Source organism: Candidatus Nitrohelix vancouverensis (genome assembly GCA_015698305.1).
Classification (GTDB): Bacteria; Nitrospinota; Nitrospinia; order Nitrospinales; family VA-1; genus Nitrohelix; species Nitrohelix vancouverensis.
Genome location: CP048620.1, coordinates 3,175,207 through 3,290,549 on the forward strand (window position 1 = coordinate 3,175,207; position 115,343 = coordinate 3,290,549).

Annotated in this window: 102 protein-coding genes, 1 tRNA gene and 1 other RNA gene (2 of these 104 only partly in view); 47 read left to right on the top strand and 57 right to left on the bottom strand. The window is 52.3% G+C overall.

Annotation, left to right across the window (positions count from 1 at the left end; translation table 11 throughout):
* The 4 genes in view from hisH to G3M78_14770 are tightly spaced (at most 18 nt apart) and all read right to left on the bottom strand, a layout consistent with a single transcriptional unit that may run on beyond the window.
* Positions 1-76, bottom strand: the beginning of a protein-coding gene (gene hisH, locus G3M78_14755; GenBank protein ID QPJ66594.1) for an imidazole glycerol phosphate synthase subunit HisH. Its footprint begins 554 nt before the window's first position; only the first 76 of its 630 coding nucleotides appear in the window; it begins with the start codon at positions 74-76; the stop codon falls past the left edge of the window.
* Complete coding sequence (gene hisB / locus G3M78_14760) at positions 77-664, bottom strand: imidazoleglycerol-phosphate dehydratase HisB (GenBank protein QPJ66595.1); 588 nt, start codon at positions 662-664, stop codon at positions 77-79. It lies immediately after the preceding gene.
* Positions 665-682: 18 nt separating this feature from the next.
* Positions 683-2,671: a 1-deoxy-D-xylulose-5-phosphate synthase gene (dxs, locus tag G3M78_14765; GenBank protein QPJ66596.1), complete on the bottom strand. Its 1,989-nt coding sequence runs from the start codon at positions 2,669-2,671 to the stop codon at positions 683-685.
* 12 nt (positions 2,672-2,683) lie between these two features.
* A complete protein-coding gene (locus G3M78_14770; GenBank protein ID QPJ66872.1) occupies positions 2,684-3,469 on the bottom strand; it encodes a polyprenyl synthetase family protein in 786 nt (261 codons plus the stop codon).
* A 529-nt stretch (positions 3,470-3,998) separates the two neighbouring features.
* Here G3M78_14770 and G3M78_14775 point away from each other — a divergent pair.
* Both G3M78_14775 and G3M78_14780 read left to right on the top strand, forming a co-directional pair.
* Positions 3,999-5,324 carry a sodium:proton antiporter gene (locus G3M78_14775; protein ID QPJ66597.1) on the top strand — a complete coding sequence of 442 codons (1,326 nt, stop codon included), beginning with the start codon at positions 3,999-4,001 and terminating at the stop codon, positions 5,322-5,324.
* 11 nt (positions 5,325-5,335) lie between these two features.
* Positions 5,336-5,521 carry a CPXCG motif-containing cysteine-rich protein gene (locus tag G3M78_14780; GenBank protein ID QPJ66598.1) on the top strand — a complete coding sequence of 62 codons (186 nt, stop codon included), beginning with the start codon at positions 5,336-5,338 and terminating at the stop codon, positions 5,519-5,521.
* Here the strand turns inward: G3M78_14780 and G3M78_14785 are convergent.
* Both G3M78_14785 and G3M78_14790 read right to left on the bottom strand, forming a co-directional pair.
* The gene (locus G3M78_14785) at positions 5,518-5,841 is read right to left on the bottom strand and encodes a GIY-YIG nuclease family protein (GenBank protein ID QPJ66599.1); all 324 of its coding nucleotides are present in this window, start codon (positions 5,839-5,841) and stop codon (positions 5,518-5,520) included. The two genes, G3M78_14780 and G3M78_14785, sit on opposite strands and share 4 nt — an antisense overlap.
* On the bottom strand, positions 5,816-6,559 hold the full coding sequence (locus tag G3M78_14790; GenBank protein QPJ66600.1) for a ComF family protein: 744 nt from the start codon (positions 6,557-6,559) through the stop codon (positions 5,816-5,818). Before G3M78_14790 ends, G3M78_14785 begins: the two co-directional genes overlap by 26 nt.
* Before the next feature lie 110 nt (positions 6,560-6,669).
* Between G3M78_14790 and G3M78_14795 the strand changes: the two genes are divergently transcribed.
* From G3M78_14795 to tgt, 3 genes are all read left to right on the top strand, one after another.
* A complete protein-coding gene (locus G3M78_14795) occupies positions 6,670-7,872 on the top strand; it encodes an acetylornithine transaminase (GenBank protein QPJ66873.1) in 1,203 nt (400 codons plus the stop codon).
* Between the two features lie 16 nt (positions 7,873-7,888).
* On the top strand, positions 7,889-8,797 hold the full coding sequence (gene argF, locus G3M78_14800) for an ornithine carbamoyltransferase (GenBank protein QPJ66601.1): 909 nt from the start codon (positions 7,889-7,891) through the stop codon (positions 8,795-8,797).
* Between the two features lie 1,610 nt (positions 8,798-10,407).
* On the top strand, positions 10,408-11,661 hold the full coding sequence (gene tgt, locus G3M78_14805) for a tRNA guanosine(34) transglycosylase Tgt (GenBank protein ID QPJ66602.1): 1,254 nt from the start codon (positions 10,408-10,410) through the stop codon (positions 11,659-11,661).
* Here the strand turns inward: tgt and G3M78_14810 are convergent.
* Both G3M78_14810 and G3M78_14815 read right to left on the bottom strand, forming a co-directional pair.
* A complete protein-coding gene (locus G3M78_14810) occupies positions 11,658-12,017 on the bottom strand; it encodes a hypothetical protein (GenBank protein ID QPJ66603.1) in 360 nt (119 codons plus the stop codon). The genes tgt and G3M78_14810 overlap by 4 nt on opposite strands.
* Positions 12,018-12,029: 12 nt before the next feature.
* Positions 12,030-12,911 carry a class I SAM-dependent methyltransferase gene (locus tag G3M78_14815; GenBank protein ID QPJ66604.1) on the bottom strand — a complete coding sequence of 294 codons (882 nt, stop codon included), beginning with the start codon at positions 12,909-12,911 and terminating at the stop codon, positions 12,030-12,032.
* Between the two features lie 89 nt (positions 12,912-13,000).
* Between G3M78_14815 and G3M78_14820 the strand changes: the two genes are divergently transcribed.
* A complete protein-coding gene (locus G3M78_14820; GenBank protein QPJ66605.1) occupies positions 13,001-13,495 on the top strand; it encodes a hypothetical protein in 495 nt (164 codons plus the stop codon).
* Positions 13,496-13,844: 349 nt separating this feature from the next.
* On the opposite strand, the gene sfsA is transcribed toward G3M78_14820, so the two are convergent.
* From sfsA to G3M78_14905, 17 genes are all read right to left on the bottom strand, one after another.
* Entirely contained in the window at positions 13,845-14,534 is a 690-nt protein-coding gene (gene sfsA / locus G3M78_14825) for a DNA/RNA nuclease SfsA (protein ID QPJ66606.1), read from the bottom strand.
* A 28-nt stretch (positions 14,535-14,562) separates the two neighbouring features.
* Positions 14,563-16,083: an NADH-quinone oxidoreductase subunit M gene (locus G3M78_14830; protein QPJ66607.1), complete on the bottom strand. Its 1,521-nt coding sequence runs from the start codon at positions 16,081-16,083 to the stop codon at positions 14,563-14,565.
* A 24-nt stretch (positions 16,084-16,107) separates the two neighbouring features.
* Positions 16,108-17,976: an NADH-quinone oxidoreductase subunit L gene (nuoL, locus tag G3M78_14835; protein QPJ66608.1), complete on the bottom strand. Its 1,869-nt coding sequence runs from the start codon at positions 17,974-17,976 to the stop codon at positions 16,108-16,110.
* Positions 17,977-17,980: 4 nt separating this feature from the next.
* A complete protein-coding gene (gene nuoK / locus G3M78_14840) occupies positions 17,981-18,280 on the bottom strand; it encodes an NADH-quinone oxidoreductase subunit NuoK (GenBank protein QPJ66609.1) in 300 nt (99 codons plus the stop codon).
* Positions 18,280-18,846 carry an NADH-quinone oxidoreductase subunit J gene (locus tag G3M78_14845; GenBank protein ID QPJ66610.1) on the bottom strand — a complete coding sequence of 189 codons (567 nt, stop codon included), beginning with the start codon at positions 18,844-18,846 and terminating at the stop codon, positions 18,280-18,282. The genes nuoK and G3M78_14845 overlap by 1 nt, the downstream gene beginning before the upstream one ends.
* Before the next feature lie 58 nt (positions 18,847-18,904).
* Positions 18,905-19,399: an NADH-quinone oxidoreductase subunit I gene (locus tag G3M78_14850; GenBank protein QPJ66611.1), complete on the bottom strand. Its 495-nt coding sequence runs from the start codon at positions 19,397-19,399 to the stop codon at positions 18,905-18,907.
* 15 nt (positions 19,400-19,414) lie between these two features.
* Positions 19,415-20,452 (bottom strand): NADH-quinone oxidoreductase subunit NuoH, encoded by a 1,038-nt coding sequence (gene nuoH / locus G3M78_14855; GenBank protein QPJ66612.1) that lies wholly within the window; start codon positions 20,450-20,452, stop codon positions 19,415-19,417.
* 30 nt (positions 20,453-20,482) lie between these two features.
* Positions 20,483-22,963, bottom strand: coding sequence for an NADH-quinone oxidoreductase subunit NuoG (nuoG, locus tag G3M78_14860; protein QPJ66613.1), 2,481 nt, complete (start codon positions 22,961-22,963; stop codon positions 20,483-20,485).
* A gap of 18 nt (positions 22,964-22,981) precedes the next feature.
* Positions 22,982-24,247 (bottom strand): NADH-quinone oxidoreductase subunit NuoF, encoded by a 1,266-nt coding sequence (gene nuoF, locus G3M78_14865; protein ID QPJ66614.1) that lies wholly within the window; start codon positions 24,245-24,247, stop codon positions 22,982-22,984.
* 7 nt (positions 24,248-24,254) lie between these two features.
* Complete coding sequence (gene nuoE, locus G3M78_14870; protein ID QPJ66615.1) at positions 24,255-24,725, bottom strand: NADH-quinone oxidoreductase subunit NuoE; 471 nt, start codon at positions 24,723-24,725, stop codon at positions 24,255-24,257.
* Positions 24,725-25,924 (bottom strand): NADH dehydrogenase (quinone) subunit D, encoded by a 1,200-nt coding sequence (gene nuoD / locus G3M78_14875; GenBank protein ID QPJ66616.1) that lies wholly within the window; start codon positions 25,922-25,924, stop codon positions 24,725-24,727. Before nuoD ends, nuoE begins: the two co-directional genes overlap by 1 nt.
* A 3-nt stretch (positions 25,925-25,927) precedes the next feature.
* Positions 25,928-26,458: an NADH-quinone oxidoreductase subunit C gene (locus G3M78_14880; GenBank protein QPJ66617.1), complete on the bottom strand. Its 531-nt coding sequence runs from the start codon at positions 26,456-26,458 to the stop codon at positions 25,928-25,930.
* The gene (locus G3M78_14885) at positions 26,455-27,039 is read right to left on the bottom strand and encodes an NADH-quinone oxidoreductase subunit B (protein ID QPJ66618.1); all 585 of its coding nucleotides are present in this window, start codon (positions 27,037-27,039) and stop codon (positions 26,455-26,457) included. The genes G3M78_14880 and G3M78_14885 overlap by 4 nt, the downstream gene beginning before the upstream one ends.
* Positions 27,030-27,383: an NADH-quinone oxidoreductase subunit A gene (locus G3M78_14890; GenBank protein QPJ66619.1), complete on the bottom strand. Its 354-nt coding sequence runs from the start codon at positions 27,381-27,383 to the stop codon at positions 27,030-27,032. Before G3M78_14890 ends, G3M78_14885 begins: the two co-directional genes overlap by 10 nt.
* Positions 27,384-27,693: 310 nt before the next feature.
* Entirely contained in the window at positions 27,694-29,031 is a 1,338-nt protein-coding gene (locus G3M78_14895; protein QPJ66620.1) for a hypothetical protein, read from the bottom strand.
* A 153-nt stretch (positions 29,032-29,184) separates the two neighbouring features.
* Positions 29,185-31,479, bottom strand: a complete 2,295-nt coding sequence (locus tag G3M78_14900; protein QPJ66621.1) for a hypothetical protein — start codon at positions 31,477-31,479, stop codon at positions 29,185-29,187.
* Between the two features lie 2 nt (positions 31,480-31,481).
* Positions 31,482-32,243, bottom strand: a complete 762-nt coding sequence (locus tag G3M78_14905; protein QPJ66622.1) for a DUF4159 domain-containing protein — start codon at positions 32,241-32,243, stop codon at positions 31,482-31,484.
* A gap of 182 nt (positions 32,244-32,425) precedes the next feature.
* On the opposite strand from G3M78_14905, the gene G3M78_14910 reads away from it, so the two are divergent.
* The gene (locus G3M78_14910; GenBank protein ID QPJ66623.1) at positions 32,426-33,118 is read left to right on the top strand and encodes a hypothetical protein; all 693 of its coding nucleotides are present in this window, start codon (positions 32,426-32,428) and stop codon (positions 33,116-33,118) included.
* Here the strand turns inward: G3M78_14910 and G3M78_14915 are convergent.
* Positions 33,109-41,085, bottom strand: coding sequence for a CHAT domain-containing protein (locus G3M78_14915; GenBank protein ID QPJ66624.1), 7,977 nt, complete (start codon positions 41,083-41,085; stop codon positions 33,109-33,111). The two genes, G3M78_14910 and G3M78_14915, sit on opposite strands and share 10 nt — an antisense overlap.
* Before the next feature lie 229 nt (positions 41,086-41,314).
* On the opposite strand from G3M78_14915, the gene G3M78_14920 reads away from it, so the two are divergent.
* Positions 41,315-42,859 carry an NADH-quinone oxidoreductase subunit N gene (locus tag G3M78_14920; protein QPJ66625.1) on the top strand — a complete coding sequence of 515 codons (1,545 nt, stop codon included), beginning with the start codon at positions 41,315-41,317 and terminating at the stop codon, positions 42,857-42,859.
* A gap of 48 nt (positions 42,860-42,907) precedes the next feature.
* Entirely contained in the window at positions 42,908-44,080 is a 1,173-nt protein-coding gene (locus G3M78_14925) for a tetratricopeptide repeat protein (GenBank protein ID QPJ66626.1), read from the top strand.
* Between the two features lie 3 nt (positions 44,081-44,083).
* On the opposite strand, the gene G3M78_14930 is transcribed toward G3M78_14925, so the two are convergent.
* From G3M78_14930 to G3M78_14955, 6 genes are all read right to left on the bottom strand, one after another.
* Positions 44,084-44,521 carry a D-tyrosyl-tRNA(Tyr) deacylase gene (locus G3M78_14930; GenBank protein ID QPJ66627.1) on the bottom strand — a complete coding sequence of 146 codons (438 nt, stop codon included), beginning with the start codon at positions 44,519-44,521 and terminating at the stop codon, positions 44,084-44,086.
* 17 nt (positions 44,522-44,538) lie between these two features.
* Positions 44,539-44,718 carry a hypothetical protein gene (locus G3M78_14935; GenBank protein ID QPJ66628.1) on the bottom strand — a complete coding sequence of 60 codons (180 nt, stop codon included), beginning with the start codon at positions 44,716-44,718 and terminating at the stop codon, positions 44,539-44,541.
* 95 nt (positions 44,719-44,813) lie between these two features.
* Entirely contained in the window at positions 44,814-45,719 is a 906-nt protein-coding gene (locus G3M78_14940; protein ID QPJ66629.1) for a hypothetical protein, read from the bottom strand.
* A 10-nt stretch (positions 45,720-45,729) separates the two neighbouring features.
* A complete protein-coding gene (locus G3M78_14945; protein ID QPJ66630.1) occupies positions 45,730-46,977 on the bottom strand; it encodes a VCBS repeat-containing protein in 1,248 nt (415 codons plus the stop codon).
* Positions 46,946-47,806, bottom strand: a complete 861-nt coding sequence (locus tag G3M78_14950; GenBank protein ID QPJ66631.1) for an MBL fold metallo-hydrolase — start codon at positions 47,804-47,806, stop codon at positions 46,946-46,948. Before G3M78_14950 ends, G3M78_14945 begins: the two co-directional genes overlap by 32 nt.
* Positions 47,807-47,944: 138 nt before the next feature.
* Entirely contained in the window at positions 47,945-48,781 is an 837-nt protein-coding gene (locus tag G3M78_14955) for a lipoate--protein ligase family protein (GenBank protein ID QPJ66632.1), read from the bottom strand.
* A 208-nt stretch (positions 48,782-48,989) separates the two neighbouring features.
* Between G3M78_14955 and G3M78_14960 the strand changes: the two genes are divergently transcribed.
* Both G3M78_14960 and G3M78_14965 read left to right on the top strand, forming a co-directional pair.
* Positions 48,990-49,973: a formylglycine-generating enzyme family protein gene (locus G3M78_14960; protein ID QPJ66874.1), complete on the top strand. Its 984-nt coding sequence runs from the start codon at positions 48,990-48,992 to the stop codon at positions 49,971-49,973.
* Positions 49,974-50,042: 69 nt separating this feature from the next.
* The gene (locus G3M78_14965) at positions 50,043-50,237 is read left to right on the top strand and encodes a hypothetical protein (protein QPJ66633.1); all 195 of its coding nucleotides are present in this window, start codon (positions 50,043-50,045) and stop codon (positions 50,235-50,237) included.
* A 22-nt stretch (positions 50,238-50,259) separates the two neighbouring features.
* Here G3M78_14965 and G3M78_14970 read toward each other — a convergent pair whose 3' ends face one another.
* Positions 50,260-51,072, bottom strand: a complete 813-nt coding sequence (locus G3M78_14970) for a hypothetical protein (protein QPJ66634.1) — start codon at positions 51,070-51,072, stop codon at positions 50,260-50,262.
* 219 nt (positions 51,073-51,291) lie between these two features.
* On the opposite strand from G3M78_14970, the gene thpR reads away from it, so the two are divergent.
* The 5 genes from thpR to G3M78_14995 all read left to right on the top strand — a co-directional run bounded on the left by thpR (position 51,292) and on the right by G3M78_14995 (position 54,776).
* Entirely contained in the window at positions 51,292-51,909 is a 618-nt protein-coding gene (gene thpR, locus G3M78_14975) for an RNA 2',3'-cyclic phosphodiesterase (protein QPJ66635.1), read from the top strand.
* Between the two features lie 38 nt (positions 51,910-51,947).
* Positions 51,948-53,009 (top strand): recombinase RecA, encoded by a 1,062-nt coding sequence (gene recA / locus G3M78_14980; GenBank protein ID QPJ66636.1) that lies wholly within the window; start codon positions 51,948-51,950, stop codon positions 53,007-53,009.
* A gap of 23 nt (positions 53,010-53,032) precedes the next feature.
* Complete coding sequence (locus tag G3M78_14985; protein ID QPJ66637.1) at positions 53,033-53,515, top strand: regulatory protein RecX; 483 nt, start codon at positions 53,033-53,035, stop codon at positions 53,513-53,515.
* Positions 53,512-54,327, top strand: coding sequence for a prepilin peptidase (locus G3M78_14990; GenBank protein ID QPJ66638.1), 816 nt, complete (start codon positions 53,512-53,514; stop codon positions 54,325-54,327). Before G3M78_14985 ends, G3M78_14990 begins: the two co-directional genes overlap by 4 nt.
* Before the next feature lie 65 nt (positions 54,328-54,392).
* Positions 54,393-54,776, top strand: coding sequence for a hypothetical protein (locus G3M78_14995; protein ID QPJ66639.1), 384 nt, complete (start codon positions 54,393-54,395; stop codon positions 54,774-54,776).
* Here the strand turns inward: G3M78_14995 and G3M78_15000 are convergent.
* A complete protein-coding gene (locus G3M78_15000) occupies positions 54,773-55,717 on the bottom strand; it encodes an aldo/keto reductase (protein QPJ66875.1) in 945 nt (314 codons plus the stop codon). The genes G3M78_14995 and G3M78_15000 overlap by 4 nt on opposite strands.
* 120 nt (positions 55,718-55,837) lie before the next feature.
* On the opposite strand from G3M78_15000, the gene G3M78_15005 reads away from it, so the two are divergent.
* Entirely contained in the window at positions 55,838-57,580 is a 1,743-nt protein-coding gene (locus G3M78_15005) for an ABC transporter ATP-binding protein (GenBank protein ID QPJ66640.1), read from the top strand.
* A gap of 3 nt (positions 57,581-57,583) precedes the next feature.
* Here the strand turns inward: G3M78_15005 and G3M78_15010 are convergent, their stop codons facing one another.
* The 12 genes from G3M78_15010 to G3M78_15065 form a co-directional block, all read right to left on the bottom strand.
* Positions 57,584-58,552, bottom strand: coding sequence for an acetyl-CoA carboxylase carboxyltransferase subunit alpha (locus G3M78_15010; GenBank protein QPJ66641.1), 969 nt, complete (start codon positions 58,550-58,552; stop codon positions 57,584-57,586).
* 59 nt (positions 58,553-58,611) lie between these two features.
* Entirely contained in the window at positions 58,612-59,694 is a 1,083-nt protein-coding gene (locus G3M78_15015) for a hypothetical protein (protein QPJ66642.1), read from the bottom strand.
* A 99-nt stretch (positions 59,695-59,793) separates the two neighbouring features.
* On the bottom strand, positions 59,794-60,822 hold the full coding sequence (gene lpxD / locus G3M78_15020; protein ID QPJ66876.1) for a UDP-3-O-(3-hydroxymyristoyl)glucosamine N-acyltransferase: 1,029 nt from the start codon (positions 60,820-60,822) through the stop codon (positions 59,794-59,796).
* Between the two features lie 21 nt (positions 60,823-60,843).
* Entirely contained in the window at positions 60,844-61,563 is a 720-nt protein-coding gene (locus tag G3M78_15025; protein ID QPJ66643.1) for an ABC transporter ATP-binding protein, read from the bottom strand.
* Complete coding sequence (locus G3M78_15030) at positions 61,556-62,833, bottom strand: lipoprotein-releasing ABC transporter permease subunit (GenBank protein ID QPJ66644.1); 1,278 nt, start codon at positions 62,831-62,833, stop codon at positions 61,556-61,558. The genes G3M78_15025 and G3M78_15030 overlap by 8 nt, the downstream gene beginning before the upstream one ends.
* Before the next feature lie 60 nt (positions 62,834-62,893).
* Complete coding sequence (gene lysS, locus G3M78_15035) at positions 62,894-64,399, bottom strand: lysine--tRNA ligase (GenBank protein ID QPJ66645.1); 1,506 nt, start codon at positions 64,397-64,399, stop codon at positions 62,894-62,896.
* A gap of 56 nt (positions 64,400-64,455) precedes the next feature.
* Positions 64,456-66,042 carry a ribonuclease Y gene (gene rny, locus G3M78_15040; GenBank protein QPJ66646.1) on the bottom strand — a complete coding sequence of 529 codons (1,587 nt, stop codon included), beginning with the start codon at positions 66,040-66,042 and terminating at the stop codon, positions 64,456-64,458.
* Between the two features lie 32 nt (positions 66,043-66,074).
* Positions 66,075-66,647 (bottom strand): 5-formyltetrahydrofolate cyclo-ligase, encoded by a 573-nt coding sequence (locus G3M78_15045; GenBank protein ID QPJ66647.1) that lies wholly within the window; start codon positions 66,645-66,647, stop codon positions 66,075-66,077.
* Between the two features lie 259 nt (positions 66,648-66,906).
* A non-coding RNA gene (gene ssrS / locus G3M78_15050) (6S RNA) lies at positions 66,907-67,088 on the bottom strand.
* Positions 67,089-67,144: 56 nt separating this feature from the next.
* Complete coding sequence (locus G3M78_15055; GenBank protein ID QPJ66648.1) at positions 67,145-67,438, bottom strand: cell division protein ZapA; 294 nt, start codon at positions 67,436-67,438, stop codon at positions 67,145-67,147.
* Positions 67,439-67,462: 24 nt separating this feature from the next.
* Positions 67,463-67,762, bottom strand: a complete 300-nt coding sequence (locus tag G3M78_15060; GenBank protein QPJ66649.1) for a hypothetical protein — start codon at positions 67,760-67,762, stop codon at positions 67,463-67,465.
* Positions 67,763-67,838: 76 nt separating this feature from the next.
* Positions 67,839-69,920: a phenylalanine--tRNA ligase subunit beta gene (locus G3M78_15065; protein QPJ66650.1), complete on the bottom strand. Its 2,082-nt coding sequence runs from the start codon at positions 69,918-69,920 to the stop codon at positions 67,839-67,841.
* Positions 69,921-70,066: 146 nt separating this feature from the next.
* On the opposite strand from G3M78_15065, the gene rnr reads away from it, so the two are divergent.
* The 6 genes from rnr to gatA all read left to right on the top strand — a co-directional run bounded on the left by rnr (position 70,067) and on the right by gatA (position 78,137).
* Positions 70,067-72,181, top strand: a complete 2,115-nt coding sequence (rnr, locus tag G3M78_15070; protein ID QPJ66651.1) for a ribonuclease R — start codon at positions 70,067-70,069, stop codon at positions 72,179-72,181.
* Between the two features lie 31 nt (positions 72,182-72,212).
* Positions 72,213-74,846: a DNA internalization-related competence protein ComEC/Rec2 gene (locus G3M78_15075; GenBank protein ID QPJ66652.1), complete on the top strand. Its 2,634-nt coding sequence runs from the start codon at positions 72,213-72,215 to the stop codon at positions 74,844-74,846.
* Between the two features lie 64 nt (positions 74,847-74,910).
* Positions 74,911-76,068, top strand: coding sequence for a SpoIIE family protein phosphatase (locus tag G3M78_15080; protein QPJ66653.1), 1,158 nt, complete (start codon positions 74,911-74,913; stop codon positions 76,066-76,068).
* Positions 76,069-76,178: 110 nt separating this feature from the next.
* Complete coding sequence (locus G3M78_15085; protein QPJ66654.1) at positions 76,179-76,373, top strand: hypothetical protein; 195 nt, start codon at positions 76,179-76,181, stop codon at positions 76,371-76,373.
* 25 nt (positions 76,374-76,398) lie between these two features.
* The gene (gene gatC / locus G3M78_15090) at positions 76,399-76,680 is read left to right on the top strand and encodes an Asp-tRNA(Asn)/Glu-tRNA(Gln) amidotransferase subunit GatC (GenBank protein ID QPJ66655.1); all 282 of its coding nucleotides are present in this window, start codon (positions 76,399-76,401) and stop codon (positions 76,678-76,680) included.
* Positions 76,681-76,685: 5 nt separating this feature from the next.
* On the top strand, positions 76,686-78,137 hold the full coding sequence (gene gatA / locus G3M78_15095; GenBank protein QPJ66656.1) for an Asp-tRNA(Asn)/Glu-tRNA(Gln) amidotransferase subunit GatA: 1,452 nt from the start codon (positions 76,686-76,688) through the stop codon (positions 78,135-78,137).
* Between the two features lie 146 nt (positions 78,138-78,283).
* Here gatA and G3M78_15100 read toward each other — a convergent pair whose 3' ends face one another.
* Entirely contained in the window at positions 78,284-79,219 is a 936-nt protein-coding gene (locus G3M78_15100) for a D-2-hydroxyacid dehydrogenase (protein ID QPJ66877.1), read from the bottom strand.
* Between the two features lie 243 nt (positions 79,220-79,462).
* On the opposite strand from G3M78_15100, the gene G3M78_15105 reads away from it, so the two are divergent.
* The 13 genes from G3M78_15105 to G3M78_15165 all read left to right on the top strand — a co-directional run bounded on the left by G3M78_15105 (position 79,463) and on the right by G3M78_15165 (position 89,346).
* Positions 79,463-79,822, top strand: coding sequence for an HU family DNA-binding protein (locus G3M78_15105; protein ID QPJ66657.1), 360 nt, complete (start codon positions 79,463-79,465; stop codon positions 79,820-79,822).
* 113 nt (positions 79,823-79,935) lie between these two features.
* The gene (locus tag G3M78_15110; GenBank protein QPJ66658.1) at positions 79,936-80,208 is read left to right on the top strand and encodes a hypothetical protein; all 273 of its coding nucleotides are present in this window, start codon (positions 79,936-79,938) and stop codon (positions 80,206-80,208) included.
* A gap of 63 nt (positions 80,209-80,271) precedes the next feature.
* Positions 80,272-80,955 (top strand): succinate dehydrogenase, encoded by a 684-nt coding sequence (locus tag G3M78_15115; protein ID QPJ66659.1) that lies wholly within the window; start codon positions 80,272-80,274, stop codon positions 80,953-80,955.
* Positions 80,955-82,898: a succinate dehydrogenase flavoprotein subunit gene (gene sdhA / locus G3M78_15120; GenBank protein QPJ66660.1), complete on the top strand. Its 1,944-nt coding sequence runs from the start codon at positions 80,955-80,957 to the stop codon at positions 82,896-82,898. Before G3M78_15115 ends, sdhA begins: the two co-directional genes overlap by 1 nt.
* A gap of 10 nt (positions 82,899-82,908) precedes the next feature.
* Positions 82,909-83,661 carry a succinate dehydrogenase iron-sulfur subunit gene (gene sdhB, locus G3M78_15125; protein ID QPJ66661.1) on the top strand — a complete coding sequence of 251 codons (753 nt, stop codon included), beginning with the start codon at positions 82,909-82,911 and terminating at the stop codon, positions 83,659-83,661.
* Between the two features lie 107 nt (positions 83,662-83,768).
* Positions 83,769-84,659, top strand: coding sequence for a 4-hydroxy-3-methylbut-2-enyl diphosphate reductase (gene ispH, locus G3M78_15130; GenBank protein ID QPJ66662.1), 891 nt, complete (start codon positions 83,769-83,771; stop codon positions 84,657-84,659).
* A gap of 98 nt (positions 84,660-84,757) precedes the next feature.
* Positions 84,758-85,861: a squalene/phytoene synthase family protein gene (locus G3M78_15135; GenBank protein QPJ66663.1), complete on the top strand. Its 1,104-nt coding sequence runs from the start codon at positions 84,758-84,760 to the stop codon at positions 85,859-85,861.
* A 10-nt stretch (positions 85,862-85,871) separates the two neighbouring features.
* On the top strand, positions 85,872-86,321 hold the full coding sequence (locus G3M78_15140; protein ID QPJ66664.1) for a DUF1566 domain-containing protein: 450 nt from the start codon (positions 85,872-85,874) through the stop codon (positions 86,319-86,321).
* 62 nt (positions 86,322-86,383) lie between these two features.
* Positions 86,384-86,830 (top strand): hypothetical protein, encoded by a 447-nt coding sequence (locus tag G3M78_15145; GenBank protein QPJ66665.1) that lies wholly within the window; start codon positions 86,384-86,386, stop codon positions 86,828-86,830.
* Between the two features lie 25 nt (positions 86,831-86,855).
* Positions 86,856-87,263, top strand: coding sequence for a hypothetical protein (locus G3M78_15150; GenBank protein ID QPJ66666.1), 408 nt, complete (start codon positions 86,856-86,858; stop codon positions 87,261-87,263).
* A gap of 154 nt (positions 87,264-87,417) precedes the next feature.
* The gene (locus G3M78_15155; GenBank protein QPJ66667.1) at positions 87,418-88,359 is read left to right on the top strand and encodes an aldo/keto reductase; all 942 of its coding nucleotides are present in this window, start codon (positions 87,418-87,420) and stop codon (positions 88,357-88,359) included.
* A 5-nt stretch (positions 88,360-88,364) separates the two neighbouring features.
* Positions 88,365-88,700 (top strand): hypothetical protein, encoded by a 336-nt coding sequence (locus G3M78_15160; GenBank protein QPJ66668.1) that lies wholly within the window; start codon positions 88,365-88,367, stop codon positions 88,698-88,700.
* Positions 88,701-88,896: 196 nt separating this feature from the next.
* Entirely contained in the window at positions 88,897-89,346 is a 450-nt protein-coding gene (locus G3M78_15165; protein QPJ66669.1) for a hypothetical protein, read from the top strand.
* A gap of 22 nt (positions 89,347-89,368) precedes the next feature.
* On the opposite strand, the gene G3M78_15170 is transcribed toward G3M78_15165, so the two are convergent.
* Positions 89,369-89,608, bottom strand: a complete 240-nt coding sequence (locus G3M78_15170; protein QPJ66670.1) for a hypothetical protein — start codon at positions 89,606-89,608, stop codon at positions 89,369-89,371.
* A gap of 30 nt (positions 89,609-89,638) precedes the next feature.
* On the opposite strand from G3M78_15170, the gene G3M78_15175 reads away from it, so the two are divergent.
* The gene (locus G3M78_15175) at positions 89,639-91,453 is read left to right on the top strand and encodes an AsmA family protein (protein QPJ66671.1); all 1,815 of its coding nucleotides are present in this window, start codon (positions 89,639-89,641) and stop codon (positions 91,451-91,453) included.
* Between the two features lie 17 nt (positions 91,454-91,470).
* Here G3M78_15175 and G3M78_15180 read toward each other — a convergent pair whose 3' ends face one another.
* Together G3M78_15180 and queF are read right to left on the bottom strand one after the other, a co-directional pair.
* On the bottom strand, positions 91,471-91,818 hold the full coding sequence (locus G3M78_15180) for a hypothetical protein (GenBank protein QPJ66672.1): 348 nt from the start codon (positions 91,816-91,818) through the stop codon (positions 91,471-91,473).
* Positions 91,819-91,827: 9 nt separating this feature from the next.
* Positions 91,828-92,229 carry an NADPH-dependent 7-cyano-7-deazaguanine reductase QueF gene (gene queF, locus G3M78_15185; GenBank protein QPJ66673.1) on the bottom strand — a complete coding sequence of 134 codons (402 nt, stop codon included), beginning with the start codon at positions 92,227-92,229 and terminating at the stop codon, positions 91,828-91,830.
* A 243-nt stretch (positions 92,230-92,472) separates the two neighbouring features.
* On the opposite strand from queF, the gene G3M78_15190 reads away from it, so the two are divergent.
* From G3M78_15190 to G3M78_15225, 8 genes are all read left to right on the top strand, one after another.
* Positions 92,473-92,760: a co-chaperone GroES gene (locus G3M78_15190; GenBank protein ID QPJ66674.1), complete on the top strand. Its 288-nt coding sequence runs from the start codon at positions 92,473-92,475 to the stop codon at positions 92,758-92,760.
* A gap of 71 nt (positions 92,761-92,831) precedes the next feature.
* Positions 92,832-94,499, top strand: a complete 1,668-nt coding sequence (gene groL, locus G3M78_15195) for a chaperonin GroEL (protein ID QPJ66675.1) — start codon at positions 92,832-92,834, stop codon at positions 94,497-94,499.
* Positions 94,500-94,666: 167 nt separating this feature from the next.
* Positions 94,667-95,893, top strand: a complete 1,227-nt coding sequence (gene glgC / locus G3M78_15200) for a glucose-1-phosphate adenylyltransferase (GenBank protein QPJ66676.1) — start codon at positions 94,667-94,669, stop codon at positions 95,891-95,893.
* 24 nt (positions 95,894-95,917) lie between these two features.
* A complete protein-coding gene (locus G3M78_15205) occupies positions 95,918-97,099 on the top strand; it encodes a DUF1343 domain-containing protein (GenBank protein ID QPJ66677.1) in 1,182 nt (393 codons plus the stop codon).
* Positions 97,100-97,281: 182 nt separating this feature from the next.
* A complete protein-coding gene (locus G3M78_15210) occupies positions 97,282-97,722 on the top strand; it encodes a GatB/YqeY domain-containing protein (GenBank protein QPJ66878.1) in 441 nt (146 codons plus the stop codon).
* A gap of 78 nt (positions 97,723-97,800) precedes the next feature.
* Complete coding sequence (locus G3M78_15215; GenBank protein ID QPJ66678.1) at positions 97,801-99,579, top strand: DNA primase; 1,779 nt, start codon at positions 97,801-97,803, stop codon at positions 99,577-99,579.
* Positions 99,580-99,637: 58 nt separating this feature from the next.
* Positions 99,638-101,410, top strand: coding sequence for an RNA polymerase sigma factor RpoD (gene rpoD / locus G3M78_15220; protein ID QPJ66679.1), 1,773 nt, complete (start codon positions 99,638-99,640; stop codon positions 101,408-101,410).
* 10 nt (positions 101,411-101,420) lie between these two features.
* Positions 101,421-101,494: transfer RNA gene (locus G3M78_15225), tRNA-Ile, on the top strand.
* Positions 101,495-101,612: 118 nt separating this feature from the next.
* Here G3M78_15225 and G3M78_15230 read toward each other — a convergent pair.
* Together G3M78_15230 and G3M78_15235 are read right to left on the bottom strand one after the other, a co-directional pair.
* The gene (locus G3M78_15230) at positions 101,613-103,397 is read right to left on the bottom strand and encodes a cation acetate symporter (GenBank protein QPJ66680.1); all 1,785 of its coding nucleotides are present in this window, start codon (positions 103,395-103,397) and stop codon (positions 101,613-101,615) included.
* A gap of 5 nt (positions 103,398-103,402) precedes the next feature.
* The gene (locus G3M78_15235) at positions 103,403-103,723 is read right to left on the bottom strand and encodes a DUF4212 domain-containing protein (GenBank protein QPJ66681.1); all 321 of its coding nucleotides are present in this window, start codon (positions 103,721-103,723) and stop codon (positions 103,403-103,405) included.
* A gap of 276 nt (positions 103,724-103,999) precedes the next feature.
* Here G3M78_15235 and G3M78_15240 point away from each other — a divergent pair, with 276 nt between their 5' ends.
* Positions 104,000-104,599: a hypothetical protein gene (locus G3M78_15240; protein ID QPJ66879.1), complete on the top strand. Its 600-nt coding sequence runs from the start codon at positions 104,000-104,002 to the stop codon at positions 104,597-104,599.
* A 29-nt stretch (positions 104,600-104,628) separates the two neighbouring features.
* Here the strand turns inward: G3M78_15240 and G3M78_15245 are convergent, their stop codons facing one another.
* From G3M78_15245 to G3M78_15260, 4 genes are all read right to left on the bottom strand, one after another.
* Positions 104,629-107,064 carry a PAS domain S-box protein gene (locus G3M78_15245; protein QPJ66682.1) on the bottom strand — a complete coding sequence of 812 codons (2,436 nt, stop codon included), beginning with the start codon at positions 107,062-107,064 and terminating at the stop codon, positions 104,629-104,631.
* A gap of 13 nt (positions 107,065-107,077) precedes the next feature.
* Positions 107,078-107,806: a hypothetical protein gene (locus G3M78_15250; protein QPJ66683.1), complete on the bottom strand. Its 729-nt coding sequence runs from the start codon at positions 107,804-107,806 to the stop codon at positions 107,078-107,080.
* 140 nt (positions 107,807-107,946) lie between these two features.
* The gene (locus G3M78_15255) at positions 107,947-110,832 is read right to left on the bottom strand and encodes a PAS domain-containing protein (GenBank protein ID QPJ66684.1); all 2,886 of its coding nucleotides are present in this window, start codon (positions 110,830-110,832) and stop codon (positions 107,947-107,949) included.
* Positions 110,833-110,841: 9 nt separating this feature from the next.
* On the bottom strand, positions 110,842-111,384 hold the full coding sequence (locus G3M78_15260; GenBank protein ID QPJ66685.1) for a hypothetical protein: 543 nt from the start codon (positions 111,382-111,384) through the stop codon (positions 110,842-110,844).
* Between the two features lie 693 nt (positions 111,385-112,077).
* Here G3M78_15260 and G3M78_15265 point away from each other — a divergent pair.
* Entirely contained in the window at positions 112,078-114,753 is a 2,676-nt protein-coding gene (locus G3M78_15265) for a PAS domain S-box protein (protein ID QPJ66686.1), read from the top strand.
* Positions 114,754-114,765: 12 nt separating this feature from the next.
* Here G3M78_15265 and G3M78_15270 read toward each other — a convergent pair whose 3' ends face one another.
* A protein-coding gene (locus G3M78_15270) for a LysE family translocator (GenBank protein QPJ66687.1) crosses the window boundary here: on the bottom strand, positions 114,766-115,343 show its 3' portion. The gene runs 37 nt beyond the window's last position; the window shows 578 of its 615 coding nt (coding positions 38-615); its start codon lies off the right edge, out of view — the gene reads right to left on this strand; it ends in the stop codon at positions 114,766-114,768.

The following is a 115,343-nucleotide window of genomic DNA, read 5'->3' on the forward strand; positions in this document are numbered from 1 at the left end:
CTGTGGCGCCTACGGCTTCCAAAGCTTTCTGGACTGACCGCAGATTGCCCATACCGTAATCAATTACGGCGATCATTCAAAGCTTGCCTTTAGTGGATGGAACCGTAGCGGAGCGAGAATCAAGCGAAGAGGCCGCGTCAAGCGCGCGCGCCAATGATTTGAACAAGGCCTCCACAATGTGGTGAAGGTTCTCCCAGTAGGGAGAATTCAAATGCAGGGTGATGTTGCTGTTCGCCGAAAAGGCCTGGAAAAATTCAGCGGCCAATTCCACATCGAAATCGCCGATTTTGGCTTTCGGGAGATCAACGTTGAACACAAAAAAGCTACGACCGCTGATATCGACAACGCATTGCGCCAAAGCCTCATTCAAAGGCACCTGCACGTCGGCAAATCTGCGGATGCCTTTCTTATCGCCCAGAGCTTCAGCAAAGGCCTCGCCCAGGGTGATGCCAACATCCTCAACAGTGTGGTGAAAGTCGATGTGCAGATCGCCCACCGCTTTTACTTTAAGGTCAAAATACCCATGCCGCGCAATCTGCGCCAGCATGTGATCGAAGAAGGGAATCCCGGTGTCAATTTCAGACGCGCCGGTACCGTCCAGATCGATACTGATCTGGATGTCCGTTTCCTTGGTAGCCCGCTCGATGCGGGAAGTTCTGCCCATTAACTGTTGATCCGGAATTTAGTTTACGGTCTTGGCCGCGGTTGGATATTTTTTTGAACCATTGCCTTCGTGAGCGCCTTTGCCATTTCCTTGAAACTTGCGCGCACCGTTCTTCCCGGCTTTAGATTCAATCGGGATTTTCATAAAGGTTGAAACCGTTTCGGTGATGCCTTCAACATCCAGCTTCAGATTCTTGCGAATGATTTGCGGCGCCCCATGCTCGATGACGGCGTCTTCCACCCCAATGCATTTCACAGCAGGCATGTCCATATCGCTTTCATGCAAGGCTTCCAACACGGCGGAACCGAAACCGCCCATGACGGAATGCTCTTCAATCGTGACCAGGTGGCCCGTCAATTCGGCGTATTTCAAAATCAATTCCTTATCGACCGGTTTGGCGAAGCGCGCGTTGATCAAGGCGACCGAAAGGCCTCTCGCTTCCAGCGCTTCAGCGGCTTCCACCGCAACGGGAACCATATGCCCGAAGGCGAAGATAGCAACGTCCTTGCCGTCTTTCAGGACTTCTCCCTTGCCAATTTCCAGCACATCTATCTGCGCGTCCAAAGGACGTCCCAATCCGGAACCGCGCGGATACCTCAAGGCGGCGGGACCTTCATGATAAATGCAGGTTTTAAGCATGTGCCGCAATTCATTTTCGTCTTTCGGAGCCATGATCACCATATTGGGCAGGGTGCGCAAATAAGCGACATCATAAAGACCCTGATGCGTCGCGCCGTCTTCCCCAACAATTCCAGCCCGATCCATGGCAAAGGTCACCGACAGATTCATCAGGCAGATATCATGCACGACCTGATCGTAAGCCCGTTGCAAGAACGTGGAATAGATAGCGGCGACGGGTCGGAACCCTTCAATCGCAAGCGCGCCTGCAAAAGACACGGCATGTTGCTCCGCCATACCAACGTCGAAAGTGCGCTCGGGAAAGACCTTGCCAAAATCGCTGATCCCCGTTCCATCCGGCATCGCGGCGGTGATGCCGATAATCGTTTCATCCTCTTTCGCCATTTCGATCAGCGCATCGGAAAAAACGGAGGTGTAAGCCGGGTTTGATTTCTTCTTTATGAATTCTCCCGTAGCGATGTCGAAAGGTTTCGCGCCATGCCATATATCCGCCTTCTCTTCCGCAACGTCATAACCTTTTCCCTTGCGGGTGATGACATGAATCAGCGTCGGTCCCTTACGGTCCTTGACGTTCTCCATGCATTGAATCAATTGATCCACGTTATGACCATCGACCGGCCCGACATAGTGGAATCCCAGGTCTTCAAACAAACGACCGGGTATGAAAATACCCTTAATCGTTTCATCCAGACGATGCGCATAATGAGAAATTTCCTTGCCGATGCCAGGAATCGCAAGAAGCAATTGATCGATTTCTCTTTTGATCTTGCTCATGACCTGGCCGGTCATGATCTGGCTCAGATGCGCCGACATGCCGCCGACGTTTTCCGAGATAGACATTTCGTTATCATTGAGGATAACGATCACGTCGCTCTGCGCGTGTCCCGTGTAGTTCAATCCTTCAAAAGCCATTCCCGACGTCATCGAACCGTCGCCGATCACCGCGATCACCGCATTGTCTTCCTTCTTCAGATCACGCGCCTGCGCAAAAGCGATTGCCGCAGTAATGGAGGTGCCGCCATGACCGCAATTCCAGTGGTCGTGCTCGCTCTCCTCGCGCCGGGTGAAGCCGCTCAACCCCTTATACTGCCGCAGGGTTCCAAACCGGTCCTTACGACCCGTGAGCATTTTATGGACATACGACTGGTGCCCGACATCCCACACAAACTTATCCACCGGGGAATTGAATACATAATGCATCGCAATCGTCAGTTCCACCACGCCAAGATTGGATGAGAGATGCCCGCCTGTCTTGGAAATGGATTCCAGCAAGGTCGAACGAATCTCTGCCGCCAACTGGGGCAATTGCTCCGGCGTTAATTTCTTCAGGTCTTCCGGGCTTTGTATATTATCTAAAAGCTTATTCATGGGATCAACCAATCAATAAGATCTTTGAACAAAAAATTGAGCAATCTCCCTTAACGGATCTGCTCGTTGATCAAAAATGTTCAAGCAAGCGATGCTTTCATCTGCCAGCAACTGCGCTCGCCTCTTCGACTCCTCCAACCCGTAAAGAGCCGGGTAAGTCGCCTTCTGGTTATCTATGTCGCTTCCAACGTCTTTTCCTAACGTTTCCTGATCGCTGACGATGTCAAGAATATCATCAACGATCTGAAAAGCCAGTCCTATATGCGCCCCGTAACGGGACAGCGCATCCAACTGATCGGGCTGAGCTTCGCTGAGCATTGCGCCGCAACGGATGCAGGCCTTAAACAGAAATCCTGTCTTATAAATATGTATGTATTCCAGCGTGTCAGGGTCAACAGGCTTCCCTTCAGATTCCAAATCCACAACCTGGCCACCAATGGTTCCCGCGCTTCCGATCGCATGCGCCATTTCATTCGCCGCACGCAATATAGCCTCGCTGGGGATGGAGTCCATCAAAACCGAATGGGTCATCAAATGGAAAGCTTTGGTTAGCAGGGCATCCCCGGCCAAAATAGCAATGGCCTCCCCAAAAACCTTGTGATTCGTAGGCTTCCCTCGCCGCAAATCATCGTTATCTAAAGCGGGAAGGTCGTCGTGGATCAGGGTATAAGTGTGTACAAGTTCAGCGGCAACCGCAAAAGGCAGGACTTTATGCCGGTCTCCCCCAACGGCCTCAGCCGCCGCTATGACTAGAATGGGCCGTAACCGCTTTCCTCCCGCCATCATGCTGTAATGCATCGAGCGGTGGATACTTTCAGGAAATCCCGATTCGCTTGGCAAAAACTCTTGAATCGCGTTGTCGATAAGTTGTTTGCCTTCAGCAAAATATTCGTTTATCGACACACTATTTCGTTCTTCAACAGGGTTCTATACAAGCGGTCATCTTGGGCCATAACTAATGTGATACTAACACAAAAAATTTGCCAGTCAAATTATTTTACCGACCACATAAGTCTCAAACCCTTTATTTTTTATACGCTTCTCTTCCTTTTCAAAACCGCGCGCAAAGGCAAAATAGAGCCCGGCTTATCAATAAGTGAAACTCAGTCCATCTCGAAACGCCACAGGACTCCAATCACCCAGCACATCCCATCCCGATTAGCTCATTATTGGATATAAACCGACGCCGAATATCTAGAAAAAATAGCTTCGGCTCGCTGAATATCTTTGATTTTACTAAACTTTGTCATTATCATGGATATTCATTTACCTTCGTTTAGATTCGCAAACTTAAAGCGACTAGAGTCATTGGTGGGAAAGGATACTTATGGGACAACTCGTAAATACCTGGGTCGGTCATCTTTCGGTCATCTGTTTTTTATTGGCTTACACCCTGGTCATATTTGAAGAAAAATTTCATCTAAGAAAATCCAAGCCGGTTATCTTGATCGGCTGCTTCATGTGGATGCTGATCGGCATCTACGAAATGGGGCAAGAAGGCGCTCACGCGCATGACTTTGTTAAAGAATTGATTGCAGAAATTGGAGAATTGTTCTTCTTCCTCCTCGTAGCAATGACCTATATCAATACCTTGGACGAACGCAATGTCTTCAAAGTGCTACGAGCCTGGTTGCTGAAAAAAGGGTTCGGATTTCGAAAATTATTTTGGGCGACCGGAATCATCACCTTCCTGCTTTCTCCATTGGCCGACAACCTGACCAGCGCACTGCTGATGTCTACTGTCGCCCTGGCCTGTAGCGGCGGAAATCGCGCCTTCATTGTGCCGGCTTTCGTCAACATTGTGGTCGCCGCAAATGCCGGCGGCGCATGGAGTCCCTTTGGCGATATCACAACGCTGATGGTATGGACCGCAGGCAAAGTGCCCACCATGGAGTTCAGTTACCTTGTGATCCCTTCAATCATCAACTGGATCATTCCCGCCGGGATCATGTACTTCTTCATACCCGACGAACATCCGCCTGCATCCGACGAAAAGGTTATTATGCAAGCGGGCGCAAAAGTCATCATTGCGTTGGGCATTTTGACCATCGCAACGGCAGTCAGCTTTCACCAGTTCCTGCACCTGCCTCCCTTCATGGGCATGATGCTTGGCTTGGGCATGCTCATGTTCTATGGATATTATTTAAAAAGATGGGGCGAGGATGCATTTATAAAATCCATGGGAATCAAAGAAGACCGACGGTCGCGTCCGCGTTTTGACATTTTCCAGAAAGTGGAGAAGGTCGAATTCGACACCTTGCTGTTTTTCTTCGGCGTCCTGACAGCCGTTGGCGCCTTGCAGTACCTGGGGCATCTGGCTCTTATCAGCAATATGCTATATGGCACAATCGGAGCGACGGCTTCCAACGTCGTCGTCGGCGTCTTGTCGGCCATTGTCGATAATATTCCCGTCATGTACGCGGTCCTTAAAATGGATCCGGCGATGGGTCTCGACCAGTGGTTGCTCATCACTCTCACTGCGGGCACGGGAGGCAGTTTGCTGTCGGTCGGTTCTGCGGCGGGAGTCGCCGTCATGGGTGTAGACCGCAACAATTACACGTTCATGTCGCATTTGAAATGGGCGCCCGTGATTGCGCTAGGCTATATTGCCAGCATTGCGGCCTGGTATTTCGTGACAATGGGATTGAGATAAACGCGCACGATATGACAGATCAGGTGGAACATTTCTTTGTATGCCCTTGTTGCGGCGAGGAAATTTCCATATTGATTGATCTGTCTGTCGGCAATCAATCCTATGTAGAAGACTGCGAAGTGTGTTGCCGCCCGCTGGAAATCACGGCGCAAACCTTCGGCAACGGAGAAGTGAATGTCCAGGCTCGGCCCAGTTAGCGGCTTCTATCAGCCGCTTGCTGAACCAGCTTCAATTTATCGGCGCGCTTCATTTTCTTGATTTGCGCTTCACGAATGGACGCTTCGCTTCGCGTTGCAAACAGCTCACGATAAACGATTCGCACCGGGGGCGAAGTTCGAAAGAACTTCGCCCCTTTTTTTCCAGACCGATGTTCGTCCAAGCGGCGCTCCGGGTCGATTGCGATACCCGCATACAGTTTGCCCGACTCCGTTTCCACCATATACACCGTCCAGTCTCCTTCCCTCTGTTTCACACTCACTCCCCTGTTCCGGTCACGCCCGCGCCAACGTAAAAACATACACCGAAGCGCAACCTGCAGACTTCAAGGTCTTCGCAACTTCATTGACTGTGGCGCCCGTCGTGTAAACATCGTCAACCAACAAAATATTTCGTCCCTTGATCGCATCCCCATCCAGCGCTTGAAATGCGCCGCGAACGTTTTTCATCCGCTCCGTTCTGTTTTTCTTTGCCTGCGACGCTGTGTCCCGGATTTTGACAACCCACTCATTCGCCAGAGGCAATCCATAATAATGCGCAAGCGCTCGAGCGATTAAAAATGCCTGATCGAACTGGCGTTCCTTCAATTTATTTTTATGAAGCGGCACGGACACGATATGAAAATTTTCCAGGGTCGCCCCGTCGTATGGCATCGACCTTCGCATCAAGGATTCCAGTTCAGACACAGCGCCCCTCTGCGGACGATACTTATAAAAATGCATCAACTTTTTCAAAACCGCGTCGTAACGGCCCCAGGATCGCGCCCGGTCAAAATGACAAGGGCGACGCCGACAGGCCCCGCACTCAAAATTCTCGCGCGGGTAGTCGTAAGACATTTCCGCCGGGGCGCCGCACACGCCGCAAACCGGGCCGTCTATACAAAGGATGTCTTCTTCACACGCCAGACACAAAAAGGAACCGCCGCCGCGCCGGTCGCCTTCACAGTAAATGCAGGATTGCGGAAACACCAGTTGAGTCAGTTTTTCACGAACAGACTGCGCAACGCTCTTCAAACTCAAATCCCTTCCCTTCGCAGATGGTTTCAACTCATTGATAAATTTAAAAATTAAGAGAGAAATTTCACCTGAATTATGATAGGTTGACTGTTTTCCAAACGCTCGTGAATAAAATGAAATTTCGCAACAATAACGAAGTCGCGCAAGCAACAAAAAAACACGTCGCCGAAACCTACGGACGTTACCCCATTGCCCTGGTTCGAGGCGAGGGCACGGAAGTATGGGACCGGTCCGGCAATCGCTATCTCGACTTCGTCGCCGGACTCGCCGTCAACAATCTCGGCCATTGTCATCCCGCCGTCGTGAAAGCAATTCGACTTCAAGCGGGACAACTCATTCACGTCTCTAATTTATATCATATTGAGCCGCAGTCTCTCCTCGCGGAAGAACTGACGCGTAAATGTTTTGCCGATAAATTCTTTTTCTGTAATAGCGGAACCGAAGCGAATGAAGCCGCCATCAAGCTGGCGCGCAAGTATTTCTATGACCGCGGGGAAAAACGACGGGAAATCATCACCCTCAGCCAATCGTTCCACGGCCGAACCATGGCCTCGCTTTCGGCCACCGCGCAAAAAAAATTCCAGAAGGGCTTTGCGCCACTTCTTCCCGGCTTCAAGTACGTAGAGTTCAATAATCTGCGCGCATTGAAAAAGGCCATGTCGACAAAAACATGCGCCGTGCTCATTGAACCGGTGCAAGGCGAAGGCGGCGTCAATATCGCGGACAAGGCTTACATGAAAGCCGTCAAACAACTGTGCCGAAAAACCGGCGCCTTGTTGATTTTTGATGAAGTGCAAACTGCATTTGGGCGCACCGGAACCCTGTTCGCCTACGAACATTTCGGCGTCAAACCCGACATCATCACTCTCGCGAAAGCCCTCGGCGGCGGTTTCCCCATCGGGGCGATGGGAGCGACCAGCAAGGTCATGCAGTCATTCGTACCGGGAACCCACGCCGCCACGTTCGGAGGCAACCCGCTTGCTTGCGCGGCGGCTCTCGCTTCTTTGAAAGTTGTCTCGCAGAAGCGAACCCTGAACCACGTCAAAAGCATGGGTAATTATTTTATTAAAAAGTTAAATGCGCTGGCAAAGAAATATCCCGTCATCGTCAATGTTCGAGGCATGGGTTTGATGGTCGCCGCCGAGTTGAGCGGGCCGGGCGCTAAAATTGTGGACGACTGCATGAAGCAAGGTTTTCTAATCAATTGCATTCAGGGCAACACCCTGCGCTTCATCCCCCCTCTCACCGTCACCCAGAAACAAATCAATCAAGTGATCGGCGCCCTGGATCACAGTTTTGAGCGATACGGATCTTAATCAAGGAGACGCTTCCATGAAGCGCGATTTTCTCGTGATCGAGGATTTGAACCGTCAGGAAATTCTTGACCTCTTCAAACGAACGGTCGAACTCAAGAAGGATCGACAAAAGAACATTCCCCACCCGACCCTGAAGGGAAAATCGCTGGGGATGATCTTTTATAAAAACTCGACGCGAACCCGAATTTCTTTTGAAGTTGGCATGTTTGAACTGGGCGGTCAGGCCCTGTACCTGACCAGCGAACAGTTGCAACTGGAACGGGGAGAGACGATTGAGGACTCGGCGCGCGTTCTATCGCGTTATTTGCATGGCATCATGATACGCACCTATGATTTCAAACTGGTCGAACAACTTGCAAAACACGCCAGCATTCCCGTCATCAACGGACTCACCGACAAGAACCACCCCATACAGGTCTTGTGCGATTTATTCACGATCCAGGAACGGCTTGGAAAAATCGAAGGCTTCACCCTGACTTATGTCGGCGACGACAACAATATGTCCTATTCCTGGATGGAAGCCGCCGCGCTCCTTGACTTTCAACTGCGACTGGCGCTTCCCGAGAATTGCTCCGAAGGACGCATGACAGAGCTGGCCTCTCGCGACAATATCCAGTTCTTCACCGATCCGGCAGAAGCCGCAAAGGACGCCGATATCCTCTACACAGACGTCTGGGTGAGCATGGGGGCGGAAGACGAAGCGGACGAGAAAAGAAAATCCTTGAAAGCCTACCAGATCAATCAGAAACTCATCGACCTGGCCAAGCCAAACGCTCTGGTCATGCACTGCCTCCCCGCCCACCGGGGCGAGGAGATCACAGGCGACGCGCTGGACGGCGAGAACTCGATTGTCTTCGACCAGGCGGAGAATCGATTGCATCTCCAAAAGGCCCTGCTCGAAAAGTTGTTATCCGCATCCCAATAGCGCTATCATTCAGATAGCGTTAAAAAAAACAACTTTTTAGATGGGGACGTAGTTTATGGAGCTTCGCTTCATTCAATCGCATCGCCGCTTTACCGCCCTGAGCTTATTTTTTGTCTCCGCGCTTTGCCTCCTCCCCTCTTTCGCATTCTCCCAAACGACAGCGTCTGAACCTGAAAAACTGGAAGCCCTTCGTCGGCATTTACATGCCAGCGCCATCGAGATTCAAAATCTGCAAGATGCGATCAAGGAATTAAAAAACCAGTCCGATTCAGAAGAGTCTCAACTACTGGCAAAGGAACTTGAAAATCAAAAAAACCGAATGGAGGAAGACTTTGATTCTCTCGCCACCGGACTGGCGGGGGATGGCGGTTCACAAAAAAGACAACGCCCGGACTGGATCAAGGAACTGGAGGACCTGACCCTCCCACTTCTCCGCTCCGTTCGCGAACTAACCGAAAAGCCGCGAAAGATAGACAATCTCAAACACGAGATCAAGGTTCTGGAAGAACAGCTCCCGCTCTACGAAAGGGTCCATGAGCGCATCACGATGCTGATCGAATTGGAAAAACAATTTCCTTCGGAACCCGAATCAAGCTCGGATGAGTACTTAAAAGAATTGCAATCTCTGCTACAAGAGTTCAATCCTGAGCTGATCGAGATCAATCTGGAAAAAAACAAAGCGAACCTCGAATACATTCTGTCCTCCGGCGGCTCTCTCTTTGAAAACGTTTCCAGTCAGGTCGAACATTTTTTCAAAAATCGCGGACGCAATCTGTTTGTCACTGCCGCAAGTTTTATCGGAATCTGGTGGCTCCTGTCGCGTCTGCGCAGATGGGCGACCACCACAAGATTGCTCAAGGAACTGAGCCCCAGCTTTCATAAAATTTTCGCCGCCGCCTACAATATGTTCGCGCTGGGTATTTGTTTCGCCGCCGCTCTGGCTTGTCTGTTTTTCTTCAACGACTGGCTCCTCATCAGCATCCTCGTCATCCTGCTTTTTCTGGCTTTCTGGACCAGCCGGCAGTGGATCCCAAAATTTCTCAATGAGATCAAATTCATTCTCAATCTGGGAACGGTGCGCGAAGGCGAACGCATGATCTGGCAGGGCATACCCTGGCGCGTCAGAGATATCGGCCTCTACGCCACGCTGGTCAATGATCGCTTGCAGGGTGGCGTTATCAAACTTCAAGTCGGCGAATTGATCGGCAGGCATTCAAGGGAAATTGTGGAGGGCGAACCCTGGTTCCCCACGCTTGCAGGCGACTGGGTCGTCCTCTCCGACGGCGCCTACGGTCAGGTTGAAAGCCAGACGCTCGAACAGGTGGTGCTGAAACTGAAAGGCGCGTCTCTCAAATATTATTCAACCAGTCATTTCCTGACAACCAATCCGATCAATCTTTCCTCCGGATTTCGTTATTGCATCGACTTTCGAATGGACGTCAAAACGCTTTCCGAAGCGGTTCTCGAAACGCCCGCGCTGATTAAAAAAGAATTGACCGCCAAACTTGCAAAACATTTTGAAGGTTCTCTACCCGATTTCCTTGATATTGACGTACAATACGACCACGCGGACGCGCACTCGCTTCATCTGGCGATTCTCATCGCCGTGGATGGACGTTGCGCAGGTTTCCGTGAAGAGTATCAGAGGGAAATACAATCAGCGCTCGCGCAAATTTGCGTTGAGAACCAAATCGTCATTCCCTTTGAACGCCTGTCCGTCAACCTCATGGAAGCCAGCGTACAACGCCCGCCAGAATCCTGATAGAGCTGTGATCGATTTTCAGATAATCAAGACTCATAAACATTCGCGCGCGCGACTCGGCAGAATCACGACGCCGCGCGGCGTCATCGACACGCCCGCCTTCATGCCCGTCGGCACGCAGGCGACCGTCAAGGCCCTCACGCCGGAAGATTTGATCGACTGCGGCTCGCAGATCATTCTGGGAAACACCTACCATCTCTATCTAAGGCCGGGGCATGAGTTGATCGCCGACATGAAAGGCTTGCACAAATTCATGAATTGGCAACGCCCCATCCTGACCGACAGCGGCGGTTTTCAGATTTTCAGTTTGAACAGTCTGGTAAAGATCAGCGAAGAGGGCGCCGCTTTTCAGTCGCACATCGACGGCTCGCGCCATTTCATCTCGCCGGAGAAGGCGATTGAAATCCAGCAAGCCCTTGGCTCCGACATCATGATGACTCTCGATGAACCGACGCCGCATAACGCGGAAAAATCACAGGCCGAAAAATCGCTTCAACTTTCTTTGCGCTGGGCCAAACGCTGTCGCGCCGCTCATCCGGTCGAAGAAACGCAAAGTCTGTTTGGAATCGTTCAGGGGGGAATGTTCAAGGACCTGCGTCGCGCCAGCGTGGAGGGCACCGTCGACATTGGCTTCGCCGGTTACGCGATTGGCGGACTCAGCGTGGGTGAGGAAAAAGACTTGATGTACGAGATCGCAGACCACACGGCGCCCCTGCTTCCCGACGACCGCCCGCGCTACCTCATGGGCGTGGGCACGCCGGAAGACCTCATGCAATGCAGTTCGATGGGGATTGACATGTTCGATTGCGTCATGCCAACGCGCAATGCTCGCAACGGCTCGCTGTTCACCCGCAACGGCAAGCTCAACATCAAGAACGCGCAGTACCTGAGAGACGACGGCCCGGTCGACCCGACCTGCTCCTGCTACACCTGTAAAAACTATTCCCGCGCCTACTTACGGCATTTGTTCCAATGCAACGAAATTCTGGCTATGCGCCTGAACACCCTTCACAACATCGCGTTTTATCAAAACTGGATGAAAGACATACGCCATGCCATTGAAGAAAACCGGCCCTTTGACCTGCCGCAATCGCTCGGCTAATCTGGCGGTTCCAGAATTCCCTTGATCTTAAACTCGTTCACAAAATAGCCGGAACGAGGCGGAATCGCGGCCTGCACCGCCCCTTTCAAGATTTCCAGATTCTCGCCATCCAAAAGTTCCAGCATGCGATTGAATTGCGCTTCAGGAAAATACATCGTGATATTCAATTTCGCCGTCTTGTAAACGAATTGATAGCCCGAACGCATGGGATTGTTGCGGATGGGTTTGTATTCAACATGACCCTCGGTGAGCAAAGGCGCCAATTCATCCCACACGCCTCCTGTTCCCTTCAAATTGGATCGCGTTCTGGAAAGCAACTCCGACGGCTCCAATAACTCGTAGGTGTAACTTGGCATCGACTCCCCTTCTCAAGCTTCTTTCGGTTTATCCGCCGCCATGGCAAGGAATAACGGGATTTCCTGACGCGCTCTGTTTTCCGCTTTCGCGCGTTTTCCCGGCTGACTTTTTTTGTTCGACGCCCACTCTTCGAAACGGGAGACTTGAAGCCCCGCGCCCAGCAAGGCGTCAAAATAACTGTGCAAAGGTCGGTGATAAGTCCAGGTGTAAGGCCCTTCCGTACGCATCGGCGGAGTGAAAATAGGAATCGAGGTCTCCGTCAGATAAAGATCGACGCGGCGATACTCGAGCTTCTTCTCCTCGTCCCAGCCCCAGTGGCTCTGCCGGGGAATACGAAATCCCGGATGCATCATCACCATGACGAAACGGCCGCCGGGAACCAGCCAGCGGCTGATATTGCGAAACACCGGCTCCAGCTGTTCCATATTCTGAACCGCCATCAAACACACGATGCCGTCAAAGGTTTCGCCCTGCAAGGATTTCTCGCCTGCGGCGTCGGCGTTATGAAACGCCAGCGAAGGATGCGACCGCGTCTTCGCGCACTGGATGAGACTGTCCGAAGCGTCCAGACCCGTCACCTTCAAACCCTTCTGAGACAGGAATCTGGAAAACACGCCCTGACCGCAAGCCAGATCCAGAACCTTGCGTCCCTTCTTCATATCGAGCAGACGATAGGCCCCCGGCATGATGATATCGCGTTGATAGTCCGAGCCGTCCTGACCGACCAGAGCGTCGTACCAGCGCGCCGCCTGATCCCAATCCGTCGATTTCTTCTTGGCGGAAGAGCCGCCAGGCCTGCCGTTTCCCTTATTGAAAGGACGGCTTCGCCTTCCCCCCGCTGTCGTCGGCGGTCGCCGAACGCCTTTTCTTCCCGGTTTATTTTTCGTCGCCATCTTGCCGCAAGCCCTTTCCATCCATTATAATCATTCCGGGAACCGCTTCCCTTGAATCCATCCGATCATCATATCACACGGAAGTTACAATGAATCCTCGCAAGCCTTTTTATTTTCCAAAGTCTCGCCTCACCTGTTCCGCCCTGCTCTTCCTGCTCGCGACCCTGTTCAACGCCGGTTGCGCCACGGATATCTTTGAAACGAAACTGCGCGACCTGAACGACGTCATTCAATTGTACAATATAAAAATTGAAGGTCGCGTCGGCGAACAAGCCGTGTTTCTCCTCGACCCGGATTACCGCGAGGCTTACATCGAACGCATTCATGAATTCAATGAGCGCGTCCGCTTCATGGACAGCCATCTGGTCTCGTTGGAGTTTTTAAAAGACGGCGCCAAGGTGGGAGAAAAGAATCGATCCGACGACGAAGCCGAAGGCGAATTCAATGAAGCCATCGCAACCTTCTCTTACCAACTGACCATCTCTCCAAGTTCCACATTGGAGACTCGCTTGCACAAACAAAAATGGGTTTATAAAATGGACAAATGGATGGTTCAGCCAGACTTGGATGAGTTCCTGAAATAAGGATTATTTTCAACTCTTCCTGAAAAATATCCCAATATAAATTCAGATATCCATTCGCATGAAAGCCCAATGAGTTCAATAGCTTGAAATGAATCTCAGTAAATGTCTGCGGAGGAATCCCTTTTTTAAGGGGTGACTTGCTTGCTTTTGTAACTAGAGGGAACCACATTAAAGGAGTAGCTTTTGCCTTTTTCAAATCCCGTCGTTTGAGATGGGTCGCTAAAAAAGGAGAAAAGCCATGTTGCTCCAAATCATGGCGGCAGGGGCCGGGGCCTTGATCGTTGCTTTACTTCTATTGGAAATTTTCAATAACGAATCGATCACCAAACCCTGAACCCTTCACCCACATTCACAATTCAACAGGAATGGCGCGATCCAACGTGACTGTGCTGTTAGTCACCTTGCAATTGTAGGCCAGTAATTGAACGCCTGCTTTCGCGGCGTCGCGCAATGCCTCGCCAAAGCGCGGGTCGACATCGTCCTGCGGGACGACCTTGCACGCATCGGATCGTTGCGAGACAAACAGCGCTCCGGTCTGATAACCCTCGCTCTTCAGCGCGATCAGTTCACGCAGATGCTTGACCCCGCGAAGCGTGGGCGCATCGGGAAACATCCCCACTCCGCCTTCCACCCAGCTGACGGATTTGACTTCCAGGTAAAACGATTCGGAGTCACGCTCCAGCAGAAAATCGAAACGGCTGTCGCCTTGCTTTGCTTCGCGTTTGTAAGATTGATATTTTTTAAACTCGGGAATCTGCTTTTTTTCGAGGGCTTCTTCAACCAGCGCATTGGCAAAGACCGGGTAGGCGCTCACCCAGATCGATCCGTGCCGAACCAGAGCGAGAGTGTAGTCGGTTTTTCTTTTGGGTCCCGGATTGTAGATCAAACGCACCGCGCGTTGCGGAATCATGAGTCCGGGCAAACGCCCCGGGTCAGGAACATGCGCTTCGGTCTCGCGACCATCCACGAGTACGCGAGCCAGATAGCGGTTGGGACGTTCCAGAAAAACGCCGTCAACCAGTGTCTGCCCCAAACGCATTGAATGTCAGGGAAAAGAAAGAAGGGGTCTAGTGGTGTCCGGCGTCTTCGCCGGCGTGCAGATTGACCGTTTTTTCCGCGTGCAAGGCAATCTCCACGGAAGGCCCAACGCGGTCAATGAAAGGTTTCGGGTACAGGCCGATGAACACCGCCAGAATACACGCGGGAAGCAAGACTCCGAACTGCGAGCGGTCAATGTCCTTGATGCCTTCCGGCAGAGTATCGTTGGTCTCCTGCATGGCTCCCTGAAACATATAGAGCATATAGATCGCCGCAAAAACAATGGACAGACAAGCGCCCAGCACAAACACAATGGACAAATCGCTGAGCATGACAGAAGTCCAAACGCCCATCAAAATGAGAAACTCTCCAACGAAACCATTGAGTCCCGGCAAGCCCAGAGCGGACAAGGCCAGCAACAGGAACATGCCGTACAGGATCGGCATGGGATTGCTCAAACCCTTGAGACGGCTCAATTCGCGCGTCCCGGTTTTTTCTTCAATGATGCCGACGATAATAAACAGCGCCGATGCAATGATGCCGTGGTTGAGCATCTGCAAGACGCTTCCTTCCACGCCCTGACCATTGAAGGCAAAAATCCCTAATACGATGAAGCCCAGGTGACTGATGCTGGAATAGGCGACCAGCATCTTGATATCTTTTTGCGATACGGCGATCCATGCTCCGTAAACGATGCCGCCCACCGCGCCCGCCGCGACCGCCAGACCCAACGTTTCAATCGCCGATGGAAACAAGGGCAGACAAAAACGGATCAGGCCGTATGCTCCCGCCTTCGACATGGCCCCGGTGATGAGTATCAACGCGGGAATCGGACAGGAGCGGTAAGCGTGCGGCAACCAGCTGTGCAATGGAAACACGGGAACTTTGATTGCGAAAGCCGTGAAGAAACAAACGAACATCCACAACTGATCCATCGGAGCCAGATGCATGTGCACCAGCGTGCTGATATCAAAAGTCCATTCGTGCGTCGCGTGATAATATTCAAACGACAGGGCCAGAATCGCCACCAGCATGAGCAGACTGCCCGCCAGAGTGAAAATCACAAATTTCGTGGTCGCGTAAATGCGGTCGCCCTCGCCCCACAAACCGATGATGAAATACGAAGGAATCAACATCAATTCCCAGAAAACATAAAAGGCGATGGTGTCCTGAGCGACGAACACGCCAAGGATGCCCGCTTCCAGAGCCAGCATCAACGCCAGGTAATTGCGAAGATTGATCTTTTGCTGTCTCGCGCCCATGACCATGGAAATCACGCCGAGGAAGGAAGTCAGAATGACCATCCACAGGCTGATACCGTCGAGACCAAATTTCAAATTGATGTTTAAAAGCGGAACCCATGAAAACGTCGACTGGAATTGCATCCCCGGGTTTCCGGAATCGAAACCGAACAGCAACGATACGGAAAGGAGAAAACTCAACGCCGCAGCGCCCAAAGCCACCCGGCCCGGCAGAATCGTATTGTCCCGGTTCACCGCCAGCAGGGAGAACGCGGCAATTAAAGGTATGAAAACTATCGATGTCAGCATCTAATTAGGCTCAACAATTCTTCTTTAAAGGAAAACAACAAACAGCAAGGCGACGACCATCCCGCCCACCATGTTCAACGCATACATTCCAACCTTGCCGTTTTGCCACCAACTGATATAGCGGCTGGCTTCCCTCACCTGAGCGGCCGCTTCGTCGACGGCAAAATCTATACCGTTGCGCTCCCCGCGATCTTCAAGGAAAGCGCCGATGGCCTTGACCGGTTTCACGATCAGGAAATCATAAATCTCGTCTACGTAATATTTATGGAACAGAATGTCGTACAGCGGCGCCAAAGCGTTCTTGGCAAATTCCATGCGGTCGCTACTGACCATATAGACCAGTCCAGCGACGAGGATGCCGCCCAATCCCGCAAAGACGGCGATCGTTTCCAGAAGAGCGTCTTCGTGATGCGTTCCATGCCCGCCAAGCGACGGACTCAAAAAGCTGTCGACCCAGGAGCCCAGCCCGCCAGCCATGAGCGCCAGGAACGCCAGAATCAGCAAGGGCGCCACCATCACGCGCGGAGACTCATGCGGATGCGCTTCGGGGGATCGCGATTCGCCGTGAAAAACGTAAAAGAAGAGACGGAAGGTATAAAACGCCGTCATGCCTGCGCTGAAAACCGCCAGCGCCCAGAAAATAATATTGCCCATCTCTGAGTGATAGGAACTCATGATGATCGCTTCTTTACTGAAGAATCCGCTGGTCAGAGGAAATCCCGCCAGGGCAAGCGATCCTATCAAAAAGGTCATGTAGGTGATGGGCATGGTCTTCGACAGTCCGCCCATCTTGCGAATATCCTGCTCGTCGTTCATCGCGTGTATGACGCTTCCCGCTCCCAAAAAGAGCAGGGCTTTAAAGAACGCATGCGTCATCAAATGGAACATGCCAAAGCTGAACATACCCACGCCAACCGCCAGGAACATATAACCCAGCTGGCTCATCGTCGAATAGGCGATGACGCGCTTGATATCGTATTGCACCATGGCGATCGTGCCCGCGAAGGTCGCGGTCACAATGCCGACGGTGGCGATCAGATACATGGTGATCGGCGCCAACTCGAACAAAACATGACAACGCGCTACCAGGTACACGCCCGCTGTGACCATGGTCGCGGCGTGAATGAGCGCGCTGACCGGCGTCGGACCTTCCATCGCGTCCGGCAACCAGGTGTGAAGCGGCAGTTGCGCCGACTTGGCGAACGCGCCCACCAGAAGCAGGAGGGTGATGAGGATCACCGTCATATCATTGGGTAAAAACAATTCGGGAGCAGTCTGGAAGACCTCTACATAATTGAGCGTTCCAAACGATTCAAAGATCATGAACGCGGCGACCAACATGCCGACGTCGCCGATCACGTTCATCACGAAGGCCTTGCGCGCCGCCAGCACGGCGCTCTTGCGATCCCGCCAGAATCCGATCAGCAGATAGGAAGCCAGTCCCACCAGCGCCCAGCCCACGATCAGGAAGAAAAAATCAGCGGCGGCGACTAGCGTACACATCGAAAAAATAAACAGATTCAGGTAAGCGAAAAATCGGGAGAATTCCTTGTCATGCTCCATGTAACCGAGCGAATAAACGTGGATCAGGAATCCAACGCCGGTGACAATGAGGAACATGAAAACGGAAAGCGGATCGACCAGAATGGACATGTTCAGACTGAACGGCCCCGACTGCACCCAGGTGTAGAGCACCTGAACCGCGCCCGAACGGTGGTCCGGCTCGAGGGCGGACAAATCCATCAGCAACAGGATGGAAACCAGAAAAGCCAGTCCAACCGTCGCGCAACCAATCAGACCCGCCAGCTTCTTGGGAATGCATTTCCCAAACCAGCTCAGACCAATAAATCCTGCAAGAGGAAACAATAAAACCAACCAGGCGTAACCGAACAAATTCCTACCCTTTCAATCCGTCGAGGTGATCCACATTGAGGTCGTGGCGCGTCCTGAAAATCGTCAGGATGATGGCGAGTCCCACAACCACTTCCGCCGCCGCAACCGTCATTATCATCAGCGCAAAAATCTGTCCGTCCATGGATTTCAAAATATTGGAGTAACCGATCAACAGCAGGTTGACCGAGTTCAACATCAATTCCACAGACATGAACATGATGAGCGGATTCTTGCGAACCATAAAGCCAAATGCGCCGATACAAAAAATGGTAGCGCTCACCAATAATATGAATTCCTGTCCCATTACGGTCGCCTCCTCAGAGGTTTGTAGGGAAATTTCGCCAGACAAATGATGCCCACTCCCGCTACCAGCAACAGGCAGGAAGCCAGTTCAAAAGGGATCAAATGTTTGGAATACAATTCCAGACCGACCGCTTTGGCGCTCCCGATCTCGGAAAGTTTCTGGGCGTCGTAAACGCCCTCGATCGCCTTGGTCTTGTCAATTCTGGCGGTCAACGCCAACTCGCCCAGCAGGGTTCCGACAAAACTGAGCGCCATGAACTTGTGAAAATCAAATACCTGTTTTTCTTTTTTACCGCCCAGGAGCGCAATGATGAACAGAAACAATATCATCACCGCCCCGGCGTATACGATGATCTGGACTGCGGCGATGAACTCGGCGTTGTAAAGGAGGAACAACATCGCAAGGCAAACCATGTGCCCAATGAGATAAAGAGCGCTATAGATCGGCGACGAACACAACACCACGCCAAGCGCGGCCAATACCGCCGTTGCGCCGACGGCCAACACCACCCCGTCATAGGTCACAGCAAATAGATCGAAACTAAAGAAACCCAAATCGATCAACATATCAACGTCAAACCTTTCCTAAAAACGACAGGGCGAATTTCGCCGCGTCCCACTAAAATCATTGTTCTATCCGGGTTGTGTTCCCGAGAATGTCATGGCTGAACCGGTTCGGTTCCGGGTACACCAGCAAATCTTCTTTTTCCATGATGTAGCTATCGCGATCGTAGTCCGCCAGCTCGTAATGTTCGCGCAAGACCACGGCGTCCACAGGGCAGGCTTCTTCGCAATACCCGCAATAGATGCAACGCAGTAAATTGATCTCATACACCTTGGCGTAACGCTCTCCGGCGGAAACCGGATTGTTCGGGTCATTCTCTTCAGCCACTACATGGATACAGCCGACCGGGCAGTTCGCCGAGCACAGGCTACACCCCACGCAACGTTCCAGACCTTCCTCGTCGCGGTTCAGAAAATGCCGCCCGCGATAACGTTTGGGCATCACCCGTTTAACGTCGGGATACTGAAAGGTCACCGGTTTCGAAACCATGTTTCGAAAGGTCACGCCCATGCCGATGACCAGATTTTTTGCGCCTTCTATCACTTCTCGCAACATAGTATTACCCTCCCGCTACAGAACCTTCAAAGCGGCTTGAAATAATAAATTGAGCACGGCTATCGGAAGCAGAAATTTCCAACCAAAAGTCATCAACCGGTCGTAACGAATTCGTGGAAACGTGGATCGTAACCAGATGAATACGCACAACAGGAAAAGAACCTTGCCGGCAAAGGCCAGAAAGCCGATGATCGGCCCGTCCGGCAAAATATACGCGTTCCAGCCGCCAAGAAACAGGATGGTGATCAACGCGCTCATCGTGACCATGTTGATGTACTCGCCCATGAAAAACATGGCGAATTTCATTCCCGTGTACTCGGTATGAAACCCCGCAACCAGTTCCTGCTCGGCTTCCGGCAGGTCAAACGGCGCGCGATTGGTTTCGGCCACGCCCGCGATAAAGAACAGAAAAAACGCCAGAATCAGCGGCGGATTGAACAGGTTGATGATATTGGGAACCACCGACTGCCGATCCACCATATCGACCAGATTCAAGGAACCGGTGTGAACGATCACGCACAATGCGGCGAGTCCCAGGGTCAATTCATAACTGATCATCTGCGCCGTTGAGCGCAAACCGCCCATCAGCGAATATTTGTTATTGGACGACAAACCCGCCAGCACCATGCCATAGATGCCCATCCCCGAAATAGCGAAGACAAACAAAATGCCGCTATTGATATTGGCCACCCACAATCCGATCTGCTCGCCAAACAATTCAAAAGGCCCCGTCAGGGGAATCGCGGCGAATGCGACAATGGCGGTGAAAACGACAATCGCCGGCGCCAGGTGAAACAGGAACTTGTCCGCAGAACTTTGAATGATGGATTCTTTAAACAGTAATTTGATCGAGTCGGAAATCGGTTGCCCCAGTCCCATCGGGCCTACACGATTGGGGCCCAGGCGAACCTGAAAGCGTCCCATCAGTCGGCGCTCCAGCCAGACCAGAGCGGGCACCACGCCAAGCAGCGCGGCGGCAATGATCACCGCTTTCACGGCTCCCAGCAACAGATACGTATTTTCGTCCAGAAATGTCAGCAGGCTGTCAATCAAGTCGTCACCTTCAATTAATTCAGATTCGCGTCAGCTTTTTCGAATGTCGATCCAGGAAACCCCGTCCGCCGCAACCAGGGAAGAAACGCCCTGTTCGTCGGAAATTTTTTCTACCACAGCGCCGCCCGGATTGCACCGATCTCCCACAGATACCGCCGCGCTCATCTCTCCGCCTGCCGATACAAGAATCACCTCGTCGCCTTCTGCCACGCCCAGCTTCGTCGCGTCGTCCGCATGCAAATGCACGGTCGAATGCCTGAAATGGTGCGCCAGCGGCGATGTCGGATCCAGAATTTTATCGTTCGCAAACAAGTAATGCGCAACCCGCAGTCGCAGTGAACCGGCTTTCGCTTCCGCCGGAGCCGAAGCCGCAATGGCGCCGTCTTCCACGATCTGGGACGGACGATTCGCGCCAATTTTTCTCAGCGCTTTTTTACTGATCGCTTCATAACCGCGAACCTTTGCGGCAATCTCATTGGTCACAGAGAAAGAAGTCTGAAAATCCGTTTCGATGCCCAATTCAGCAGCCATGCCGGAAATCAGTTTCCAGTCCGGAGTGGCGTTTGAATTCAACCCGGCCTTGAGATGCTGTACCCGCGCGCCGATGTTCGTTGTCGTTCCTTCATCGTAACCCGGTCCGGGAGACGGAAGAACCATATGCGCGATGCGCGAGGTTTCCGTCGCCAGCATGTCGTGCACGATCAGACAGTCGAGTTTTTTGAGCGCGTCTTCCACGCGTTTGCCGCCGGGGAAATCCGCCACCGGGTTGGAGCGATACACGAGCAAACCTTTCAGTTCGCCGCTTTCCGCCTTTTCGATCATTTCTATCGCCGACAAACCCGGCTCTAAAGGAGAGTCTTCGCCAAAAATTTTCTTGATTTGATCCGCGTCGTTCAATCCCAAACCGCCGGGATAATAATTCGGTAAAATTCCCATATCCAGCGCGCCGACCGCATTGGTTGCAGGCGCCGCAGGAATCGCGCCGCATTCCATGGTCGGGACTTTTGCGATCACGCGCATCAGGCGTCGCAAGCGCAGTATGGAGTCTCCCGTGAGAGCCGCCGGATTGTACACCAGACACACCTTCATGCCCGTGCGCACCGCTTCCGCCATTTCCTTCAATGCGCTCGCATCGATCGTACATTGCGAGGCGGAGCTGTCCGATCCGACAAGAGCCTCTTCGCCCAATTCTTTGGCGAGAAGCTCCGCCAAAGCGTCGATCGCCGCGCCGTCGCCGCCGACATCGTAGCGAAGTTTCAAATCGGCGAAACGGTCGAGCGCCGTCGACTGATCGTTCAACACCGCAAGACGAACGCCAAAACGCGTCACCGCTTTTTTGATGCGCAAATCCAGAATCGGCAATTCCTCAGACGGGTCCGAGCCAATCAGCAGAACCAGATTGGAGGTCTCCACCTGTTCAAAATCATAATGTTTGATGGGCAGACCCGGCGCGTCCTGATAGGTTTTGAAGTCCAGATTATTGGTTTTCAATCCCTGACGGAACAAGGTCTGGTACAAATACAGGTCTTCATTGCTGGCGTAAGGAGAGCCAATGAAACCAACGCTGGACGGGCCGTGCGCCTCAACCAGCGCTTTCAGCTTTTCGACCGCCATGGAACCCGCTTCCTTGAGTCCAATCACGCGCTCTTCGCCGTTCATACGGCTCGTCGCGTCCACAATACGATTTTTGCTTTCGATGAAGTGATAGCCGAAACGCGCCTTGTCGCAGACCCAGCCGTCGTCCACCGCATCGTTGCAACGCGATTCGATGCGCATGAACTTGTTCAGGCGCGTTCCCATCGTCATATTACAGTTGCAGCCACAGTGCGCGCACAGGGTATCGACGTCCTTGAGTTCCCAGGAGCGCGCCTTGAAACGAAAATCGGTATTGGTCAACGCGCCGACAGGACAGATGTCGATCACGTTGCCGGAAAATTTAGTGTCGTATGGCTGATTGTCGAAGGTACCGACGATATTATTGAAACCGCGGTTCAACATGACCAGCGCCTGTTCGGATTCGATGATATCGCTGTAGCGCGTACAGCGTTGACAGGCGATACAGCGTTCGCGGTCGATGGTGATGACCGGACTCAGCGGCGTGGCCTTGGCGTTGTTCGCGCGATTGAACTCCATGCGCGTGTCGTCGGTCCCATATTCAAAGGTATTATTTTGCAGGGGACATTCGCCGCCCTTGTCGCAGACCGGACAGTCCAGCGGGTGATTGAGAAGCGTGAATTCAAGCACGCCCTTGCGCGCTTTCTCCACTTTCGCCGTGTCCGTTTTGACCACCATGTCCGGCGCAACCGCCAGGGTACAGGCCGTCGTCAGCTTCGGCATTTTCTCAACTTCAACCAGACACATTCGGCAACAGCCAAACGGACCCAGTTTTTCATGGTAGCAAAACACAGGGATGTCTATATCCACCTGCTTGGCGGCGTCGACCACCAGAGTTCCCTTTGGAGCCGATACCGTTTTACCGTCTATCGTCAGAGTGACTTCATCGTTTGCCATGGAATCCCGTCCTGTATGTTAGGCCGCGCCTGAAGCGGAAGATGTTTTTAACAGAAGGTCGTAATCGGAGCGAAAGTATTTGATGCTACTCGCCACCGGCCCCACCGCCGCATCCCCCAGCGGACAAAAACTTTTAAAAGAAATGTTGTCGCAAATATCGACAAGTTTTTCAACCTGCTCGTTAGCGCCCTCGCCTTCATGGATGCCTTTGAGCAATTGCCACATCCATCGCGTGCCTTCGCGACAGGGAGTGCATTTACCGCATGATTCATGCTTGTAGAAACTGGCCAGTCGCAGGGTGGCTTCCACCACGTTGACCGTATCGTCCATTACGATCAAGGCGCCGGACCCCAGCATGGAACCCGCCGCCGCCAGCGCTTCATAGTCGTAGGGCGTGTCCACCAGTTCGGCCGGCAACATCGGCACCGACGAACCGCCGGGGATGAATGCCTTCAATTTATTGTCGTTGCGAATGCCGCCCGCATAATCGTAAATGATCTCGCGAGTCGGCGTGCCGAGAGGCACTTCGTAATTGCCCGGTTTCTTCACATGCCCGGACACGCTGATGAGCTTGGTGCCCTTGCTCTTTTCGGTTCCGATCGCCGCGTATTTTTCCGGCCCCTCGTTGATGATGTAGGGAACCACGCAAAGCGTTTCGACGTTATTGATGACCGTGGGTTTGGAATAAAGACCTTCCACCGCCGGAAAAGGAGGTTTCAGACGCGGTTCGCCGCGTCGACCTTCCAGCGAGTTGAGAAGCGCCGATTCTTCGCCGCAGATATAAGCCCCCGCGCCCAGATGGGTATGGATGTCGAAATCAAAATCCAGCCCCATGATGTTCTTGCCCAGATAGCCCTTGTCGTAAGCCTCTTTCAAGGCCCGATCCATCAAATCCGACGCATGCTGGAATTCGCCGCGATAGTAGATATAGCCCGTCCCGATCAAACAGGCGTAGGCGCAACCGATCATTCCCTCAATCAGCAAATGCGGGTTTTTCTCAAGAAGCAAACGATCCTTACAGGTGCCCGGCTCGCTCTCGTCGGCGTTGCAACAGAGATAGCGCGGGAACACATCCTTCGCCAGAAAGCTCCATTTCAACCCTGCCGGAAAGCCCGCGCCGCCGCGACCGCGAAGCCCGGAGGCCTTCACCATCTCGATGATCTCTTCGGGCTTTTTATCCTTCAACTTCTTGAGGGACTGATAGCCGCCGTGTTTCTCATACACTTCAAGCGTATGCATCCCTTCAACGTCAATATCTTTAGTCAGGATTTTAATGGGTTCCATGCAGGTATCAATCCAGTGAGTCTAATATTTGATCGATTTTTTCTTTGGTCAAATCTTCGTAATAATCGTCGTTGATGCGCATCATCGGCGCGTTGGAACAGGCCGCGAGACATTCTTCCCGATGCAGGGTGAATTTCTTATCCTGCGTGGTCTCGCCCACCTTGATATTCAATTTCTGAGCCGTGTGATTGAGCAACTCGTCCGCGCCATTCAACTGACAACTGATGTTGATGCAGAACAGAATAATGTACTTGCCGGTCGGCGTCATGTGGTACATGGTGTAAAAAGACGCAACCGACTGAACATAACCCGGAGACAGCTCCAGAATTTTACCGATCTCCACCATCGCCTCAGGTTGAACGTAGCCCTCTTGCCGTTGCACCATCGTCAGCAAAGGCAGTAACGCCGATTGCTTGGTGGGATATTTGGCAAGTACCTGAGGGATTCTTTCCTTGTTTTCTTCAGAAAATGCAAACATTATCGATCCACTTCCCCCATGACAATATCAATACTACCAATCACCGCAACCACGTCGGCGATGAAACAACCTTCCATCATCCTGCACATTCCGGGAATCGCCAGAAACGACGGCGCTCGCAATTTAACGCGATAAGGCGTATTGGACCCATCGCTGACAATATAAAATCCCACTTCGCCGCGCGGCCCCTCGATCGGCACATAGGTCTCGCCTTTGGGAACCTTGAATCCGTCGGAAACCAGCTTGAAATGATGAATCAGGGCTTCCATGCTGGATTTCAACTTGCCGCGATCCGGAAGAGAAACCTTGCCGTCGGGATTTTTATAATCCCCTGCGGGCAAATCACGCAGGGCCTGAACCAGAATCTCGCGGCTCTGCCGCATTTCTTCCAGACGCACCAGGTAACGCGCATACACGTCGCCTTCCTGACGCACGGGAACTTTGAAATCAAATCGGTCGTAACCGGAATAGGGTCGTTTTTTACGAATGTCCCAATCCACGCCGCTGGCGCGCAGCGCCGGGCCGCTCATGCTGTAATTGATCGCTTCCTCTCGCGACATCGCGCCGACGCCCTGGGTGCGATCCAGCCAGATCGGATTTTTCGTGAGCAGTTTTTCGTACTCATCCACTTTCCCAGGGAAGATATCCACAAATTCCTGAACGCCCTTGAGCCATTGCGGCGTCGCGTCTTTGGCGACCCCGCCGACGCGAATATAACTGGTCATCATGCGCACGCCGGAGATCTCTTCATTCAGATCGAGAATCATCTCGCGCTCGCGCCAGCAATAAAGGAAGACCGTCATCGCGCCGATGTCCAGCGCATGCGTCGCAAGCCATACCAGATGACTGGCGATGCGGGCCAATTCACAATGAATGACGCGCAGATACTGCGCGCGCAGGGGGATATCCACCCCCAGCAATTTCTCAGTGGACAGGCAGAAAGCCAGGTTATTTCCAGGAGGATTCAGGTAGTCCAGACGATCCGTCATGGGAATGACGTGCGCATAAGGCTTCGCCTCGGACGTTTTTTCAATGCCGGTGTGCAAGTAGCCGATATCAGGATCGGCGGAACCCACCAATTCTCCCTCCATTTCCAGTATCGCTCGAAACACGCCGTGCGTACTGGGGTGGCTGGGACCCATATTCAGGGTCATCGTATCTTTATCGCGCTCCAGAAGACCGCTTTCAGCAACGCTCATCGACTACCTCGTCGGCGGTTTGGTTTTCACCAACTCGCTCTTATAATCCCGGTTAAAAGAAAATGCGACGTCTTCGACCGTCAACTCGTAATCACGGCGCAAGGGATGCCCCTCCCAGTTTTCCGGCATAATCAGACGTCGTTGTTCAGGAAGTCCTTCGATACGAATGCCAAACAAATCATACAACTCGCGCTCAGGAAAGACAGCGCCCTTCCACAAACCCGACACCGTGGGAACGACGGGATCTTCCTCATCAATCCCCACACGCAGGCGCAAGCTGTGATTTTTGTCCAGCGAATGCAATTCATAAACCGATTCAAAACGCGGCTCCCGATCCATATCCAGATAATCCACCCCGCTGATATTGGACAGGTAGTCGCAACTTAAATCAGGATCGTTCTTGGCAAATTCCGCCACCGCCACCAGAGATTCCGGCGCGACATGAACCACCGCGTCCCCCAAAGGCGTTTCCGCCAGGAGAACCGCGTCGCCAAACTGATTTTTTATTTTTTCAACGATTTCTTCGCTGGTCACGCCACCCTCTTCTTCGCCGCCGACGTGCCCGCCTCGTTCATGATTTTTTCCTGAAGCTTGATGACGCCATAGATCAACGCTTCCGGCCCCGGAGGACATCCCGGAACATACACGTCCACAGGAACCACGCGATCCACGCCCTGCACGATAGCGTAATTATTGAACACGCCCCCACAAGAGGCGCAGGCCCCCATGGAAATCACCCATTTGGGTTCCGGCATCTGATCGTAGATCAATTTCAACACCGGAGCCATTTTCTGGGAAACGCGACCCGACACAATCATCAGATCCGCCTGACGCGGCGAAGCGCGAAACACCTCGGCGCCAAAACGAGCCGAGTCCCAACGGGAGTTCGCCATCGCCATCATTTCAATCGCGCAACACGCCAAACCAAAGGTCGCGGGCCACAGCGCATTTTTCTGCGCCCAGCCCACCACTTTGCCAAGCTGGGTGGTGAGAATGCTGTCATACACCGCCCCCGCGCTTTCCTCCTCCAAAGCCTCGAGGGCTTCTTTGGCGTTCAACTTTAAATTATTTATTTCCGCCTCAAACGCGTCGACTGCTGAATCCACTAATCCCATTCCAGACCTCCACGTCCCCAAATGTAAACGTAAGCGATGCCGAGGATGGCAATGAACGCCACCATCTCCATCAACCCGAAAAATTTCAATTCATCCAGCGCCACCGCCCACGGATACATGAAAACCACTTCAATATCAAAGATAATGAAGAGCATGGCGATGGTTGCAAAACGCACCGGGTAGCGCCCCTTGGCCTCCTCCTGAGGAATGATCCCACATTCGTAGGGAGTCATTTTCTCCTTGGATGGATTCCTTGGCCCCAAAATAGTCGACAGGACCAATAGAGCCGCCACAACGATGATCGCGACAATTGCTACTAATGATATAAAGAAATATTCAGCCATTTGTCTCTCATAATTTCGACCCAGATCATCATAGCGCATCGGCTTGATTGAGTCAGAAAGTTATTGAATTGGCGATTATATCAGCACGTCTCCGACTGTCAACGAAAGTTTTTTCGAATCTGCGCACATTCGAAACGCCCTCCTAAAACAGCAAAAAACAGCATATTTTTCAAGTAGTTGCAGAGAGCCCTTCAAAGCTCATATCAAGAAGAAAATCAACGGGGGAAGAAATAAATCGAGAGAAACGCTCGCAATGATGCGGCAATTAGTGAAGACCTTGAAGCGCTTGGCGGGTAAGGTTCGTAATGACCTAGGTGCGGTATTCGAGGTGTAGCCGGTAAATCAATCCTGCCACGCCGTCTTCCGGGGATTGAGCGCCCGGTTTGGCAAAATTCACCAACTCAAAGAGCAATTCGTTATCGCCGCACTGCACATGTTTACGCAGATCGATGAAATACGGCTCCTTGAACTGGGCGCCGGCGAAATCTCCATTCAACTGGGTGGCGTTGATTCGGACTCGACACTCGTTGTCGGCGCGAAGCAACAGCTCTGCGCGGAGCAGGCCTTCGGATTTTTCACAGGGGAAATGGAATTTGACGCGGAATTTCTGCTGACCGCCGGTTTTCACCTCTTCAAGCGTCAGCGATTCGCGCGCCCATACCCATTGACTGCCTTTCATGGTTCGCCAGTGATCGCCCATCCGGCAAATCGACGCCGCCGTCCAGCTCCCCGTCTTGGCGTCCCAGCACTCGGTTTCTCTGCCGCTCGTAAACACCGAAGTCTTGGCGCCGGATTCCAGCAAGGTCGGGCTTTCCAGATTGATAGGTTTGCTCTCCTCCCACATCAACTGGTTCATTTCCACCCAATAGTCGTACATGCCGTTTTTCTTGCGCACGACTATCATGCTTGGGCGCGGCAAACTGCGTCCGAGATAGGGACCGATGTCGGCGATGATCACTCCTTCAGAAGAATTCCCGTCTATAGAGATGAACGAATGCGAAGGAATCTGCTCATAGGTGTGCACCTGGAGCGTTCCTTTTCTCGGCTTGCCGTCAAGGTCGTCCAGCTCCATCTGCAATTTCTGCAAAAGAAGAAGAGAAGTCTTGATCTCGTTCACAAAGGTCGGCTTGCCGCCGCCCTGCTTCACGATCAAATCCACCACCCGCGAATTGGGGTCCATCAAGAGAAGCTTCACATCGACGCCTTCGAGGATTTTTTCCTTCAACAACTCCCGGCTCGAGGTTGAAATCGAAAGCAGAGAACTGCCGCCGATAAAAATCTCCTTCTTTACGTTTTTGAATAATTTCTCAAACGAAGTAGCTTGCCCCAGTTCAGAACGGTTTTTATAAATACCAATGATGCCGAGTCGCACCGCATCCGGATTCATCAACTCTTGTAAAGCATCCTTATATTCATTGAAGGTCAACTCGCGCAGAAACAACTCATAGCCAAGAGAGACCACGCCGATGAGCGACATCAACAGAGCAAACTCTTTGACCGGATGGAGCCAGATACTGTCGTGATCCAACACGTTTCCAGCGGTCACGTAGCCGATTCCGCCGACGATAAGAATGGCGACGGCCAAAAACAGTATTCTGTCGCGAACCCATTCGCGCAAATTGGGTTTATTTCCCACCTTAAGCGTCATAATCGAGATGTTCTTTTATTTTAAAACTAATGTTGGAGTCATGGACAGGCGTTTGGAGGAGCCTTGAAAACTAAGGAGATTTTAGCGGATTTATAGCGGGGACACAAATTAGAATTTGGTTAGGATCGCCGCTTTTTCATAATCCAGAGAAAATCAACTCAAGCCGGACTTTCTGCGAATCAGCCATTCCAGACAAAGACAGAACATCATCAGTCCGTACATATACCAATTGTTCCAAAGCGAGATCACCCGCGTATTGATTTTGGCAAATTTAACCGGCTTGGGAAAGCTCAGGTCGGAGAGACTGGCCGTGGCATTGATCTCTCGTGAGAGTCCTCCGGTCAATTCTGAAATGGACTTCAACAAGGCCGCATTGACCTGCGGGCGAACAAACTCGGACTCATCCGCATTCACCAGAAAACCCGTGTTCATTTTCTGCCCGGACGCATCGCCGGATCGCTCCAGAGCGACCTTGTAAAAACCTTCGCCGTCAGGATTGAAACGAAAGGTTCCATCGCCGTCTTCTCCCGACTCCGCTTCATAATGACGAGGCTCGCCTCCCGGCGGGGTGATCGTGATGCCAACCTTCTGCCCCGGAGCCGGGCTGTAATCCGGTTGCAGGGTGCGGAATTTAATCAAGGCTTCCTGGTTTTCTCCGTAACGATCCCGGTCGGTGTCCGCCTGCAGAGTTTGCGTGTCCGGATCGCCGATCATCCAGGCGATGAGCCGGTCCCAGAATTTATAATAATTACGCCCGCTTCCGCCCTCGCCCACCTTGAAAAAATTCCAGTTCCAGGAGGAATCCGTCGCCAGCGCGCCGGCGCGTCCCTTACCCTTTTCCCAGGTCACCAGCACCGGCACGGGCGGTCCGCTTTCAGGAAGCAGTTCGATCAGCGTTTGCGAGCCCTGCTTGGGCGTTAAGCCTTTGTTGACGCTACTCAGGGAAGCCATCTGCTCCCAGGCGGCCCGGTTCTTTTCTTTTCCCTGTTGCAGTTGAAGCGCAGGGTGTTCCAGGAACCCTTCCCGCGGGACGGCATGGAAGGTCTTCAGCTGAAAACCCTCGCCGCCTGGATTCATCTGCACCGGCAGGATGTCCTCCATGACGCTTCGATCATAACCGCCCATCTGGAACGCCAGCTCGCCGCCAATCATCAGAAAGGCTCCCCCGTTTTCAACATACTTTCGGATGTTGTCTAGATAGCGCTTGTCGATGAACGGCTCGTAGCGAAAATTCTGAAAGATGACGAGGTCAAAAGAACTGAGGTAATCCGTGAACAGCAGGTTCGACGGGAATGGAATGAGGCTCAACTCCGAGGTCGGAGCCGCCACTTCATCGGTCAGGGTGCGCAGAATAAAAAACGACAGCAGGTCCGTTTTCGGATTGCTGGCCAGCGCCTCGCGCAGAAAACGTGAATCCCAGGACGGTCTGCCGTTCAAATGCAGAATGCGAATCCGATCGCGCACCACCTTGATCTGAATGTGCTTGCGATTGTTCTTCTCCAGAGCTTCGCCCGCAAACAAGGGAACCGACAACACATAATTCTGTTTCCCAAGGTCGACCGGGGTGAACTCCAGATCCACCTTGTATCGCCCCTTGTCTTCTCGCAATTCGATCAATTTAGTCGCCAGAATTTTGGGGCCTTGCTTCAACATCAGCGAGATGTTTTTATCGCCCATGTTGGACGCCCCAATAGCAACGGTCAAGCGCGAGGGTTGATTGATGAATCCAAAATTTGCCATCTCGACATTCTCGATGGACAAATCCCGAAAGCCCTGATTGGCCCCGGCGACCAGCGTGTGCGCCGGCCCTTCCAGTTCGGACAAGGCATCCAGAAGCGAAGTCGACACCTCGCCGCCGCTGTGAGACAAGTCCCCGCCGTCTGAAAGCAGAACCACGCCTTGCAGGGATTTCCCCTTGTAACGTTGCAACAATTGCGAAAAAACCTGTTGATAGTCCGTCCTTGGCTTGCCAGCCTGATAATGAGTCCCCAGGTCCGCAAGGGAACCCGGCTCGATCTTGTCTGAAACAAAATAAGTTTCGACCTTGAAATCCGTCTGCCATTCGGCGAAGGCCTTGGCATTTCTTTCCATGAATTCCACGACGCGCTCGCGACGGGAAATTTCCTCGGGATAGGATTTGATCGACATGCTCTTGCTGTCATCGATCAAAACGGCAATGTGATTGGGCAGGGTCTGATCGTTTCTGAATTCCAGGCGAGGTTGCAGTAACGCCAGGGCCAGCGCGATCAGAGCCACAGAACGCAGACTGAACAAAAACAGTTTCACCGGGGTCGAGGCGATGCGCGACAGGCTGGTCCAGAAAAAACGCAGAGCGACCAGAAAGGCAACGCCCAAAACGCCCCACACCCAGGCGGAGTATTGTTGAGACCATAGAACCTCAATCTGGTTGAATTCGGCGGGATCCAGGCCGAACAGTTCTTCAATCATGATTATTGAGCGTTGAAGCGGCGAAGGCGTTCGAGGATGATGGGCAAATGAACCATGTCTTTTTTATAATCCAGAGTGAGGGCGTACATCACGATATTGATTCCCAAGCGAATGCTGTGCTGTCTCTGCACGGAACCGCCGCTGATCATATCGTAATTCCATCCGCCCAATTTGTTGCGCGCCCAGGCGCCGCCCAAATCGTTGGAACTGTAGATCAGCGCAGTGCGTCCCTTGATCGAAACGCCTTCCAGATAGGGCTTGATAAAATGTCGACCGACGACGCGATTGATCAAATAAAACGAGCGAAATATGGAATGGTCCCGGTCGATCTCGCTCAGCGGCGTTTGAGGGAATAGGCGGCCGACTAAAGCCCTTGCCGATTTATCAAACGCAGAATTCTCGTTACCCGAATTGTCGTCTATGAGCAGAAAGCCGCCGTAGTTCAAGAAATAGCGCAGGTTCTGTAATTCCTTTTCAGAGGGCATTGTAAACGCCTTGTCGCCGCCCAGATATAAAAACGGGTATTGATACAGGGTGGAATCGGACAAGCCAATTTCAACCGGCTCGCGATTGACTTCGATGGAGGTGCGACGCGCAATCTGCGCCAGCAAACCGTCCAGCGCGCCTTCGCGCGGCTTGTAGTCACCGCCCTGATACTTGACGAGCGGAAGGGTGAAGCGGGAGTCGGGGCCTTGCGCGCTAAACGCTCTGTCTGGCGCCGCCAAGGATGCAATGGAGATAAGGAACGTAAGAATTAAATACATTTGAGACCAGTTTATCAGGAATGCTCCGCTTTTCAATCCACTTTCTATGGAACATCTTTACAAAAAAATAATTTTATCGTTGGTCTTTTTCGCGCCGCGTTTGTATCATGCTGAATGAAAAGTCGCAAAAAGAACGCAGTCGCGCCCCCTCATTTGCATACAAAATGTAAGAGAAATAATTCATGACCGAAAACCACGACTCATCGACGCTGTACGATCTTCTTTCTCAGTGCGCCCGATCGCACGGCACGCCGCAGGACCCGGAAGTTTTTTACCCGGAGCTGGGAAGCAGTCTATCGCTGTTCCACGAATGCCTGCTGGAGGCGGGGCTGAAACGCGAAGAAACCTTGGACCGCCCGCATGTCTGCGAAGGGCCGGAAGCCTTGCAATGCGCTCACCTGAGCCAGTTCATCATCGCTTTCCTGCCCTTCAATTCCGTCACGGAAAAAAGCGAATTCAATCAGGTCATTTTCGATCTGTTCTCTTTCTTCCAATGGATGGACCGCAACAAGATCCCCCATGCGCTGAACGGCGTCGATCTTGGAAGCCTGTTGCGCGATCTGTCGGCGATGCAGGAACGTTGCCTGCAACTCAGTCATTATCTCGACGATCAGTCCGCGCGCACCTTGAAAGACCCTCCCGAACTGTGCCGCACGGTGACGGATTTCTTCAAGGTCGTGTCTATCGAAAACGGCTTTCTCTGTCTGCAGGGTCGACGGGACAAGGAGTTGATGCGCCTCAAACTCCCGGAGAATATCCTCTCTCTGGCGCGCATCAACGATCAACTCGACCTCACGCTCGGGGACACCTCGGAACGCTGGGTGATGCTGGAAGCCGGGCAGGTGTTCCCAAAGGCGCCGGAAACTCAGCGATAATCGCCGGTCAGACTGAACGCCGCCCAATAGGCCGGGTGCGGGTAAAAACTTTTCACCAGCAATTGCGCCTTGCGCAGACTTTCCGCCTTGTCGTTGCTCGCATAATTTCTGTAAAAATGTTTGGTCAGCACGGCGGTTGAAATATCACTGACGCGCCAGAGCGACGACATCAGCGAATGCGTTCCCGCATAAATGAAGGCCCGGTTCAAACCTACCAGATCGTCGCCTCCGCTCAATTCGCCCAAGCCCGTTTGACAACCGCTCAATGTCACCAGATCGGCGTTGATCTTCAAAGAAAAAACTTCATTCACTTCCAGACTGCCGTCCTGCGCATCATCGCGCGTCAATTTCAAAGAAGAAAACAGGGGATTGACGGAATCGAATTCTCCATGAGACGCGATGTGAATGATTTGATACTCGTTGATATGCTCGCGCACCCAGCTTTCACTGGCGCGCTCCCGCGTCAACACGTCCACTCTCGGAAAATCCCATTTGATGGCGTTGACTTCCATTTCCGACAGGGGCAAATCGTAATTGAAATCGCCGAGGTCCGGGTTGCCCATCGCCAGCACGCGGATATCCCCCTTATTGACTCGCGCTCTGTCTTTCTTGAAAGTGTATTCAAGCACCGACGCGCTGGGGGAATAAAACAGCGGGTACTTTTCGAACAAATAGGACTCGCCGTCGTGCAGGGATGAAAATGAAATATAATGCAGGTGTCCGTGCGGCACGATGCCCAGAACGCGGCGCGTCTGGATCAGCGATTCCACCGGGCGAATCAGGTGACTGTACAATTGCCGCGTCTGCTCGTCCACCGGCGCCATTTTCTGAATGCGTTCGCGGTAGTCGTGAATCAATTCGCGAAGGGCTTGTTGCTGGATCGGAACGCGAACGGCGTCGATGCTTTTGCCCGTCACCACCCAGATCACCAGTTCCTCCGGCGTTTCCAGATATTCCAGCAAGGCCACCGGCTCTTCCAGCAGAGCCTGCAATTCATTCAAGCGAATCGAATCGACCGTCACAAAATTTGAAAGTTGCGGACTCTCGGCTTTGGCCTCGATCAACAAATCCTGATAACGGTTGCGCTCTGTAATCAATTGCTCCGCCTGGCTTGCCGCCAACGCTTCATTGTTCTGCGCGTGGGCTTCGCCAACGCTCTCTTCAATATCGCGGATGGTTTGTTTTTGCTTCTGCAACTGATCGAACAATTTTTGCCCGACGTCGTCCTTCAAACTGATTTTCTGATTGCCGAGCAGGTCGATGAAGCTCCGCGACTTGGAACGCTCGACGAATTCAAAGGACTCCGCCACGCGACCCTGATCCAGCAGGAGCAGAACGAGTTCCTGATAGGCTTCCTGCTTGTCGACCAGAAAACCATTCTGAAATTCTTCCACCTTGATCGCCGCGCGCATCGCGTCAATGCTTTCGGTCGCCCGCCTGTAAGCGGCGATGGCGTCTTCCGTTCGCTCCAGCCGAGCCAGCGAGAAACCCTGACCGCGCAGAGCGCGCCAGAACACTTCAGGAATGTTCAATCGCTCGGCAAGCGCCGCCGTCGATTCGAAATGCGTCACAGCCGCATCCCATTGTTTGCGTTTGAGCGCCAGGTTGCCCAGTTCAAGCATCGACTTGACCAGATTGGTCTGGTTGTTGATCGACCGGCTCAAACTCACCGCTTCGTTGATATGCGTTTCCGCCTCGTCCAGACGGTCCATGCGCAGATAGGTCATGCCCAGATTGCGATGGGTGTAACCCTGTCCCCACTTCGAGCGCGACTTGAGATCGTAGTCCAGCGCCTTGAGAAAATAGTCCGCCGCCTCTTGGTATTTTTTATCCTTGCGATAGACCAGCCCGATATTGTTGTAAGCGGAAGCTGTTTCCGTCGGCGAAGGAATCTCCTGCGCCAGTTGCAGACTGCGATTGAGGTTTTCCAGAGAGCGCCGCGAGTCGTTGAGGGTCCAGTGAATCAAGCCCAGCGTGTTATAGATAATGGTCTTCTGCATGGCGTCGTCTTCCGCCTCGGCGATCTTCAGCGCTTCTCTCTGCAAACGAAAGGCCGATTGATAATCGGCCTGATACCAATAGGAATTCGCCTGATACAAAAGCGCGCGCGAAAGGGTCAAGGGCAATTCATGCGTTTCGGCGATGGTGCGACCGCGTGCGTAATAATCCAGCGCCTGCGCAAAGGCGCCCTGTTTTTCCTGAACCAGTCCCAGCTCCAGCAAGGTCTCCGCCGTCAGCTCGGGCTGGTCGGCATGCGCGAAAACGCGCCGCGCTTCCTCAAAGTATTTTTCCGCTTCGCGGTACTGGTTCAGACGCAGGTAATAGATGCGTCCAATGCGTCGCAACTCTTTCGCACGATCCAGTTCGGATTTTAATGATTCGTGAATCGATTCGGATTTTTGAAAGGCTTTCAAGGCTTCCGCATAATTCAGAGCATTCTCTTCCACCACGCCCAACTGCGAATAGCTCTCCGCCATTTCTTCTGGAGCTTTCTCGGCGTGAAAAATTTCGACCGCCTTTTTCAAATGAAGCACCGCATCGTCGTAGGCTTCCATCCGCGAATAAGAAACGCCGATGAACCGCTCGATGCGCGCCAGTTCCAATGCGTCCTTGTTCGCTTCGGCGATGGGGATCAGACGCCGTTCGTAGGCGATGGCCTTGTCGTAATCGCCGCGATTGTAAGCCGCTTCCGCCAGTTTTTGATGCAGGACCGGAACCAGAGGATCGTCCGGCAAGTACTCGGACAGCGCGAGGGATTTCTCGAAACCGTCGATGGCTCCCAGCCAGTCCGCATCCTGATACGCCCGCGCGCCCTGCGTCGCAATTTTTTTGAACTGCTCGTCCGCAAAATAAATCTGCTCGTCTTCGTCCATTCCCGGATAGCCGTAATAACGGTATTGCGCCCAGGCATAGGACTCGGGGAATTGTTCCGCCGCATCCATTTGCGCCTTGCGCAAGGCCGCTGTCGGCCCCAGCTTGCGCAACTGTTGATAAAATCCGCGCCAGACAAATGCCGCCTGTTCCGCATCGCTTCCCCCAGAAGCCAGGACAACTCCAGGATAACCCTTAAAGGTCAGAGCCTGAAGGGACAGCGCCGTCGGCGACAGACTCATATAAGGATTGAACTGCGGTCTCGCATCGCTCAGGGCCAGCAAACTGGAATGAACCGGCGACAGGTAGAGTTCCTCGACAGGAATACTTTGCAATTGATCGGGATTGCTGGACAGACGAATTTCGCCGTGAGTCCCGCCGTAAAATCGCGCAGGCCCGCCAATATGCGCCACGCCAAAATGCGCCCACTCTTCCATGAAGCGATCGTAGAGCGACTCCGGTTTTGTCAGGGATTCCACCGTGAAAAAATCTTCCTGCGGCGCGGTCTCGCCGGGATAGGCGACGGTCAACAAACGCGAGTTGAAAAGATTTTTCTTTTCGTCAGCGCGGACAAAATGTTCCAGACTGGAGACGAACACCAGATCCACGCTGGCGATCAAAGCCTGCCCGGAATGGTCCAGCGCCGCCCAGGGAAGAAATTCCAAGGGGCCGTCGGCGATCAGGATCAGCGTCTTTCCCGCATCGCTCAAAGCGGGAATGAAGGCTTTGGATAAGAGCGCGATGTCGGTCGGAGTCGGCGCTTCGCCGTTTCGTCCGATCCGCTCAATCGCTTCGCGCAATTCGCCGGTCAAGGGAATGCGCGAGCCCCCGCCGCCGTCCTTGCTCAAACGCCAGACCAGAATATGCGAGCGTCCCATCAGCAATTTAATCAGCGACTGCTCCGGCTTCATCAATCCCCGCACTTCCTCCAGATCGGGAACGGTCGGCGCGTACAAGCTGGCGAGTTGCGGCAGATCCGCTTTCGTCATCTCCAGAAATTCCGCATACTCCGCGAGCAGATCGTCAATCGCCCGCCCCTGCGCGCTTGTCTCAAACGCCGCATTGGCAATGCGGTTCAATTCTTCAGCGTACTCCGCCTGCGCCTCATCGTTGAATGTCAGATCGGGTCGTAAGGCGATCATTTGCAGGCGTCGCCCTTTCTCGGAAATTATCAATGCCTGCCCATATTGCTGGGCTTCGAAATAAAGCGTCGCCAGAGTCTGATACACATCTTCAAGCAGAGCCAGCGATGCGTCGTCTCTCGGGAGCAGAGGGCGAGGCAAGCCGCTCGCAATCTGTTCCGCTTGTTCCAAGAGCGCCAGCCGCTCCTCGCCTTCCTTCAATAAAGATTCCACATACAAGAACTGCCAATCTGAAGCGCTCGCTTCAACGTTCTCTTTGTCCTGACGCTTCGAACCGAGAAGATCGCGGGCCAGATCGAGATTGAATCGTAAAACACGTTGCGCCTTCTCCGCTGAAATCGTCTGCGCAAGCGTCATCGCGCTTTCAAATTGTTCCGCCGCGTGTTGCGCTTCCCGATAGCTTCCGTCAATCGCGTCAAGGGAGGATTGGAACGCTATCGCCGCTTCCGCCTTGCCTCCTCCAGACGAATGCAGGGCGCGAAAATAATGAAGCGCGCCCAAATGGTTCTTCACATGAATGGAATAGCGGCGATGCGACAAGGCTTCTGAGGTCGCCAGAGATTGGTTCGACGCTTCCAGCAAGTCGAAAGCCGACGCGACAATTGTCTCCAGCGATTGCGGCGTCTCGGTGCGCGCCAGCGATAAGGCGATGCGCGCGTAATTGATCGCATTGACCGCTTCGCCGGCGCGGTTCGCCAGGGCGGAGGAAAGTTCAAATGAACTCTTGAAATATTCAAGCGCCTTGCGCTCCTTGCCCCACAAATAATAATAATTTCCAATTTGATTGAGGAGGAGCGCCTTCTCCAGAACCACCGGAACGTTTTTTTCAACATCCAGATCGGCGGGTATGAACTTCAGTTTATCTTCGAAATAACGGATCGCCAGATCATAGCGTCCGAAGTCGCCGTAGATTTTCCCGACATAATGGAAGATCAGTTTGCGTTCGCCTTTCTCATCGAAGCCCATCGCCGCCGTCGAAGCGTCGCTGTCCAGCCCCGTTTCCACCGAGATGCCGATCAAGCCCTTTTTCTCTTTCTTGTCCTTGCGCAGGGTTCCATGTTCTTCCAGCAATTTCACCGCTTCAAAATAATTCCCCAGGGCGGTCTGCAAGGCGATGGGATCGGTTTCCTTTTTGTCTTCATTCAAGAGGTAGAGGTTGTTGGCGATATTGCGCAGGGTTTTCGATATGGTTTGCTGATTGCCCAGATCACGGCTCAGTTTCAGCGCGGAGGAAAACGCATCCACCGCCTTGGCGTATTCCCCGGCATCTTGATAGGACAGGCCCATACGGTCATTCAGTTCCGCCAGCCGCGCCGCGTCGTTTTCTTTTTCGTAGAGTTCGTAGGCCCGGCGATATTGCTTGATCGCGGAGTCGAGCAATCCCGATTTGTAGGCGGTCTCGCCAAAACGCTGGCGATAAATCGCCTCGCGCTCCTTGACGTAAAACGGAAAAGCGGAGTCTTCGCGCAGGGTGTAATAATAAAAAGCGGTGGTCGGATTACTGAGCTGATAATGCGTATTGCCCAGATTCAGATACAGATCGGCTTCGTTTTCCGGCTTGTCGTTTTCATCATTCAAAGCCAATGCGATCTCATACTCATGCACGGCGCGTTCCAGCGAACCGCTCGCCTTGAGCATTCGTTCTTTCTGCTCGTACACCCATCCCAGCGTCTGATGAAAAAACAACTGGCTGGGATCCCGCTCCAGAGCGGCCCCAATCTCCGACTCGGCGCGTTTCAGATCAGGCGGATTGTGGTAGGTCGCCAGCAGTCCCAGGGCGTAACGGTCGATCGCCGAATCCGGTCGGGCCGACAAACGCTCCTGATAAAATTTTTCGGTCGCGTCCAGCAATTGCAATGCGGCCCCCGCCTGCACGTAACCGCGATGCCCTTCCACAACTTCCGGGGCGAACTCGATCAGCTTGCGAAAGGTTTTACGCGCGAGTTTGATTTCTCCAACGCGGATTTCCCAGGTTCCTTTTGCAAGGGCTTTTTCGACGCGCCCCTTGCGGGCGATTTCAAGCCGTTCTTGAATTTGCTGGGAACCGTCGTAGATGGCTTCGTAGATTTGAATGCTCTTTTCAAAATTTTCTTCCCGCGCGTACAACTCCGCCTGAGCCTTTCGCGAAACGAAGACTTCCTCGTCGGCGTCGGGAAACTGTGCGGTAGTTTTTCGATAAGCCTCTTTTGCAAGCAACAATTCATTATCCGAAGCGTACAATTCGCCGATTCGGTTTTGGATCGCTCCGGCGAGAGGCGGCAGGGCCTTGTACTGTTCGACCAGTCCCTGAAGATTGACGATTTTTTCGGCGAGCGTTTGCGGCGTTTCAAACAGGCGAATGATTTCATCAATCGCTTTGCGTCTCCATTGTTTGACCTCGTAAAAATCCCTGACCACGCCGACATAACTTTCGATCAGGCTTTTGCGGTCGCCGACCATTTTAAAAATTGAGCTTTGATAAAATGCCGCTTGCGCCGCGATGGTTTTCTGCTCCGGGTATTGTTTGAGAATCTTTGTATAGAATTCCAGCGCCTCGGCGGGTTGATTCAGCAAGGCCTGCAGGCGACCCGATTCCAAAGCCGCTTGAGCCGAAGGTCGCGGCAAATCCTTCCATTGCGTAGACAGCGCATTCAAGGCTCCAAGCGCTTGAGAGGCGGCGGCCTCCTGCCCTGCAGCGCTCGTCCATTGCAGACGCTTGAGTGGCAGAAGGATCTGCTCGATCTGCGCCAGTCGAACGTATTCTTGCGCCTCCGCATTCTCAGTCAATAACGCGTTCAATTCCGCTTCGCCGGAATCGAAATGCCCCAGATCGATATAGGCCGCGGCAAATTCCAGGCGAACCTCCGCCAGCCCCGGCGCGCTTTCATGAGTCTGAATCAAATTGCGATAGGCCATCAGGCAGGAATAATCCCTGCGCTCGGGGATCATGCAGGTCTGACGCGTTGCCGCGATTGCCGCTTCAAAATCTTTCGAGACGCGGATCCGTCCTTCCAGAGGCAAGCTCCAGATATTGACGCCCGATCCCTTTTGCGCCGTGTAATACACTCGATCGTCTCCCGCCTGAGGGAGCAGGTCGTAAGAATCGCTGGAGGTCAATTGGCGCATCACCCCCGCCTGCATGCCGTCGACCTGAAGCGACCAGAGATTCGGGTTATCGTCGATCGTGACCTTGCCGTCCCGGTTCGTGTCATCTTCATAACGCGTAAACACGACCGCGTTTCCAGACCGGGTCCAGCGCGGCGACACATCGAGCGCAGATCCCTGGGTGAGGGCCTGCGTCGCGCCGGTTTCAAGATTTGCGATCAGGAGATGCGGATTGGATTCGCTTGAAACATAGACCAGCCGGGAACCGTCCGGTGAAGGCGCCGGATTCACCCCTTCCCCTTGAATGACCCGGACGCGCGATTTCGTCGCCAGATCGATTTTATAAATCGATTTTTCCAGACCTCCCGAAACCTGAGAGGTGAAATAGATCGACTTGCCGTCAGCAGACCAGACCGGATCCGATTCCGAAGCGCTGGAATCTGTCAAGCGGACGGGAACCAAGGCCCCGGCTTCAGTTTCTTTATTCTCTATCTCTAAAAGGAACAGGTCGCCTCGGGGATCATTGCGGTGAGACAAAAAAACCAGCTGTTTGCCGTCGGGGCTGATGGATGGTGCGTTATCTTCGGCGCTGTGCAAGGTGAGCGGCCGATCCGGCGGTTGCAGTCCCGGCTCCAGAGATTTCCACCACAGATCTAAATGACCGGAGCGGTCGGAGACGTAGACCATGAAACGCCCGTCGGGCGAGATCGACGGAGCAAAATTCTGACTGGGATGCATGGTGACGCGCACCGGCGATTGGAACAACGAATCAGCCGCCGCCGCGTGATTCGCCCCCAGCCCAACCAATAAGGCCAGAGCCAGCAAGCTCGCATTGGAAACTACGGATTTGAAACGCTTGTAATTGCTCATAGCCCTCTTCGTGTTATTTCGTTTGGAATCAGGATATTATAACTCAGACCCCGCTTCAAATTAACTTTCAATCGGCGCGACTCGGACCGGAGCGGATACAAATAATTGCCGCGGTCCGTAAGCTCGTTTAGCGCGTATTATGGAATAGGAAAACATTCCCTTGAAAAAATGGCTGAAATGCTATAAAACCCCTTAGCATTATAAAGAATCCCATAAGAAAACTGAGACGATGGAATTTGAAATAAATTTTGCCGATATGAACTGGCTGGCCCTGGGCCCGGAATTGACCATTCTGGCGACCGCCTTCTTCCTTTTGATGATAGGCCTCAACAAACAGTTCAACGTTAATGAATACTTGTCGAAAGCCGCGCTGGGCGGACTGTTCATCGCGCTGTTCATTTCCATCGCCGTATGGGTCTCTGCTCCGACCCCTTCGGGCAATGTCGATCCGGGAATTTTCAGCAATTCCCTGATTCATGATCGATTTTCACAAATATTCAATATCATCTTCCTGACCATGGCGATGTTCGCCATGCTGGGTTCCACCCGTTACCCGCTGGCCGATAACGAGAACAAAGCGGAGTATTTCAGCCTTGTCCTGATGGCGGTCGTGGGAATGATGTTCCTGGCCAAGTCCGGCACCCTGATCACTGCATTTGTTTCTCTGGAAGTCTTTTCGATATCCCTCTATATACTCTGCGGTTTTTCTGCCAAGCACGGCACCGGAACCGAAAGCCCGTCCACCGCGCCGCCCTTGTCCTGGGCGACGGCGGCCTCGCAGGAGTCCACCGTTAAATACCTGCTGACCGGAGCCTTTGCCTCGGCGATCCTGGTATACGGAATGGCGCTGGTTTACGCCGGCACCGGCACCACGCAGATTCGACTCATCGGCGACCTCCTTCATTGCGAAGGACTGGAATGCGGCAACCCTTACAGCCGTAACATTCTGGTTTATATCGGGCTGGCCATGATGTTTGTTGGCATGGGTTTCAAGGTTTCTCTGGTGCCTTTCCACTCATGGACGCCGGACGTTTATCAGGGCGCTCCGACGCCGATCACCGGATTCATGTCGGTCGCCACCAAAGCGGCGGCCTTTGCATTTGTCGCGCGCGTCTTCTATATCGGCTTTCAGGACATTCAGGAAGTGTGGATGCCGATTCTCTTTGGCGTTTCAGCCATCACGATGCTGGTCGGCAATATTGCCGCCATCTACCAAAACGATCTCAAACGCATGCTGGCTTATTCCGGCGTTGCGCATGCGGGCTACCTGCTGATTGGTATCGTCACCAATTCTCAGGAAGGCGTCGCCAGCCTGATGTTTTATCTCGCCGTTTACCTGTTCATGAATCTGGGAACCTTTGCCGTGGTGTTCACGCTGGAAGGCGAAGGCCGGGAAGGCAATTCCATTTACCGATTCAAGGGGCTTGCGAAACGTCACCCCCTGCTGGCCGCGGCGATGAGTCTGTTCATGCTGTCTCTGGCGGGATTCCCCCCAACCGCCGGTTTTTTTGGTAAACTGTATTTGTTCATCGCCGCCATTGAACAGGGCTACACCCTGTTGATTCTGGCCGCAGTTATCGCGACCGTCATTTCCGTGTATTTTTATCTACGGGTGATCGTTATGATGTACTTCCACGAAGAGGAAGGCGAGAACACGATCGTCATTCACAGAGGGATGGCCGCTCTCATCACCGCCAGTTCAGCGGCGATCATTCTTTTGGGATTTTTCCCGTCCATACTGATGGACATCGTCCGGCATTCGGTTCCATTCTAGTCCCAGGGCGTCTCACGACCGACGCCCGCCTCAGTAAAGGGGCGCGACATGTCTCTTCCGCACATCCTGCTTGCATTGCTTCTTGCCTGCTGTATCGGGATCACCGCCTGTTCGGAACCTTCTGACAGGGATATTCTCGAAGACCTCATTTCCGACGTAAATGACGAACCCGACAACCTTAAAGCGCGCTTCAAACTCGGAGAATTTTACCTGAGCAAGAAGCAATATCTGAAGGCCAAGGATCAATTCAGCAAGGTCATTGAAATCGATCCCACTTTCTCCCGCGCACATCGCGGCATGGGGCTTGTCTACCACGCTCAAAAACGTCTCAACGACGCGGAAAAATCGTTCAAGGAGGCCTTCACTCTGGATAACGGCGACACCACCAGCCTGATCAACCTTGGCTCGGTGAATCTGGAATTGAACCGGACCTCTAGAGCGATCCAGTATTTTGATATCGCCGTCAAACGCGACGTGGACAAGGCCAGCACCTTGAATAATCTGGGCGCCGCGCATCACAAGAAAGGAGAGATTGAAGAAGCGATCTCCAACTGGAAAGCCGCATTGAAGATCAAACCTGACTTTTCAGACGCGCACAACAACCTCGGCGTGGTTTATCAGGAGCAACAGGAATACAACAAGGCGCTGAGACAGTTCAAGGAAGCCTTAAAATCCAATCCTCACAATTTCAAGGCGCATTACAATCTGGGAATCTTGCTGGCGAAAGGCGGAAAAATAAAACTCGCGCTGGAACAATGGCTCGCCGGAAAGAAAACCAATCCCAACGATGCGCTACTGCTCAATCAGTTAGGCTGGGCTTATGAAAAACTCGGGGATAAAAATAAGGCTCTGGAGGAATACATTCACTCTGGGAAGGTCGATCCCTACAATCCTGAAGTGCAGTTTCATATCGGCCGCTTGCAGGAGGAACTCGGGCGCCATGAACTCGCCGTCAAGGCCTTCAAAAATTCCATCAATCTGGACCCCAATCATGCCGAGTCCTACTACCGTCTGGGCCTGCTCTACGAAGGCTATCAGTCTGGCAAGAACGCCATCTCCAACATGATCATCGCCGATTTGCTTTACCAAAAGAACCGCGACAAGGTCATGGCTGAAAAATCAGAGAAAAATCTCGAAACCTATTACGCGAAATACAAGTTGACTCGCAAGGATTTCGCTGACCTGCCGCTTCCCGATCTGGTGCGCAATCTGCCAAGCTGACCTCTATTTTTCCAGGATGAAAGTCGCGGGACCATCGTTGACCAGTTCCACCTGCATATCCGCCGCAAAGCGACCGGTCGCGGTTTCGAGACCCAGCGCCGACAATTTCTCAACGTAGCGTTCGTACAAAAGCTTCGCCAGATCCGGCGGCGCCGCCCGATCAAAACCGGGCCGCCGGCCCTTCGAACAATCCGCCGCCAATGTGAATTGCGACACCGCCAATATCTGGCCGCCCGCATCCTTGCAGGAAAAATTCATCTTCCCCTCTGCGTCGGGGAAAATCCGGAGCGCGGCTGTTTTCTCTGCGAGATAGTCAACCGACTCGTTGCCATCGCCTTTTTCGGCTCCGAATAATACGAGCAGGCCTTTTCCGATTCGTCCCACTTCCTCGCCGTCGACGCTGACCGTCGCGCGCGAGACTCTCTGGATAACGATTTTCATTGATTGCGGTACGGGATTCAGCGGGCGGAGAAAAAACGCGAGTCGGTGCCGTCGGCGCCGATCGTCGCCTTAACGCGCGCGCCACACCGAGGGCAACGACCTTCGTAGGCGTTGTTCTCCTTGTTGATGTAAATGCGCCGGTAGACCTTGCAACATTCAAACATCACGCCGATGAATTTTTTGGGTTCTTTAGTCATCGTCACTTCGCCGCGCCTGATCTCGCTGTAGCGGGGAGCTAATAAACAGGCTTCAATTCTCGATTCAGAAACTGAATATGGAATCGTATGGACCCTCATTGCTCTCGCAAGCGAGTCAGAAATTTCATTTTTGTTTCGATAAAGTCAGCATGCGGCACCAGCATCGCCTTGGTGATGCGTCGGATTTCCTCAGTTTCCTCGTGCGCCAGTTCCCCATCGGCGCAGGCGACCTCGAAAAAACAATCCATCAATTTGATGCGATCGTCCATGGATACCAGGCGATTGACTTCCGTAACGACTTCATAAAAATCGAAACCGTCCTTCGCCTGCTCATCGACGACATCAAGAAAGATATCCAGTTCGCCCTCAGCAAATGATAATTTTTCCTTGAACAAACTGCGCAAAACCTTTTTTTCCGAATCGTCGAAACTGCCGTCGACATGCGCCGCGCTGGCGATCAAAGCGCCCAGCAAACAAACCAGATAAAAACGCTCATCCTTCCAGTCGATTACAACATTCCGCCCCGTCATTTTCAATTCCAGTTTCTGATACAACTGCCTCTTGAAATACTGCTCCAAATCTCGACCCGAGTCTCCTCCCGCCGCGGCAAAAAACTGTTTGAACATGGAGCTTATTGTTTTGAGAGTTTCAGGAGACTCCGATTTCCCCTCCACCTGGGCGCGTATACTCTCCAGTAAACTGGCTTCAGCTTCGTCGACGACGCCATCCGCTTCCGCCATTTCCTTGAGAGCCGCCAGAAGCTCTTCACGGTCTTCTTGAGACGAAAACTTGCGCGTTAACTCCTTGACCAGAGCGTCTCGCATTTCAGGCGGCGTCGGCGCTTCCATGAAGGTTTTCAGTTCATTGAACTCCTTGTCCTCCAGCGAAAATTTTTGAAAGAAGGTCTTCAGTAAATTCAATTCCGCCTGCGTCGCCTCGCCATCCGCCCAGGCGACGATGCTCAATACTTTCAAAAATGTCAGTCGCTGTCGTTTGTTCAAAATACAATCCTCATTTGAAACGGCTCACCCAAACGCGCGCAACGCGCTTGGAACCAATGATGCCTATGATATCAAGAAAACGGTCCCCTGTTAAATCGGCGAAATGCATTTCCATGAAAAGATGTCCTCGGGGCAAGCGCCTTTGGGTTTCGTTTTTGAATCTCCACTTGCCGTAACCGCCAAGATAATAAGGCCCCTTTGCAGTCAGTAAAAGTATGTCGGGGATCTGGTTTTCATCTGCGTCGAGCAGATACACTTTATGCGCCGAGATCGGAGGCAGTGCCTTGTGGCGCTTGCTGACAAATCGCCCGCGCCCCTGATTTTCCAGGAAATAATTATAGACGCCGTTCTTGCCTGTTTCGTTGCTCACCAGCAAATCGTTATCGCCATCCATATCAAAATCCGCCCAGTCGGCGTGAATGCTGTCGTCGACGATCATCGGCAAAAAATCTTCGGTGCGGTCGACAAATTTGCCAAGACCGTTATTAATCAGCAGACGGTTGCGGGCGCCCGAGTACACCAGAAAAATATCCAGCGTTCCGTCGCGATCGTAGTCCGCCATCGACGCTTCTACGATTCCCGGCGGTAAGGGAGGTAACAACAATTCCGTCGCGTCCTCAAACTCGCCCTTGGAGTTGTTCAGCAACAATTGCATGGGGTAAGGATGCGCCGCGCCATTCGCGTCCCGGACGTTCTTTCCATAAAATAAAAGATCGCCATCCATATCATGATCGATGTCCACAAATTCAACGCGGTCCATACCCGCGCTGATTGCAGGCAAAGAGTACTTATCTTTTTTGTAGAAAATTCCCTGACCGTTGCTGAACCACACCTCCGCCGTTTTTGATCCGTCCTGACCGGACGACAACACCACCAGATCATAATAGCGGTCTTTATTGATCCGGCCCGAGGCCACGTGACGCAGGCCCTTGGTCAAAGTCGCGTCCAGCTCTGGATTTCTTCTTTCCTCGAAACCGGTTTTAATTCCGCTCAGGTACACATGCGTCTCGAAGGAACCGTCTCCCTTGCGGGCCAGTAGCATGAGGTCGACCCGGTCGTCGGAATTGAACCAGCCGAGTTCAGCAAGGTGAATATCTGACGGCAGAGGGGGGAATAATTTTGTGGTGACGTCAACGTAATGCTGTTGAAGGGATTCGTCTTTAGAAACGCGCTTCTGACTACAGCCCCATAAAAAAAAACAGGCTGCAAGAACGACGGAAACGGCTTTAAGCAAAGAGAGATTTGGGGAGTTCTGCATCGTCAAGGTTGATCTCCAACCCTTCAAAAGCGGCAATGCTATTGGGGAAAATCTGTTTACATTCCGCCTCGATTTCTCCGATGAATTCATCACAGTGCGCAGGGTCATGGTGAAACAGAACCAGTTTCTTTACGTTGGCGGCTTTGGCCATTTTAACGCCTTCCTTCATCGTGCTATGCCCCCAACCTTTTCTGGAAAATTGTCCTTCGAGTCCATAATACTCCGCATCGGTGTACTGAGCGTCATAAATCAGCAAATCGACGTCTTTCGAAAGCTCCAGCAAATTCTTGCTGAGCTTGTCTTCCTGATGTTCGTTATCCGTCGCGAATACGAGGGATTGCCCTCCCGAATCCACGCGAAACCCGTAGGAACCGTTGGGGTGATACAAATTCGCCGGGGATACTTTAAAATTCTTGCCCTCCACCACGTCGCCATGGCGAATATCATGATAGCGCAGGGTCGCGCCAAATACCTCTTTACGAATTGGAAAACAGGGCGCGGACATTTGCTCATCAAGAACGTCTTCGATCTTGGTTGGAAGCGCCGTGCCTCCGTAAATATCGAATTCATTTCCAGGCACGTAAAACGGACCAAAAAAAGGAAATCCCTGAATATGATCCCAATGAACATGGCTGAAAAACAGGCTGGCTTTGACAGGCATTTCGGCCATCAAGGATTTCCCCATATTGATGATGCCGGTTCCGCTGTCAAAAATAATGATTTCGTCTCCGCAACGGACTTCCACGCAGGTCGTGTTGCCGCCCACCTTCGCGGTGTTCCTGTTTCCAGAAGGGAAACTTCCTCGTACGCCCCAGAATCTAACGATCACTCAATCGGCCCATGTAAATTTAGCGTTAAAAAAATGTAAGCCCGCATTATATACAAACTTCCGCTTCCAATAAACTCTTAATAAATAAATATATCGATTCTCTAACTCAAACCCAAAATACAATGCATTTCAAAGCGATCAGGCGATCCAGTCCGGCTCGTTCATACGGCATTCAGCAAGACTTTGTTCATAAGGCGTCAACGCCCTCTCTTCCCAGTTTCCCGGAAATTTATTTTTAAACCCTGCAATAAAATAGGGAAGCGCCTCTTCATAGCTCATGGTTTTATCCATCGCCTCCTGAAGAGTGATCGATTTGTCCTGCAAAATTTTCAGATTTACATCTCTCTCTTCATCGCTGGAAAAACAAAAAAATGAGTTGGAGAACAATGCGTCGTGATCGATCAGGATAGACCCCTGTTGAAGGAACGCCTGTTTGAAACGACGTTGCGCCCCGCCGATCAACTTTCTCGCCTTCACAGAAATTTCGAAATGGTTGATCGATGCAAAACAGGCGGGGGACCGAAACGAAGAACTCTTATTGCGCGTACCGGTTCTTTGCAATTCCTGAAGCCCGTCGGCGCTCTGCGCATGCTCCAAACCCATTAGTTGCAGGGAATGGATCAGCCCTGAGGAAATCTCCTGAAACGCGCCTCTTAAATTGGAAGGAAACTGAGAATGCGGAATCGGAGCGATCACGCTATAGGAGATTTCATTCTGATGCACCATCGCGCGACCGCCGGTGGGTCTTTGAACCACCTCGACCTCCATCTTGCGACACCGATCCAAATCCACGCAGAGGCGCCAATCCTGAGAATAGCCGACCGTAATGCTGGGCCGGCTCCAACCATACAAACGCAGGGTCGCGGGCGCTTTTCCTTCATTGCAGGCGTTCAAGATCGCATGATCCGTCGCCATATTGCAGGCTCCGCTTCGCGCCCCATCATTGATCAAACGCCATTCGAGATCATTCTTCATATCAGAAATTCAACCATTTTCATTTTGACTCTATTTTTCTCATCCGCTAACATTGGTGAATTAACTCGAACTGAATTTCAAAAATGCGGCGCCGCCGCCATTTCCCGATCCCCAATCCTTGAAACGATCTCGCGCTTTACAGTCTCTTATTTGTTTAATCCTGACCGCATGGGTATTCGCCGGAGATCCGTCTTACGCCTTCGAGAACATGCGCGCCGGATCCAAAGCCCTCTCCTGTCAATCGGCCTGCCATTTGCCGGATAATCTGGAGCAATCCCGACAGAATAAGGTTCGGGCCCCGGAGTGTCAATCCTGTCACCTGGGCGTCCTGTCAACAAAGGCGCAAAATCCATTCAGCCAGCCGAAGCGTTCTCCCAGGCGACTGTTCGCATTAACTGAAAACGCGTCTATCACAAAAGTGAAATCGCAAACCCAGGCGTCGCCAAGCGAAGCGCCCTCTGAAAGCGGAACGGAAAACATGGCGTGGGTGCCGGGAGGCGAATTCATCATGGGTTCCAATGAACGCTGGGACGATGAAGGCCCCGAGCACATCGCCTCTGTCGATGGATTCTATATCGACCTCTACGAAACCACCAACGCCGACTACAAAAAATTTGTCGACGCAACGCAACGGGAAGCGCCCTACCACTGGCCCAACGGAGAGATTCCCAAAGGCAAAGGCTCCGACCCGGTGATTTACGTCAACTGGTTCGACGCCACCGACTACTGCCAGTGGCGCGGCAAACGCCTGCCCAATGAAAAGGAATGGGAAAAAGCCGCGCGCGGTGAAAACGGATTGATCTACCCCTGGGGCGACGAATGGAGTCTGGACCGCTCCAACCATCCCTACAAAAACTCCACGGGAGTCGAGCCGGTGGGATCGTATCCCAATGGCAAAAGCCCCTACGGCCTTTATGATATGTCCGGCAACGTCTGGGAATGGGTGGACAGCTTTTACCTGCCTCATCCAGGCAACAACATCCACCGGTCAGAATACGGAACGGATAAACGGCTTCTCAAGGGAGGGTCCTGGTTCGACTGCCTGTCCTACGGTTGCGGCCTGAGCGCGCCCACCTTCAACCGCAGTTTTTTCACTCCCGAAGTTCGCAACAACAGCTTTGGTTTTCGCTGTGCAAAAAGCCCTTCAAAGGCTGGCGCCGCCGCGCATTCGAGCGCACAGTCGCCGGGTTGATTCTTGACTTTCACCCTTTGAAACAGGAAAATATCGGGGCGCGATCACCCTTCAGGCAAGGATAGAATCTTGAATACCGATTCGAATTCGGACCTGCCCCCGGACGGGAGCGGTGAAGATGGATACAAAATTTCTCTGACCCGAAAGATCATCATGGCGATCTTCATCATCGCCTTTTGGCTGGCGTTTTATTGGCACCGAAGCGAAACGCCCCCAGCGACGAAGGCCCCCGCCCCTTCGCCTGCAATTCCCGGCGCCAATTAAAATCCCTTTGAGTATTTAGAAATTATTCGGCGTTTTCAAAGCGATGCCGATTGATCGCTTCATTGCCTTTGATGAGGTCCAAGGCTTTCGAACTTCGCCGCAGAACCATACGAGTTCCTCCCCCCAGGCTCAGTCCAAGCCGGGTTTCCTCGACCGGCTCATCCAAGAGAACGCTTGCTTTTTGAGTCGACGGCGGCGACGTGTCATCCACATCGGGAAGGCTCCCCCATGCAGGTGATGCGGGATGAAAAATCAACTGCTTTTCATTTTTTGCAAATGCGGCGACCTGAATCAAATGGTCCTCCGGTTTCTCCGGCGCCTTATACGGGTAGTAGGTGCGCAAATGTTCATCGTAGTCGAACTGGTTCATATGCTTGGATCGCGTTTCAAATCCGTTGATCTCAAAACCCTCGCCGGAAAAGATGAAAGGATCCGACAACATCGGGAAATTGGACTCCAGCCCCGCCGCAAAATCGCTCGACGGAACATAAGGTTTGGGTACGTATCGCGCAACACGCTCAAAACGATTCATGGCCAGGTATTCCGTATCGGTCTTGAACTGATCGGCGGAAAGAAACTTCCTCACGTCCTCCGACGCCTCTTCGGCTTTTTCCAATTCTTCCGGCTTGATGATGACCGTCGCCTCGTCGGGAGGCAAACCATGCGCCTGGGGCAGATCGGCTTTCGAGCGCAAGCCGGAGGAAATCACTTCCGGGTTCAGCGCTACCGTCTCCGCAATCTCCTCCCCTCCACCACATCCCTGAAGAAGCGTAAGAGCAAAGATCAGCGTCGTCAGCGCGCAAGCGCTCTTGTAGTATGCTTTCATCATCGCCATTGGATAAAAAACCGTTTCATATACCGTTTCGTTTCGGCGGATTCGCTCCTATTCTTTAACGGAGCGTACCGGCTATCTTCATTATTATATAAGCCAAACCCTTGAAAGCTCTACAGCTATTTCAGCGCGTCCGCGCCCCCATCGCTTTACCCCAATCGCCTCTCCGGTTTTATCTTGCTATTTACCCCCCTCCCCGTTATAAATCTTGAGTGAGATTTGATGTTTGGAAATAATTTTTCAGAGACAAACCGTATTCGCTTATTTCTCGCAACCCAGGTTCCTCCCAAAGTCATTCTGGCTCTATCCGAGGCGCAGGACAATTTTCGCAAATTAAAAGTCAAAGCCTCATGGGTCCGTCGGGAGAATATGCATATAACCTTAAAATTTCTGGGCGATATCGCTCCCGACACGACATCCTCGTTGATTCATTCAATGACATCCGTCGGAAAGCGCTCGTCCCAATTCAATATCGCGCCCGATAAAATCACCCTTTACCCAGATGAATCGAAACCCCGGATTCTTGCGGTGGTTTTTAATGATTCTGAAGGCCAGATGGCGCAATTGCATCAAAATATTGAAGACGCGCTGGTCCGCCAGGGAATCGCAAAAGATTCGCGATCATTTACGCCGCATTTAACGCTCGGACGTTTTAAGTTGACTAAAAAAGACGCCGCGCTGTCACAAGCCGTACAAACGCAAAAAAAATTGACCTGCGGGTCGTTCGGGGTCGATACTTTTCAACTGGTTCACAGTCAGTTGACGGTGAACGGACCGATCTACACCCCAATTGAAGAATTCACTCTGGCCGACGACCCGTCGGACCTGAACGAATCATAAACAACCTGAAAAAATGACTCACGGATAAAGGAGGCACTATGTCGTCGACCGAACGGGAAAAAGCCCTCGAATTGGCGTTCAATCAAATTGAGAAGCAGTTTGGAAAAGGCTCCATCATGAAGTTGGGGCAGGCGCGAGCCCTCAAAGGGATCGACGTCATTTCCACGGGCTCTATTTCACTGGACGTTTCTCTCGGAGTGGGAGGCGTACCGCGCGCCCGCATCATCGAAATCTTCGGCCCGGAAGCGTCGGGTAAAACCAGCCTGACCCTGCACATCATCGCCGAGGCCCAAAAAACCGGCGGCGTCGCCGCCTTCATTGACGCGGAGCATGCTCTCGACCCCAAATACGCCAAAAACCTGGGCGTCAACCTGGACGATTTGCTCCTGTCCCAACCGGACACCGGCGAGCAGACGCTGGAAATCGCCGAAGTTCTGGTGCGTAGCGGCGCGGTGGACGTCATCGTCGTCGACTCGGTCGCCGCTCTGGTGCCTAAAGCGGAACTCGACGGAGACATGGGCGATTCCCATATGGGGCTTCAAGCTCGCCTGATGTCTCAGGCAATGCGCAAACTCGCAGGCGTTGTCAGTAAATCCAACACGGCCTTGATCTTCATCAACCAGATCCGCATGAAAATCGGCGTCATGTTCGGCAACCCCGAAACCACGACCGGCGGCAACGCGCTGAAGTTTTATTCTTCCGTACGCATGGACATCCGCCGAATCGCCGCGATCAAGGACGGCGAGGAAGTCGTCGGCAACCGTACCCGCGTCCGCGTCGTCAAAAACAAAGTTGCGCCGCCCTTTCGCGATTGCGAATTTGACATCATTTACGGCGAAGGCATTTCCAAGATGGGCGATCTGCTCGATCTCGGCGTCACGCACAACATCATCAATAAAAGCGGCACCTGGTTTTCCTACAATGAAAACCGCATCGGTCAGGGCCGGGCGAACGCGAAAAAATTCCTTGCGGACAACCCCGATATGGCTCAGGACATCGAAACCCAGTTGCGTCAAAAACTGGGCTTGATCAAGTCAGAAGACGACGCCGCGCCCGCGCCGGAGGAAGCAGAGCCGGAAAAAACCAAAAAGGGTAAATAACCCGCCCCGCAAAGCGCCGTTCCATGAACCCTGCGGAGGAAAATAAACAGGCCCGATCAGCCGCCATCAAACATCTGGTCTACAGAAGCCGAAGCGAATCGGAGATTGAAACGCATCTGAGCAAGAAAGAATTTTCAGACGCCGCCATCGCTTCGGCCCTGCAGGACCTGCGCGAGCTGGGCTATCTCAACGACGCCGATCTCGCTTTCAATTGGGGGCGGTCCAAAATTGAAAATCGTTTGTGGGGGCCCATGCGCTTGAAACAAGGCATGCTCGGACGCGGACTTCCAAAAGACGTGATTCGCAACGCCATCGCTCTGCTATACAATGAATTCAACGAGAGCGAACTGGCGCATCAAGCGGCGCTCAAAAAATTGAAAAGCATGGATCGCCTCGACCGTGAAACGCAACGGCGGCGTTTGGCCCCCTACCTGCAACGTAAGGGGTTTTCCGGCGACGTCGTTTACGAAACCGTACAAACCCTGCTCCCCTTCAGGCGGGAATGATAAACCCCCTTGAACAATTTCTACTGCTTCCCCAGTTCCTTCAGGCCTCCGGAGTGTTCCTGTTCGGCCTGATGCTGGGCAGTTTTTCTAACGTGTGCATCCACCGCATCCCGCGCGGCGAATCGGTGGTCTCCCCCGGCTCGCACTGCGTCTCCTGCAACGCCGCAGTGCGTTCCTTCGACAACATTCCCCTCCTCAGCTATTTGATTCTGAAAGGGCAATGCAGAAACTGCGGCGTCCGGTTTTCCTGGGTCTACCCCTTCATTGAATTCATCACGGCGCTGCTGATCGTCGCTTCCTTTTATCGCTTCGGCTGGTCCTGGGAGTTTGCAATCTTCACCGTCGTCGGCCCGGCCCTGGTGGTCATCACCGTCATCGACCTGCAACACAAAATCATCCCCAACCTCATCACCCTGCCGGGAATTCCGCTGTGCCTGATCGCCGGTATCTATCTGGAAGGGACGTCAAGCGCCTTGTGGGGACTGGTCGCCGGAAGCGGCCTGTTCCTCCTGATCGGAGAAATCTACTATCGGATGCGCGGAGAGATTGGCATGGGCATGGGCGACGTGAAATACATCGCCGCCGCAGGGGCCTTGCTCGGCTGGCAGAAAATTTTCCTCGTGATCTTCATTGCCGCATTGATCGGATCGATCGTCGGCGTTCTGGGCATGGTCAATAAAAAATTGACCGGCGCGAGCCAGATTCCTTTCGGGCCTTTTCTGGCCGCAGGCACGCTGGTCGCGTTTTTCTGGGGCGATGCGCTCATCCATCTCTACCTGTCTTCGTTGGCCCCAGGCTACCCCGCTCTCTAGAATCTCCAGCGTCGCTCCCGCGCCCTATGCTATGATACAGCAACGATTTTATTGGAGAATCTGGCATGCCGAACGAAGAAAAAAACGAACGTCTAGAGCAAATTGAACGCCAGTGCTCTGCGATGGCCGAAACGCTGAGCCGCCTGGAAGCCGACCTTACCGAAGCCCGGCGCAATCTCCAAAAAAGAAAATCTGAAAACACCGCTTTGAAAATTCTCTTTTATACAGGGTTGACGGTCCTGCTCATCGGATTCGTTTTTTCCACGCACACCATCCAGCAAACCCAGTTGCACAGCCTCGAATCCAACCTCTCCCAATTGCAAACGCAAATCAACCACGACCTGTTAATCATGCAAAAAAACGTGCAAGAGGAGATGGCCAAACATCATCCCGACGAGGAGGATGTTCAAAGCGAATCGAATCCACCCGATCCAGAACCTTCGCCTTAATTCACAGAAAAGATCGCATCGATTTCCCGCGCCTGATCTTCGCCGAGCTTCCAGCCAATGGCCTGAAGGTTTTCTTCTACATGCGTCTCGTTTTTAAAACCGAGTAAAGCCGTCGCCATCGCCGGTTGTTGCAGGATCCAATTGATGGCGACCTGCGCGCAAGTCTTGCCCGCTTCGGTCGCAATCCTTTTGAGTTTTTCGACCTTGTCGATATTACGATGATAGCCCTCGCCCTTGAAAGTTCCGATGATCCCCTTGCTACGCCAATCGGAGAACTTCGTATTTTTGTCGTATTTTCCTGTCAGAACTCCGGACGCCAGGGGGCTGTATGCGACCACGCTGACATGACGCTCCACGCAGAATGGCAAAAGCTCTTTTTCAACCGAGCGATTGAGCAGACTGTATTCCGGTTGCACCGAGACCAGCGGACCGTATTGCATGATGTCGTTCATCTGCGCGACGGAATAATTACTGACGCCGATGTGACGAATTTTTCCGCTCTCTTTTAGCTGAAGCAGGGCTTCCATGGTTTCCTCTTGCGACGTCGCCTCGTCGGGCCAATGCACCTGATACAGGTCGATCCAGTCGGTACCCATTCGCCGAAGACTGTCCTCCGCTTCCTTCACAACCGACGCCTTCGTCGCGTTGCGCGAGATGCTTCCCAGAGATTCCTTTTCCCATACCAGTCCGCATTTGGTCGCGTAGACCACTTTATCGCGCACCGACTTCAAAGTTTTGCCTATCAATTTCTCCGAATGCCCAAAACCATACACCGGCGCCGTGTCGAAACACGTGACGCCAAGCTCATAGGCTTTCAAGATAGCTTTTGCAGAAATTGCGTCGCCCTCGTTCTTCCAGAAAGGCGCGCCGCCAACGCCCCAGGCTCCAAAGCTGACGACGGAAACCTTCAAGTCGCTCTCTCCCAACAGTCGATACTCCATAGTTCTCTTTCCTTTTTTTAACAAAGCCATTACAATAAACAGTTTTACGGCTTGTCTTCCCGTCGCGGCAAATCGCCGCCGAATGACAAGACCGGTTCTTATATTTTTCCCGAAATACCGATGAAATCCCTCACCCGCGTTCTGAGTTATTTAAAACCCCATTCGCCCTATGTATTCGCGACCCTGGGCCTGGCCATCGTCACCACCCTGCTCGACCTGGTGCCGCCCTGGTTGATTAAAATCATCGTCGATCAACTCGTCGACAGCAACGCCGCAGAGGCCGCCTCGGTAGACAGCGGCCTGGAATGGCTCGTCGCGGGTCTGGTGTTCACTTATTTTGCCAGAAATTTTTCCAATCACAAACGGATCATCCTGAACAATAAAGTCGAGCAACGCATTGTTTTTGACATCCGCTCGCAATTGTATCGCGCCGTACAAAAACTGTCCCTCAGTTTTTTTGAAAACCGCTCCACCGGCGAATTGATGTCGCGCATCAACGACGACGTGACCTATGTCGAGCGCATCTTCATCGACGGCGTGGAACAAGCCCTGACCGCCGTGCTGACCCTGGTCGGCATCACCGTGATTTTATTTTATCTGCACTGGAAACTGGCGATCGCGGCTTTGATCCCGATTCCCCTGCTGGTTTACGGGGCATGGAAATACACCGTCAAAGCGCATTCACAGTATCACGTCGTGCGCAAAAGCGCGGCGCGAATGAATTCGTTCCTCCAGGACAGCATCTCCGGCGTGCGGGAAACTTTTTCTTTCAATCGCCAGTCGCACGAGATCAAACGTTTCGAAGAACGCAGTCAGGAATATTGCAACGGCACGCTCGAGGTCATGCGCCTGTGGTCCTATTATTCGCCGTCGATGATGTTCCTGGGCTCGCTGGGCACAGCCTTCATCCTCTGGTACGGGATCGGTTTGGTTGGCGCCGGGGAGATCAGCGTCGGCACACTGGTGGCTTTCATTGGTTATCTCGCCCTGTTTTATACGCCGATCAACCAGTTGCATTCGGTGAATCACATGCTCCAGCACGCGCTCGCCTCGGCGGAACGCCTGTTTGATATTCTCGACCAGAAACCGGACATTGTAGACGCTCCGAACGCTTATCTGCCCTCTGCCAATTGTCAGGGGAAAATCAGTTTCGACAAGGTGAGCTTCTCCTACATTCCCGAAAAGCAAACGCTGAACAATATTTCATTTGAAATTCAGGCGGGCGAACAGATTGCATTGGCGGGTCACACGGGGAGCGGAAAATCGACCATCGTCAAACTCTTGATGCGTTTTTATGATCCGCAGGCCGGATCGATACGCATCGACGGTCACCCCATTAAAGATTTGAAACTTTCTTATCTGAGGGAACAGATCGGCTTGGTCTCGCAGGACCCTTTCCTGTTCAACGGAACGGTCGCTGAAAACATTTCATACGGAAATGTCGAAGCCTCTCGCGAAGAAATCGTTCAGGCGGCTCAAGCCGCAGGAGCGGAAGCCTTCATCGCCAATCTGCCCAACGGCTATGACACGCGGGTTGGCGAAAGAGGCGTTAAACTGTCGGGGGGAGAAAAACATCGCATCGCCATCGCCCGGATATTCCTCAAGAATCCGCCGATCATCGTTCTCGACGAGGCCACCGCTTCCATCGACACGCAGACGGAAGCGATCATCAAGCAAGCGCTGGAAACCCTGATGTCCGGTCGAACCACCTTCGTCATCGCGCATCGCCTGTCGACGCTGGAGCGTTGCACGCGCATCATTGTGCTGAAAGAAGGACAACTGATCGAATCTGGAAGTCACGAGGAACTGATCGCCGGACCGTCGGAGTACGCCAGCCTGTTCAAAGATCAGGTTTATCTGTAAGGATTATTTTTCAGAGTCGATGATTTCGCCCATATTGCGGAATTTATCCAGGCGTTTTTCCAGCAGTTCTTCCATTGAAAATTCAGAAATCATCTTGAAATTGGAGCGCAGGGCTTTTCGCACCAGAGCCGCGGCGCGTTTGTGGTTGCGATGCGCCCCGCCGAGAGGCTCTTTGACCACCTGATCCACCACCTTCAAGGCGAGTAATTCTTTCGAGGTCATGTGCAGAGCTTTCGCCGCCTGCGGTGTTTTTTCCTTGTCGCCCCAAAGGATCGAGGCGCAACCTTCCGGCGATATGACGGAATACACCGCATGTTCCAGCATCAAGATACGGTCCCCCACGCCTAACGCCAAAGCCCCGCCGGAGCCGCCTTCGCCGATCACAAAAACCATGATGGGAGTTTTCAGCGTCGACATTTCAAATAAGTTTGTCGCAATCGCTTCGGACTGACCCTTCTCCTCGGCGTCGATTCCGGGATACGCGCCCGGCGTATCGATCAGGGTCACAACGGGAATCTGAAATTTTTCCGCAAGCCGCATCAGCCTCAGGGCCTTGCGATAACCCGCCGGTTGCGACATGCCGAAATTTCGTTGTATCTTCTCTTTGGCGTCGCGACCTTTTTGCTGACCAATGACCATGACCGTCTGGTTTTCAAACTTGGCAAGCCCGCCGACAATCGACGGTCCATAGCCGCCGTGGCGGTCTCCGTGCAATTCTTCAAAATTGGAGAAAATATATTTGATGTAGTCTTTGGTGTAGGGACGATCCGGATGCCGAGCGACCTGCGTCATCTGCCAACCATCGAGGTTGGTGAACACGTCGTGCTTCATATGACGCAGTTTCTTGGTCAGCTTGAATATTTCATGCGTGATGTCGCCAACGCTATCATACATATGCGATAAGGAAACCAATTGACGAATCTGATTTTCCAACGCAAAAATTTCTTTTTCAAAATCGAGAATTTGAACCATTTTGCAAGTCCCGTAACTGCGATAGCTTCCGCAATTATTTTTATATTAATACCGCCCTATTAATAAAAACCAAATACCGGATGTTGCAGGCGCGTCAACGTTTTGGATTCAGCCAATGCTCGCGCTCCTTCGCCGCCTATCCGGTTTTGCCCCAGTTTCAAAGATTGAAGGTTAGCGAGGCTTTGAGAATTTGCAATCGCTTTTGCCCCCTTGTCTCCAATCAGATTGAAGTTTAAATTCAAGCGTTTCAAATTCACAAGCTGTGTCGCCTGAGCCAGCGCCCGCGCGCCTTCGTCGGTGATGCTGTTACCCGACAGGTTCAGGGATTCCAAACGTTTCAGATTTGCGGTTTGCGCCAACGCCAGCGCCGTCGCATCCGTCAAACCCGAACGTTCCAGATCGAGTTCAATGATGTCTGCCGCGTAGGTTGAATTCAACAACACCGACATCGCGAGATCGCCGTGCAGGATAAGCCCCACCTCGTTCATCCGCGATTCTTTGTGCAAACCCTCGATTCGTTTGAGGATATTGAATCGTTCGTAGGTCTCTTTCCCTTGCTGTCCAAGCAGATTATACGCCAATCCCACTTTTTCAATATTTTTTAAATACTCGGAGCTGAATAATTGTTTCGCCCCTTCATCACCAATGCGGTTGTAATTGAGGTTCAATTCTTTAAGCTTCCCCAAACTTTTGGAATCAGCAAGGGCTTTGGCGCCTTTATCGCTGATCAAATTCCGGTGCAGGTTCAATACTTCAAGATGCTCAAAATTCTGGGCGTCCGCAATGAACCGGGCGCCTTCGTCGGTAATGTGATTGGTCTCCAATGAAAGCGAGGTCAAGCGATGCAAACGGTCCGATCCGGCCAGCGCCTGCACGCCCTGATCTCCCAGGCCGCCATCGTAGATCACCAGTTCTTCAACCGTTTCCATGATCGGGAATCGAGCCAGCGCCTGCGCGCCCGCGTCGCCAAGATAAATGCCGTTCAGGCGAAGCACCCGGTCGTTCCGTTTGAGTTTTCGCTCGATGTATTTGTGGATTTCCGCTTCCGTCCACGGCGTGGGAGCCGCCACGGCCAGATTGAACAGGAACACGCAAAGCAAACCGAAAACGGTTCCCAGTTTATGGGTGAAGTAAATTTTCATAACGATGCATCTTTTTCGTCAAAGTCGATCTTCGTGAATCGCTGAAATAATTATTTGATGATGCGCGTCCATCCGTCGCGCGCATATGAAGGCTCTATTCTACTGTCTGGAATTTTCATTTTCAATGCCGTTCAAACGAGCTTCCATTTCCTTTAATTTACGCGCCATGTCCGTCAATCGAGTCCACTGAACAACGTAACGCCGCCACGAAGACGCCGGTAAGGCTGGAGATCCCGCCCACACCTGCCCGTCTTCGATATCGCGAAACACTCCCGACTTGGCGGCGACCGTCACCTGATCGCCGAGCTTGACATGATCTGAAACGCCGGATTGTCCGGCGAGCACAACATACTTTCCCAAGGTGCAACTCCCAGCCAGACCGACCTGCCCCGCCAAAATGGAATGCTCGCCCACTTCGCAGTTGTGCGCGACTTGCACCAGATTGTCTATTTTGGTTCCCTTGCCGATGCGCGTCACGCCGATTCCCGCCCGGTCAATGCAGGAGTTGGCTCCCACTTCCACGTCGTCCTCGATCACCACGCGGCCGATTTGATTGATTTTGTAATGCCGTCCCGTTTCGTCCAGAGTGTAACCAAATCCGTCGGCGCCCACCACCACGCCTGCGTGAAGAATCACGTTCTGCCCGATCTCGCTGTCCGGGTAAAGGGTGACGTTTGGATGCAAACAACTGTTGGCGCCAACCCGGCATCGCTCGCCGATATGCACGGAAGACATCACCACGGCTCCGTCTTCGATCCTTGAATGGTCTCCTATGTATGCAAAGGGAGCGATTGACACATTCTCGCCGATGACAACGTCGGCGCCAATATGTGCGCGCTCGTCGATGCCCGCCTGCGGACGGGGCAGAGGGTGAAAATGATTCAACAATTTTGCGAACGCCACCGAAGGGTTCGCCGTGACCACCTGATCCTTGTCAATCGCCTGCGCCTGATCCACCAGAACCGCCGATGCCTTTGACTCCTGCAAACGCGGTAAAAACGCTTTTTTGGTCAGATAGGTGATGTGACCGGCTTCTGCGCTTTCCAATGATCCCACGCCGTCGATGACGCGCGCCGGGTCTCCATTGACAGTTCCGCCGACCAGTTTCGCGATCGCTTCCAGGGTGATGGGGGATTCCATATGAACTCCTTATAATGTGATATTCTCGTCCAGGGGTTTCAGTTTTCCGTCTGTCAATTGCAGGACGCGATCCATCTGACTCGCCAGCTTCTGGCTATGCGTTACAAAAATAAATGTGTGGTTCAGGTCTGCGTTGAGTTTCTGGATCAACTCCATGAAAGCGGCGCCCGCTTTCGCATCCAGATTGCCGGTGGGTTCGTCCGCCAGCGTCAGGTCGGGTTCGTTGATCAAACCGCGCGCAAGCGCGACACGTTGCGTTTCTCCGCCGGACAATTCGCCGGGCTTGTGCTGCATGCGATCCTTGAGTCCCATTCCCTCCAACAGCCGTTCCGCTTTGCCCTGCGCGATCGATTTGCTTTCGCCGCCAATCAAGGCGGGAAACATGACGTTTTCCAGCGCGGAAAAATCGCCGAGCAGATTGAACATTTGAAAAACAAAACCGACATGCCGGTTTCGAAAGTTTTCCAGATAGCCGTTTTTTTGCTGAAAGATGCTCTTCCCCATGAACAGGATGCGCCCGGCATCCGGCCGATCCAGACCGCCCAGAATATGCAGTAAGGTGCTCTTCCCGACCCCGGAGGCTCCGACAATGCCCAGCATTTCGCCTCTGGCGACCTGCAATTCCATCCCCTGCAATACATGCAATTCATCGCGCGGGGTCTTGAAGGTTTTACAAATCCCTTCCGCCGCTAATAAAGGCGTTGCTACAGTCGACGCGCGCTCACTCATAGCGCAATCCATCCACCGGATCCAGTCGCGAGGCCTTCCAGGCTGGATAGAGAGACGCGAGGAAACAGATGCCTATGGAAAACACGACGATGAGGAAGGAATCCATGTACTGGATTTCTGAAGGGAGCTTGTCCAGATAATAGACGTCGCTGGGAAAGGCGGTGATGCCGAAAATGCTCTCAATGAAGCCGACGATCTCATTCAAATTGGGAACGATCGTGAATCCTCCCGCGCAACCGAGCAGGGTGCCCACAACGCCGATGATCAAGCCTTGATAGCTGAATATTTTGATAATACTTTTGTTGGTCGCGCCCATCGATTTCAGGACGGCGATTTCCTTGCTCTTCTCCAGCACAACCATGAACAGGGTGCTGATAATATTGAACGCCGCCACCAGAATGATCAAAATCAGAATGATGAACATCACGATTTTTTCCAGCTTGAGAGCGGAAAACAGGTTCTTGTTCATTCGCATCCAGTCGCGCACATAAAAAGGGAAACCCAGTTTTTCCTGAAGGTTTTTAGCGATCACGGCGGCTTGCTCAATGTCGCTCACGCGAATTTCGACGCCGGTGGCTTTGTCCCGCATGGAAAAAAATTTCTGCGACGCGCCCAGGGAAATGAAGCCCAGGCTGGAATCGTATTCGTACATTCCCGATTCAAAAATACCTACGACTTTCAATAATTTCATTTTGGGGATCAAACCGACCGGCGTGATGCGCGGAACGGGAGAGACCATCGACACCACGTCGCCCACTTCAACGCCCAGCTTGCGCGTCAATTCCCTACCAAGGATGACGCCTGCGCGCTCCATCGTATCGCCTTCCGATGAAACCTCGGTAGACGCATTCAGAGCCGCCAGCGAACCTTCCACCAGATTTTTTTCGAGGTCGGAGACCGTCGCTTCGCGACCGGGATCAACGCCGCGCATGACCACGCCGGAGACCCGGCCTTCAAAAGTCAACATCACCTGGCTCATGATGAAGGGGGCGGCCGCGACCACGCCTTCAATCGTCATCGCCTGGGCGGCGACCTCGTCGTATTCGCTGATCGCCGCGCGGTCGATATTCGTCACCACAATATGGCTGGTGGCGCCCAGTATCTTGTCGCGCAAATCCTTGCCAAAACCGGACATGACGGCGATGACGACGATCAAAGCGAGAACGCCCAGCGCCACGCCGCCGACGGATATCCATGTATTGAGGGAAATGAAACGCTGTCGCTTGCGAACGCCAAGATGCCGTAAGCTGATGAATAGTTCGTAGGACATGCGTGGATGCTTCCGAAAAGTTTATATCAAAGGCCCAGGAGGATCAGCCGGGAAAAAAGATCAGGATTCTTTTTTCATCTGAGGAAATAGTATGACATCGCGGATCGACAACGAATTGGTGAACAACATCGCCAGCCGATCGATTCCAATCCCCTCGCCAGCGGTGGGGGGCATGCCGTACTCCAGAGCGCGGATGAAATCCGTATCCATCATATGCGCTTCTTCGTCGCCCGCCAAGCGATCTTTCACCTGCGATTCGAATCGGGCCTTCTGATCGATGGGATCGTTCAACTCGGTGTAAGCGTTGGCGATTTCTTTGGCGCCCACAAACAGTTCGAAACGTTCCACCAACTCGGGATCGTCTTCTTTCTTTTTGGAGAGCGGGGACAGTTCCAGCGGATAGTCGATGATGAAAGTGGGTTGGATGAGTTTGGGTTCGACAAATTCATCGAACAATTTGCCGAGGATTTTTCCATAGTTATCGTTTTTATCGACGTGAATGTGATGGCTCTTCGCCAGTCGCGCCGCCGAATCCAGATCGGCAAAATCCTTCGCGTCCAGTCCGCCGAGTTCCACCAAAGAATCCTTGAAAGCCAGACGCGCAAAGGGTTTGGAAAAATCAACCATCGTCGGGGGAGTTTCTGCCGAGCCGACGGTTATGGGAAACTCCAGAGTGTTGAAAACCGTCTCGCCAATGTAGCGGAACAACTCTTCAGTCAAGTCCATCAGTTCTACATAATCTGCATAGGCGGTGTAGAACTCCAGCATGGTGAATTCGGGATTGTGCTGGGTCGAAATGCCTTCGTTGCGAAAATTGCGGTTGATCTCATACACCCGCTCAATGCCGCCGACCACCAGACGTTTCAAAAATAATTCCGGCGCGACGCGCAAAAACAAATCCATATTGAGCGCGTTGTGATGGGTCTTGAAGGGCTTCGCCGTGGCGCCGCCGGCAATCGTTTGCATCATCGGCGTTTCCACTTCCAGATAATCGCGGTCGTTCAGAAATTTTCTCAAAGCCTGAATGATTTTACTGCGGTAGACGAAAACTTTTTTCGAGTCCGGGTTGACGATCAGGTCGACATAGCGTTGACGGTAACGAATTTCGATGTCCTTGAGACCGTGCCATTTCTCCGGAAGGGGCAGAAGCGATTTCGACAACAGGGTCACTTTTTCGGCGAACAGGGACAACTCCCCCGTCTTGGTTTTGTTGACGGTTCCCTCGACGCCGATGAAATCGCCGATGTCGAATTTACTGAATATTTCATACGGCTCTTCGCCGCCGATATTATCTTTTTTGACGTAGACCTGAATCTTGCCGGAGCGATCCTGAATATTCACAAAGGTGGTTTTGCCGTGCTTGCGGCGCGTGAGGATGCGACCCGCCGCGATACAGCGAACGCTGGCCGATTCCAGCGTTTCCTTGTCTTTTTCGGAATGATCGCGGATCAAGTCCCCGATGTTGGCGTTGGGTTTGAAACGGTTGACGTAGGGGTTGACGCCCTGCGCTCTCAATTCGTCCAGCTTGTCTCTTCTGAGTTGAATCAGGTTACTCGTGTCTTCCATTGGACCTGTTAAATAAAGGAAACGTCGATAATACGACGGAAATTAAAATCAGCCCGTCACCGGGCAACTTGCGAATATCGGGTTTCCCGCACGACGGTCACCTTGATTTCACCTGGATAAGTCACTTCTTTTTCGATTCGCCGCGCCACGTCCTTGGCCAGCATGTCGGCGCCGGTATCGTCCACTCCGTCCGGCAGAACAATGATGCGCACTTCCCTGCCCGCCTGAATGGCGTAGGTTTTTTCAACGCCCTTGAAGGAATCGCCAATCTCTTCCAGCTTGGACATGCGTTTGACGTAAGTCTCCAGCATTTCGCGACGCGCCCCGGGTCGGGACGCCGAGATCGTGTCCCCGGCGGAAACCAGAACGGCGTACAAGGAGGTCGGCTCCTCGTCCTCATGGTGCGAGGCGATGGAGTTGATGACGTATTCGTGTTCGTTGTAACGTCGCGCAATTTCGATGCCCAACTGCGTGTGCGTCCCGTCTTCCTGCTGGTCCACGGCTTTGCCGATATCATGCAACAATCCCGCACGCTTGGCAAGTTTGACGTCCAGTCCCAGTTCCGCCGCGATGCCGCCGCAAATCCAGGCCACTTCCTTCACATGCTCCAGCACATTCTGCGTGTAGCTGGTGCGATACTTCAAACGCCCCAGCAATTTGACCATGTCGGGGTGAATGTTGTCGAGTTCCAGATCGATCACCGCCTGCTCGCCCGCTTCCAGAATCTGCTGGTTCACTTCTTTTTTACATTTGTTGACGACTTCCTCGATGCGACCGGGGTGGATGCGTCCGTCCTGGGTCAGCTTCTCCAAAGCCCGTCGAGCGATCTCGCGGCGCACCGGATTGAAACCGGAAAGCACCACCGCGCCCGGCGTGTCGTCGATGATCAAATCCATTCCCGTCGCCTGTTCCAGCGCGCGAATATTGCGCCCCTCGCGGCCGATGATGCGTCCCTTGATATCGTCGTTAGGCAATTCCACCACCGCCACCGAAGTTTCGGCGACATGGTCGGATGCGAGACGCTGTATCGATTCGGTGATCAGTCGACGCGCCTCGTCTTCGGCCCCGCGCCTTGCTTTCTCTTCAATTTTCTTAACTTCCTTGGCCGCTTCCAGGCGGGCTTCATCCACCACCTTGCGGCGAATCTCCTCGCGCGCCTGCTCCGCGGTAATGGAACTGATCGTCTCCAAGCGGCGAATTTCTTCTTCCGCCAGATCCAGATAACGTTGTTTCTCTTCAACCAGGCGTTTTTCCTCGCCTTCCAGACGTTGCAATTTTTCCTTATAGACTTTTTCAAGCTCCGTGGTTTTCTGCACCGACGCCCTCAGCCCATCTTCTTTTTTTCTGAATTCGTTTTCCAGATCGCGGATTTCTTCGCGTTTTTGTTTCAACTCGTTTTCCATCTCGGCTTTGGCGGCAAGTCGTTTTTCGCGCGCCTCGATTGCCGCAGTCTTGGAGCGGTTTTCCGCCTCCCGCTCCGCTTCCATAATAATTTTCCGGCCCTGCTCTTCAGAATTCTTTATCTTCGATTCAACCAGCATCTTTCTTAAAATGTAACCTATTGCGTAGCCCCCCACGAGGGCGAAAAACATGCCGATCAAAAGCGTGCTCAAATTGACATGGATTGTGGTAAACAAATGCATGATTCACCTCAAGTTATATATGATAAACCGCTTCAAGCGGAGTGATGCTGACATTGAACGACTCGGGACTCGGTCACAATCCATTCCACAGCCTCGTCATTCTCAGTCTGCGGAACCGATTCCAGAATCTGGAAGTCAAACGCCAGCGCAATGCGCGCCGCCGTTGTTTTCTTCAAAAACCTATCAAAATAACCGGCGCCATAACCGATTCTGGCCCCCTCGCCGTCAAACGCCAAGCCCGGCAGAAGAAGACAGTCCAGCAATTCCGGCGACGACAAGTCCTGAGAACTGATCCGCGGTTGCGGGATTCCCATCGGACCTTTATCGAGAACGTCTCCCGGCTTGAGTTGGCCCAATTGAAGATCAGGCTCGCCCCGATTCACCAGGGGAACGTATACGCTCTTTCCAAGCTCCCACGCTGTTTCAAGAATACGACCGGTTTGAATTTCATCCGGCATGGACAGAAAAACCAGCACATGCTTCGCTTTCTCAAACGTTCCTAACGACGCAACGCGCGCGGCAATCCGAGCGCTCTTTTCTTCGCGCTCCACCGCATTCATCGAGCGCCGTCGCTCCAGCATTTTTTTACGGATAGTATCTTTCAATGGCCGGATATATCAGGGAGGAAAATAAACAATAAACCGCCTGCAAGAACACAAACGACCTGATCGCGAAGCCAAATATTCCGGAGGAGAAGACCCTCCGGCCTGCAAGGATGAAACAAATCGCCGGGCGAAAATCACGAAAACCCGGTCTTGATTCAACTTCTATTCACAGACGCCGCCAACTCATTTTTGTTATTTCGAATTCCAGTAAGAAGGCCCGGACCTTTGACTCGCACCATATTCTCCAACCTGGTAAAGCGACCCCCCCGTCAATGCCGTAGACGAATCATTTTTTGAACCTATCTTACAATAGGTGGGGCTTTGGTATACTGTTTTAGGCTTCCCTCCTTCGAAGGCTTGCTCACCACAGCCGATTCCTCAACCCCTTCTCAAAAATGTTGGCTCAAAAATCAGACTCGGCTACAAACACAACAGGGAGGCTTACCTTACCTGTGTCACAGGGTAGCATAGTAATATAAACCCAGCAAGGTTAAATGTCAGAAAACCCCTTTGGTTTTAATACTTTGAACCTTTTCTTCCAAACCTTCGACAACTTTTTCCAAACGTTGTTTACTGTCCGATTGCATACCGCTCTGAACCTTCTTCGCTTCCATCAATTCCTGGGCGATATTCAGGGCCGTCAACACTGCCAAATCGGCGGTCGTCATCTTACTCTTTCCGTTAGCGGATAACTCCCTCATCTTTTCATCGACATACGAAGCCACCGTTTCCAGATCGGGTTCAGAATCGGTCTTGACGGTGTAAACTTTGCCATATACCTTGATTTTCACATCATCTCCGCTTTCATTAAATCTCTAGGCAAAATCCAAATCTTCCATTTTTTTCAACAAGCTGGCGGCTTTTTCACGGATTCTTGATTTTTCGACGCCCCATTTAAGACTTTGGGTTTTAATAGCGACCAATTCTTCGATATGGTTTTCAAGAACCGCCTTTTCTTCTTCCCATTGCTCGCGGTCTTTTCCCGCATTTTCGAGACGCTCCTCTGTATCGCGGAGCGCTTGCTCCAGTCGGCTGTTTTCCTGCACCAGGAAATCCAGTTTCTGGTTCAAGGTTTCAACGACGGCTTCCAAGCGTGTAAACAATTGTTCAGGCATAATCGAATCCTAGCGCCAGCATAAAATGCTGTCAATCGCCATTCCCTGCTACGAAAACTAAAGGCGCATTAACAAACTATTCGCGTAGCGTCGCGCCCAGCTTCTCGGACAGGGTGTTGACAATTTTTTCAAAAATGGGGTTGATCTCATCATCCGAGAGCGTGCGGTCGGGCGACTGAAACGAGAGCGAATAAGTCAGGCTCTTTTTGCCTTTTTCAATCTTTTTACCCTCGAAATGATCGTACAAATCAATCCGCCGCAACAACGGCCCTCCGGCGGCGCGTATCTGTTCGGTCAAGGCTCCGGCCTTAACCGCCCGGTCGACCAGCACGGAGATATCGCGGTACACTTCGGGAAATTTCGGAATCGAATGAAATTTTGGAGGCTCGGGCAATCGCTCCGTCAGCGCGTTGAAATCCAACTCGAACGCATAGGCGACATGCGGCAATTCCCAGGCGCGCTGGATGGCGTCGCTCAAGGCTCCGATATAACCGACGACGACTCCGTCGATCAGGCAGTCGGCGCCGCCGGGCGCCAGGAAGTCCCGATCCGTCGCTTTCAATTCTATAGTCATCCGTAAATCGGAGATCGCAGTCTCCAAAGCGCCCTTGATGTCGTAAAAATCACAGGACGCGCCGCTTTCCTTCCACACATTCGGTTCATAGGGGCCAACCGCCAGAGCCGCAAGCGCCGCTGTTTCTATTCGTTCGCCCGCCTCTGTTCGATAAAAAATAGCGCCCTGCTCGAACACCCGCACCGGTTTCTGGCCGCGACTGATATTGCCTTTCGCCGCATTCAGCAATCCGGGAAGCAAACTGACGCGCATGACGCCCAACTCTTCGCTCAGAGGATTGTTGAGGGCGATGCACTGCGCCGCCTTGGGAGCGAAGGCGGACATAAAATAGCGCGCCTGTTTCTCCGCGCTGAAACTGAAGTTCACCGCTTCGCAATAACCCGCCTGACTCAGCGCGTTTCTCGTTTGCCGAGTCGCCTGCTGTTGCGGCGTGAAGGCGACGGCCTGAATCGCTCCGCGCGGCGCTTCGGGTTCGATGTTGCGGTAGCCGCGCAAGCGGGCGATTTCCTCGATCAATTCGATTTCGCGTTCGATGATCGGCCGAAAGGATGGGATCGTCACTTCAAACGAATCGCCGGATTCGGCGACGCCAAAACCCAGCCGTCTCAAACAATCGCTGATTTCATCGGCGCTGATTTCCGTTCCGAGAATTTGTCGAACGCGGGCCGGTCGCAAGGTCACCATGCGCGCGCCGCTTGGGCGCGAGACCAGGTCGATGCGTCCCTTGCGAATGCTTCCTCCCGCCAATTCGCGGATCAACAGAGCCGCGCGGGCCTGCGCCTGAACCACGCCCTCAAAATCCACTTCTCTTTCAAAACGCATCGAAGAATCGCTTCGAATTCCATATTTCTTGGAAGCTTTGCGCACCGTCGGCGCATGGAAACAGGCGCTCTCCAAAATCACCTTGCGCGTTTTCTGCGTCACTTCACTGCCCTGCCCGCCCATGATTCCGGCCAGCGCCGCAGGTTTGCTCGCGTCCGCGATCACCAGCGCATCGTCGCCCAACTTCAATTCGGTTCCGTCCAGCGCGGTGAAAGCCTCGCCTGAGCGGGCGCGGCGCACAATGATTTCCGAACCCGCGAGCAGGTCCGCGTCGAAGGCGTGCAGGGGTTGTCCGTATTCCATCAGAACATAATTCGTGATATCGACGATATTGTTGATCGGTCTCAAGCCAATCGCCGTCAGGCGATCCGCCAGCCATTGTGGCGAGGGCTTCACCTCGACGCCGTCGATCGCCAGCGCGGAATAGCGCGCGCAAAGTTCCGGTTCGTTGTTTGTGACTTTAAGGCAAGCGTCGATTGGGTCCGGGCCCCAAACCGCTTCCAGCGCCTGCATGGGCGATTCGATCTTGCAGGGCGTTCCCGCCAGCGCCGCCAGTTCGCGCGCAACGCCCATATGGCTCAACGCGTAACCGCGATTCGGGGTGACGTTCAATTCAAGCACGTCGGCCTTGCGTCCGTCGGACAAAAGCGTCTGCTCCTGCGCCTCCACCTCCAGCCCGCCAAAGGTCAACAAACGCCCGACTTCTTCGGTGGACAATTCAGGGTCGACGTAGTCTTTCAACCAATCCAGATAAATTTTCATGCAGGAGTTCTTTCCTTTGTTCAAATGCGTTGTGGCTGAGAATTATAAGTGATGGTTTGTTAAAAAGCAAAATCGCTCTGAAACAATATGATTGTATTGACTGGGCGTTGCGATTATAACCGAAAGCATAACCTAAGGAACTTCTTATGGAACTCAGTCAGGAATCCATTCTCAAGCGCATTCGGAAAAAAGCCCTGCGGCCTTTGAAAATTGCAGAGATGGCCCGCAATCTGTCAATCCCCGAACCTCAAAGAAAAGCCTTTCGTAATCTCATCAAAGAGATGGCGGCGGCGGGAAAGCTCATCAAAATCAAGGGCAGTCGCTACGGTCTTCCCGAAGAGATGAGCCTGGTCACCGGTTCTCTGATGGGGCATTCCGGCGGCTTCGGGTTTGTCACGCCCGAGACGCCCGATGGGGAAAGCGACGTCTATATCCACCGCAAGCACATGAAAGATGCGATGCATCAGGATCGCGTGGTGGCGCGCGTGCATTCGACTGAATACAATAAACGCGAAGGCCAGATCGTTCAGATTCTCGAACGCAAAACCACGAAGCTCACCGGATTGTATGAAAATTTCGGCAAAGAGGGCTGGGTGGTTCCCACTGAAGATCGCTACTTCCACGACATTTTCATACCGGCGCGCAATAAAATGCGCGCTCAGAACGGGCATCTGGTCGAAGTTGAAATCGTCTCCTACCCGACCTCGCGGCAACCGCCGATCGGCAAGGTCACACATATCATCGGCTTTTCAAACGATCCCGAAGCCCAGGTCAAATCCATCTTTCGCAAACACGACGCGCGCCTGGATTTTCCCGAAAAAGTGTTACGCAGCGCCGAGTCTATTGATGAAACCATCCCTAAAGCTGAATTCAAAAAACGCAAGGACCTGACCGGCAAGACCCTGTTCACCATCGACGGGGCGAAGGCCAAGGATTTTGACGACGCGGTTTCATTGGACAGTTCCGCTTCCGGCTATCGTCTCGGCGTTCATATCGCCGACGTGGCGCATTACGTCCTGCCCGATCAAGCCATCGACAAGGAAGCCTACGAACGCGCGACCAGCATCTATTACCCCGACGGCGTCATCCCCATGCTCCCCTTCCGCCTGTCCAATAATATATGCAGTTTGAAACCCGACGTGGAACGTCTCGCCGTTTCAGCCTGGATTGATCTCGACCCAGACGGCGTAGTGACCGGTTTCAAATTTTTCAATTCCGTCATCAAAAGTTGCCGAAGGCTCACCTACTCAGAAGCCGCCGCATCCGACGACCCGGAGGAGACGCCTTCCTTGCCGGACGAAATACGCGAAACCTTGATGGAGATGAAAAAACTCAGCCGCATCCTGCGCAAGAAACGTTTCAAAGAAGGGAGCGTGGACTTCCAGATTCCAGAAGCCGCCATCGTCATGTCTGAGAAAGGAACCGTCGAGCACATCGGCCTGGCGGAACACAATTGGGCGCACGAAATGATCGAGGAATTCATGCTCTGCGCCAACCGATGCGCGGCGCGATTTCTGAAAGAGAAAGAGGTCCCCGCCATCCACCGCATTCACGAAGAACCCGACGCGGCAAAGATCAGCGCCCTGCGCGATTTCATCAAAGGACTGGGCATTCGCTGGAACGCACCCGAACCCCTGCGCTCGGTTGACATTCAAAAGCTGGTTGAAAAAGTGAGAGGACGCCCGGAAGAGCGCGTGATCAATGTGCTTCTCCTGCGCTCCATGAAGAAAGCGATTTATTCTCCCAACGATATCGGCCATTACTGTCTCGGCTTCCCGGACTACGTCCACTTCACCTCGCCGATTCGGCGTTATCCTGATCTGGCGACGCATCGACTGATCAAGACGCACCTGACTCACAAATGCAAGGGGCCGGAACGCCGACTACTGCTCGGCTATATCACCGAATGCGCGGGTCATACCTCGTGGAAGGAACGCAAGGCCATGGAGATCGAACGCGACGTGAACGATCTGCGCCAGACGCAGTACATGGCGGACAAAACGGGGAAACATTTCGAGGGCTATATTTCCGGCGTCCAGTCCTTTGGTTTCTTTGTGGAACTGAAAGAAACTCTCGTTGAAGGACTGGTTCGCATGTCCAGCCTGACCGACGATTATTATATCTTCATGGAAGCCGAGCATAAATTGCAGGGCCAGCGCCGCCATCAAATTTTCAAAATTGGAGACAGCGTCGAAGTCCGCGTCGTTTCCGTCGATATCGCCAAACGTCGGATCGATCTGGCCCTGGTGAAAAAACTCTAGGCGAACTTCCCAACACCCACAGCCCTGCGCGATGGACTGGACCCGACACCGCATCCGAATCTCCTGGGCGACGCGCCTGCCGCTCCTGCCGTTTCTCTTCTGTCTGCTGTCCGGTTTCGGCCTGGAATTCCCAGAACTCTACGACTACCTTCTTCCCGGCCTCTGGCCTCTGTTCTTCATTGCGGCGGGCTACGCTCTGTTTCGTCTGAACGGATTTTCACTTGCGGTCGCATGCATCGCTTCAACGAGTCTCGTCGCCCTGGGATTCTATCTGGCGCAAGCCAGTCCGCCTGCCGACGATCATGTCACGCGACACATTCAGCCGCAGACTCATGCTGAAGTGGAGGGGATTTTATACGCGACGCCGACGGCGATGGAAGACCGTATTGTTTTTCGACTGCGCCTGCTCTCCATAAAATATAAGAACAAAAAAATAGAGACCTCAGGCGTGGCGCGCATCACGCTTTACGAAAACGAAGCGCCTGCGCTTCTTCCCGGCGACCGGGTGATCTTCAAGAAAATCAGATTGAAGCTCCCGCGTAATTTCAGGAATCCCGGTCGATTCAAATACGAACGCTATATGAGAATGCAGGGCGTCGATGTGATCGGCGGAACCTCGCGCGCAGAAACGATCGTTCGATCCGGCGCAGGCGATCTGCCTTTCTATATCAAATGGCGCGAACGCTGGCGCCAAGGCATCCATCACGTGTACTCAGAGTTCCTTCCAGATGAAGAAGCCCGTTTGTTGAGGGCATTGACGCTGGGGGATCGTTCGGGAATGGATCGCGCCAGTCAGGAAGCCTTCGCGGCGACGGGACTCGGACATCTCACGGCGGTTTCGGGATTGCATATCGGCTTCGTCGCCGGGGCCTCGCTTCTTTTACTGCGGCCCCTGACCTTTCAGCTTCTCTGGCTGATCTCGCCGACCTGGGTGCGGGCCGGGCGGGCACCCAAAATAGCGGCCTTCCTTTCCATCATTCCCGTCGCGATGTACATGCTCCTCGCCGGCGATAAAGTATCCGTCCTGCGCGCCGGATTCATGGTTCTCGCGGTTCTCGTCGCCCTCATCATCGACCGCGAAAAAAACGCCTTCAACGCTCTGCTTCTCGTCGCAATCGCCCTGCTCGCACACAATCCCGAATCGCTTTTTGACGCGGGTTTCCAGATGTCTTTCCTTGCCGTCGCGTTCATTCTCTATGTTCTCTCGCTGATAATGAACCTCTCCGAACTCGACGCCGTGGATCGCATGGGAGAGACGATGAGCCTTCTCGACCGCTTGCGTCCGCGGATTCCTGAAGACGGCGAAGCGCCGCAAGCTTTCATAGTGAAGGAGCGCGTCATTCTGTTCTTTGTCGCCAGCGCCTTGTTCTCCATCACCGCCATTCTTGCGACGCTTCCGGTGGTTCTGCATCATTTCCACCGAATCAGCATTTCAGGCTTCCTGTTGAATCCGATCCTGACGCCCCTTGCATCTCTTCTGATTCCTTTTTCGCTGGCTTCTGCCTTGATCGTCTCCGCCCTTTCGTTTCTGGGCGATATCCTGTTCGCTCCTATCCACTGGCTCGCCGCTCTGTTCACGAGCATTCCGCAATGGGTCGCGGGCCTGCCCGGAGCTTTCCTGTACTGGCCGACTCCCAAACCGGCATGGCCACTCCTATATTACGCATTTCTATTGGGCGCATTGTCTCTCGTTCTACGACAGCGCACCAGCCGAACCCTGAACCCGTCTGAAAACTCCGCGCACAAGATTTGGAAACAGCTCGGAAGGACGCTATGGATCGGCGCAGGCGTTCTCACCGTCGCCGGATTTCTTTTCCCGCGCTTTCCGGCAGCGACCATAGACCCGCTTGAAATCACCTTGCTCGACGTCGGTCAGGGAGAATCGATTTTCATACGCTTTCCCGACGACCAAACCTTGTTGATCGACGGCGGCGGCTTCTACAAAAACTCGCTGGATATCGGCAAGGCCGTCGTCGCCCCCTTCCTGTGGAGCCAGGGGTATCGGCGACTCGACGCCATCGCCGCGACGCATCGCGACAACGACCACATCAGCGGACTGGAATCCATCCTCGATCTGATCCCGGTTCACAATTTACTGACTCTGGACAACGCCGCATGGCAGAGCGAAGCTCGCATTCAAAAACTCATCGAGAAAGCCGAGCGCAAGGGAACGCAGATTAAGAGCCTGCAAACGGGACAAGCCATGACCTTTGGCGAAGCCCGGTTGACGCTTCTGCATCCCACCTCGGAGTTCATGGATCGTTACGACTCGTCGCCGCAAAACTCGCACGCCTCGAACAATCGCTCGCTCGTCTTCAAACTGGAATACCGCAAGTTCAGCATGCTTTTGACCGGCGACATTGAAAACGACGCGGAACGATTCATGCTCTCTCGGAAGGCTCCTCTGCGAAGCGATATTTTGAAAGCTCCGCATCATGGCAGTCGATTTTCCAGCTCGCCCGAGTTCATCCGCGCAACGCAAGCCTCGGTCGTTCTGTTCTCAAGCGGCTATCTGAACTGGGCGAAGCACCCCCACCGCGAAACGCTCGCGCGCTACGAAGCATTCGGAACAAGGGTCTACAGAACCGATCGTGATGGAGCCATTCGTATCGCGGCGGACGGAGAGAGCTGGAGCGTCTCCCCGTTTGAATGGAATCAAGATTGACATCTCATGCGGATCAACCTATAAAACACCAGACTCAAACTGTCTCACTCAACAGGCATCGCTGATGGATATCAATCCTTACACGCAGTCGCCCTGGTGCATATTACTGGCCGATCCCGCCAACAAGGGACTGGACCGAACTTGCGCCGCGCTGAAAAGCGGATACACCATGCTCATCGCCGAGGACGGTCCGCAAACGGTTGAGACCTATTTGAGCAAGCGCCCCGACATCATCGTGATGAGCGCGGACGCTCCAGCGCTGGACGGCTTTCAGGTCTGCAGGAAAATCAAGGACATCTCGGGAAGGCGTTTCACGCCGATCATTCTGGTTTCAGAGCAAACCGATATCTCCAGCCTGCAACAAGGCTTTCAATCGGGAGCCGAAGACTATTTAAGAAAACCCTTCGAACCTGAAGAACTCATCATCCGCATCCAGTCGGCGCTGAGAACCAAAAAACTCTACGTCGAGTTGATGAAAGCCTATGAGGTGATCGACCGGGAACGCGACATTCTGGCCAATATCCAGAAAAATTTTTTCAGCGAGGCGCCGCCGCAGATTCCCGGCTACCAGTTCTTCACCAAATACCAGCCCTCCTCCAAAGCCGGAGGCGACTATTACGATTTCATCCAGATCGACCAGGAACGTCTCGGCATCATGACCGCCGACGTGTCCGGGCACGGCATTCCCGCCGCCGTCGTCATGTCGATGAAGCGTATTCTGTTGCGAGCCTTCTTGTCCGACCAGGCCTCCCCCGCTGAAACGCTGGAGACTCTGAATTCTGTTTTGTTCAAGCACCTGAAATCCGGTCATTTCATCACCGCTTTCTACGGCGTCCTGAATACGAAGACGCGGGTCATGAAATACGCCTGCGCCGGGCATTGCCCGCCCTTTCTGCTCGATTGCAATAGCGGCGAGTTGACGGAGTTGAAAAACCAGAAGGGCATCCCCCTGATGATCCTGCCCGACAACCCGATGGATGAGGTGGAAACGCAGTTGCCCCCCAACAGCAAACTGGTTCTGTACACCGATGGATTGATCGAAGCGCAAAACCGCCAGGGAGAACAATGGGGTCGCCAGCGTCTGGCTGATGAAATCAGCAGATTGGGGGCCGAACAAAACCTCGACGCCTTCGGGGAGCAGATTCTGGCATCCGTCGATCAATTCATGGGCGGCAACGCATTCTCCGACGATTACACTCTGGTCGCCCTTCAGATCGACTGATTTCCTGATCGGCTGGCTTTTCAATAATCTTCGTCAGCCAGCTATTGAGATTTCCTTATCTTTCTGCTATAAAGTTTGTTTCCCTAAATTTAATCAAGGAATCATCTATCATGGCCACACTGGAACAACTGAAAACGCATATCGACAAAGCAAAAGAACAGGCGAAAGATAAAAACGGCGCTGATTACCGCGACAAGCACAAAAAACTGAAACGCCTGCAACGCAAATCTTCCAAAATCATTGCCACTGCAAATCGTCTGGAAGAAAGCAAGAAACCCAAGAAAGAGCGTAAAGCCGCAAGCTGATAACGATCTCTTCTGATAAATCATCATGACCGACAAATTCGACATCGACGCCGCTGTGTCCCTTTCGCGTCTCAAACTGGAAGCCGACGAGAAACAGCGTCTTGAAAAAGATCTGGAAGCCATCGTCAGTTACATCGATCAGTTGAACACGCTGAACACGGATCAGGTCGAACCCACGTCGCACGTCCTGCCCATTCAAAACGTATTTCGCGAAGACATTCCCGATAATAAATTTGGCGACAGCCCGTGTTTGCCTCTGGCTCCGGCCCATGACAAAGGCCATTACGAAGTGCCTCAGATTATTTGATCTCCATGCATCAATACACCATCGAAGAAGCCAGGGCGCGCCTCAAGCGCCGCGAGATCAGCGCGGTTGAGTTGACCCAGGCCTATTATGACCGTATCGACGCCGTCGAAGACAAGGTCGGCGCCTACACGCACCTGACCCGGGAGATCGCGCTTCAGCAAGCTCAATCAGCCGACGAGCGCATCGCCTCCGGCGAAGACTCGCCGCTACTGGGAATTCCTATCGCGATCAAAGATCTGATTTGCATGAAGGACGCGCGCGTCACCTGCTCTTCGCGAATGCTGGAAAATTTTGTATCGCCTTACGACGCCACCGTCGTCGGCAAACTCAAAGAAGCCGGAGCGGTGATTCTGGGAAAGACCAACATGGACGAGTTCGCCATGGGCTCTTCCACAGAAAACTCCGCCTTGCAGAAAACGAAAAACCCCTGGGACCTGCAACGCGTTCCCGGCGGTTCCAGCGGCGGTTCCGCCGCCGCAGTCGCGGCGCAGGAATGCGTCGCCTCTCTCGGTTCCGATACAGGCGGCTCGATTCGCCAACCCGCTTCCTTCTGCGGCGTCACCGGGGTCAAACCGACCTACGGTCGCGTATCGCGTTTTGGACTGGTGGCCTTCGCTTCGTCGCTCGATCAAATCGGCCCCATGACGAAGACGGTCGCCGATTCTGCGACCTTGCTAAACGTCATCAGCGGTCACGATCCTCTGGATTCAACTTCGGCAAACGTTGCTGTGCCTGACTTCAGGCAATCCCTGCAACAGGATGTGCGCGGAATGAAAATTGGTCTGCCTGAGGAATATTTCACGAAAGGCATCGATCCGGAAGTGGAAGCGCCCGTTCGCGCCGCCATCCAAAACCTGAAGGATCTGGGGATGGAACCGGTTTCCGTTTCCCTGCCGCACATGCAATACGCCGTCGCCTGCTATTACATCCTGGCATGCGCCGAAGCGAGCGCCAATCTGTCCCGCTACGACGGCGTCAAATACGGCTACCGTTCTGAAAAATCCGACACTCTGCTGGAAATGTACACGAACACGCGCGAAGAAGGCTTTGGCGAAGAAGTGAAACGCCGCATCCTGCTCGGAACCTTTGTTTTGAGTTCCGGTTATTACGACGCCTATTATTTGAAGGGACAAAAGGTCCGCACCCTGATCAAACAGGATTTTGAGACGGCCTTCCAGAAATGCGACGTGATCGCCGCTCCGGTCTGCCCCACCCCGGCGTTCCGGCTCAATGAAAAATCGAGCGACCCGCTCCAGATGTACCTTTCGGACATCTACACCATATCCGCCAATCTGGCGGGAATTCCCGGACTCTCCGTGCCCTGCGGCTTCACCCCGAACGGGCTTCCCGTGGGACTGCAACTACTCGGCGAACATTTCGACGAATCGTCCATCCTGCAAGTCGGCAACCAGTTCCAGATCAACAGCGATCATCATCTCAAAACGCCGACGCTCTAGATTTTTCAAGGCGACAGTAAGGTTCGTTGCTTAAAGTCAATTTTCACAAAAAATATTTCAAAGCGCCGACGCTCTAGATTTTTCCAAACGATAGATCGGCGCCTTATTCGCAGACCGCTCCAAAAATATCTCAAAACGCCAACGCTCTAACTTCCGTTCGCATCCGATTCAACACGGTCGGCAAACTCCTCCAGAAACCAGTCCAGATACTTCGGAACCGCCGCCGAGATATGCGGTTGAATCAACACCTTCTCATTCTCCCAGAGCGGAGAGGTCTCCGGTAGAGGCTCCGTTTCAAATACATCCAGATAGGCGCCCGCCAGACGCTCGTCATTTAGCGCATCCAGCAAATCCGCTTCATTGCAGGCGTTGCCGCGTCCCACATTATAGAGGTAGCACGATGAGGGAAGTTTCATCAGAACGTCGCGGTTCAGCAGATGAGTCGTCTCATCCGTTCCCGGCAAGGCCAGTATGAGATGATCGGCGGATTCCAGCGCTCCTGTCAAACCCTTCGCATCCACCACAGCCTGCGCGGAATGTTTGAATCGTTCCGGTTGCGACGCATCGCGTTTGATTCCGGTGACGCGACAGCCCAGCGCCATCAAACGCTCGCCGATCGCCTGGCCGATTTTTCCGAAGCCCCAGACCACCGCGTGAGAACCTTGCAAGGACGCCATGCGATCCGTCAACTTGACCCGCGCCCATTTTTTTTGTTTTTGAAATTCAAGCGACTGCGGAAAGGCTTTGATGAAATACAACATCGCGCCGATCACCGACTCCGCCATGATCGGGCCATGAAAGCCCCCAAAGCTGACGCGCAAGGACTCGGTAGGCTCGACCTCGATCCACTCCTGCCCTGCCGACGGCGTCGCAATGCATTTCAGCAAAGGCGCATTTTCAAGCCATTCGTTCTTAAAATGCCAGACCAGAACGCAGTCCGCTTCAGGCAGAAGTTCTAGAAAATCCTTCGAGTTAAAACACGCTTCAATGCGCGTATTCGGGAAGCGTATTTGCAAAAATTGCCGGTGCCGATCCTGAAAATTCCAGGCCCGCACATGTGGTTGTTTTAGATACACCAAAATGAAATCCGGAATCAACAAGAGCCCTTCCTTTCTCAAATAGCTTGAAATTCCCCTCACTACAAATTTATCTTTTTTTATAACTTTGGTCAAAATACTGCAAAGACGGATTTTTTTCCGAAATTCCGAAAAATTCTAACCTACTGTAAATGAAAGCGTTAACCAAAAGCATTCATTTTGGCAAGCTTATTGCTTTATCTATGGGCAACAAGCTAATTTTTCGTACCCACAAAGGGGAGAGATAAGATGACACGAGCAGACCTGGTAACCAAGCTTTCGTTAAGAATGAATGTAACCAAAAAAGATGCAGAAAAATACCTCAATTGTTTTCTCGATGCAATCGTAGGAAGTCTTGAGCGAAATGAGCGCGTGGTGGTTCAGGGATTCGGCTCGTTTTCACTGAAAACTTATGCGGCGCGCAAGACCAAAAAACCCATTACCGGGGAACCTCTCGAATTGCCCGAACGCAGTAAACCGGTGTTTCAACCCGGCAAGGAACTGCGCCTGCGCGTGAATCGAGAAGCTGCGGTAGCGCAACCCGTCCAGAAACCGCAACGGGTTCTGAAAATCACTTTGGGCAAGCTGGAAGAGTCCGCCGCCGTTTGAGCGGCGCGGCTCTCCGCCCGAAAGGGCTTTTTCCCCACCGGACTGTGTGCTAAACTGCGTCCGATTGGCTTTTACAGCCTGAGCTTGGGCTGTCTTTAATCAAGGGGGCTAACATGGGCAAAACCCAGACTTGCGGAAAATGCGGCGATACCAATATCATTCGCGGCGATCTGGACTTGCGAACCAGCAAGGATCTCGAACTGATCATGGTCGTTCGCAAATATCATGGAATAGAAAAAAAGGTTCCGATCCTTCCTCTGGTTTGCGGTTCCTGTGGACACGTTGAGTTTCACGTCGAGGACTTCGAATCCTTGAAAGTTCAGGCCAGCGACAAGCCGATCGACCCGGAATTCCGAGGTCGCCCGATTCAGGAGTACGACTTCTGATTATTTTCGGAACATCGTTTAAAAAGCCTTGTTTTTAAAACCAATATAGCTGAGAATGAGCTTATGGGAAGGTTCAATAAAGACCAAATCCATTTTCTTATTCTCAAAACCCACTCTCTGACGGGTCTGATACCTGTTGGAGCCTTCCTCGTAATACACCTCACAGTCAATTCACTCCGCACCGTTGGCGTCTGGCAGTATCAACTCAGCATTGACCTTATCAATAATCTGCCCTTTTTGATCTGGATTGAGATCGGCTTCATATACGTTCCCTTGCTGTTTCACTCGCTGGTCGGATTTTATATTTACCGGGGCGGAAAAAGAAACACAGCCGTCTATCGCTACCCAAGAAATTACCTCTACACGTTACAACGGCTTTCCGGAGCCGTCGTGTTCGCGTTTCTCATTTATCATATGGGGACCACCGTCGCCCCCAAACTGCTTTACGATAAAGGCGGCTTCGAAGCGGCGCCTTATCTCATCTCGATCATGAACACCGAGTTTGAATCCTGGCTCGGTCGCATTATTTATTTCATCGGCATCTCAGCCGCCGCCTTTCATTTCGCGAACGGCTTGTGGGGCTTTTGCATTTCCTGGGGCATCCTGCTGGGCAAGAATGCGCAACGCACGATGGGTTACGCATTCCTGCTGGTCGGGGTGGTTCTCTTTGTGATGGGAATGGCGACTGTCGCCGAATTTTCACTGAATCCCATCGACGTCCAACCCACTCGCCCGGGGAGCCTGTAATGCCGCGTCGCAAAAAGAAAATCATCATCATTGGCGGCGGACTCGCCGGATTGTCTGCGGCGATGAAATTATGCGAACGCGACGCGGAAGTTGTGATCGTCTCCTTTCAAAATCTGAAGCGTTCGCATTCGGTCTGCGCGCAGGGCGGCATCAACGCCGCCATCGACGCAAAAAACGAAGGCGACACGCCGGAAAAACATTTCTACGACACCATCAAGGGCGGCGATTTTCTGGCGCATCAACCGCTGGTGCGGGACATGTGTCATCAGGCGCCCGCCATCATTCATTTGCTCGACCGCATCGGCGTCGCCTTCAACCGCACCGGAGAAGGACGTCTTGCCTTTCGACGTTTTGGCGGCACCCTCTATTCGCGAACCGCGTTCGCCGGAGCCACCACCGGACAGCAGTTGGTGTACTCGCTCGACGAACAGGTGCGACGCTTCGAGCACGACGGCATGGTCGAACGGCTGGAGTGGCACGAGTACCTCGGCGCGGTGATCGACGACGAAGGCGTGTGTCGCGGCGCCGTACTTCACGATTTGCACACCAATAAATTATTCACGGTCAAAGGCGACGCGGTGATTCTGGCGACGGGCGGGCCGGGGCAAGTTTACGTTCGCTCGACCAATTCCGTTGTCAATACGGGAGCCGCCGCCACCCAGGCTTATTTGCAAGGCGCCAAATACGGCAACGGAGAATTCATTCAGATCCACCCCACCGCCATTCCGGGGCAAGACAAACTGCGCCTGATGAGCGAATCGGCGCGCGGCGAAGGCGGTCGCGTCTGGGTTCCGCGCAGAGCCGACGACAAACGCGATCCGAAATCCATCCCGGAGAGCGAACGCTATTATTTTCTTGAAGAGAAATACCCGCTTTACGGCAACCTGGTGCCGCGCGATGTGGCTTCTCGGGAAATTTACGACATCGTCTACAACCATCGCCTCGGCGTCGGCGGCGAACCGATGGTGTTTCTCGACCTGACCCACAAATCCAAGGCCTATCTTGAAGACCGGCTCGGCGGCATTCTCGACATCTATCAAAAATTCACCGGCGACGATCCGAAAATCACCCCCATGCGTATTTTCCCCGCCGTGCATTATTCGATGGGCGGGCTGTGGACCGATTTCGAAAGGGACTCGCACGGATTGATCGACCACGCGTCGCCGCGCAATCAGAGCACTTCCATTCCCGGCCTGTACGCCGCCGGAGAAGCCGACTACCAGTACCACGGCGCCAACCGTCTCGGCGCCAATTCCCTGCTGAGCTGTATTTACACGGGACTCATGATGTCGCGCGCCGTCATCAACTTTTCCAACAACCTCAACCGCTCTTTTGAGGACGTTCCCAGCACGGTTTACGAACAGACGCAGTCCTACTGGGAGAACCGCTTCCGCGACATCCGTAAAATGGACGGCTCCGAGAATCCCTATCAACTGCACAAGGAACTGGGCGACACCATGATGTCGAGCGTGTTGATCGTGCGCGACAACAAGACTCTGGAAAAAACCCAGCATGCCATCGAAGACATTGAAACCCGTTTCAAGGACGTAAAATGCGTCGACACCAGCAATTGGGCCAACCCGACGCCGAGCTTTATCAACCAGCTCTACTGCATGATTCATCTGTCCAAGATCATCGCCAAGGGCGCCTTGATGCGAGACGAATTTCGCGGCGCGCATTACAAACCCGATTTTGATCTGCGCCAACCCGGCGATTTCGATCCCTTCGAATACATCGACTATCTGGAAAGAAAGAAAAACGGCGAAGCGATGGAAGACTCGCATTACCCGGAAGGCCATCTCGACTACATGAAGCGCTTTGAAGAAAACAACAAGAAATGGCTGAAATCAAGCATTGCGACCTACAAAGACAACGGCCCTGAAATCACCTATGAAGACGTGGACACGTCGATTGTGACGCCACGCCCTCGAAAATACGATTGAGGCAAAAACCATGACTCCACCCAAATCCGTTCGATTCACCATCAAACGTCAGGACCGCCCGGACTCCGTAGCCTACTGGCAGAATTTTGAAGTGGAATGGAAACCCCACGCCAACGTGATCTCCTGCCTGCAGGACATTCAACGTCGCCCGGTCACAGCGGAAGGCGAGAGCGTGAACCCGGTGGCCTGGGATTGCAATTGCCTGGAAGAAGTCTGCGGTTCCTGCACCATGCTGATCAACGGAAAAGTTCGTCAGGCCTGCACGGCGCTGATCGACAAGCTGGAGCGCCCCATTTACCTGGAACCCATGTCGAAATTTCCCGCAGTGCGCGACCTGCAGGTGAACCGGAGCCGCATGTTCGACAACCTCAAAAAAGTCAAGGCCTGGCTCCCGGTCGACGGCACCCACGATCTGGGCGAAGGCCCGGTCATGTCCGACGCCGTTCGCGCCCAGCGCTACGTTCTGTCCGAGTGCATGTCCTGCGGTTGTTGCCTCGAAGCCTGTCCGCAATTCACCAAGGACAATAATTTTATGGGCGCCGCCACCTTCAGCCAGGTCAGGCTGTTCAATTTACACCCCACCGGCTCCATGCAGAAAGAGGAACGGCTCGAAGCGGTCATGGGCGAAGGCGGCATCGCCGACTGCGGCAACGCTCAGGTCTGCGTCGAAGTCTGCCCCAAGAACATACCGCTCACCGAATCCATCGCCGAAGTGGGCCGCCAAAGCTCGCTTCAAATGATAAAAAACTTTTTTGTGAAATGAGCCGATCGGTTTTTTATTTTTAATGGTTCGATAGTTTTGCTATGATAAACGCCTGCTTTAGCGTATTCATGGATTCAAAATTTACCCTTTGATTAAAGGTTTTCATTATGAAAGTATCCCTTGCCAGCGCCATGGGCACCTGTTTTGGCGTCCAGGACGCCATCAACCTTGCGATGAGTCCCGAGTTTGTATCCGACCTGACCATCGTCGGCCAACTGGTTCATAACGCCCAGGTCAACAAATCACTTGAGGAACATGGCGTCGCCGTGGTCAAAGGCATCGGGGAAATCGACCAGATCAAAACCAAAAAAGTGATGATCACCGCCCACGGCGCGGCGGACAAAACCAAAAAACTTCTCAACGAAGCCGGTTTCATTGTCTACGACGCCAGTTGTCCTCTGGTGATGCGCGTTCACAAAACCATCAAGTCGATGGTCACGCAGAATTATTTCCCCGTCGTCATCGGCCAGAAGGATCATGTTGAAGTCAAAGGCATCGTCGGCGATCTGGATGATTACCTCGTCATCAATCAGGAAGAAGATCTTGAAAAAATTCGCAAGTCAGGCAAACGACGTCTGGGCATCGTCAGCCAGACCACCTTGCAAGTGGAAAAAATAGAAGCGCTGGTGCGCCAGATACGGGAGATGGACTGCGTTGACGAAGTGTATTTCGTCAACACCATCTGCCAACCCACTCGGGACCGCCAGATCGCCGTTCACGATCTCGCCAGCCAGGTTGATTTGATGATTGTCGTCGGCGGTTACAATTCGTCCAACACCAAAAAACTGGTTCAGGTCTGCGATGAAAAAGGCGTGGACTCGTACCATATCGAATCGCACTCTGAATTGAAGGATGGCTGGTTCATGGATAAAAACCATGTCGGAATCACCGCTGGAACCAGCACGCCGGAATACGTTATCAACGAAGTGCACGAAGCGATTCTGGAAATTGCTAAAAGAGTGAATGGCGCTGTAGAGTCGGAATCAGCCTCTCAGTAAACCCGAGCAACCCCGTCCAAATACCTGTTTCCTCTTGCGCGGCGGTTTGTCTAACAAAAATTTAGAGTCAACCGCATTTTCCCGCTGATTAAAGAAGAATGGACGATTGGAATTATTGCGTAGCCACGCTACCTAAAGTATCCCGCACCTTTGCCTTGAATATTTCCGTTCTGAAGGGAGACCTTCACGGAAGCATTCTCGTCGCCTATCTCTTCTGCCGCACGGTCGACACCGTCGAAGACGCGGCGGAACTCGACCCCGCAATCAAAGTCAAACTTCTCGGGGGCTTCATCGATCTGATGCAAAGCCCGGCGCCGCGAACTGCGGAGCTGGAGCAATGGATATCCGATTGCGCGCCCGTGGACGGCTCGCCGACCGACCTCGACCTTTTAAAAAACATCGATCGCGTCTTTCGCATCTTTGACACATTACCGGCAAGCCACCAGAAACCGATCCGCGAGTCGGTCTGTAAAATGTCTTCGGGGATGGCCTATTTTCAGGACAAATTCGAGCAAAAAACGCTCACCCCTTTAGAAGACCAGAACGAGCTGGAAGACTATTGCTATTTTGTCGCGGGCGTGGTCGGCGAAATGCTGTGCGAACTAAAACTCGCGAAGTTAACCGGACTGCCTGAGAACGCCAAACGCATCATGCGCGAAAACGCCGTGTCCTTCGGGCTTGGCCTGCAAATGACGAATATTTCCAAGGATGTGATCGTCGACCAGAGTCGCGGCTGGTCCTATGTGCCCAAAAGTTTCATCGAGGAAAAAGGGCTGAGCCTTGAAGCGTTTCAATCTGGAAGCGACATCGAAAAAAACCTCGAAGTCATGGAAACCCTGCTCCTCAAAACCACCGGGCATTTACGCGATGCGCTGAAATACACCCTCGCCATCCCAAGACAAGAAGTCAGCTTGCGCCTGTTCTGTATCTGGCCGCTGTGGATGGCGGCGGAGACGGTCGCGACCCTGCACAACAATCGAGAACTGATGACTTCCGACGCGCAGGTCAAAATATCCCGAAAGACTGTCCGTAAAATTTTACGCCGCACCCCGCTGATCGCATTTTCCAATTTCCTCTTACAGCGTTCTTTTGATAGCATACTGAAATCAAACGACTTTACTAATCCTCCGCGCTTCGATTTGAAACATTTAAAATCCCGGCTGGAGAAACTGGATTTGCCTTTTTCTGCAAATTCGGGATAATCAAGGACACATGAACTCAATTGAACGTTTTATCGACAATAATGACGGAACCATCTCCGATCTGGAAAGCAATCTGACATGGGCCAAAGAGGATTCCTGGCAAGCCGAGCAAAAGTGGGTGACATGGGACGAAGCGATGGAACACGCCCAGAACTTGTCCGGGATCAAATTCGCCGGGCACAAGGACTGGCGCCTGCCCACTTGCGATGAAGCCAAGACCCTGTTCGATCCGGCATGGGAAAATACTGATAAATACGATGCTAAAATCGGTCTGAATCCCATTTTTCCTCCGGGGCCTCTACCCACCATATGGGCGCACGAAGCGATGATTGGCAATGAAGGTTTCATATTGGATTTAAGAAACGGAGAAATCCGTTCCCTGTATAAAAGCAAGAGCGGAAGAATGGCCGCGCGCCCGGTGCGCGAGACAGAGAAAATCATTCCCCTCTCGGAAAGATAGAACCGAAACGGATTGGCGCTCGTCCAGTTCATCAATGACAATTGAATGTAGAGGTGGCTCTGTTGGACAAAAACAAACTCATACAAATTGCCGGAAGCCTTTGGGTCGTCATCGGAGCCTTTCTCGTGTTCCGGGGAATTTTGCTTTACAGTCTGGCGGTGGACGAACAACACGCCACCCAGACCGCCGTCGCCGTCTCCATCACAGCCGGGCTGGTCATTGGCTGGTTCAAGGGAAAATTTGTTTTGACCAAAACTGCGCGACGCAATAAAACCAGAATTCAAGCGCTCGAAGAACCCGTGAAACTGCACAATATCTTCACGACGCCCTTTTATTTTTTAATCGTCGCGATGATGGGCGTGGGTTTTCTCATGCGCCATTACAATACCTATCTGGGAGGCTACATCGTCGTCGCCGCTATCTATTGCGGTATCGGGGCCGCGCTGGTCTCCTCGAGTAAAATATACTGGAGCAACAAGGATACAGCCCCCGCCGGGGAATCCATCTAATTCATCATCCAACCTATTTTTTATCGTGAAAAACTTTTTTCTTACTTTACACATGTTGTCCATGTGCCTGGTCGTAGGAACCCTGTTCCTGCAATCCTTATCGGTGGTATTCAGACTGCGCCTGAAAGGCGAAGGAGAAATCGCCGGGATCAAAAAAATCCAGAAACGCATTCATAAATTCATCTATTATCCGATTCTTGGCGTCACCGTCCTCTCGGGAATGTACCTTGCCGTCAAGACCCAGGTGTTTTCCGAATCCAACTGGATCGTCGTCAAATTAGTTCTGCTCGCCGTATTGATCGCGCTCGGATTTCTCAACGGCAAGCAGATTGAAAAAGACACGCTCCCGAAAAAATACGCCATGCAGGTTCACATCGGTATTTTCCTGATCGCGGGCGGCATGATTTACCTGGCAACCATCAAACCGTTTTAAGGTTTCCGCCATGGACATTCTTCTTACCATGGTCGCCAGCGTCCTCCTGATAATCGGTTTTTTCGTTATCTGCAGAACCAGCACCGAAGACGACGAGGATGAGGATGATGAAAACGAGGAAGAAGCAGGCCCCAAACCCTGAGAAGTGAGTCGCATGAAAACGACCGGGTTTTCTGAAATCGGCAAACAATGGAGCGCCATCACCTTCGGATGCTGGCAGATCGCGCCCAGCGGCGGTTGGGGCGACCTTTGCACAGAACAGGAAGCCGAGGCCTCTGTCCGCACCGCCCTCGACTGCGGCATCACCGCTTTTGATACCGCCGAAGGCTATGGCGACGGCGAATCAGAACGACGTCTCGGTCGCGCCCTTGGCTCCCGCAAAGACGAGGTCGTCGTCATCTCCAAAATCTGGCCCGACGCCGAACTGACTCTCAACGATTACCAGAAACGTCTGGACGCCAGCCTCAAAGCGCTGAATCGCGAATACGTCGACGTCTATCTGGTGCACTGGCCCGGCTCCTATTTCGACAGTCCCGACAAAAGCAAAAAACTTGCAGATATCATGCGCTCCCTGCGCGATAGCGGCAAAGCCCGCGCCATCGGCCTGTCCAATTTCCACGCCAATGACTTGCAACGGCTGGGCGATTCGCTCAGCGATTTTTCCATCAATCAGGTTCCCTACAGTTTGCTGGGCAGAGAGTACGAGGGCAAAACGCGAAGCCTGTGCCAGCGCGAAGGTTTGCCCTACATGGCCTTTTCGCCCACCGGTCAGGGCTTTCTCGCCGGGCGTTTCAGCAAGGAAGATCAGAATTTCCCCGCCCGCGCTTCCAACCGCTTTTATCAGGAGCCCCGCTTCAGCGCAGGCAAACGCCTGTATGAAAAAATCCAGACTATCGCCAGGGACATCGGGCGCGCTCCCATCGAAATCGCCATCGCCTGGGTTCTCGCTCAACCAAACATCCTAACCGCCATTGTCGGTTCCAGAAAACCGGATCAAATCAGGGAATTTTCCAAAGCGGGCGATTTAAAACTCACGCCGGAAACGCTCGAATTGCTGACAAAGGCCAGCGATCAATTCATCCAATCCACTCGCTAAACGCCATGGAAGACGACGACTGGCTGGACCTGTCCGAACAAGAAGGCGTCACCCTGGGACCGGAAGACGCCCTGCGCCGTGAAATCGAGAAAACCAAACGGCTCAAGGTCGAACGTCTTCAGCTACGGGATCAGGTTGAAAAATTAAAGCAAAAAGTGCAATTTCTGGAAAATGAAAACGAAACGCTCCGACACAATCCTGCAAAACAACGCGACACGCAGGCTCCGACGCGGACAGCCCCCCTCCCCGCCGTATCCCAATGGGCTTTGATTTTGCTCGGGGTCAACCTGCTGGCCTGCGCCTGGCTTCTTTACAGCTTGATTTTTAAAGAGATTTCCTAGAATAATTGGATTAAAATCTGTCAACTCGGGCTTAACTGAAACGCTTTGAGAAACTTTTTTGTGGGGCTATAGGACAAACAGCCAATTTTTTTCATAAAAGCTGAATCTTTAGGGACAAAACGACCATCTCATTATGAAACGTTTAGGGGACAGCTAGACAACGATTAATTTTATTTAGAAAGGGGCGGGTAACTAAATGTGGGTTCTTGAATTTCTTCATGTATTGTTCGGAATTTTCTGGATTGGCTTGCTGTATTTTTTCAATATGATCCAAGTTCAATCCATGCCAAAAATGACTGAGGCTGGAGCGGCTAAGCCGTACACACAGATCATTCTTCCCAAGGCCCTTTTCTACTTCCGCTACACGGCCTTGCTCACGGTAATCACGGGCCTGGTGTATTATGCGGCAGGACGGGGAACGCCGGGACTCATTCACATGGGTATGCTGTTGGGCGTCATTATGGCGGGTAACGTATGGTTCATTATCTGGCCGAATCAGAAAAAAATCATTGCAGGCGAGTTGGAAGGCGACGCTCTGGCGAAAGCGAAACGACATGCGTTTCTCGCAAGTCGCACCAACGCATGGTTGTCTTTGCCGATGCTGGTCTGTATGGTAGGCTCCAGCCACGGCGGTTTGGGCTTCTAAGAGACGCAAGCGCAGACAATCGTTACAGAATCAGGCGGGAAGGAACTCCAAGAGTTCCTTCCCGTTTTTTTTGCCCCTCCTCTCCCAGCGCAACCCTCAATAGCGTTTCTTCTGCAATCTCCCCAATTCCCATACCTACCCTTTCCGAAAAGTTCACTAAATCATTTTCTTTTTTGGATATTTCAACTAACCTTGATATAGAGAAGGTAATGCCCCTTCTTTCACAGTTGCAGGAAGGCTTCTGTAACTCCCCTTCCGGCATTGAGAAATCACAATGAACCCGAGGTCCCCCATGTCGACCAGCGTTCCGCCAGAAGTTCCCCCTGTAGCTCCCAAACGTAAAGGGAAAATCGTTCTGGTCGTATTACTTGCGCTGTTCCTGGCAACCGGTTCTGTCGCTCTCTTCTTCATTGCCAACCTGCAACAATACCGCGATCCGCTTCAAAAACAACTGTCCCAGTCAACCGGACTGGACATTCATTTTGAAAAAATAGGGCTGGGATTGAGCGGCGGACTGGGACTGCGTTGCGAAGGCCTTCAAGTGAAAACCAAAGATCTCTCGCGCAAACTGTTTGGCGCCGGAGACCTCAATCTGGTACTTGAATGGAGCCCTTTGCTCAACGGCGAAATCAAAATCAAAAAAGCTGTTTTGAGTCGCCCCTCCATAGACCTGAACCTCAACCCCGCTTCCACCCCACCCGCACCGTCAACAGAAGCCCCGCAAAAGAAAGACGCCCCTAAAGCCGAACCCTTAAGCCCGGAACAATTGCATTGGAAGGTCGCGCAGTTCAGGCTCCGGCAAATCCACCTCAATGTCGATTCACTCGAAGTCGATAACGGGGAAATACGAATCATCCAGGTCAATAACGGCAAGGAATCCGTCGCTCCCGTTCGCTTTTCCGGCGCGCTGTCCATTCAGCGGACGCCCGACCGACTGGATGTCTCCATCTCTCAACTGAACCTGCGTCCTGGCGATCTCCAGTTACAGGGAAGTCTCAAGGGCGTCGATCTCCTGTCTGCAAACGCTCTGCTCAAACTCGACCTGGAATCGAAAAATCCATCGCTCGACCAACTCGAAGTTTTCAAAGCCTTCTTGCCTCCCTCTGCCGCCAAACTGCTGGTATCCGAAAATCGACTGGACGCCATGACATTTTCATTGGAAGCCACGCCCGGCGCATCCAACGGAGCGCCTTTGCTGAAAGCCACTCTCAGCGGACAAGCCTTGCGCGCCAAGCTGTCTGCGGAACCGTTGAGCGTCCAATCCCTGCGCGTTGATCTCAAGGCGCCCCGACTCGACCAGGCCAGCGCCCATAGCGTTCTGGAAGGGATCGAACAGGGGAAAATCGCTCTCAAAGACCTGAAGGCTGACTGGCTCTGGGACGGCAAAACAATACGCGCCGAGAACGGACGCATCCAGCCCGCGCACGGGCAGGTTACTTTCAGCGGTCAACTCGAACAAAGTTCGTCGAAATTTTCCGCACAGTATCAGGGCGACGATCTACGCCTCGAAGATTTTTCGCCGCAACGCATTCGCGGAGGGGCGAGCTTCAAAGGCCGCATACAAGGAACGCTTCCAAAAGATAAAAACACTCCCGCAAAAATGGACGCGACAAAACTCCTGCTCGAATCGCTGAGCGGGCAAAACCAGATTCAACTGGCGCAAGGGAAACTCCTGCCGCTGGAAACCTGGGGCGAGGTCCTGCATTTTTTAAAACCTTCGGCGGGAACGACGCTACTCAAGGAAGGACTGGGTTTTGAGAAATTCGGAGGGGATTTTAATATCCAGCGGGGGCGCGTGAGAACGGACAACCTGCATTTGCTCGAGAAGAAAATTCACCTGAAAGCCAAAGGCGAAGCGCATCTGATCCAACGCACTCTCAACGCTGAAGTGAGGGGACTGCCCATGGAACTGCTCAAGCAAATCGCCGCGCCCCTGCCCGATCTGGGCCCCATCCTGCAAGACGGACAATTGGAGAAAGCCGTTTACCTGACCGTCAAAGGCCCCTGGGAAAAACCGGCGGTCGGCGTACTCATCGACCCCAAGGCGGTGAGCCAGCCGGAGCAACTGATCAAAAACCTGCTCAATTTCGCCTTCCCAAATAGATAGCGCGACGACCGTTCAACTCAACGCCCCGATTCCGGGAAGATTGATTCCTCCTCGAAGCGATAACCGCAAGCCTCGATGCCGTCCGGTTGCGTGGGGTACTTCAAACAGAGCAGGGGTTTTTCCGGCGTTCCATGAACCCGGCACCCTGCTTCATCCGACCATTCCGAGCAAGGGACATCGAGCGTGTAGAAGAGGTGATTGTTTTCGATATCCTCTCCCACCACGCGAATGCCGCGAAACTGCATGTAGCGTTTCAGTTCGTCAAGCGAACCGTGTTGCCGGAGCGTTACATCCCGCACCACCGTCATATTCACCGACTGGCAACACTCCCCGCACTGATGGCATTCGCCTTTTCGAACCAACATGCAACCGCCTCAATTGATTTTTTTCTTTGGTATTTTTTTCGCAGACCGCTTCACCGGCTTGCCCACATGTTCGACGGTGATGGTGGTATGAATTCCGCCGCGCACGTTGAAATCGCCCACCACCTGCATCCAGACCGGCTGACATGCCGCGACCAGATGATCGAGAATTTCATTGATGACTTTTTCATGGAAAGCCCCCTGATCGCGAAAGGACCACAGGTACAACTTGAGGGATTTCAACTCAATGCATAAATCCCTCGGAACATAAGTGATCTGTATATCCGCAAAATCCGGTTGCCCGGTTTTTGGGCACAGGCAGGTGAACTCCGGGCAATCCATATCAATTTCATATTCCCGCCCCGGATAAGGGTTCGGAAACACTTCAATATCGCTAGTTGGTGTTTTTTTCATATTTTTTTCAAAAAAGTTGACCCCCGCCTTGCATTTAAGATTTGGCATTATATATAGTTAGCGCTCTCTTCAAATGAGCGCTAAATACGGAAAAACGCCGGAAACGAATCCAAACACCCCATAAAACCTTAAATTTCAAGGTGTTTCCTGAATATTTCAATCAGGGAATATTGGATGATATCGATATTTTCCATTATTTAAACCATCAACCTGGATTTTAACACTTTTTTAAAGGAGACTTTAATGAAAATCCGACCTCTTCAAGATCGTATTCTGGTTCAACCCATTTTGGAGAAAGAAGTTCAAAAGGGCGGGATCATCATCCCCGACTCAGCCAAGGAAAAACCCATCGAAGGTCGCGTCAAAGCGGTAGGCAAAGGCAAAGTGGGCGACGACGGAAAGCCCGTTAAACTCGAAGTGAAAGTGGGCGACAAGGTTCTTTACGGCAAATATGCCGGCACCGAAATCAAAGTAGACGGCGAAGATTACCTTCTGATGCGAGAAGACGACGTTCTGGGAGTCATTGACTAAAAGCTCCAGCGGAACCCTGTTAAGAACTCAAATTAATAGTTAATTTTTAAATACTAAGGAGAATGGACTCAATGGCGAAACAAATTATTTATCATCAGGATGCGCGACACAAAATCTTGTCCGGCGTCAACAAGCTGGCTGACACCGTTAAACTGACCCTCGGTCCCAAAGGCCGCAACGTGGTCATCGACAAGAAATTCGGTTCTCCCACCATCACCAAAGACGGCGTGACCGTTGCCAAGGAAATCGAGTTGGAAGATCCTTTTGAGAACATGGGCGCGCAGATGGTCAACGAAGTGGCCAGCAAAACTTCCGATAATGCCGGCGACGGTACGACGACGGCAACGGTTCTGGCCCAGGCGATTTTCCGCGAAGGCATGAAGAACGTAACCGCAGGCGCAAACCCGATGGATATCAAACGCGGCATTGAAGATGCAGTCGTTAAAGTCATCGAAGAAATTCGCAAGCAAGCAAAACCGACTCGCAACAAAACCGAAATCGCGCAGGTTGGCACCATCTCCGCTAACAACGACACCGCAATCGGCGACATCATCGCTGAAGCGATGGATAAAGTCGGCAAAGACGGCGTTATCACCGTTGAAGAAGCAAAAGGCATGGAAACGGCTCTCGAAATCGTGGAAGGCATGCAGTTCGATCGCGGTTACCTCTCCCCTTACTTCGTGACTGACTCCGAGCGTATGGAATGCGCGATGGAAGACGTTTACATCCTGCTCCACGAGAAAAAAATCTCCAACATGAAAGACTTGTTGCCGCTTCTGGAACTCGTCGCAAAAGGAAGCAAACCCCTCTTGATCATTGCTGAAGACATCGAAGGCGAAGCGCTGGCGACTCTGGTTGTCAACAAACTGCGCGGCACCCTGAACGTCTCTGCAGTCAAGGCTCCGGGTTTTGGCGACCGTCGCAAGGACATGCTCAACGACATCGCCATCCTGACCGGCGGTAAAGTCATCACGGAAGACATTGGCGTGAAACTCGAAAACGTCACCCTCGACGATCTCGGTAAAGCCAAGCGCGTCACCATCGACAAGGAAAACACCACCATCGTCGACGGCAAAGGCAAAGCCTCTGACATTCAAGGCCGCGTGAAGCAAATCCGCAATCAGATCGAAGAGACCACTTCCGATTACGATCGCGAAAAACTTCAAGAACGTCTCGCCAAACTGGTCGGCGGCGTCGCTATCATTAAAGTAGGCGCGGCGACGGAAACGGAAATGAAGGAAAAGAAAGCGCGCGTTGAAGACGCATTGCACGCGACCCGAGCGGCGGTTGAAGAAGGCATCATCCCCGGCGGCGGCGTTGCATTCCTGCGCACCCTTTCCTCTCTCGACAAGATCACCGGCGAGCACGACTACATGCTCGGCGTAAAGATCATCCGTCGCGCGTTGGAAGAACCGATTCGTCAAATCGCTCTCAACGCGGGCCTCGAAGGCACCGTCATCGCCGAGAAGGTCAAGGGCCTGAAAGGTTCCAACGGTTATGATGCGCGCAACGACGAGTACGTTGACATGATCAAAGCCGGCATCATCGATCCTGCAAAAGTGGCTCGCACCGCATTGCAAAACGCGGCAAGCATCTCTTCACTGATGCTGACCACCGAAGCGATGATCTCCGATCTGCCGGAAGACAAAGACGACCATGGTCATGCACATGGCCCCGCCGGCGGTATGGGCGGCATGGGCGGTATGGGTGGCATGGGCGGTATGGGCGGCATGATGTAAGTTGCCCCGCAACTCAGCTGTATCGAAGGCCCCGGTCATCCGACCGGGGCCTTTTTTTATCGCAAGACAATCATTAACATTCGTTTCCCCTTGTGATATCCTTCGTCACATTAAACGGGCCTGTTTTTTCCGTGTTCAGTCAAATACACTCAACTCTCCTTTGAATCATGAAAATTCTGGGTATGATCATGGCCGGGGGCGAAGGAAGCCGCCTGTTTCCCCTGACCCGCCAACGGGCCAAACCCGCCGTCCCATTCGGCGGGAAATATCGAATCATAGATTTTGTTTTAAGCAATTTCATCAATTCAAAAATCTATTCCCTCTACGTTCTCACCCAGTTCAAATCGCAATCCCTGACGGAACATCTGCAAGAGGGCTGGCGTTTCAGTTCCCTGTTGCCCGACCATTTTATTTTGCCCGTCCCCGCGCAGAAGCAAACCGGCGAAAGCTGGTATCGGGGAACCGCCGACGCGATTTACCAAAACGTCAACCTGTTTGAAAATCAAGGCTACGATATGATTCTGGTGTTTGGCGCCGATCATATTTACCAGATGGACATTCGCCAAATGATCGATTTTCATATTCAACGAAAAGCCGACATGACGGTTTCGGCCATTCCCGTTCCCATCAAGGAAGCGAAATCCTTTGGCGTTTTGCAGACCGACGAGAAACACCGCGTCGTCGGCTTCAAGGAAAAACCCGGACGCCCCAAGCCCATTCCCTCGCAACAGGACATGGCCTACGTTTCCATGGGAAACTATATTTTCAACACGGATTTTCTCATCAAGAATCTGTATGACGACGCTTCCAACCTCGACTCTTCGCACGATTTTGGAAAAGACATTCTGCCCAGAGTGTTCAAGACCGACCGCGTCTATGCTTATGATTTCGCCTCCAACAAGGTTCCCGGATCGCACCCCAGGGAAACCGGGTACTGGAGAGATGTGGGCACGCTGAAATCATTCTGGGAAGCCAATATGGATTTGAAAAGCATCTCCCCCGTTTTCAATCTCTACAATAACGAATGGCCCATCCGCTCGACTTTGGCGAACAGTCCGCCCGCAAAATTCATATTCAACGATGAAGACCATTGCGGCCATGCTCTCAACAGCATCGTTTCGGAAGGCAGTATCATCAGCGGCGGCAAAGTGGAAGATTCCATCATTTGCCGACAAGTCGTCGTCGAGTCAGGCTCTCTGGTGCAAAATTCGATCATCATGGATCGAGTCAACATCGGAAAAAATTGCAAGATCAACATGGCGATCATCGACAAGGACGTCACCGTACCGCCCAACACAACCATCGGCTACGACATCGACGAAGACGAAAACCGTTTTTTTGTAGACCCGGAATCCAACCTCGTCGTCCTGAACAAAGGTTTTAAATTCACCTAGTCCCACACTCCACCCAGAGTCGCAATGCTTCCTCTCCTGACCGGTATAGATCGTCTGATAGCAGAACCCAAACGTTACCTGCCCGGCATGCGCGTGGGGCTGGTCGTCAACCAGACCAGCCGAACCGCAACCGGCGAATACGCCATCGACGCCATACGCAGACTTCCAGACCTTCAGCTCAAGCGACTCTTCGCGCCGGAACACGGCTTGTACGGCGTGGACCAGGACATGATCTCCGTAGACGACGACGTTGATCCGTCCACCCAACTGCGCGTGATCAGCCTCTACGGTCAGGAGGAATCGTCGCTCGCGCCCCGCATTGAAGACCTCAAGGATCTGGATTGCCTGATCTTCGACATTCAGGATATCGGTTCGCGCTACTACACCTTCATCTACACCATGGCCTATTGTATGGAACGATGCGGCGAGGCGGGCATCCCCATCATCGTCTGCGACCGCCCCAACCCCATCAACGGCGTGGACGTTGAAGGCAACCGCGTGGGCGACGCATGGCGCTCCTTCGTCGGGCGCTACCCCATCGCCAACCGGCATGGCATGACGGCAGGAGAACTCGCCAGACTCTTCAACAAAGAATTCAACATCCAGTGCGACCTGACCGTCATCAGCATGTCGCAATGGAAGCGGGAACACTGGTTCGACCAGACCGGTCTGGCCTGGACCCCGCCCTCGCCCAATATGCCCACCCTGTCCACCGCCACCGTCTATCCCGGCATGTGCATGCTTGAAGGAACCAACCTCTCGGAAGGACGCGGCACCACCCTGCCCTTCGAACAGATTGGCGCGCCCTTCATCGACGCCCACAAACTGGCCAAAGCCCTCCAGTCCCTGCGCCTGTCCGAAGTCTATTTCCGCCCGCATTATTTCAAGCCCATGTTCCAGAAATGGTCCGGCCAGGTCTGCGGCGGCGTCCAGATCCACGTCATGGATCGCAAGCGATTCGCGCCTCTCGCAACGGGACTCGGCATCATTCATGTCATCCGCAATCTCTATGAAAGCAAGTTTTCATGGCGCACCGAAGCCTATGAATTTGTCAGCGACCGACTCGCCATCGACCTGCTTTATGGCAACGATCAATTCCGTACCCGCTGGATCAAGGAAGCCTTCGATCTCGAAGCGATGAGAAACTCCTGGCGCGAGGAGAGCGACGCGTTTCTGGAATTGCGGAAGAACCACCTTCTGTATTGAATTTTCGCGTACTATATCGCTTCAGATTTTTCCGGGCAGGCCCCAATTCACCAGGCATGCTTTCATCAAAGCTCCCCACTCAATAAAACTCACTTAAAAGAACGGAAATCTCCCACGCCAGTGTTGACAAAACCGGGTTTACGCCCTATATTTTGAGTTTTGGACTCAAACCATTGCAGAGCATAAAAGCACGACTTCAAGCGGATCTCCAGACGGCGCAAAAAAACAAAGACGCCCTAAAACTCAATACCATCCGCGGAATCCGATCAGGAATCAAATACAAGGAAATCGAAGCCAAGAGAGAATTGGACGACGATGAAATCGTATCCCTGATTGCCAGCCAGATTAAGAAAAACAAAGAGGCCGCCGAATTGTTTCAAAAAGGCAAGCGCCTCGACCTGAGCGAAAAAGAACTACTGGAAGTTGAAATTCTACAAAATTATTTGCCTGAACAGGTCTCGGAAGAAGAATTGCGAGCGCGCATTCAAGTCATCATTGATGAATCCGGCGCCGCGAGCGCCAAGGATTTGGGGAAAGTGATGAAAATTGCGATTCCCGAGTTTAAAGGAAAAGCGGATAGCGCCGCTATTAAATCTCTGGCTCTCGAATTTTTGAACGGCTGAATACAGCCCTTCAGATTTTCAGCCGCACTCTTAAAGAATCATCCGGTTTTCCCGGCAAATAACACAACGGAATCACGAGTGAAACACAGCATCCCCGACCATATTCTAGATGAGATTCGGTCCAGAGCCGATATCGTTGAAATCATCTCCGACGTGGTGCAACTCAAAAAAGCCGGCAATTCCATGAAAGGGCTTTGCCCTTTCCATTCGGAAAAATCGCCCTCATTCTCCGTCAGCCCGGACAAGCAGGTCTACCACTGTTTTGGATGCGGGGCCGGCGGCAATGTGTTTCGCTTCGTCATGGAAACGCAAGACCTCTCCTTCTTCGAAGCCGTACAAAACCTGGCCCAGAGAGTTCATGTCACCATTCCTTCTCCAAGCGACGCAGGTTCCATCGGATCCGAACCCTCGGAGAAAGAAAAAATCCGCAAGGTCAACCAACAGGCCCGGCAATTTTATGAAAACTGTCTGTCCGACCCGAAAATGGGCTCAAAAGCGCTCGACTACCTGAAAAAACGCGGCTTTGACAGGGAATTGCTGGCGCGCTACCAGATCGGTTACGCCCCCTCCGCCTGGTCCGCTCTTCAACAAAATCTTGAAAAAAAACAGTTCACCGATCTCGATTTTCTGGAAAACGCCGGGCTTCTCAAAAAAAGCGCCGAGCGCAATAATTATTACGACCGCTTCCGCGACCGCGTGATTTTTCCATTGAAAGACATGCAAGGCGTTATCATCGGCTTTGCCGGACGCGCCATCAGCGACGACAACATTCCCAAATACCTGAATTCGCCGGAAACGCCGCTCTACAAGAAAAGTAAATTCCTGTTCGGCCTCGACATCGCAAAAACCGCGATTCGACGAGAGAATCACGCCTTGCTGGTCGAAGGCTATTTCGATCAAATGCGCGCCGTTCAGAACGATATTCTCAATGTCGCCGCAACCTGCGGCACCGCTCTGACGCCTCTGCAAATCCAGCTTTTGAAGAATTTTTCAACCAACGTCACCCTCGTCTTCGATTCAGACGCCGCCGGCCAGGCCGCCGCCGAAAAAGGATTCGACCTGCTACTGAGCCAGGGCATGAACGTGAAAATCCTCTGCCTGCCAGATGGACACGACCCCGATTCTTATATCCTGAAATTTGGAAAAGAAAGTTTTTTACAAGAAGTTAGGAACGCAAAGCCATTTCTTGAATCTTATATTATAAAGGCCATTGCTCAGGAGGACACATCTAGCCCAAATGGGCGCGCAAATGTCGCAAAACGGGTTCTTCCGCTGATTGCTCAAATCAGCAATTCTGTGGAACGCGTGGAATGGACCAAGTTTTTGTCGGAAAAAGCAAAATTGGATGAGCGCGCGCTGATGTCTGAGTTGAGGAAGAAATTTCATTCAACGCGCCCCCAACCCGAGCTTCCCAAAGAAACGCAAACGGCGCCGCCCAATCCAGAGCTTTATCTGATTCATTTGCTCATGTCCGGCAATGAAACGACGCTTCGCACGATACGATCGCGCGTTTCCGTCGGGGAATTTCAGGATCCGCAGTTGCGGCAAATAGCCCAGGTCGTTTATGAAATGATCGACGCCAGCGTCCCCGTTCTTCTGGATCGCGCGCTCGACAAGGCGGAAGATCCCGAAACGGCCCGACAGATCACGCAAATCGGCCTGGCGCCGATCGAATTTGAAGATCAGGAACGCGCCGCCGCAGACTGCATACAAGCCGTCAAGCGAAGCGCCGCAGAAGGAGCGATTAAAGAACTGAAGCGACAACGCAATCACGCCCTCGAAGCCGGGCAGATGCAGGAGTCGCGGGAATTACAAATCAAACTCAGGAATTTGGAAACCGCCCTCAAAGCAGGGTGAACAACGATTAAAACGTAAACAGCAACCCAGAAGACCCTACGAAGGAGAAAAACCGCCAATGGCAAACGATAACAAGATCACAGAGGTCGCAGAAATCAATCAACTGATTTCGCAAGGGAAGGAAAAAGGCTACCTGACGTATGAGGAAGTGAACGACGTGCTTCCCGCCAACGTGGTGGCTCCAGAGCAGATCGACGACCTGATGCACTTGTTTGGAGAGAACGATATTGTCATCGTAGACAACGCCGCGAAAGGCGAAAAACTGATCGCCTCGAAAGAAGGCGACAGCGACGACGACGATCAGGATTCCTCCTCCGACGACGAAGTCGCAACTAAAACCGATTCTGCTAATATCGACGATCCCGTCCGTATGTACCTGCGCGAGATGGGCACCATTTCCCTGCTCACCCGCGAAGGCGAAGTCACCATCGCCAAGCTGATCGAAGAAGGGCAAAACGAAGTGCTTTCCGCCGTCGCCAACTGTTCCATCACCGTCCGAGAAATCGAAGCGCTCGGCGAACAGGTCAAAACCGGCGAGATCGGCATTTTTGATATCATCAAAGCCGTCGAAGCTGAAGAGGGAAAAGTCGTCTCCGATAAAGACGAGATCAAGAAATTTCAGAAAACCGTTCGCAGTATCAAAACCCAGAGCCAGAAACTCAACAAGGTTCTTGAACGACTCGGCGCCGCGCGAATTTCACAAGCAACCAAAGCCACCTGGGACAAGAAGCTGGTAGAACAACAGGAAGCTATGGAACAGCTCATCCACGAAACCAACCTCAGCAACGACGTGATGGACGGCATCATCGAAAAAATCTACGAAGTCGCCGCTCAGTTCCGCGAAGCCAGCAAACAGGAACGCCAGCTCGAAAAAGAACTCGGTCAATCCCTGGCAGACATCAAAAAACTGTCCAACAACTGGACCAAAAAGAAATCCTACAAGACCAAAAAAGGTAAATTGATCACCAAAGCGCAGTATGAGAACCACATCAAAATGGCGCAAAGCGGTCGACGCAAGGTGAAGAAAATCGAAAAAGAAACCTCCACCTCCAAAGACCAACTGCTGGCGACAGTTCGCGCCATCGCCCGCGGTCGCGTTAAAGATAAAACCGCGAAACGCGAACTGGCCGAAGCGAACCTGCGTCTCGTCGTCAGCATCGCAAAAAAATACACCAACCGCGGCCTGCAATTTCTCGACCTCATTCAGGAAGGCAACATCGGCCTGATGAAAGCCGTCGACAAATTTGAATACCGACGCGGCTACAAGTTCAGCACCTACGCCACCTGGTGGATTCGCCAGGCCATCACCCGCGCCATCGCCGATCAGGCCCGCACCATTCGTATTCCGGTGCATATGATCGAAACCATCAACAAACTCATCCGCGTTTCCCGACACCTCGTTCAGGAATTGGGACGCGAACCGACGCCGGAAGAGATCGCCAAGAAAATGGCCCTCCCCGTCGAGAAGGTTCGCAAGGTCCTCAAGATCGCCAAGGAACCCATTTCACTGGAAACCCCGATTGGCGAAGAAGAGAACAGCCACCTCGGCGATTTCATCGAGGACAAAAAGATCATGTCCCCCATCGACGCCGTGGTCAAAAAGAACCTCAAGGATCAAACCCTCAAGGTGCTGTCCACCCTCGCCTCGCGCGAAGAAAAAGTGCTTCGCAAGCGTTTTGGCATCGGGCTGGATTCAGAGCATACTCTGGAAGAAGTCGGACAGGATTTCTCGGTAACGCGCGAGCGCATCCGACAAATCGAAGCCAAGGCCCTGCGCAAACTGCGCCACCCCAGCCGCAGTAAGAAACTGCGAAGCTTCCTCGAAGGTTAAAGAAAGTTTCGGGCCTATAGCTCAGTTGGTTAGAGCCCCCGGCTCATAACCGGTCGGTCCCAGGTTCGAGTCCTGGTGGGCCCATGAAATAAGAAAAGGGTTTACGCTGAAGAGCGTAAACCCTTTTTTTGTCTGCTATGCAATCCGACAACCCTCTTTATTTCCCCTATGAGGAGAGTCGAAATTGAACCGGCAGGAAGACTTACTTCTTCAGGTGGTGATGGTAGGAGGCGCCTGCGCCTTGGGGGATGCGGATATCGTCGACCATATCCCGAATCTCTTGCGGCGGCGGGGCGGTGAGGCGGCTCACCAGAGCGGAGACGGCGAAATTGAGGAGCATGCCCAATGTTCCGATGCCTTCGGGGGAGATGCCGAACCACCAGTGTTCCGCCGTGTTCGCGGCAGGGTTGATGAATTTGAAATAGACGATGTAGCTGGCGGTGAAGCTCAGACCGCTGAGCATGCCGGCGATGGCGCCTTCGCGGTTCATGCGCTTCGAAAAAATTCCCATGAGGATGACGGGAAAGAAGGACGAGGCGCCGAGGCCGAAGGCAAAGGCGACGACTTGCGCGACGAAGCCGGGGGGATGGATCCCGAAGTATCCGGCGATCATAATAGCGACGGCGGCGGAGATGCGGGCGAAGCGCAGTTCCTGTTTATCGGAAATGTTTTTCATGACCATCTTTTTCAGCAGGTCGTGCGAGATGGAGGTGGACACGACCAGGAGCAATCCGGCGGCGGTGGAGAGCGCGGCGGCGAGTCCGCCTGCGGCGACGAGGGCGATGACCCAGTTGGGCAGTTTGGCGATTTCGGGATTGGCCAGCACCATGATGTCGCGGTCGATATAGAGTTCGTTTTGATTTTCGCTGAGGGCGTTGGAAATTTTCCTTTCGCCTCTTGCGCCGCGTTCTTCGATGAACTGGGGCTTGCCTGTGAAGGCGCTTCCGGCGAGGTACTGGATTTTTCCGTCTTCGTTTTTATCGACCCAGGCGATGAGGTCGGTGTTCTCCCAGTTCTTGAACCAGTCGGGGGCGCTTTCGTAAGCGGCGTTGTCTACGGTGTTGAGCAGGTTGACGCGGGCGAAGGAGGCAACGGCGGGCGCGGTGGTGTAAAGGAACGCGATGAATAGCAGGGCGTAGCCTGCGGAGATGCGGGCGTCTCTCACTTTGGGCACGGTGAAAAAGCGGACGATGACATGGGGCAGTCCGGCGGTGCCGACCATGAGGGCGGCGGTGATGCAAAAGACGTCGATGGTGGATTTGGCGCCGCTGGTGTAGACGCCGAAGCCGAGTTCTTCGGAAAGGTGATCGAGTTTGTCGAGCAGGTAGATGTTGGAACCGTCCGCGAGCGTACTGCCGAAGCCGAGTTGGGGCACGGGGTTGCCGGTCATCAATAGCGAAATGAATATCGCGGGGACGAGGAAGGCGAACATCAGCACGCAGTATTGCGCGACTTGCGTGTAGGTGATGCCTTTCATGCCGCCGAGTACGGCGTAAAAAAATACGATGCCCATTCCGATGAACACGCCGGTGTTGATATCGACTTCCAGAAAACGCGAGAACACAATGCCGACGCCGCGCATCTGCCCGGCGACGTAGGTGAAGGATACGAACAACACGCAGACGACGGCGACCAGCCGGGCGGCGTCGGAATAGTAGCGGTCGCCGACAAAGTCGGGCACGGTGTATTTTCCAAATTTACGCAGATAGGGGGCGATGAGCAGGGCGAGCAGGACATAGCCGCCGGTCCAGCCCATGAGATAGACCGAGCCGTCGCGCCCGACGAATGAAATGATCCCCGCCATGGAAATGAATGATGCGGCGGACATCCAGTCGGCGGCGGTCGCCATGCCGTTTGCGAGCGGCGGCACGCCGCCTCCGGCGACGTAAAAATCGTCGGTGCTTCCGGCGCGTGACCAGATGGCGATTCCTATATAGAGCGCGAAGGAGGCTCCGACAAAAATAAAGGTGAGGGTCTGAACGTCCATCCGTTTTACTCGCGCCTGTCTTGTTCGGGGTAATAGTCTTCGTCGGGTATGAACTCGTCGCGGTCTTCATCCACTGAGTATTTGTGGTCGAGTTTGTTCATCTGCCGGACGTAGACGAATATGAGGATCACGAAACAATAGATGGAGCCTTGTTGGGCCATCCAGAATCCCAGTTTGAATCCGAACAGGCGGATTGTGTCGAGTTCGTCGACAAACAGGATCGCCATCCCAAAAGAAACGGTGAACCAGATCGCCAGAAGAGACAGGACGAGTCGGATGGTTTCCTTCCAGTAGGCTTTCGCTTGCGCGCCGTGCGAGTCGCTCATTCGTTATTCCTGTGATTAAAAGATACGATTTGAAATCCTAGCAAAATGCGCGATGGGTTGCCAATAAACTATTCACCGAAATGAATGCTCTCAGTTATTGTAGCGCTGACTTTCTCTGCGTTTAGCGAACATTCATTTTTTTGCTACACTATGGGGGAGTATGAATCCTTAAATGAAACCCTTGGACCTTACATCATGTCTCGAACGACCCGCTTTTCGGCGCTGTGCATTGGAATCGTAGCCGCTCTACTGCTTTTTGCGGAATGGGGCATTCCCATGAATGCTAAAGACCGGGAACTGATACAGGCCGCGGCTGACAACGACGTCGCCTCGCTTCGCCGATTGATCGATGAGGGCGCGAGCCTGAATAGCAAGGACGCGCGCGGGAGAACCGCCCTGCTGACGGCGGTGGCGGGAGAGCATGTGGAAGCGGCGCTCTTGCTGATCGATGCGGGTTCAGACATCAATGAACAGGATTTGATACTGGACAGCCCTTTTCTTCTAGCGGGCGCGAACGGTTCGCTGGAGATTTTGAAACGCATGTTGCAAGCCAATCCCGATTTCAGCCTGTACAATCGCTACGGCGGAACCGCACTGATACCGGCCTGCGAGCGCGGTCATGTGGAGGCGGTCAAACTCTTGCTTGAAACGGATATGGATATCGACCATGTGAATCATCTGGGATGGACCGCTCTGCTCGAAGCGATTGTGCTGAGCGACGGAGGTCCCAGACACCAGGAAATTGTTCGAGCGCTGATAGCGGCAGGCGCCAAACTGAATATCGCTGACAAGGATGGAGTGACGCCGCTTCAACATGCGCGGCGCGAGGGATTTTCAGAAATTGCAAACCTACTGCAAGCGGCAGGCGCTCAATAAGACCCCACGCTCCCGCAGATCACGAAGCTTCAGGAGGAATGGGACACATCTTGCAGGAGTTCTAAAATTCCGGCCATATTATAACTTTTCAACAGCCCGTCGATTTTCGTTTTCAGTTGGTCAACGCCTTCAGTTTCGGGGGGTAATTCCGCCAGACCCTTCTCCAGTTCGGTAATGCTATAGGTCTCAGCCGCGATCTTGAGTCGGTTCAGCAAATCCTCAGGCAAGGAAATGTCGGACAAGTCAAAACATTCCGCAGGCGATTCCAACTCCGATTCGTCTTTATACTCAAAATCAACATTCAACAGTTTTTTCAAACATGAAAAAATTTGTTCGTCTCGAAAGGGTTTGGAAAGAAAGTCATCGAAAGGCAAATCCTTAAATTTACCCTCTTGAAATCCAAAAATCGAAGCCGTGATCACGGCTATTTTGAACCTGTCTCGCCCATGTTCTTCGACGATTTTATTAATCGCCTCCTCGCCATCCATAACGGGCATTCTCATATCCATGAAAATAATATCGGGAGGATCTTTACGAACAGCCTCCAAACCTTCCAGACCATTCTCTGCGCAACTCACTTCGACTCCGATGTGTTCGAGGAACAATCTCAGAACATCGCGATTTTCCTTGATATCATCCACCACCAGCGCTTTCACATGACATCCCGCAGACAATCGCACCGCATTGTCAAAATCTTCGGCTTTCTCCAATTCCGTTTTTGAGGATTGAGGAAGATGAATCTTGAAATAAAATCGAGAGCCTTTCCCCAATTCAGATTCCAGGTCCAGATCCGCCCCCATGAGTTGAAGTTGCTTTTGCGATATGGCCAAACCCAAGCCGGTGCCGCCTTTCTTTATTCCTTCATCTTCCTGTCGGAACGGCTCAAAGATAACTTGTTGGTGGTTTTTAGGAATTCCCTGTCCCGTATCAGTCACATCAAACTGATACTCATCGCCCCCCAGAGTCGTTATCTTCAGTTCCACTTTGCCCGAATCGGTGAACTTCACGGCGTTGCCAATGAGGTTGACCAAAACCTGACGGATTTTTCCCTCGTCGCCATAAACGATGCAACTCTGGTTCACGCCGCTGACAATCCACTCAATCGCTTTTTCACTGCAACGCAATTCAAACATTCTGGAAAGGCCGTCTATGAGTTCGTACAGATCAAAATCAACCGGGTGCAGTTCTACTTTTCCAGCTTCAATCTTTGAAAGATCAAGAATCTCATTGATCAAATTCAGAAGGTTGCTTCCGCTCGACTGAATTGTTTTCAACGCGTCCCGTGTCTCTGCATCCAGGGACTCATTTTTTCTGAGGATTTGCGTGTAGCCGAGAATCGCATTCAAAGGAGTGCGTATCTCATGGCTCATATTGGACAGAAAGTTTGTCTTCGCCTGGTTGGCAGATTCCGCGATTTCCTTCGCCCTCAATGTTTCTTCCTGAGATCGTTGTCTCTCCAACACCCTTCCCAACTGAGTGCCAATCTGGGAAAGCGCGTCCTGAAAAACACGGTCCCTGTCACTACTCTCCGGTTGAAAAATTTCTTCGGAAAAAAATTCCAGAACGCCTGCGACCTCTCGCTGAATCAATATGGGCAATGCAAATCCGCCTTTGACCAACAGATTATTTGACCGCTTGTTGCGAGGAAAATTATCATCCATCTGCACGTTGGAAATCCAGGCTACTTTTTTGCTTTCCATCACTCTTCCCGGCAAGCCCATTCCCGGCTGGAAAGTGGTGGAATCCGTAACGCGCTTGAATTCTGCATAGCGGGAGAGATCCGGCGAATACCAATAGCCTGTTGGTTCCAGAATCTCCGAATCGGGACTCGACAATAAGTACACATGACCCACCGTCCAGCCCATCAATCCGCAAATTTGCTCCATGGCATAAATCAGGACTTCTTTTACCGGCAAATCCTTGTTCGCCTTGTCCCCGATTGTCTGCAGGAGGCTGATGATATCCGTTTCCCTTTGCAAACGGATTTCTGTTTCCTTGCGCTCCGAAATATCTTTGAAGGTGACAACGGCCCCAACAATCTTTGCTCCCTCGTAAATCGGCGTGCTCACATACTCAACGGGAAAACAGCTTCCGTCTTTGCGCCAGAAAACTTCCTTGTTTTCCTGACAGGTCTTGCCTGTCTTGAAGGCCAGGTAAATATTGCATTGTTCTCTGGGGTAAGGAGTCCCATCCGGAAAAGTATGATGGATCAAGGCGTGTTGCGGTTTTCCAATCATTTCTTCAGGCGTGTAGCCCACCATCCTGGCGCCTGCTGGGTTAACAAAAGTCGTGTTCCCTTGCACATCCAGGCCATAGATGCCCTCTCCCGCAGAATTAAGAATCAGCTTATTCCGCCGCAGGGCCTTGTCCAGTTGATCCATTTGCTCAAGGACCGTTTCCTCCTGAACCTCAAGCAATCTCTTCAGCGAATTTATCTGTGATTTTAATAGTTTGGGGTCGTCCATTGCTTCTACTTTGTTAAGCGTCGTTGAATACTTTATCTTCAAAAGAAGTTATCGTATAGGCAACCGACAAGGCCAAGGTTGCAAATAAATTTGCGGTAGCCTGAGTGATAGGAACTTTAGAAAACATGAGCGTCGTAAAAATATTGCCCGAAGGGAGAATGCCGCCAAAACCCAAAACAGATTGGATACCTCTCGGCTTAACGAAATTCTCCTGATCGGGAATCATCTCAGAATCGATCGCATCGCTCACATAAAAAACCCCGTAACTGTCTTCATTCTTATCCAGAAAAAAATCAATGCGGGGCGTGATCACGTCGCCAATTTCCAAACCCAATTGTTTGAATAAATTGGAAACCATTGGCAGACGGTTGACAAAGTCTGCAGTCGGCAAGGGTATCGCCTGATGACCTTCAGACGTTTTTCGAGAATTCCATTCCTCCTTGGCGCCCATCGATGCCAGAAGCGTCAAGCACTTTAAATTCGCTGGCGCATCTTCGGCTTTCAGCGCCTTGCGGGAGATTTCCTTCAAGCGTTCATCCAGATCGGCATAATCGTGCGTTTTAAAAAAGCGCACCAGTTCGCAAGCCTTCTCACCCGTCTCGCCATCTATCAGGTTATTATACAAGAACTGGACGATGCGGTTCGCCGCTTCTTCCATCGTGCCAGCATCCTCCCCGGCTTGACGTAATTCTCTCTGGCAATAGGTCATTTCCCTCAATCCAAAATTATTCAGATCGTACATAATAATTTCCAAAAGAAATTGTTAACTCTATGTCTAATCAGATTTGTACAGCCAGGCTAGGGCGCCAACGGACAAACGCCATGTTATATACAAAGAATATAGCCTTAAAACTGGCTTGGCAATGATTCTATATCCGCCAATCAACCCAGCTTTTGAACGGTTTTGAGCAACTCTAATATCTTCTCCATATCATAAACCCGCATCAATTCTTTAAGCCTGTTTGAAAACTTTTCAATCGTCTCGTCATCCCTATTCAATTCAAGAACGATCTCCTCCAACTCTGTGATATTACAAGTCTCCGCCGCTGTGGTCAGTCGTAATAAAATTTCTTCCGGCAGAAAGATAATGGGCGCAAGCGAATCATTATCGGTCTCGTCATCCTCATTCTCCTGTTCATACTCGAATTCAATATCCAAAAGATTTTTCAAACACGAGAAAATCTGCTCTTCTCGAAAGGGCTTTGAAATGAAATCGTGAACCTTCAATTTTTTATATTCTCCCCCCTGATGCCCCAGTACAGAAGCTGTGATGACTACAATTTTAAACTTCTCCGGCCCAAATTCTTTTTGTATTTCCAGAATGGCCTCCCGCCCCCCCATGACCGGCATACGCATATCCATGAAAACAATATCAGGCGGATCGAGCCGGATCTGTCGCAATGCCTCCAACCCATTCACGGCGCGTTTCACGTCGGCCCCGATCACTTCGAGAAGAGAACTCAAAACCTCGCGGTTTTCCTCCACATCGTCCACCACCAGCGCTTTGACCGTGTAGCCCTTTGCCAGATGCATGACCTTGTCATGGATTCCCACTCTCAATGGGGCGCTATTTTTTGTAGCCGGAAGGCTAAGCGCAAAATAAAATCTCGATCCCTTGCCCAACTCCGAATCCAGATTCAATTCAGAATGCATCAATTCAAGTTGCTTTTGACAGATAGCCAGCCCGAGACCGGTCCCTCCTTTTTGAAAACCCTCTGTTTCCTGTCGGAAGGGTTCAAAAATAACGTCCTGATCTTTTTCCGGGATTCCTTTTCCGGTATCGACCACCTCGAAGAGATAGAGATCATTCTGCAAAGGAGTCACTTTTAAAGACACGCTCCCGGAGTCGGTGAATTTGACGGCATTGCCAATCAGATTGGTCAGGATTTGTCGCACCTTCCCTTCATCCCCATAGACCACGCAGGTCTCGGTCACTCCGTCCACCCTCCATGCGAGAGATTTTTCTTCGCAACGCATTTCAAACATCCCGGAAATATTTTGAACCAATTCTTGAAGATCAAAATCCGTAGCGTTCACTTCCATTTTACCGGCGTCTATTTTAGACAGATCCAGTATTTCGTTAATCAGGCCTAGAAGGTTGTTGCCGCTACGATCGATTGTCTTGATAGCGTTTGTAGTGTCTGAATCAAAACCACCTTTCCTTAGTAATATTTGCGCGTATCCAAGAATCGCATTCAACGGCGTGCGAATTTCATGGCTCATATTGGCGAGAAAGACCGATTTACCTCGATTCGCCTGCTCCGCCTCAGTGATCGCCAGCATTAATTTTTCTTCCGTAAATTTCTGCAGGCTCAAATCGGTATTCGTCCCTACAATTCTTAAGGGTTTTCCTTGAGCGTCCCTCTTCACCACCTTGCCGCGGTCCAGCGTCCAGACCCAGCTCCCATTTTTGGATCTGATTCGGTACTCGGCCTGATAAAACGGAGTGTCTCCATTCAAATGTTCTTGCATCGCATTCATCGCTACATGCAAGTCGTCAGGATGAATCTTTTGATTCCAGGCTTCCACGTCCGCAGGAAACTCTCCAGGCTCGTAGCCGAACATGCTCATCCTGCGCGGGCTGAAATAAACGTCTGCTTTTTCAATATTCCAGTCCCACAATCCGTCATTGGTCCCTTCCAGGGCATAGCTCAATCTTTCTTCGTTATCCTTCAATGCGTGAAACATTTCATTCGCATATTGAATCGCCTGTCTGCGGGTCGTGAAGGCTCCGTGTATGACAAAGAAACAAAGCGCGCTGAAAATACCGCCAAAAACCAACACAAAATTCGACTTATGACTATTGATCGAAGCTTCGAACCCGGGGAGCGACGCGTATTGCACCGTCCACTGACGCCCGTATAAATCCATCGTTTTTTCAGCAAGCAGGATATGATTGTCCAAGTTTTCCGGCTCACCGCCGTTCCAACGGTACGAACGATACATGAGCGATTCTTCATGAACAGCGCCGCCATCGTATATTTTAAAACCCACATCCTCGGCCTTTGGCCCCAGAATACCGGCCATTAAATTGCCCATACGAAAAGCGCTATAAACATAACCTCGAATGGCGTTACGGCGTTGCGCTTCGGTGGCAACCGGCAGACCTTTTTTGTAGAGTGGTAAATACATTAGAAATCCGCTCTGCACATCCTCGTCGATTTCCTGAACAAGTGTGACCTTTCCGGTAATAGCGGTTCTTCCCGTATCCCTCGCTTTCTCCATCGCCTCTCTGCGCACGCTCTGCGAAAACATATCGTAACCGAAGGCCTGGCGATTGCGCAGATTGAAAGGCTCAAGATAAATAATGGACGTGTAGACATCCCTCTCGCCGGAAGGTTTTATCGTATAGTCGGGAAATCCTTCGGCTTGAATTTTACGGGTATGTTCTTCTTTCTCTTCTGACTGAACCACTTCGGAATAACCGAGGCCCTGGATACCGGGAAATCTTTCTTCCATTTCCAGAGCTTCGACATAAGTCCGCCAATCATCCCTCGTTACCTCAGTGGATGCTATGAACAGACCGATCCCTCCGCGTAGCATTTGCTCATAGGTCGCCATTCGCTCATCTACGGAAGCGTGGATCTGTTCGACGCGGAAATCAAAACGCGTCTTTGCATCATTGTAAACTGCCTCTTTGACCGAATCCCAAAACAGGAATGTGATCACAAGATCGAGAATCAATATGACCCATGCCAGCTTTTCTCGATGGCTCCTCCAGAGCGAATCGGGCTTGTCAAAAATCTGTTTTTCAGATATTTCAGCCATGAACTTTGATCAAAATTTGAATTTAAAGCCAGGGGCCAGACCAAAGCCCTTGAGTTGAGAATTTCTCGCTTCAAAACCGTTGTAGCGAATTTCCATAACGACATCTACCAACTCATTGAGTTCATAGTTGATCTGCGGCTCGGCGACCCAGGCAGGCTTGCCATCCAGATCGAAATTATAATCCACAAAACCGGACAGGTAAAAACCCGGCGCGATCCCCATGCGAAAAATCACGCTCGCCTGTTGCCCCTCCTCAAAGGTTTCAAGGGGATGATAACGCCACTGCAACCAGCTCGCATCATCGAACAAGAATGATAGAGAATGTTTGTAAAGAATTCCGTATCTCAAAGCCGTGGTCTCTTTACCGTCGAAACCATTGTACTCCAGCTCAAATCCCAAGCCTTCAATTCCGAAAACCCATTCCGGATTAAAGTCCCGTCTCAATCGGTACTCCATAAAAGATCGTTCGGGAACAAAGCGGCGGTCCGGGTCGTTTTGATTCCCATGAATATCCGTGAAACCCCAGAAATCAAATCCAAGGGGGAGATCCATTGAGGTCTGGATGTTTAGCGTGTTGTAGTCCCGACTGTCGAAATAATACGTCGCTTGGAATTCTGGTAGGGAAAAAGAAGTCTCTGGCGTTTCGGCATAGCTTGTAAGCAACGCACCTGAGAAAAAAAGGAGGGACAAATTCAACGAAACAATCCATTTCGCGCTCTTGATCATTCTCACCTCTTTAGCAAGGCCGCACAAAACTTGCCTCGATTCGGCCGCTTGTTTTTGAGAATTCACCTATCCACCTAACAATATAGTATTAATTCACAACACATTCCATTCTATTCGGTAATTTACTATTGGAGTTGTGAATATCTCTCAATACAATAATCGCCTCTCCTGAACAGGCTAAGACTTACAATGAAACTATTCAAAGAAAAACCCCCTCTAACTCAAAGCCTTTTTCCCACAACAAAACCAAGAACCAGAACCATCTCACAAGAACTGACAGGCTGGATCATAATTTTCACGCTATTAGTCTCTAAAACATGAAAGCCCTCTAAAACAAAGCATTCACCTCAATCCTCCTTAAGAAAAAATTGCCGTTCGGAAAAAAACATATGCCATTTTGTGTAAAAACCTTTACCCTAAAACTAGTGGCATAGCATTTTATTTTCATACCACCCTTATAATAATTTTATCGTGAATACGATATCTACAGATCAATTCTCCTCAAGATTCCCCCAAATCTTGCTTTATATATGTATAGCCTTTTTCTGCCTGTCTCTAACCGCATTGCTGGGTTATCGGGTGGTCAAACAGGAAATCCAAAAGACCATCATCAAACAGACGAATTCGACTCTGAGCGCTAATCTCGCCATGCTTCGCTCATGGAAGCAGGAAAAGCTGACGGACGTTCTTGTCCTGTCTGAAAACACAACGATTCGAAACAACATTCTCTCGCTGACCGAAAAATCTAACGGGCAAGACTGGGCAAAGGAAAAAATACTGGATACTCCTGAAGCAAAATTATTGCGCAGGGAATTGGGCAACGCATCCAAAGAATACGGGTTCATCGGTTTCGTCATCTATGACTCAACCGGTTATCAGACGCTCGCTCTTCTCGATGCCGCAACCGGAAAACGTCCCTCTAACCCAAGGAGCGATTTTGTACAACGCGCCCTGAATGGCCAGCAAGTCATGTCGCATCCATTCATGAGTGAGATCCCACTGAAAGACAGCAATGGGAAGTTGCATGATCGTTTCCCGACCATGTTCTTCGCCACTCCGGTCTACAACAAATCCGGTCAGGCGACGGCGGTTTTAGCGTTTCGCATCCGACCTGAAATCGATTTCAACAACATCTTATCTCTGAACCGCTTTGGCGAATCGGGAGAAAATTATGTGTTCGATGAAAATGGGACTTTACTGACCCAAAGCCGCTTCGAAAATTTTCTAAAATCAATAGGAACACTGGATGACTCTCCCAGTTCCACGTCCATGCTCAACGTCCAGATACGCGATCCAGGAGGGGATCTGACCCAGGGATTTACAAGCTCGACGCCGATGAGTGAATGGTCGCTCACGCGTATGGCAAGCGAAGCGACTCAAGGTCGAGCAGGGCACGATGTGGACGGATACAATGATTATCGCGGCGTCAAGGTGGTCGGGGCCTGGGACTGGGCGGCGGATATGCAGATCGGAATCACCACGGAGCTTGATTTTGTTGAGGCTTATATTCCGTTACACAAACTTCAGAAAATTTTCTTCCTCATTTTCAGCTTACTGACTCTCTCTGTCATCTGGTCTCTGTGGATGATTTTTCATCAGCAAAAGACGCAAGAGAAGTTCATCCATCAAACCCAGACGCTGAATGAAAAAGAACGTCTCCTGCATACCCTGGTGGATAACGTGGTCGATTCGGTCATAACCATCAACCAGCAAGGCATCGTGCAGAGTTTCAACCCTGCATCGGAACGACTCTTTGGCTACTCGGTAGAGGAAGTGGTCGGTCAAAACGTCAAGATACTCATGGAAGGAGAAAACAAGAAGCATCACGACGAATACCTTTCAAGCTACATCAGAACTCGCAACCCCAAGATCATTGGCATCGGTCGCGAAGTGATCGGGAAACGAAAGGACGGATCTCTCTTCCATCTGGATCTGTCGGTAAGCGAGGGAAAGGTCGGCAATGAATCCTGGTTCACAGGCATCTGTAGAGACATTACGGAACGCAAAAAAATGGAAGATAAAATGCAATTGGCGCGCAAAGACGCTGAGAGCGCAAATTTAGCAAAATCTGAATTCCTCGCCAGCATGAGCCATGAATTGAGAACGCCTCTGAACTCAATACTGGGATTCAGTCAATTGATGGAAATGGACCCCGACAAAACAGAGACACAAACAAAAGTACTTGAACATATTTTAAAATCAAGCCGGCACTTGCTGGACTTGATCAATGACGTGCTTGATCTGGCAAAGATCGAAACGGGAAATCTTTCGATCACAATTGAACCCATAGAAATTTACGCCATAACCGAACAACTGATCCTTCTCACCCAATCAATGGCAACCGAGCGGGACATTCGGGTAGAAAATATAATTCCTCGTGATTTTTCAGGAACGGTGATGGGAGATCGCACCCGGGTGAAACAAATACTGCTCAACCTGATCACCAACGCGATCAAGTATAACAAGAAGAATGGTTCCGTTACATTGATCTGCGACACGTCAAAAAAAGATATGATTGGCATTTCGGTCGCAGACACCGGCCCCGGCATTTCGGCAACCCATCAGAACAAATTATTCAAACCCTTCGAACGTTTGGGAGCAGAGCAAACAACCACCGAAGGCACGGGCATCGGGCTGGCTATCTGCAAAGACCTGGCAGAAAAAATGAACGGCTCCGTGGAATATGAAACTCAGGAAAACAAAGGTAGCCGGTTTACCCTGTATCTCCCGATCGCCCAATCTTCCGATCTGCAGACCACGCCAACTCGCGATGACACAAAGGAATTTGTATCCATGTTGACAAACAAACATGGAACAATTCTCTATATTGAGGATAATTTATCCAACCAGAAACTGGTCCAGGAAATTCTGATTCACTTTAACTCGCTATCGCTCTCAATATCAGACACCGGAGAGGAAGGGCTGAAGATGGCTCTCGATCTAAAACCAGACTTGATTTTGCTTGATATCGACCTTCCAGATATTCATGGCTTTGAGGTCTTCAAACGATTGCGCAGTCAGGAAGAAACCAAAAACATTCCTATCATCGCCCTCAGCGCAAATGCCATGAGCAATGAAATCAAAAACGCCGCCAAGCTGGGATTCAACGACTACATTGTCAAACCCTTTGAATTGCTGTTTTTCTTCGAAACAATTTCCCGCCACCTTCCCGACCAGCAGGAAACAAAAATTTAACGCTCTGCCGGTTCAGGATTTCATCGCAAGATAAAGGCCTATGCCCACCATCGTAGCGCCAGCGAAGCGGTTCAGGGTATTTTGCATTCCCCCATCATTTAAAAGGCTCAGCGCTTTCAACGCCAAAACCGCATATCCTGTCTTCGCCGCGCCCAGGGCGAGCGCCGCGATCAACAGGATGAGGCCCGCGTCATGCATTGATATCGCGGTTAAATCAATAAACGCAGGAAGAAAACTCATATAGAAAAGAATCGCCTTGGGATCGCCCAGGGTAATCAACAATCCGACAAGAAAATCACCGCCCCAGGAAGTCTGCGCAGTTTGATCCGACGATTCAACGGAGGGTCGAGAACGCCACAATCCAATTCCCATCCAGATCAGGTAGGCCCCGCCCAGGTATTTGACGAATACCAATCCTTCGGGAACCAAATCCTGAATGGACCAGAGACCATAAATAGCCAGAAAAATAAAAATAAAATCCCCGGCAATGATACCCAGCGTGGTAACGAAAGCATGCGCCAAACCCGATCCCACAGAACGCGCAACGACAGCAAGGGCGCTGGCGTCCGGCGTTATGGCCAGCGCAAACA

Excerpts from the sequence above, each read along its gene's own strand:
- hisB (QPJ66595.1), bottom strand. The coding sequence starts at position 664 with ATGGGCAGAACTTCCCGCATCGAGCGGGCTACCAAGGAAACGGACATC.
- dxs (QPJ66596.1), bottom strand. The coding sequence starts at position 2,671 with ATGAATAAGCTTTTAGATAATATACAAAGCCCGGAAGACCTGAAGAAA.
- G3M78_14770 (QPJ66872.1), bottom strand. The coding sequence starts at position 3,469 with ATGCATTACAGCATGATGGCGGGAGGAAAGCGGTTACGGCCCATTCTA.
- G3M78_14775 (QPJ66597.1), top strand. The coding sequence starts at position 3,999 with ATGGGACAACTCGTAAATACCTGGGTCGGTCATCTTTCGGTCATCTGT.
- G3M78_14780 (QPJ66598.1), top strand. The coding sequence starts at position 5,336 with ATGACAGATCAGGTGGAACATTTCTTTGTATGCCCTTGTTGCGGCGAG.
- G3M78_14785 (QPJ66599.1), bottom strand. The coding sequence starts at position 5,841 with ATGTTTTTACGTTGGCGCGGGCGTGACCGGAACAGGGGAGTGAGTGTG.
- G3M78_14795 (QPJ66873.1), top strand. The coding sequence starts at position 6,670 with ATGAAATTTCGCAACAATAACGAAGTCGCGCAAGCAACAAAAAAACAC.
- argF (QPJ66601.1), top strand. The coding sequence starts at position 7,889 with ATGAAGCGCGATTTTCTCGTGATCGAGGATTTGAACCGTCAGGAAATT.
- tgt (QPJ66602.1), top strand. The coding sequence starts at position 10,408 with ATGGACGTTGCGCAGGTTTCCGTGAAGAGTATCAGAGGGAAATACAAT.
- G3M78_14810 (QPJ66603.1), bottom strand. The coding sequence starts at position 12,017 with ATGCCAAGTTACACCTACGAGTTATTGGAGCCGTCGGAGTTGCTTTCC.
- G3M78_14815 (QPJ66604.1), bottom strand. The coding sequence starts at position 12,911 with ATGGCGACGAAAAATAAACCGGGAAGAAAAGGCGTTCGGCGACCGCCG.
- G3M78_14820 (QPJ66605.1), top strand. The coding sequence starts at position 13,001 with ATGAATCCTCGCAAGCCTTTTTATTTTCCAAAGTCTCGCCTCACCTGT.
- sfsA (QPJ66606.1), bottom strand. The coding sequence starts at position 14,534 with ATGCGTTTGGGGCAGACACTGGTTGACGGCGTTTTTCTGGAACGTCCC.
- G3M78_14830 (QPJ66607.1), bottom strand. The coding sequence starts at position 16,083 with ATGCTGACATCGATAGTTTTCATACCTTTAATTGCCGCGTTCTCCCTG.
- nuoK (QPJ66609.1), bottom strand. The coding sequence starts at position 18,280 with ATGGGACAGGAATTCATATTATTGGTGAGCGCTACCATTTTTTGTATC.
- G3M78_14845 (QPJ66610.1), bottom strand. The coding sequence starts at position 18,846 with ATGTTGATCGATTTGGGTTTCTTTAGTTTCGATCTATTTGCTGTGACC.
- G3M78_14850 (QPJ66611.1), bottom strand. The coding sequence starts at position 19,399 with ATGTTGCGAGAAGTGATAGAAGGCGCAAAAAATCTGGTCATCGGCATG.
- nuoG (QPJ66613.1), bottom strand. The coding sequence starts at position 22,963 with ATGGCAAACGATGAAGTCACTCTGACGATAGACGGTAAAACGGTATCG.
- nuoF (QPJ66614.1), bottom strand. The coding sequence starts at position 24,247 with ATGGAACCCATTAAAATCCTGACTAAAGATATTGACGTTGAAGGGATG.
- nuoE (QPJ66615.1), bottom strand. The coding sequence starts at position 24,725 with ATGTTTGCATTTTCTGAAGAAAACAAGGAAAGAATCCCTCAGGTACTT.
- nuoD (QPJ66616.1), bottom strand. The coding sequence starts at position 25,924 with ATGAGCGTTGCTGAAAGCGGTCTTCTGGAGCGCGATAAAGATACGATG.
- G3M78_14885 (QPJ66618.1), bottom strand. The coding sequence starts at position 27,039 with ATGGGATTAGTGGATTCAGCAGTCGACGCGTTTGAGGCGGAAATAAAT.
- G3M78_14890 (QPJ66619.1), bottom strand. The coding sequence starts at position 27,383 with ATGGCTGAATATTTCTTTATATCATTAGTAGCAATTGTCGCGATCATC.
- G3M78_14895 (QPJ66620.1), bottom strand. The coding sequence starts at position 29,031 with ATGACGCTTAAGGTGGGAAATAAACCCAATTTGCGCGAATGGGTTCGC.
- G3M78_14900 (QPJ66621.1), bottom strand. The coding sequence starts at position 31,479 with ATGATTGAAGAACTGTTCGGCCTGGATCCCGCCGAATTCAACCAGATT.
- G3M78_14905 (QPJ66622.1), bottom strand. The coding sequence starts at position 32,243 with ATGTATTTAATTCTTACGTTCCTTATCTCCATTGCATCCTTGGCGGCG.
- G3M78_14910 (QPJ66623.1), top strand. The coding sequence starts at position 32,426 with ATGACCGAAAACCACGACTCATCGACGCTGTACGATCTTCTTTCTCAG.
- G3M78_14915 (QPJ66624.1), bottom strand. The coding sequence starts at position 41,085 with ATGAGCAATTACAAGCGTTTCAAATCCGTAGTTTCCAATGCGAGCTTG.
- G3M78_14920 (QPJ66625.1), top strand. The coding sequence starts at position 41,315 with ATGGAATTTGAAATAAATTTTGCCGATATGAACTGGCTGGCCCTGGGC.
- G3M78_14925 (QPJ66626.1), top strand. The coding sequence starts at position 42,908 with ATGTCTCTTCCGCACATCCTGCTTGCATTGCTTCTTGCCTGCTGTATC.
- G3M78_14930 (QPJ66627.1), bottom strand. The coding sequence starts at position 44,521 with ATGAAAATCGTTATCCAGAGAGTCTCGCGCGCGACGGTCAGCGTCGAC.
- G3M78_14935 (QPJ66628.1), bottom strand. The coding sequence starts at position 44,718 with ATGACTAAAGAACCCAAAAAATTCATCGGCGTGATGTTTGAATGTTGC.
- G3M78_14945 (QPJ66630.1), bottom strand. The coding sequence starts at position 46,977 with ATGCAGAACTCCCCAAATCTCTCTTTGCTTAAAGCCGTTTCCGTCGTT.
- G3M78_14955 (QPJ66632.1), bottom strand. The coding sequence starts at position 48,781 with ATGAAGAATGATCTCGAATGGCGTTTGATCAATGATGGGGCGCGAAGC.
- G3M78_14960 (QPJ66874.1), top strand. The coding sequence starts at position 48,990 with ATGCGCGCCGGATCCAAAGCCCTCTCCTGTCAATCGGCCTGCCATTTG.
- G3M78_14970 (QPJ66634.1), bottom strand. The coding sequence starts at position 51,072 with ATGGCGATGATGAAAGCATACTACAAGAGCGCTTGCGCGCTGACGACG.
- thpR (QPJ66635.1), top strand. The coding sequence starts at position 51,292 with ATGTTTGGAAATAATTTTTCAGAGACAAACCGTATTCGCTTATTTCTC.
- recA (QPJ66636.1), top strand. The coding sequence starts at position 51,948 with ATGTCGTCGACCGAACGGGAAAAAGCCCTCGAATTGGCGTTCAATCAA.
- G3M78_14985 (QPJ66637.1), top strand. The coding sequence starts at position 53,033 with ATGAACCCTGCGGAGGAAAATAAACAGGCCCGATCAGCCGCCATCAAA.
- G3M78_14990 (QPJ66638.1), top strand. The coding sequence starts at position 53,512 with ATGATAAACCCCCTTGAACAATTTCTACTGCTTCCCCAGTTCCTTCAG.
- G3M78_14995 (QPJ66639.1), top strand. The coding sequence starts at position 54,393 with ATGCCGAACGAAGAAAAAAACGAACGTCTAGAGCAAATTGAACGCCAG.
- G3M78_15000 (QPJ66875.1), bottom strand. The coding sequence starts at position 55,717 with ATGGAGTATCGACTGTTGGGAGAGAGCGACTTGAAGGTTTCCGTCGTC.
- G3M78_15005 (QPJ66640.1), top strand. The coding sequence starts at position 55,838 with ATGAAATCCCTCACCCGCGTTCTGAGTTATTTAAAACCCCATTCGCCC.
- G3M78_15010 (QPJ66641.1), bottom strand. The coding sequence starts at position 58,552 with ATGGTTCAAATTCTCGATTTTGAAAAAGAAATTTTTGCGTTGGAAAAT.
- G3M78_15015 (QPJ66642.1), bottom strand. The coding sequence starts at position 59,694 with ATGAAAATTTACTTCACCCATAAACTGGGAACCGTTTTCGGTTTGCTT.
- G3M78_15025 (QPJ66643.1), bottom strand. The coding sequence starts at position 61,563 with ATGAGTGAGCGCGCGTCGACTGTAGCAACGCCTTTATTAGCGGCGGAA.
- G3M78_15030 (QPJ66644.1), bottom strand. The coding sequence starts at position 62,833 with ATGTCCTACGAACTATTCATCAGCTTACGGCATCTTGGCGTTCGCAAG.
- lysS (QPJ66645.1), bottom strand. The coding sequence starts at position 64,399 with ATGGAAGACACGAGTAACCTGATTCAACTCAGAAGAGACAAGCTGGAC.
- rny (QPJ66646.1), bottom strand. The coding sequence starts at position 66,042 with ATGCATTTGTTTACCACAATCCATGTCAATTTGAGCACGCTTTTGATC.
- G3M78_15060 (QPJ66649.1), bottom strand. The coding sequence starts at position 67,762 with ATGCCTGAACAATTGTTTACACGCTTGGAAGCCGTCGTTGAAACCTTG.
- G3M78_15065 (QPJ66650.1), bottom strand. The coding sequence starts at position 69,920 with ATGAAAATTTATCTGGATTGGTTGAAAGACTACGTCGACCCTGAATTG.
- rnr (QPJ66651.1), top strand. The coding sequence starts at position 70,067 with ATGGAACTCAGTCAGGAATCCATTCTCAAGCGCATTCGGAAAAAAGCC.
- G3M78_15075 (QPJ66652.1), top strand. The coding sequence starts at position 72,213 with ATGGACTGGACCCGACACCGCATCCGAATCTCCTGGGCGACGCGCCTG.
- G3M78_15080 (QPJ66653.1), top strand. The coding sequence starts at position 74,911 with ATGGATATCAATCCTTACACGCAGTCGCCCTGGTGCATATTACTGGCC.
- G3M78_15085 (QPJ66654.1), top strand. The coding sequence starts at position 76,179 with ATGGCCACACTGGAACAACTGAAAACGCATATCGACAAAGCAAAAGAA.
- gatC (QPJ66655.1), top strand. The coding sequence starts at position 76,399 with ATGACCGACAAATTCGACATCGACGCCGCTGTGTCCCTTTCGCGTCTC.
- gatA (QPJ66656.1), top strand. The coding sequence starts at position 76,686 with ATGCATCAATACACCATCGAAGAAGCCAGGGCGCGCCTCAAGCGCCGC.
- G3M78_15105 (QPJ66657.1), top strand. The coding sequence starts at position 79,463 with ATGACACGAGCAGACCTGGTAACCAAGCTTTCGTTAAGAATGAATGTA.
- G3M78_15110 (QPJ66658.1), top strand. The coding sequence starts at position 79,936 with ATGGGCAAAACCCAGACTTGCGGAAAATGCGGCGATACCAATATCATT.
- G3M78_15115 (QPJ66659.1), top strand. The coding sequence starts at position 80,272 with ATGGGAAGGTTCAATAAAGACCAAATCCATTTTCTTATTCTCAAAACC.
- sdhA (QPJ66660.1), top strand. The coding sequence starts at position 80,955 with ATGCCGCGTCGCAAAAAGAAAATCATCATCATTGGCGGCGGACTCGCC.
- sdhB (QPJ66661.1), top strand. The coding sequence starts at position 82,909 with ATGACTCCACCCAAATCCGTTCGATTCACCATCAAACGTCAGGACCGC.
- ispH (QPJ66662.1), top strand. The coding sequence starts at position 83,769 with ATGAAAGTATCCCTTGCCAGCGCCATGGGCACCTGTTTTGGCGTCCAG.
- G3M78_15135 (QPJ66663.1), top strand. The coding sequence starts at position 84,758 with ATGGACGATTGGAATTATTGCGTAGCCACGCTACCTAAAGTATCCCGC.
- G3M78_15140 (QPJ66664.1), top strand. The coding sequence starts at position 85,872 with ATGAACTCAATTGAACGTTTTATCGACAATAATGACGGAACCATCTCC.
- G3M78_15155 (QPJ66667.1), top strand. The coding sequence starts at position 87,418 with ATGAAAACGACCGGGTTTTCTGAAATCGGCAAACAATGGAGCGCCATC.
- G3M78_15160 (QPJ66668.1), top strand. The coding sequence starts at position 88,365 with ATGGAAGACGACGACTGGCTGGACCTGTCCGAACAAGAAGGCGTCACC.
- G3M78_15165 (QPJ66669.1), top strand. The coding sequence starts at position 88,897 with ATGTGGGTTCTTGAATTTCTTCATGTATTGTTCGGAATTTTCTGGATT.
- G3M78_15170 (QPJ66670.1), bottom strand. The coding sequence starts at position 89,608 with ATGCCGGAAGGGGAGTTACAGAAGCCTTCCTGCAACTGTGAAAGAAGG.
- G3M78_15175 (QPJ66671.1), top strand. The coding sequence starts at position 89,639 with ATGTCGACCAGCGTTCCGCCAGAAGTTCCCCCTGTAGCTCCCAAACGT.
- G3M78_15180 (QPJ66672.1), bottom strand. The coding sequence starts at position 91,818 with ATGTTGGTTCGAAAAGGCGAATGCCATCAGTGCGGGGAGTGTTGCCAG.
- queF (QPJ66673.1), bottom strand. The coding sequence starts at position 92,229 with ATGAAAAAAACACCAACTAGCGATATTGAAGTGTTTCCGAACCCTTAT.
- G3M78_15190 (QPJ66674.1), top strand. The coding sequence starts at position 92,473 with ATGAAAATCCGACCTCTTCAAGATCGTATTCTGGTTCAACCCATTTTG.
- groL (QPJ66675.1), top strand. The coding sequence starts at position 92,832 with ATGGCGAAACAAATTATTTATCATCAGGATGCGCGACACAAAATCTTG.
- glgC (QPJ66676.1), top strand. The coding sequence starts at position 94,667 with ATGAAAATTCTGGGTATGATCATGGCCGGGGGCGAAGGAAGCCGCCTG.
- G3M78_15205 (QPJ66677.1), top strand. The coding sequence starts at position 95,918 with ATGCTTCCTCTCCTGACCGGTATAGATCGTCTGATAGCAGAACCCAAA.
- rpoD (QPJ66679.1), top strand. The coding sequence starts at position 99,638 with ATGGCAAACGATAACAAGATCACAGAGGTCGCAGAAATCAATCAACTG.
- G3M78_15230 (QPJ66680.1), bottom strand. The coding sequence starts at position 103,397 with ATGGACGTTCAGACCCTCACCTTTATTTTTGTCGGAGCCTCCTTCGCG.
- G3M78_15235 (QPJ66681.1), bottom strand. The coding sequence starts at position 103,723 with ATGAGCGACTCGCACGGCGCGCAAGCGAAAGCCTACTGGAAGGAAACC.
- G3M78_15240 (QPJ66879.1), top strand. The coding sequence starts at position 104,000 with ATGAATGCTAAAGACCGGGAACTGATACAGGCCGCGGCTGACAACGAC.
- G3M78_15245 (QPJ66682.1), bottom strand. The coding sequence starts at position 107,064 with ATGGACGACCCCAAACTATTAAAATCACAGATAAATTCGCTGAAGAGA.
- G3M78_15250 (QPJ66683.1), bottom strand. The coding sequence starts at position 107,806 with ATGTACGATCTGAATAATTTTGGATTGAGGGAAATGACCTATTGCCAG.
- G3M78_15255 (QPJ66684.1), bottom strand. The coding sequence starts at position 110,832 with ATGGCTGAAATATCTGAAAAACAGATTTTTGACAAGCCCGATTCGCTC.
- G3M78_15260 (QPJ66685.1), bottom strand. The coding sequence starts at position 111,384 with ATGGATCTCCCCCTTGGATTTGATTTCTGGGGTTTCACGGATATTCAT.